Genomic DNA, 114,929 nt, shown 5'->3' with positions numbered 1-114,929 from the left:
GGTCTTGCGCACGGTCGTGACGATACCCGCTTCGCTCAAGACTTTGGCGAAAGCCAGCACCTGATTTTGTGGCGAACGCAACAGCCCTGACGCGGGAAACGGATTGAAAGGAATCAGGTTGAATTTGCAGCGCACACCCACACCACGGGCGGGCTTGACAAGTTCGATCAGCTGCCGTGCGTGCTCAACCTGATCATTGACACCATCGAGCATGCAGTATTCAAACGTAATGAAGTCGCGCGGCGCATGCGCCAGATATCGATTGCAGGCAGCCAGCAATTCTTCAATGGGATACTTGCGGTTCAGCGGCACCAGGTTGTCGCGCAAGGGGTCATTCGGCGCATGCAAAGACACCGCGAGAGCCACAGGACAATCCACGGACAAGCGGTCCATCATCGGAACCACACCCGACGTTGAAACCGTGACCCGCCTGCGTGACAAACCATACCCATGGTCGTCCAGCATGACGCGCAAGGCCGGAACGAGGGCCGAGTAGTTCTGCAGCGGCTCCCCCATCCCCATCATCACCACGTTCGAAATGACGCGGTCCTCAGATTGGAGGCGCTGGCGCAGGGAATGCTCAGCAAACCAAAGCTGTGCAACGATCTCCCCTGTGGTGAGATTTCTGCTGAAGCCCTGGTGCCCCGTGGAACAGAAGCGGCAACCCACAGCGCAGCCAGCCTGCGAGGATATACACAGGGTTCCGCGATCATCTTCGGGAATAAAAACCGCCTCGACCGCATTGCCATCCCCCACGTCAAACAGCCACTTGACCGTGCCGTCTGAGGAGACATGTTCGGAGATGACGGGCAAGGCCTCGACGCGAGCACAGCCCTTGAGCTTGTCGCGCAAGGCCTTTGCCAGATCACTCATGGCGTCAAAGTCACTGGCGCCGCGCTGATGAATCCAGCGAAACAACTGCGTGGCGCGAAACCGCTTTTCACCCAACTGCTGGCAGAAAGCCGCCAGACCGTCGAGATCAAATTCCAAAAGATTGGTGGTCACTGCGCCCTCCCCGGGGTGGGCCGAACGCAGTCGTCCCCATGGCGCAGGTATCCCACGTGTGCGGGAACAGGCATGGGGACACCCATATCAGCGCGAGTAAATGTTCAGACCAGGGAAGAAGAAAGCCACTTCTGCCTGGGCAGTTTCCGCAGCGTCGGAGCCATGCACTGCATTGGCATCGATGCTGTCCGCGAAGTCGGCGCGGATGGTGCCGGCTTCTGCCTTCTTGGGGTCCGTGGCGCCCATGAGTTCGCGGTTTTTCAGAATCGCGTTTTCACCTTCCAGAGCCTGGATCATCACAGGACCGGAGATCATGAAATCCACCAGATCCTTGAAGAAAGGACGCTCTTTGTGCACAGCGTAGAACTGCTCGGCCTCCAGGCGCGACAGGTGAGCCATACGTGCAGCCACGATCTTGAGACCAGCCGCTTCGAAGCGTGCATAGATCTGACCGATGACGTTCTTTGCCACTGCGTCGGGCTTGATGATGGAGAGAGTGCGTTCGATTGCCATATTGATTTCCTGAATTGATGTTGCTGTAATTCGTTTGTCCACCGGACAAAGCCCTCGATTCTAACCGGGGAGCCCGGGGTAGCACAGCGCCTAGCGCCCGCCCCCGCCCCGACGTGGACCTCCGCCACCAGGGCGGCGTTTGTCCTGGCGATGCCGAGAGAGACTGTCCATGCCGATATAGCCCACCGATGTTTTCATCGGATCGGGCTGCGCCGCGCCGCGCGGGCGGTCTCCACCACCTGCATTGTTGCCACGGTCGAACCCTTGCCCCCCATCACGGCGGGGTTTCTGCCCTCGGGGACCACCGGGCGCACCCTGCGACATGTCGCGGCGCGGCCCGTCGCCCACGCGGGGGCCATTGCGCCCCCGGTTGCGCTTGTTGCCACTCCGTCCGCCGCCAGCCCCCGACCCTTCATCCGAACGAGCTTCCGCTGCTTCCGGACGCCCGGCGCCCGCCGCCTGCACCAGGGCCCGGATGTCGCCCTCATCCAGTTCCAGCCAAGCACCGCGCTTGAGACCCCGGGGCAGCACCATGGCACCGTACCGAATGCGGATCAACCGACTGACCGCATGGCCCACAGATTCGAGCATGCGGCGCACCTCGCGATTGCGCCCTTCGGAAATGGTGACCCGGTACCAGCAATTGGAACCTTCGCCTCCACCATCTTCGATGGAACCAAACGACGCCATGCCATCGTCCAGGCGCACGCCATCGAGCAGCTTCTGCTTTTCCTCATTGCTGAGGGCGCCGAGCACACGCACAGCGTATTCACGCTCCAGCCCAAAACGAGGATGCATGAGCTTGTTGGCCAGCTCTCCCGAGCTGGTGAACAGCAGCAGGCCTTCGGTATTCAGATCCAGGCGCCCGACCGACTGCCATTTGCCCTGCATGAGCCGGGGCAGCTTGCGAAAGACGGTGGGCCGGTTCTGGGGATCGTCATGGGTCACCACCTCCCCCACAGGCTTGTGGTATGCAATCACCCGCGCTGGCGGCGGGTCTATGCGGTAGCGGATGGGTTTGCCATTGACCTTGACCTGATCGCCGAACTGGATGCGCTGGCCGATGTGGGCTGGCTCGTTGTTGACGGAGATGCGCCCTTCCAGAATGAGTTGCTCCATCTCCAGGCGCGAGCCAAGTCCCGCCTGCGCCAGCACCTTGTGTAGCTTGGGGGTTTCCACCTGGGGCAGAAGCACCCGCTTAGGCGGAACCATCTCTGCGGAGGCATCATCCTCATCGAAGCGCCCCGACACCACATCTTCAAACTGGTATCCCTGAACCGCAGGAGCACCCACCTTGCGCTTGTCGCGCCCAGCGCCGTCGAGGCGCGGCTGCCGAGCCCGCCCGTCCCCACGATTCTGGCGCTCGCCATGGCGAGGTTCGGGGGTGGCATCAGACGCCCCCGCCTCTGCCTCTGGAATTGCAGGCTCATGCGCAACCACAGGAGCGACCGGTACATCCTGCTGGCTCAACCCATGCGGCAACTCCCCGGCCAGGGCAGGTGCCTCAGCAGCATCCAAAACGCGCACGTTCACAGCATCCTGCACTTCCACGGCTTGCGCTGGCTCGACTATTTTCTTGCGCGGGGCACGTTTGACAGCGGCTTTTTTGGGCACTGCGGCTGTCGCTGAAGGATCAGCATCCGGCAGATCGGCCGGGATTTCGGGGGTCGAATCGTTCATCAAGTATTTCCCTGGATACCACCCGGGGTATCGGCATCGTCATCACGGAGATCCGTCTCCGCACTCTGAAAAAAATCATCCACACGCAGCAACTGCCCACTGGCGGCAACAGCCTCCAAAGACTCTGATGGCTGACTATCCATCGCCACAGCCAGCAGTTCAGCCTCGGCCTCAGGCGTTGATTCCGGCTCTATCACTCCTTGCGCTGCAGCGGCCATTGCTTCCAGCACATTCGCATTGCCTGAGGGGTCGTCAAGCACCGGCAATTGGTCTAACGACTGCAATCCCATGTCATCCAAGAACTGCCGGGTGGTTGCAAACAGCGCGGGGCGCCCCACCGTTTCCCGGTGACCAATGACCTCGACCCAGCCGCGGTCTTCCAACTGCTTGACGATCAGGCTATTGACCGTTACCCCCCGGATGTCCTCGATGTCGCCGCGCGTAACCGGCTGGCGATACGCAATGATCGCGAGTGTCTCCATGGTGGCCCTCGAATAGCGCGGAGGCTTTTCGGGGTGCAACCTGTCGAGGTATTCACGCATTTCGGGACGGCTCTGAAAACGCCAGCCCGTGGCCACCTGCACCAGCTCTACACCCCGCTGCGTCCATTCAAGCTGCAACTCCTGCAACAGCAACTTGAGCGTGTCCGACCCCAGAGCGTCATTGAAAAGCACCCGCAGCTCGCGCAAGGGCACAGGCTGCTGCGCGCAGATCAGCGCAGTTTCGAGGACCCGTTTGGCATCCACCGTGTTCATGGTTCAGCGATTCCTGGAAAAGTGCCACGCGTTGCAACGGGTGGCACATCAACAGCAGGGGCAATCAATGGCGCGCTGTGCAAGGGCGCTGGCGCGACGCAGAAGCCCGGCGGGATTCCGTCTTCGGGCTGGGGCCAGTCTGGCCGTCAGGGCGCATTGTAGCCCAGCCCCCACAGGGAGAGGGCTTGGCGCATGTCTTCGGGCACAGGAGCATGGAATTCCAACGCCTGGCCCGTGACGGGATGCACAAAGGCCAGGCGGTAGGCATGAAGGGCCTGCCGCTGCATCGCCCCGAGCGGAGCTCCCCCATAGAGGCTGTCCCCCACCAGTGGGTGCTTCAGAGATGCCATGTGCACCCGGATCTGGTGGGTGCGCCCCGTGTGCAGGGTGCATTGCACCCAGCAACCGTCGTCCGTACCAGCCAGGCAGCGGATATCGGTCCGTGCCAACTTGCCAGCATGGAGTGCCAAGTCCACCACCGCCATGCGCAGGCGGTTGCGTGGATCTCGGCCGATGGGAGCATCCACCGTTCGCGTATTGGGTCCCGACCAGGCGCCGTGGGCCATGGCCAAATACTGGCGCTGTACCTTGCGCTCCGCAATCAGTGCAACCAACGCGTCCATAGTGGCACGATCACGGGCAACCACCATCAAGCCACTCGTATCCTTGTCGAGCCGGTGCACGATGCCAGCGCGTGGCACGGTCAATGCCTTGTCGTCGCGGGCGAGCAAGCCGTTGAGCAAGGTGCCACTCCAGTTCCCCGGCGCGGGGTGGACCACCAGACCAGCGGGCTTGTTCACCACCAGCAGATGCGCATCCTCATGGACGACCTCAATGTGCATGGGCTCGGGCCGAAACGCCTGGCTCTGCAGCGTGGGCCGCATTTCCAGCACCACCTGATCGCCCACCTTCACCCGGGTCGCCGACTTCGTGACCGGTTTGCCATTGAGGCTGACCAACCCTTGCACCAGCAATTGCTGCAGATAGCTGCGGGAGAACTCGGGCACCAGATCGGCCAGCGCCTTGTCCAGCCGGGCAGCGTGCTGCCCGGCGCCTATCTGCGTGGAGCGAAGCTCGCTCCCGGATTCGTCCGCCAGTCCTTCAGACTCCTCGCTCAGCAAGTCATCTGCGGCTCCGGCCGGTTCATCCGCACTGCCAGATGCGCCCAGAGGCGGTTGAGCCACAGCCGGGCTCAACGGGGAGGCAGGTAACGCGATGGATCCACCGGCTTGCCCTGGCGGCGGATTTCAAAGTGCAGCTTGACGCGATCGGCGTCGGTGCTGCCCATCTCGGCGATTTTTTGCCCCTTGCGCACGGCCTGATCTTCCTTGACGAGCAAGGTCTGGTTATGGGCATATGCCGTCAAAAACGTGTTGTTGTGCTTGAGGATGACAAGGTTGCCGTATCCGCGCAGCCCAGCGCCCGCATACACCACCCGGCCATCGGCGGCGGCAAGGACCGGATCACCTGCCTTGCCAGCAATGTCGTAGCCCTTGTTGCGTGCCTCGTCAAAACCGGCAATCAACGAGCCAGGCGCAGGCCAGATGAACGCCATGTCATCCTCGGCCGCGGCAGCGGGTGCGGCAGGCGTGGCGGGGGCAACGGCCACCACAGGGCCAGAAGCCGCCGATGTTGCAGGTTTCGCGGCACTGGCCGCAGGGGCTGGCGTGCTCGCAGGTGCTGCAGGCGTGATGGAGGAAGACGTGACAGGACGGGTGACCACGCCGCTGTCCGACGCGACCGCCTGCGAAGCAGCAACCGGTGGCGCCACGCGCAGAACCTGGCCCACTTCGATCAGATTTGCGTTGTCAAGGTTGTTCCAGCGCGCAATGTCTTTCCAGCTCTGGCCGGACTCCAGCCCGATTCGGATCAGGGTATCTCCAGGCTTGACTGTGTAATAGCCAGGCTTGCCCGCATTTTCAGCACCCGGCAGTGGCTTGATGGGGGTGCCAACCACCACACCTGGCTGTGCAGAGGATGAAGGAGCGGAGGAGGAGGATGTGCCTCGGTCTTCCACTGGAGCCTTGTTCAGCCGGGTGCCGCAGCCACTGAGCGCCAAACCCGCCAGTGCCACAGTAAACCCAACCACAAGACCACGCGATACGAACATAAGCAATTCCCTTCAGGCAATCCCCGATTTTAGAGGGACAAAATGCACAGGCTCCAGCACGCTTTGTTTCAATCCGTGTGGGGTTTTGTCGATCACAAGCAACATCTGCTGCCCCCCCGCAAGCGCCATGGGCGCAACCAGCCTGCCGCCCACGGCCAATTGATCGCACCAGGCCTGGGGCACAGCATCACCACCGGCTGCGGCAATGATGGCCGCGTAAGGCGCACCCTTGGCATAGCCGAGCATGCCGTCACCGAACAGCAGGTGCACATTGGCCAGCCGAAATGGGCGCAGGTTGTTGCGCGCCTTGTCGTGCAGGCCACGCAGGCGCTCCAGGGTGTAGACCTCGCGCGCCAGGTGGCTCAGCACGGCGGCCTGGTAGCCGCAGCCCGTACCGATTTCCAGCACACGCCCCAGCCCATCGGTGCGTGCGCCTTCGGCGCCCAGGAGCAATTCGCACATGCGGGCGACGACATTGGGCTTTGAGATGGTCTGCCCCAGACCAATGGGCAGACTGGTGTCCTCATACGCCTGGTTGACCAGGGCGCTGTCCACAAAACGGTGGCGTTCCACGGTGCCCATGGCCTGCAGCACCGCAGCCGATGTGATGCCCCCTGCCGCCAGCTTTTGCACCATGCGCGCGCGCACCGCCGCAGAATCCAGCCCAACGCCCACAGGGGGTGCTGCCACTGGATTGCGCGCAGCGGGAGCCACCGGAGTGGCCCGGACTGCCGCAGGACCCGATCCGGGCAGCCGGGCCGGGAATCCAGGGCGGCGCTGCATCAGAGCTCCGGGGCGCCAGCCGCCCCTGCCGCAAGCCGGGACGCCGTTTGCGCCCAGTAGCCAAGGTTGTCATGGTCGGTCAGGTCCACCTTCAGTGGAGTGATGGACACATGGCCCTGCGCCGTGGCATGGAAATCCGTGCCCTCCGCATCGTCCTTGGCGGCTCCCGCGCCACCAATCCAATACATCGCCTCACCCCGGGGGCTTTCCTGCACGATCACGCGCTCGGCCGCGTGGCGGCGTCCCAGGCGGCACAGCTTGATGGGCTGCAGCGCCGCAAGCGGCATGTTGGGAATGTTCACATTCAGCAGCCAGGGTGTATCGGTCACCAGGTTCTGGGCGCGCATCTGCTCCACAATCTCCCGCGCCTTGGCCGCTGCAGCCTCGATCTCGCCCCAGCCCTTGTCCACCTGCGAGAAGGCAATGGCCGGAATGCCAAACAGATAACCCTCCATCGCGGCGCCCACGGTGCCTGAATAAATGGTGTCGTCGCCCATGTTGGCGCCATTGTTGATGCCCGACACCACCAGATCGGGCCGGTAGCCCAGCAGCCCCGTCAGGGCGATGTGCACACAGTCGGCCGGCGTTCCGTTCACATAACGGAAGCCGTTGTGGGCCTTGTGCACATACAGCGGCGAGTGCAGGGTCAGCGCATTGGACTTGGCACTGTTGTTGTGCTCGGGCGCGACGACTTCAACCTCCACCCCGTCGAGGGTTTTCAGGGCATCGTGCAGCGCCACGATGCCCGGAGCCTGGTAGCCGTCGTCGTTGGAGATCAGAATTTTCATGGGTTGCGGTAGAGCTTGCAACGGATTGTAGGTGGGGCACCCGCCCACACCCAACGACCCGCCCTCCGTCGCTCGTGGGACATCGTGCGCCCGGGTGCCCCGCCTATCATGCTGACCACATTGACAGGAGACTTTTCCCATGCACGCTTGGCTTTGCACCAACCCCACCGGCGTTGACGCCCTGGCCTGGACCGAACTGCCCACGCCCACGCCCAAGGCGGGCGAGGTGCTGATCGAGATCAAGGCGGCCAGCCTGAACTTCCCCGATCTGCTGATCGTGCAGAACAAGTACCAGATGAAACCGCCCCTGCCTTTCGTCCCCGGCTCGGAGTACGCAGGCGTGGTGGCAGCCGTGGGTGAAGGCGTCACCCACCTCAAGGTCGGCCAGAACGTGGCCTGCCTGTCGGGCACCGGCGGTTTCGGCACCCACACCATCGCCCCGGCAGCCCTGTGCATGCCGCTGCCGGATGGCTTTTCGCACGTGGACGCTGCGGCGTTCATCATGATCTACGCCACCTCGCACCATGCCCTCGTAGACCGCGCACAGCTCAAGGCAGGCGAGACCGTGCTGGTGCTGGGCGCCGCCGGGGGCGTGGGCACGGCCGCCATCCAGATCGCCAAGGCCATGGGCGCGCGCGTGATCGCAGCGGCCTCCAGCGATGAAAAATGCGCGCTGTGCACTTCCATCGGGGCCGATGCCACCATCAACTACAGCAAGGACAACCTGCGCGACGCCATCAAGGCGCTGACCGACGGCAAGGGCCCCGACGTGATTTATGACCCTGTGGGCGGCGACTTTGCCGAGCCCGCGTTCCGCTCCATTGCCTGGCGCGGCCGCTACCTGGTGGTGGGTTTTGCCTCCGGCCCCATCCCGGCCCTGCCCTTCAACTTGGCGCTGCTCAAGGGCGCCTCCATCGTGGGCGTGTTCTGGGGCGACTTCGCCAAGCGCGAGCCCAAGGCCAACGCCGCCATGATGGGCGAGCTGGCGCAGTGGTACGCCCAGGGCAAGATCAAGCCCGTGATCGACCGCACCATGCCCATGGCCGAGCTGCCCGCCGCCTACGCGCACATGGGTTCACGGGGGGTGATGGGCAAGCTCGTGATGGTGAACTGACGCCTGCTCCTGCCAGGCCACAAGGCTTGGCAGAGCCAGCCCCTCAGAAAGCGGCGCTGTGTCACACTCGCACCTCCTGCTTTCCTCTGACACTGGTGTCCGCACATGGCCGACCGACCACCTTCCGAAATTGCGCGCGAGACGCTCAAGCAGCTAGCCACCCGCCGCCTGCCCCCAACGCCCGACAACTACCTGGCGCTGTACGACGAGATCGCAGGAACCCGCAGCCCCCAGCCGTTCCCGGACGGCCAACTGCACCACATCCTGCGGGTGCTGCCAGGGCAGACACCGGCCCAGAAGCGGCTCTTGGGGCAATTTGAGCGCGCCGTCAACAACAAAGACTGGACTTCGCTACAAAGTGTGCTGGTCGGCTACGCCAACCTGGGGCTGAGCCCGGCGGCGGCGGCCCCGGTAGAGACGGCTGCAAGCACCACCGCCCCCGGCAACCCCGGCGTCCTGCCGGACGAGTTTGCGCAGATGCTCGCCCGCCTGATCGACAACACGCTGCCCGCGCTGGGCGAAGACGATGCCCGCGTGATCGAGATGGCGCAAAAGCTCATCGCCTTTCTGAAAGAGCCCGCACCGCCCATCTCCACCGTCCAGCTCATGCTGGGGAACTTCACCTACCGGCTGTCTTTTGCCACCGAAGACCAGGCCGCCATCCGCTCCAGCCTGCTGGAGCTGCTCCACATGGTGTTCGAGAACATCGCCGTGCTCAGCGTGGAAGACCGCTGGCTGCACGGCCAGGCCGAGGCGCTGATGGCAGCATCCACCCCGCCGCTCACTTTGCGCCGCCTGGACGATGTGCAGCGCCGGCTCAAGGACGTGATCTTCAAGCAGACCGAGGCCAAGGCGCGCACCGTGGAAGCGCAGGAGCAGATGAAGGACATGCTGGCCACCTTCATCGAACGGCTGGCCAAAATCACGGCGTCCAGCACCACCTACCAGGGCACCATGGCACGCTGCGCCGACCTGATCGGCAAGGCCAACACCCTTGAGGAAATCGCCCCCGTGCTGCAAGAGGTGATGACCGCCACCCGTTCGATGGCGCTGGACAGCCGTGTGGCCCACGACGAGCTTCACGACCTGCGCGAGCGCACCGAAGCCAAGCGCGCCGAAGTCGCCAAGCTGCAGGAAGAGCTGGACCGCGCCAGCGCCCAGGCCCGGCACGACCCACTCACCGGCTCGCTCAACCGCAAGGGCCTGGACGAAGCCATGGAGCGCGAAATCGCCCGCGCGCGCCGCCTGGGCTCGCCGCTGTGCCTGGCGCTGCTGGACGTGGACAATTTCAAGACCATCAACGACCGCCTGGGCCACTCGGGCGGGGATGCGGCCCTGGTGCACCTGGCCCAAGTCACACGCGAAGTCATGCGGCCACAGGACCTGCTGGCGCGTTATGGCGGCGAAGAGTTCGTGCTGGTGCTGCCCGACACTTCGGTAGAAAGCGGCGTGGCCGCGATGACGCGGCTGCAGCGCGAGCTGACCACACGCTTCTTCCTGCAGGGCAGCGAGAAGGTGCTCATCACGTTCAGCGCTGGTGTGGCCCAGCTGCACGACAGCGAAGGCAGCCCCGACGCCATCCGCCGCGCCGACCAGGCGATGTACCTGGCCAAGCGATCGGGCAAGAACCGGGTCATGGCGGCATAGGGTGAAGCACCCCCTGAGTCGCCTTCGGCGCCTTCCCCCTCTCCTTCGGGAGGGGGACGCCACCAGCGCACGCAAGCGAAGCGCCGCATCCGCAGCTTGGCGGCCCTTGCGCGGTGGCCGCTGGCCTGGGCCGCGCCGGTTCTGAGCGCAGCGCACCTATCCAGCGCCCCGCAATGAATCCAGAGCAGAGACGCGCATTTTTGCGGAAGGCCATCCTGGCCGCCGCTGCCACCCAACTGCCCCGCTGGGCATGGAGCAACGCACCAGCACTACAGAGCAACCCCTTCGCGCTGGGCGTGGCCAGTGGAGACCCTGCGCCTGACGGCGTGGTGCTGTGGACACGGCTGGCGCTAGCAGACCCGGCGCTGATGCAAGCGGCCCACACCGTGCGGTGGGAGGTGGCGCACGATGTGCGTTTTGCACAGATCGTGCAAAAAGGCGAAGCCACCGCCCTGCCTGCGCTCGGCCACAGCGTGCATGCGGAGCTGCAGGGCCTGGCGCCAGGCCGCTGGTACCACTACCGCTTCATGCTGGGCGATGCCATCAGCGCCACCGGCCGCACGCGCACGGCCCCGGCCCCCGGTGACCTGCCCGCCACGCTGCGCATCGGCTTTGCCTCCTGCCAGCGCTGGGAACACGGTCACTACGCCGCCTGGCACCATCTGGTGGCCGACCAGCCCGACCTGGTGCTGTTTCTGGGCGACTACATCTACGAGTACGCCTCGCCCAAAAACACCACCGACCTGGCGCGCACCCACAACCTGCGCCACGCCACCACGCTGGCGGACTTTCGCGAGCGCTACGCCCTGCACAAAAGCGACCCCGCCCTGCAAGCCGCCCACGCTGCCTGCCCCTGGGCCGTGACCTGGGACGACCACGAGGTGCAGAACGACTACGCCAGTGGTACCGGTAAGGGCGACGATGGCAGCTTTCTGACGCTGCGAGGCGCCGCATGGCAAGCCTTCTACGAAAACATGCCGCTGCGCGCCGCCAGCCTGTACGACCCCGCCTCCGGCACCCGCTGGGACGCCCTGCAGGTCTACCGCCGCCTTCGCTGGGGGCGCCTGGCCCACATCCACCTGCTGGACAGCCGCCAGTACCGCACTTGGCAGGCCTGCCGCACGCCCCAGTCCGCCAGCGCGGGCGCTGTGCGCGCGGCAGACTGCGCCGACCTGGCCAGCACCGCCCGAACGCTGCTGGGCGCAGCGCAAGAGCAGTGGCTGGACACCGGCCTGGCCGCCGACGCACACACCAAAGACGCCGCCCGCTGGAGCGTGCTGGCACAGCAAACCCTGTTTTCGCCGCGCCACTACCCGTCGGGCGTTACGTCCGCCGACAGCTGGGACGGTTACCCCGCAGCCCGCGCGCGCCTGCTGCAGGCCGTGGCACAGCACGCCCCGCGCAACACCGTGCTGCTGGGCGGCGACATCCACCAGAACTATGTGTGCAGAGTGCACGCCAATCCCGATCGCCCGGAGTCGCCCGTGGTGGCCAGCGAGTTCTGCGGCACGTCCATCAGCTCGCGCTCGGGCACCACACAAGATAAGGTGGACGCCATCGCCCGGCACAACCCGCATGTGCTGCTGGCCCGCTGCGACCAGCGCGGCTATGGGCTGGCAGACATCACCCCCACGCGCTGGACCATCACCCTGCGGGTGCTGGACGACCCGCTGCGCGCGGACAGTGCCGCCACCACGCTCGCCCGCTTTGTGGTGGAAGACGGGCGGCCCGGGCCCAAGCCAGCATGACGGCTGCTTGATTGCTATGCTATTTATAGCTATTAGCGCTTGATGAATAAGCGCTAGAGGCTAAAAACACCCAAATTTTCGGAGCCTGTAGCGCGATGTAACGCCCCGGCGTCGCTCCGGCCGGTCCGCGTACCATGGCCACTTCTTCGCCCCTTCGCTTCTCGCCACCCAGGAGTTGTCCATGCCCAAAACCACCACGCACCCCCTGCCCTCCCCCCGCGCCATCACCTTCAGCCTGAGCCTGCTGGCCTCGGCCGTGCTGCTGGCAGGCTGCGCAAGCGCCCCGTCACAGTTCGCCTACACCGTGCCCGCCCAGCCCGAAGGCTCGTCGGGCTACACCGAAAAGCCCGGCTGGGCCACCGAGAAATTTGCCGTGGCCGCCGCCAACCCGCTGGCCACGGATGCGGGCTACCAGATCCTCAAGGCCGGGGGTTCTGCCATCGACGCAGCCATTGCCGTGCAGATGGTGCTGACCCTGGTGGAGCCGCAATCGAGCGGCATCGGCGGCGGCGCCTTCCTGCTGCACAGCACCGGCAAAACCGTGGAGGCCTACGACGGCCGCGAGACTGCCCCCGCCGCTGCGGACGAAAAACTCTTTCTCGGCGCCGACGGCAAACCCGTGCAGTTCTACGATGGCGTGGTGGGCGGCCGCTCGGTCGGCGTGCCCGGCACCGTGCGCATGCTGGAGATGGCGCACAAGCAGCACGGCAAGCTGCCCTGGGCCACGCTGTTCCAACCCGCCATCACCCTGGCCGAAGGCGGCTTCAAAATCAGCGCACGGCTCAACACCTTGGTCAAGGCCGACCCGCACCTCAAGAAGGACCCGGTGGCTGCCGCCTATTTCTACAAGGCCGACGGCGACGCACGTGATGTGGGTGTGAACCTGCGCAACCCCGAGCTGGCCGCCGTTCTGCGCCGTATAGCCACCGAAGGTAGCAAGGCACTGCACGAAGGCGAAATCGCCCAGGCCATCGTGGACAAGGTGCAAAAACACCCCACCAACCCCGGCAAACTCAGCATGGCCGACCTGGCCGGCTACCAACCCAAAAAGCGCGAAGCGCTGTGCCACGACTACCAGGTGCAGGCCAAAGACTTCCGCATCTGCGGCTTCCCGCCACCCAGCTCGGGCGCCATTGCCATCGGGCAGATCCTGGGTATCCTGAAAAACACCGACGCCGCCGCCAAGCCGCTGCAAGACGGTATTCCCTCAGCCGACTGGCTGCACCTGTACACCGAAGCCACCCGCCTGGCCTTTGCCGACCGTGCGCTGTACGTGGCCGACCCTGACTTTGTGCAGCCCCCCGGCGGCAGCTGGACCAGCCTGATCGCCCCCGTCTACCTGGCCGAACGCGCCAAGCTCATCGGCACGCAAAGCATGAAGGTCGCCCAGCCCGGCAACCCGGCCGCCGTGAAGACCAGCTACGCTCCCATGCCCGACCAGCCCGAATACGGCACCAGCCACATCAGCATCGTCGATGCCTTTGGCAACGCTGTGGCCATGACCACCACCATCGAAGACCAGTTCGGCGCGCGGCAGATGGTCAAGGGCTTCTTGCTGAACAACGAACTGACCGACTTCAGCTTTGCCCCCACCGACGCCCAGGGCCAGCCCATTGCCAACCGCGTGCAGCCCGGCAAACGCCCCCGCTCGTCCATGGCACCCACGCTCGTGTTCGACAAGGCCACCGGCGAGCTGCTGATGAGCGGCGGCAGCCCCGGCGGCGCGGCCATCATCCACTACACCGCCAAGACGCTCTACGGCGTGCTCAACTGGGGCCTGATGCCCCAACAAGCCATCAACCTGCCCAACTTCGGTTCCATGAACGGACCGACGCTGCTGGAAGAAAAGCGCTTCCCCCCCGCCACGGTGGAAACCTTGCGCGCCCGCGGCGCCGAGGTGCGTGAGATGAATATGACGAGCGGGTTGCAGGCCATCACGCGCGGGCAGGCGCATGGGAAGAAGCTGTGGATGGGGGGCGCGGACCCACGGCGTGAAGGGGTGGTGATGGGGGATTGAGATGGAGGTGTTGATGCCTCGGCATCAACGCCTCCATCTGCAGCCGGACTTGAAACCCTTCACGCTGCGAGCCCCACAAGCTTGTCGAAGCGACGCGCAAGGCTTCGACAAGCTGTGCCGGAACAGGCCGTTCAGGACTGAAGGCCTGACTTGATCTTGCGAACCGCTGCAACGTCGCCAAGGAATACTTGCAGTGCATCCTTGTCTTCACGCGAAAGGTCCGCGCTGTCGAGAAGATGGAGTTGGTGGACTACAACTTCCAGTGCCTCTGCGAGCCTGCCGATTTGCTTGCCGTAACTGCCAACCTTCTCCAGCACGGCTTGCTCTACCTTGGCGTTTGAAGTCGCTCCCAAGTTGACCTGAAAGAGATTGAACGACCAGTTGGGAAGGATTGGCTGGGAGAGCGCTGTAGGGGCCAGTTGAAGTGGCATGTAGAAGTTTTGCAATTTGCACTCCCAGTGAAGTTCGTGAGTTCGGACGGCAATGCCTGCGTTCCCCGGCGGTGGGCTTTGTGCAGCCGGACGTTCGAGCCAAGCGGAAGATGGTGGCATGACGACTGTCACACGAGGCCGATGATAGCCAGCACACCTAGCAGGCCAGGCGGCGCGCCGTAGGGGCTCCCACTTAAAGACTACCAACTCGGCGTCACCTCTTTCGCCGGATGACAAATGCGTTCTCAGCACGTTGAAAGCCGATTGCAGGGTAATAGGACATCGCATTCGGCGCTGACAGCAGTATGAGAGCGACCTCTTCGCCAATGACCGCCTGCGTCCGCCTGATCAGTTCCTTGCCCACGCCTCGACCCTGAAGAGCCTTGTCGACAGCAAGGTCAGAGAGGTAGCAGCAGTAGGCGTAGTCGGTGAGTGATCGACTCAGTCCCACCAGGCGTCCATCCTCCCAGGCCGAGATCACGAGGCTCGGCGCCGCGAACATGCGCGCGATTCGGGGAAGGTCAGAGGTTGGACGCGTGATCCCTGACGCGTCGAAGACCCGAACAACTTCGACTGGATCTAGCGGTACGTTGTGACGGTACTCGAGTTGAGGCATGGGATCGCGAATGGGATGTGATGTTGAATCGTGTGACGCTTGACGTTAGCGCTCAGCGGACGGCGAAGCCGACTCTCGCAGCAGAGTGTTACCAGCATCTGCTGGAGACCGAAAACGATACACGGATGCGCCACGATCATGGGAAGGCGCAATGTGAGGACGAAACCCCGCAGTGGCGTTACGCCAAAACAACTCGGCTCCAACATTGCCAGGATAGCTTGCGACAGACCACTCGCCCGGATGCGCTTGGAAGAGCGCCAAGGCGGCCGCCCTCCCCGCGCCGCGGCGCCGATAGCGTGGCTCAACCCAGAACTCAGCTATCTCATGCAGCCCGCGCTCAATGTTTCGGACGAGAGCAAATCCCGCCACGTTATCGCCCACTCGAAATAGGTACGGCGTTCGCCCCGCCTCCTGCCAGTACAGGTGCAAGTACGGGTAGTCCGTACTGGCGCCCAACTCCGACAAGTATCTGTAGAGCAGCGCTGCCACGAGATCATGGTGCTCCCGAGCAACTCGCTCGACGGTTAGGAGATGATCTGGAGTCATCATGATGGATACAGGTTGTGCGGAGCGGCGCGCACCCCGGGGCTTGAACTTGGCACTTTATGCTTCACGCGTCCACTCCTGTGATGGCGTGGACTCATTGGTTGTTTGGGTGAAGGCGTGGTGATGAGACTGAGCTGAATCCGAGAAAAATTGCCGCCATCGTGCTTCGCACCGACAAGCTGAGCAAAAGGCGGCATGCTGGAACCTGCTTATTTAGATACCCGATTGTCACAACCAACGCTCCAGCACCTTCGGCACCCCCGCCATCAACATCGCCACCCCCGACAGCGTCAGCATCCCCAACACAATCTGCCGAAACCTCGCCTCGCTGATACCGTGGTACAGCTTGGCACCCAGCAGCGTCGGCACCAGCATGGCGGGCACCACGATGGCCAGCAGCGGCAGCGCCTCGCGAGTGACGAGGCCGGTGGCCAGGTAGGTGATGAAGGTCACCAGCAGCATGGCCAGGTTGAAGTTCTGGATGATGGCGCGCTGCACGTCCTTGTCCAGACCGCGCAAGGTGCACCACAGGGTGGGCAGCACGCCGGTGAAGCCGCCCAGGCCACCCATCACCCCACCGGCCAGGCCCACCACCGCGTCGGCCACGCGGCCGCCCCGGGTAATGCGGGGCAGCTGTTTGGCCATCAGCATGGCTGGGCACCAAAGCACCAACAGCGTGCCCAGGATGACCTTGAACGCGTCCATGTCCAGCCGGGGCAATACGGCCACGCCAATGGGGATGCCCACCAGGCCACCCAGCACAAAGGGCAGCAGGCGCACCCGGTCAAACCCCCGGCGCACGGTGGCCGCCGCCACCAGCTGGCCGGTGAGCGCGCCGCACACCGCCAGCAGCGCGGCCAGGCGGGGTTCCAGCGTCCAGGCCCAGAACGACATGGCCACCATGCCAAAGCCGAAGCCCGACAGGCCCTGCACAAACCCGGCGGCCACGGCGCCCAGGGCTACGATCAACAGCACGGAATCCATTGCACCTCCACTGCTATCGGCTGCGTTCAACAATCCGCTCACGCTGAGCTTGTCGGAGCGCTGCACAAGGCTTCGACGAGCTCCGCCTGAACGGCTTCGGTGATCGCAGACACGCAATTCGTTTTAAGGGGCTGGTGAGCCAGCCGTGTCCATTGTGCAGGTTGGTTCGCAGGCGCACTCGAGCACAGGAGCACCTTGGCCCGCACACACCTTGTCCATCAATACAACGTGGCTTGCTGGCGCGCGGGCAGTTCGCGGTCGTAGGTGGCGCCGTCAAACCGGCCCTGCGTGATGGACGCGAGGATGGCACCAGGGGTCGGCACCGTGCGCGGGGTGCCAGGCGGTACAGCGCTCCATAGGCGCGAGCGTTGGATGGCGCGGGCGCACTGGAAGTACACGGCTTGCACATCAACGACGATCACGCATTTGGGCGACTGGCCGTTGACCACGAACCGCACCAGCAGGTCGGGCGCCACGCTGATGCGCGCGTGGCCGTTGACGCGCAGGGTTTCGCCCACGCCGGGGATGAGAAACAGCAGCGCCACGCGCGGGTCTGCCACGATGTTGCGCAGGCTGTCGGCGCGGTTGTTGCCGCGGCGCTCGGGCAGGAGCAGAGTCTTATCGTCCTGCAGCTGCACAAAGCCCGCCGGGTCACCACGCGGCGAGGCGTCCAGCCCGCCAGGGCCGGTGGTGGCCAGCACGGCAAAGGGCGACGCCGCGATCATGGCGCGGTAGGCGGGGTGCACATACGGGAGCTCTTTGTGGACGGAGGCGTCGCTGAGTGGGCCCAGCAAGGCCTCCAGGCGTGGCAGGGTGTCGATGGCATGCTCGTCGCGGGTGGGTGTCATGGCGGTAGCTTCCTTGGGGTAGGGTGGCAAGGGAACGGCCATGGTGCGGCAGGCCCGCCGCCCCGACAAACGACTTTGCGGCAGGTCACGCGTGCAAAAAGCGCACACATGGAGTCCGGCATTGGGAGTGTCGTGCCAGGGGCGGAGCGCAATCCGGCCCGTAGGCAAGACACGCGCCGCTCCTTTGTTCAGCGTGCGGGACGCAGCTTGACGCCGGGGAAATCCACCGGCACCGCGAGCGCCACGTTCACGTAGTTGGTGAACAGGTTGAGCGCCACATGGCCCACGATCTCGACGATGTGCTCGTCGCTCCAGCCGTGGTCGCGCAGCGCCTGCACATCGGTGGCATCCACCTGGCCACGTTCATTGACCAGCTTCAGCGCAAAGCGCAGCACGGCGGCGGTGCGCGGGTCGGCGGATTCGCCCGACTGCGCGGCGGCCAAATCGTCGCCGCTCACGCCTGCCTTGCGGCCCAGCGCGGTGTGGGCGGCCAGGCAGTAGTCGCAGGCATTGCGGTTGGCCACGGCCACGGCGATCTGCTCGCCCAGTGCGGCACCGATCACGCCGCCACCCAGCGCACCAAAGGCGGCCCACATGCTTTGCAGCCCGGCAGGCGAGTTGGCCACCGCGCGGAACATGTTGGGGGTGGCACCGAAAGCGCCGTGGATCTGGTCGAGCACGGTGCGCACGGGGCCGGTGGCGGCGGTGCGGTCAACGAGGGGGACGCGGGCAACGGAAGATGAGTTAGCGGACATGGTGTGGATTTCCTTGAAGGTCATGAAAGACGGTTTGGTTTAAAGGGCCGGTGCTTGGTTAAGGGGTTAAGCACCGGGTGCCTGTTCTCAGCACCCTTGCAGTGTCCAGCGTCAGCTCGTACCATTGGACACATAAAATCCATTATTCATACCCAATCATCCAGAATCACCATGAATGCCCGCGACACTTGCACCACGCCTCTGCCAACGCAGGCACCCGCTCCGTTTGACCGGCTGTCGTCGCTGCTGGAGCGCTTTCGGGTGCGCGCCCACCTGTTCCACAGTGGCCCGCTGTGCGGCGTGACCCACTTTGCGGCGGCGCCCGGGCGCGGGTTTCTGCATGTGCTGCGCCGTGGCGAGATGGTGGTGACGCACCAGCCCCAGGCGGGGCCACCGGAGCGGCTGGAGGTAGCTGAGCCCAGCCTGCTCTTCTACGCCCGACCGCTGGAGCATTTTTTTCACAACGCGCCCACGGAGGGCTCGGACTTCACCTGCGCGGCGCTGGACTTTGACGGTGGTGCCAGCCACCCGCTGGCCCGCTCCCTGCCCCCGCTGGTGCTGCTGCCCCTGGGCAAGGTGGACGGGCTGCAGCAGTCGCTGGACCTGCTGTTTGCCGAAACCGACCGCCTGCGCTGCGGCCACCGCGTGCTGGCCGACCGGCTGTTTGAAGTGGTGCTGCTGCAGCTGCTGCGCTGGCTGCTGGACCACCCCGAGCAGGCGCACGTGCCGCCCGGCCTGCTCACGGGTCTTGCCGACCCTGCCCTGGCCCGCGCCCTCACCGCCTTGCACGATGCGCCGGGCCAGCCATGGAGCCTGGCGCAGATGGCTGCGCAGGCAGGCATGTCGCGCAGTGCGTTTGCAGCCCGCTTCAAGGCGGTGGTGGGCGACACCCCCGCCGACTACCTGGCGCACTGGCGGCTGACGCTGGCGCAGGCCCATCTGCGCGGCGGACGGTCGTTGAAGTCGATTGCCAACGAGCTGGGTTACGCCAACCCCTCGGCGCTGTCGCGCGTGTTTGCGCAGAAGGTGGGCATGTCGCCACGGGTCTGGCTGGAGGGCCTTGCAGCATAGCGAGCTAAGCCGCCACCTCCTCTGCCCGGCTGGACGCGCGGCCCACGGGCCGTCACAATTTCCTGCGCCGGCTGCACAGCGCCAGGATTTTGATAAAAACAGGCCCTAGCGCTTATCCTGATTGCGCAAACAGCTATTTAATTGATAGCACAACTCTGCGAATTGATCAGCCGCCGGAAAGGATTCACGCCATGAACGCCGCTCTCACCCAACTGGCAGCCGACTGCGGGCTGGCCAGCGACGCCCACACCCCGCTGCGCCTGGCCTTTGGCCTGGCCTGTGTGCAGCGCGTGCGCCATCTGCTGGAAGATCCGGAGGCCATCGCTGGCCTCGACGTGCTGGCCGCGTTCACGGCGGGCACGGTGGATGCGGCCACTTTGGCCAACGCAGCAGAGCGGCTGAAAGCGGTGGCCTCGCACCACCGGGGCTCGCAGTCGCTGGACGGGTCGGCCCATGCCGCCGTGTCGGCCACCTACGCTGTGGCCAACGCGCTGGCGGGCCGGGCGCTGGAGGCCGCCAGCTACGCGGCCTATGCCACGGTGTATGCCTATGGCGGGTATGCGGTGCAAGACCTCTCGGCGTTTGAGCCAGAGCACCAGTGGCAGGCGCAGGCGCTGCAGCGGGTGCTGGACGATGCGGCGACCCTGCGGTCGGCGAGGCCCCTTGCCGCCAGCCAGCCCTGCGCATGAGCCGCCAGCAGGTTCTCGCCGCGCTGGCCGCCCCGCTGCGTGCGATCCTGGAGGCCGAACTGGCGCAGGGCAACGTTATCGACGAGGTGGCGGACTGGCCGCCCCGGTGCGAGTTGCTCGTGATACTGAGCCGCCCTTTCGCGAAGGCCTACCCGACCGGGCCTGACGTGGAGTTCACCGCCATCGAAGACCGGCACTACTGGAAGTCCGAATACAACCTCGATGGCGGCCGGCAGACGCTGGCGTGCGGTTTTGGCTGAGCCGGGTGATCAGACGTTGATGGCGGCCGCCGAGCCGGCCTGCTTGCGCAGCTCGAACTTCTGGATCTTGCCGGTGCTGGTCTTGGGCAGCTCGCCAAACACCACGGCACGCGGCACCTTGAAGCCCGCCAGGTGCTTCTTGCAGTGCGCCACGATGTCCTCGGGCGTGGTCTGCGCACCGGCCTTCAGCTCCACAAACGCACAGGGCGTCTCGCCCCACTTGGGGTCGGGCTTGGCCACCACGGCGGCGGCCAGCACGTCGGGGTGGCGGTAGAGCACGTCTTCGACCTCGATGGACGAGATGTTCTCGCCGCCCGAGATGATGATGTCCTTGCTGCGGTCCTTGATCTTGATGTAGCCGTCGGGGTACTGCACGGCCAGGTCGCCGCTGTGGAACCAGCCGCCTGCAAAGGCCTCGTCGGTGGCCTTGGGGTTCTTGAGGTAGCCCTTCATGGCGATGTTGCCCTTGAACATGATCTCGCCCATGGTTTCGCCGTCCTGCGGCACCGGCAGCATGGTCTCGGGGTCGAGCACGCGCACGTCGCGCTCCAGGTGGTAGCGCACGCCCTGGCGGGCATTGAGGCGGGCGCGCTCGCCGATGTGGAGCTGATCCCAGGCCTCGTGCTTGGCACACACGGTGGCGGGGCCATACACCTCGGTCAGGCCGTACACATGGGTCAGGTCGACCCCCATTTTTTCCATGCCCTCGATCATCGAGGCCGGTGGCGCGGCACCCGCCACCATGGCCTTGACGCCTGCGGGAATGCCCACCTTCATCGCTTCGGGCGCGTTGACCAGCAGGCCGTGCACGATGGGCGCGCCGCAGTAGTGCGTAACGCCGTGGGTGCGGATGGCGTCGAAGATGGCCTGCGCGTCCACCCGGCGCAGGCAAACGTTGACGCCAGCACGCGCCGCAATGGTCCAGGGAAAGCACCAGCCGTTGCAGTGGAACATGGGCAGCGTCCACAGGTACACCGCATGTTTGGGCATGTCCCACTCCAGCACGTTGCTGATGGCATTGCTGGCGGCACCCCGGTGGTGGTAGACCACGCCCTTGGGGTTGCCGGTGGTGCCGGATGTGTAGTTGAGCGCAATCGCATCCCACTCGTCGGCGGGCAGGCTCCAGGCAAAGGCCGCATCGCCGCTGGCCACAAAGGCTTCGTAGTCGGTGCCGCCCAGGCTTTGAACTGCGGGTCCATAAAGCGCGTCCTGCACCTCGATCACGCGTATGGGGGTAGTGCCCATGCGCAGGGCCAGTGCCTTGGCCATGGTGCCGGTGAACTCCGGGTCCACGATGACGGCCTTGGCCTCGCCGTGGTCGAGCATGAAGGCGATGGCCTCCGGGTCGAGCCGGGTGTTGAGGGTGTTGAGCACCGCGCCCGCCATGGGCACGCCAAAGTGCGCCTCCACCATGGGTGGGGTGTTGGGCAGCATCACGGCCACGGTGTCGTTCTTGCCAATGCCGGCCTTGGTCAGCGCACTGGCCAGCTGGCGGCAGCGCGCGTAGGTCTGTGCCCAGGTCTGGCGCAGCGTGCCGTGCACGATGGCCAGACGGTCGGGGTAGACCTCGGCCGTGCGTTCGATGAACGACAGGGGGGACAGGGCAGCGAAGTTGGCTTCGGTGCGGGGCAGGTGCTGGTCAAAGATGGAGGTCATGGGTCGGTGCTGAGAGGTAAACAGAACGCAGCCTACCGCCCCAGGCTGACTCAAACCCTTCGGCGGCGACTCTGCTTGATACGGTACATCGCCGCGTCGGCGCTGGCCAGCAGCGTGTGCGCGTCGTGCGCGTCGCGCGGGAACAGACTCACGCCGATGCTGGCTCGCACCGGGAAGGGCTGGCCTTCGATGTCGAGCGGAGACTCGAAGGCCTGCTCCAGCTTGGCAGCGATCTGCAGGGCCGCATCTTCGGAATCCACGTTCTCGCACAACACGGTGAATTCGTCGCCCGCAAGCCGGGCCACGGTGTCGGCCTGGCGCACGGCGCCTACGATGGTGCGGGCCACGGCCTGCAACACCAGGTCGCCCACGGCGTGCCCCCGCCCGTCATTGATGGCCTTGAAGTCATCCAGGTCCACAAACAGCAGCGCGCAGTCACGCCCGCTGCGGCGCGACAGCTCCAGCGCCTGCGCCAGGCGCTGCTCGAACATGCGTCGGTTGGGCAGGCCGGTGAGTGCGTCGTGGTGTGCCAGGTGGGCCATGGCATCGCGGCTGGCGTTGAGTTCGGTCATCTGGCGCAGGATCTGCTGCTCCATGTCTTGAAAGCTGCGCGCCAGCTCACCCACCTCGTCCTCGCGATCCACCGGCAGCACGCCGTGGGGACGTCCCTGCGGCAGTGCCTGCGTGGCGCGCACCATGGCTTTGAGGGGCTGGGTGACCACGCGTGAAACCAACGCCGCCAGCACCACCCCCACGGCACTCAGCACCAGCAGGATCTTGAGGATGCTGTTGCCCAGGTTCACCACCTCGCCCTGGACCGCCGCCAGTGGTTGCGAGAGCCCCACCACCATGAACCGCTTTTCCTCCTCGCGCCCGAAGGGCATGCGCACGAACGAGAAGACGCGGGCCTCTTCGTCGTCAGTGCCCGGCAGGCTGAGCACCACCTCTTCCTGGTGGCCCCCGACCAGTGCGGCCACGGGCGCAAAGCTGTCCTGGATCAGGATGCGCTGGCCCCGGTCGAACCCGAAGGTCTGGCTGGCGTCCGGGTGCACCAGAAAATCGCCCCAGCGGTTGCTGAGGAAGAAGCCATAAGGCGCGGGCAGCGCTGTGTTGAAGCTACGCAGGAAATGCTGCGCCGCCACACGCACCACCACCACGCCACGCACCTGGCCACCCCGCACCACGGGCGAAGCCATGCTGAACACGGGCAGCGGCTCGGCATCGGCTGCGCCTTCGTGGTTGATGCCGAACTCCGACACATAGACCTCGCCCGGCGCCAACGCCAGGGTTTCGAACACAAAGGGGAAGTGGGCCTTCTCCTGCAGTTCGTCCTCGCTGGCGCGGACCCAGGCGTCGCCAGTCCGGTCGATGCGTACGAGCTCCAGGCCAAAGTCCTGCACGCCGATGAAGCGGATCTGCAGGTAGCTCGGGTGGGTGATCAAGCTGGCACGGAACACATCAGCCAGCACGTTCTTGTCCTGCTCTATGGCCGCCACACTGGCCAGAAAAGCAGTGTCGCGCGCCACGGTGCCAAAGCCGGCTTGCATGTGGCGCGCCAGCACCTGCGTGGTGGCCAGCAACGCCTGTTCGGCCCGCCCCTGCAGGCGCGCGCGGCTGGAATCAAAGGTGTAGTAACCCGCAAGAATGGCCGCAAACACACTGAAGGACGCGAGCAGCATCCCCAGCCGCAGCGCAATGCCCCATTTCATGCGGGTTTTCATGGCTCAGAACCGGTTCGGTCGGTCGCCCGACAGGATGCGCTGCCACAGCTGCGCGCGGCGGGCCTCGTCCTCCACGGGCTCCAGCCACACAATGGCGCCTGCGGGGGCATCGCCCGACAGCGCGGGCGGCTCTTCGAGCGTGTTGGCCAGGCCCTGGCGCCGGGTCAGTTCGCGGCTGACGGAGGGGTCGAGCATGTAGTTGATCCACTCGGTGGCCAGCGCCACCTGGGTAGACCGGCGGGTGATGGCCCAGCAGTCCAGCCAGGCCAGCGCCCCTTCGCGCGGTACCACGTAGCCCACATCCAGACCCGCATCCCGCAACTGCTTGAGCTGCTGCTGGCCATAGTTGGCATGCATGACCGCAATGCGGTGTTTGCGAAACAGCTCCAGCGACTCTTCGGGAAGGCTGTAAAACGAGCGCACGTTGCGGCGCAGGGCCACCAGATCCCGCGCCAGCGGGCCAAACTGCGCGGCGGGGATATGGAATGGAGCCATCCCCCGGTACATCGCAGCCAGCGAAAAACCGTGGCTGCTGCCGTCAAATGCCAGCACGCGCCCGCGCCAGCGGGGGTCCCACAGCACGGCAATGGAGGCAGGCGGGGTAGTGATCTGCTGGCGGTCGTAGATCAGCCCCATCTCTGAATAGGTGTAGGGCATTGCATACACATCCGAACCCTGCGCAATGCCAGCGATGGCATGCAGTCGCCGAAAGCGCGGCAGTTGCCGCTCGGCGTTGGGGATGTTGTGCACGGGCAACGGTGCGAGCAGCCGGCGCGCCACCAGCCGCGCAATTTCGGCCGTATTGGCGGCCACCAGATCAAAACCGGCTCCCTGAGGGTTGGCCAGCTTGGCACGCAGCACATCGTCAGAGGCGACGGTGGTGATCTCCACCTTGGCGCCATGGCGCTTCTCGAAAACCGCCACGATATCGGGATCGGCATACCCGGGCCAGGACAGCACACGCAGCACCGGCGCCGCCTGTGCGGGCGTGGGCCACAGGCCTGTTGCCACCAGCGGCAGCAGCGCAGCCACATCCCGGCGCCGCAGCATGTGCTGCGCCGGGGTGCCTGCCCCACCCACCGCCTGGTGCCGCAACGTGACTGCCATGCCGAAAGCCCCGCTTCTGCAATATCTGGTAACAAATAGTTTACGCGGACAATACGGGGTGTGACGATCCCACAGTCTTTCATTCAGGAGTTGCTTGCCCGCGTCGATGTGGTCGACATCGTGGGCCGCTACGTGCCATTGAAGAAAGGTGGCGCTAATTTCATGGGGCTGTGCCCCTTCCACGGCGAAAAATCCCCCTCGTTCAGCGTCAGCCCCGCCAAGCAGTTCTACCACTGCTTTGGGTGTGGAAAGAACGGCAATGCCATCAGTTTCCTCATGGAACACGCGGGTATGGGGTTTGTCGAGGCGGTACAGGATCTGGCCCAGCAGGTGGGCCTGCAGGTACCGGACGACGACATCTCCCCACAGGAAAAAGAGCGCGCCGCCGCCGCCCGCCAAAAGCAGGCCACGCTGACCGATGTGCTCGAAAAAGCCGCCGACGCCTACCGCCGCCACCTGCGCGAGTCACAACGCGCTATCGGCTACTTCAAAGGCCGTGGCGTCTCGGGCACCGTGGCCAAGCGCTATGGCCTGGGCTACGCACCGGAGGGCTGGCGCAGCCTGGCCAGCGTGTTCCCGCAATACGACGACCCGCTGCTGGAAGAGAGCGGGTTGGTCATCGTCAACGACGAAGATGGCGGCAAGCGCTATGACCGGTTTCGCGACCGGGTGATGTTCCCCATCCGCAACGTCAAGGGCGAATGCATCGGTTTTGGCGGGCGGGTGTTGGGCGATGACAAGCCCAAGTACCTCAACTCACCCGAAACCCCGGTGTTCCACAAGGGGCGCGAACTGTATGGTCTGTTCGAGGCGCGCACCGCCATCCGCGAGCATGGCTACGCGCTGGTCACCGAAGGCTACATGGACGTGGTGGCGCTGGCGCAGCTGGGCTTTCCGAATGCGGTGGCCACGCTGGGCACGGCCTGCACACCTGAACATGTGCAAAAGCTTCTGCGCTTTACGGAATCGGTGGTGTTCAGCTTCGATGGCGACGCGGCAGGTCGGCGCGCTGCGCGCAAGGCACTCGACGGCGCCCTGCCCCATGCCACGGACACGCGCAGCATCAAATTCCTCTTCTTGCCTGCAGAGCATGACCCCGACAGCTTCATCCGCGCCAACGGCACGGACGCTTTTGCCCGGCACGTGAGCGAGGCCGTGCCGCTCAGCCGCTTCCTGGTTGAATCAGCAAGTGATGGCTGCGATCTGGCCACCGCCGAGGGCCGCGCCCACATGGCCAGCAACGCCCGCCCGCTGTGGACGGCCCTGCCCGATGGCGTGCTCAAGCGCCAGGTGCTCAGCGATCTGGCGGACCTGACCCAGCTCAAGGCCCAGGACCTGGCCGACCTGTGGGGGCAGGCCACGTCGCGCGAGGCACCCCGGTCCTCCCACTCTGGCTACTCTGGCCACCCTGGCGCAGGCAGTGCGCCAGCCCGGCAGGCCCCGGCGGCCTACGATCACGAACCGCCGTCCTGGGACGCCCCGCCCGATGCCGGAACGTGGCCTCCCCAAGGGGAACCGGCCGGAGGATATCCAGGCAGCTATGGCAATGGCAATGGCAGCGGCTACGGCAACAACAGGCCCGCATTCCGCAAGGGTGGCGACTGGAAGAGCAACTGGAAGAAAAAGGACAAGGACTCCCCCTGGCCACCCCAGCCCCGCCTGCCACGCACCCCCACGGCCAGCCGAGCGGACCATGCTGCGCGCCTGCTGCTGTCGCACATGGCGTTTCTGGAGGAGCTGACCCACGACGACCACACCACCCTGTGCGCGCAGCCCGCCCCCCACGGCCCGCTGTTCAGCTGGCTGGAAGCACAGTTTCATGAACATGGCCCCTTGGCCTGGGCTGTGCTGCGCGAAAGCCTGCGCGAGCACGAATGCGAAGCGCTGGCCGTCAAGGTGATGACGGGCTCGCACGCCCAGACCGAAGGCGCAATGCAGGAGCTGCGACTGGAACTGCGCGACCTGCTCAACCGCATGCAGATTGAGGACATCGAGGCACAGCAAAAGCTATTGATGCTCCAAGCGGCTGATGACCCGACGGCCCTGGAGCGTTACCGCGCTTTGGAACAAAAGCGCAGGGTTTTACTCGGCGTGGCTGCAAAGGCGGCTTGAAATCAGCGCCAAAGGTATAATGTAGGGTTAGTTATTGGCAAGAGCGACAGCAGCACCTCCGAGCCGGACCACCGTGACAAACGCGCACAACCGTCCAACCATCGCAAGGACTGCACACCAAATGATCGCCCAGACATCTTGCCCCTGAGGGCCTCCCCTCAAAGCGTAAAGCCCTCGTAGCTTTGCGTTGCCACCCGCGCCGGGACCTGAGGCGCTTGCGTTTTCTTTGTGTCCGTTTTTGATCCTGAGGTTGTTCCATGCCCGCTCAAAAGTCCGCGAAGCCACTCAAGTCTGCTCCAGGTACCGCCGCAAAGGCTGCCACCAAAACCGCTGCCAAAGCCCCGGCCAAGGCTGCTTCTCAAAAAGCTGCCGCCGCGCCCGCCCCGGTTGCCAAGAAAGTGAAAACTGTGCCTGTGAAAAGTTCTGCCGAGCTGACCAAAGCTGCCGATGAATTGCTGAAGAAAAAGCCTGCCCGCGCCAAGGCTGCAGCATCCGACGACGAAGAAACCCCGAAGAAGCGCCCAGGCCGCCCTGCCAAGGCCGCTGGTGCCGCTGAAGCCAAGGCCCCCGCCAAGCGCGGACGCAAGCCCAAGGCTGCGGCCGCTGGCGACGAAGGCGGTGACGACACCGACCTGTCCGACATCGAGGCCGACCTGGAAGGTGAAGTCGAAGAAACCACCGAAACCGCAGCCACGGTTGAGAAGGTCAAGCCGCTGCGCATGAAGATCAGCAAGGCGAAGGAACGCGCCTTGATGAAGGAATTCGGCCTGGACGAAACCGTCCTGTCCGAAGAGGACATGGCCAAGCGCCGTGCGCGCCTGAAGGCCCTGATCAAGCTGGGCAAGACGCGCGGCTACCTCACCCACGTTGAAATCAACGACCACTTGCCCGACAAGCTGGTCGATGCCGAAACCCTCGAAGCTGTCATCACCACGCTGAACGACCTGGGTGTGGCGGTGTACGAGCAGACGCCCGACGCTGAGGCGCTGATCATCACGGACAACGCCCCCGCAGGCGCCACCGAAGAAGAAGCCGAGGAAGCCGCTGAAGCCGCGCTGTCCACGGTGGACTCGGAGTTCGGCCGCACCACAGACCCGGTTCGCATGTACATGCGCGAAATGGGCACCGTGGAGCTGCTGACCCGCGAAGGCGAAATCGAAATCGCCAAGCGCATCGAAGGCGGCTTGATGGCCATGATGGAGGCGATCAGCGCATCGCCCGCCACCATCGCCGAGATCCTGAACATGGGCGAAGACATCCGCGAAGGCAAGGTCGTGATCTCGACCATCGTGGACGGCTTCTCCAACCCCAACGAGGCCGACGACTATGTGGCCGAAGAAGACTTCGACGAATTCGACGAAGCCGATGACGACGACGGCAAGGGCGGCTCCAAGGCGCTGACCAAGAAGCTCGAAGAACTCAAGAAGCAGGCTCTGGAGCGCTTCGACAAGCTGCGCGAGCTGTTCGAAAAAGTGCATAAGGTGTACGACAAGGAAGGCTACGGCACCCCTGCGTACGTGAAGGCGCAGCAGGCCCTGTCGGCCGAGCTGATGACCATCCGCTTCACCGCCAAGACCATCGAGAAGCTGTGCGACATGGTGCGTGGCCAGGTGGACGATGTGCGCAAGAAGGAACGCGAGCTGCGCCGCATCATCGTGGACAAGTGCGGCATGCCCCAAGAGACGTTCATCAAGGACTTCCCGCCCAACCTGCTGAACCTGCAGTGGGTCGAAAAGCAGGCCACTGCTGGCAAGCCCTGGTCGGCCGTGATTGCGCGCAACATCCCGCCCATCCAGGACCTGCAGCAAAAGCTGATGGACCTGCAGTCGCGCGTGGTCGTGCCACTGGCAGAGCTGAAAGGCATCAACAAGCGCATGAACGAAGGTGAAGCCACCTCGCGCGATGCCAAGAAGGAAATGATCGAGGCCAACCTGCGCCTCGTGATCTCGATTGCCAAGAAGTACACGAACCGTGGCCTGCAGTTCCTCGATCTGATCCAGGAAGGCAACATCGGCCTGATGAAGGCGGTGGACAAGTTCGAATACCGCCGGGGCTACAAGTTCTCGACGTACGCCACCTGGTGGATTCGCCAGGCCATCACCCGCTCGATCGCCGACCAGGCGCGCACCATCCGTATCCCGGTGCACATGATCGAGACGATCAACAAGATGAACCGCATCAGCCGCCAGCACTTGCAAGAGTTTGGTTTTGAGCCCGATGCGTCCATCCTGGCGGCCAAGATGGAAATCCCCGAAGACAAGATCCGCAAGATCATGAAGATCGCCAAAGAGCCGATCTCCATGGAAACGCCGATCGGGGACGACGACGACAGCCACCTGGGCGACTTCATCGAAGACGGCGCCAACACCGCGCCCATCGAAGCCGCCATGCAGGCCGGCCTGCGCGACGTGGTCAAGGACATCCTGGATGGCCTGACCCCGCGCGAAGCCAAGGTGCTGCGCATGCGCTTCGGTATCGAGATGACCAGCGACCACACGCTGGAAGAAGTGGGCAAGCAATTCGACGTGACCCGCGAGCGCATTCGCCAAATAGAAGCCAAGGCGCTGCGCAAGCTCAAGCACCCCAGCCGCTCGGACAAGCTGCGCAGCTTCATCGACTCGCTGTAATCCCTGCCCAGCCAGCGGCACACTGAACCCCAGCATTCGTTCAGCACAACGCCCTGCCCCGCAATTGCGGCGCAGGGCGTTTTTCATGGCCAATCCGTTGCGCAAGGCCCAGCGCGTTTACCCTGATACTCCCGACAGCAGACTGACAGCTTGGATGGTGACCATTGCCACCACGTCCAATCAAAAATTGGGAGACTTCCCTGCAGCGTTGCAAGCCGCCCTCTTGCGGCGAGGCTGCGCAGAGAAGCCGACCCTGCTGTCCGGTTGCGTGAAGGACATGCTTTTCACCCCCGCGTTTTCACGAGGTACCCCATGACCCCCCTCAGCCGCCGCAAGGCACTCGCACATGCTGCACTTGCCGCTACGGCGTGGACCGCTTTGACCCCGGCCGCATGGGCGCAAGCCAGCGCCACGGCAGCCCGCCCCACCGCCCCCAAGGCCCCCAAACTGGCGGGCACACTGCGCATCGTGATCCCGGCCAACCCCGGGGGCGGCTGGGACCAGACGGGCCGCGCGCTGGGAGTGGCCCTGGCTGCGGTGGGCGCGGCGGACCAGATCGAGTACGAGAACATTGGCGGCAAGGGCGGCACCATCGGCCTGGCCAAATACGCCGAAAAATACGGCAACGACCCCAACACCCTGCTGATGGGCGGCATGGTGATGGTGGGTGCCGTGGCGCTGCAAAAGCCCGCCGTCGACATGAGCCACATCCAGCCCATTGCCCGGCTCACCAGCGATTACCTGGTGGCAGCGGTAGCCGCCAAATCCCCTATCAAGAACACCAAGGACCTGGCCGATGCCATGCGCGCCGACCTGCGTGCCCTGCCGGTGGCGGGGGGCTCGGCCGGTGGGGTGGACCACATCTTCGCCGGGGTGCTGGCCCGTGCCTCCAAGGCCAAGCCGGAAGACCTGGTCTACAAACCCTTCCCCGGTGGCTCTGAAGTGGTGGACGCCCTGGTGTCGGGCAACGCGGCGGTGGGGCTGTCGGGCTACAGCGAATTCAGTGATGCGATAGCCGCAGGCAAACTGCGCGCCATCGGCGTGTCGTCCCGCCGCAGCGCCTTCGGCCTGCCCGCCTTCCGCGAGCAGGGGCTGGATGCCACCATGGCCAACTGGCGGGGCGTGTTCACCGGCAAAGGGGTGCCCAGCGCCCGCATGGCCGAGATGCTGGCCGCCGTGGAGGCCGCCACCGCCCATGAATCCTGGCTGCGCACGCTCAAAAGCAATCGCTGGGAACCCTCTTGGCTGACAGGCAAGGATTTGGCAGAGTTCATGGAACTGGACCTCACCACGGCACGGGTGATGGTGTACCTGCTCAAGCTGAAGGCATGAAGTGCAACAAGGCCTCTGTGCGGCTGCGGGGCGCCACCCTCGGGCCATACCGGTTTCAGGTTGCAGGCGACGTGCAGCAAGATGGAAAACCGAGATCAACCTTGGGAGCTGACCGATGAAAATGTCCAACCACTCCATCGGCGCACGCATGGCCACCGCCCTGGGCCTGGTGCTCGCGCTCCTGCTGGGCGCTGCCCTGTTCGGCATTGCGGCCCTGTACAGCAGCCTGGGCACCTACGAGACCACGGTGCAGGAACGCGTGGCCCAGGAACGTGCGGTGAGCCGCATGGAAAACGAGTTCAAGACCCAGGTGCAGGAGTGGAAGAACACCCTGCTGCGGGGTGAGGATTCGCGCAAGCGCGAACTGCACTGGGCAGCGTTCCAGGCCAGTGAAAAGCGGGTGGCCGACGCCGCCAAGGCGCTGGAGCCGCAACTGACCGATGCGCAGGAAAAGGCAGCGCTGCAGAAATTCACCCAAGCCCACGCGCAGATGGCACAGGGCTACCGCAAGGGTTTTGAGGTGTTCCAGTCGCTCGGTTTTGTGCCCTCTGCGGGTGACGCGGACGTGGCCGACATCGACCAGGGCCCGGCCAAGCTGCTCACCGCACTGAGCGAGCAGGTGGCCGCCAGCAGCGCGACCATTGCAGAGCAGGCGGCCCTGAGCGCGCGGCGTGCGCTCATCAGCAGCCTGGTAGCGCTGGCACTGGTCACGGCCCTGGGCGGCTGTGCGGGCTGGCTGCTCACACGCTCGGTAGTGCGCCCGCTGCGGGTGGCGGTCTCGGTGGCCAACAAGGTGGCGGCCGGCGATCTGACCACCACCATCGAGGTCGATGGCAAGGACGAACCCGCGCGGCTGCTGGAAGCCCTGCGCACCATGCAGGAGAACCTGGAAAACGTGGTGTCGGGCGTGCGCAGCAACGCCGAGGGCGTGGCCAGTGCCAGCGCCGAAATTGCCCAAGGCAATGTGGACCTGAGCATGCGTACCGAAGAGCAGGCCTCGTCGCTGGACGAAACCACCTCTTCGATGCAGCAGCTGCAGGCCACCGTGCAGCAAAACGCCTCCAACGCCCAACGTGCCAGCGAGCTGGCCAAGAGCGGCGCATCGGTGGCCCAGCGCGGTGGCGACGTGGTAACGCAGATGGTGACGGTGGTTCAGGGCATTCAAGACAGCTCACGCCGCATTTCCGACATCATCGGCGTCATCGACAGCATCGCGTTTCAGACCAACATCCTGGCGCTCAATGCTGCCGTGGAAGCAGCACGCGCCGGCGAGCAAGGACGCGGCTTTGCCGTGGTGGCCAGCGAGGTGCGCAACCTGGCCACCCGCAGTGCCAGCGCCGCGCGCGAGATCAAGGCGCTGATCCAGACCAGCGTGGAGCGCGTGCAGGCCGGCTCTGACCTCGCCCGCAACGCGGGCAGCACCATGGGTGAAGTCGTCTCGTCCATCCAGGGCGTGAGCGCGCTCATGGACGAAATCAGCCAGGCGAGCGCGGCCCAGACCTCTGACATGCTGCGCGTCACCCAGGCCATCGTGCGCATGGACGAAACCACCCAGCAAAACGCCGCCCTGGTGGAAGAAAGCGCCGCCGCCGCCGGCAGTCTGAGCGGCCAGGCCCGCCAGCTGGTGGAGGCCGTGGAGGTGTTCCGCCTGCGCCACCAGCAGCCGCAGCTTCAGAACCTTCACCACCACCCGGCGGGGCAGCGCGCCCTGACGGCACCGCAGGGTTGATGAATAGCTATAAAAAACATAGCTACCAGCGCTTGTCACATAAGCGCTAACGCCCAAAAATCTTCAAATTTCGGCTCGACCGAGCGCAGCCTGACCCGGCAGACGACTTCGTGCGGGCGACGCAGGATTACGCCCTTCGGGCAACCCACGCGCCGCGCATCGCAGCCCCGCGTCAATCCATCGTCACGTGGGCGTTTTTCACGACCTGCGCCATGCGCGCCACCTCGGATCGAAAGAACGCGGCTGCTGGCTCCGGAGGGGTAAGCTTGATTTCGTAGCCCTGGGCGATGAGCGCATCGCGCGCCTCGGGCATTTCCATCGCGGCCTTGAAGGCGGCATACAGGCGTTGCAGCTCGGCCTTGGGCAGGCCGGCAGGCCCCACCGGGGCGATCCAGCCGTCAAGCTCGTAGCCCGGCAAGCCCTGCTCCGCAATGGTGGGCACACCGGGCAACGACGGCACGCGGCTGGCCGTGGTCAAGCCCAGGGCGCGCAACGCTCCCGACTTGATGTGCGCTGCCGCAGGCGCTACCGCCACCACGGCCAACTGCACCTGGCCGCCCAGCACATCGTTCATGAGCGGGCCCATGCCCTTGTAGGGAATGTGCTGGATCGACACCTTGGCCTGGTCCACGAACATGGCTGCTGCCAGGTGCAGGATGGTGCCGTTGCCCGACGAGCCGTAGTTGAGGACGCCGGGTTTGGCCCTGGCCAGCGCGATCAGCTCCTGCACGGTCTTGACGGGCACCGAGGGGTGGGCCACCAGCACAAAGGGCGTGGCGCCAAGGATGGTGATGGGCGTGATGTCGGCGAGCGAGTCGAATGGAATGTTCTTGTACACGCTGGGGTTGACCACGTGGTTGTTGGACACCACGCCGATCACCGAGCCGTCCTTGGGCGCCCGCACGATCTGCGTGGTGCCGGTGATGCCGCCCGCGCCCGGCAGGTTCTCGATGACCACGGGCTGGCCCAGCGCCTTGGCCAGGCTGGTGCTGATGGCACGGATCGCGCCGTCGGCCCCCGAGCCCGCCGACAGCGGCAGGATCACGCGCAGCGGCTTGCCATCACCCTGGGCACGGGCCAGGCGGGGCAGGCCCCAGGCGGCGGCGCCCAGCGCGGCCGCGCCGGTTGCCAGCGCCTGGCGGCGCGTGAGCACGCCATGGCCGGCGGGCGAGATGCGGTGCATGTCAAAAGCAGGGGTGGGCTGGGGCACGGTTGTCTCCGGTAGTGGGGTTGGAATCCGGGGCCTGCGGTCTGCGCCGCGTGAGTTGCCCCGGTCGTCAAGGAAAAATCAGGCAATGGCCCCGGTGGCCTGCAGCGCGGTCACTTCATCGGCTGTGTAGCCCAGGCCCTGCAGCAGCTCGGCCGTGTGCTGGCCCAGGCGGGGCGGGTCGCAGCGCACATCGAGCCGCTGGCCGTCCATACGCAGCGGCATCAGCGTGATCTGCGCGGTCTGCCCGGCACGTTCGCCATCGGGCAGCGTGATGTCGGCCAGTCCGCCCGTGGCTTGCAGGTGCGGGTCGTCAAACAGTTCTTCGGGCCGGCGGATGGGTGCAAACGGCAGGCCGTGGCGCTCGAAGATGGCCGCCAGTTCATCGGCCGTGTGCTGCGCCAGCCGCTCGCGCAGCACGGGCATCAGCGTGGGGCGGGCGCGTACGCGGTCGTTGTTGGTGGCCAGGCCGGTGTCGGCCTTCAGGTCGGCATAGCCCATGGCGTCGCAGAAGGTCTGCCACTGCGCATCGCTCACCGCGGCCAAAAAGATCTGCCCGCCGTCCTTCACGCTGAACACGTCGTACACGGCCCAGGACGAGATGCGGTCTGGCATGGGGGCCGCGGGTTTGCCGGTGACGGCGTACTGCATCATGTGCTGGCCGACCAGGAAGACGTTGTTCTCGAACAGGGCCGAATCCACCTCCTGCCCCCGCCCGGTGATGCCGCGCTGCATCAGCGCCGCCATCGCGCCAATCGCGCCGAACATGCCGCCCATGATGTCGTTCACGCTGCTGCCCGCGCGCAGCGGGTCGCCGGGGCGGCCGGTCATGTAGGCCAGGCCGCCCATCATCTGCACCACCTCGTCCAGCGCCGTGCGGTGCTCGTACGGGCCGGGCAAGAAGCCGGTGTGGTTGACGTAGATGAGGCGCGGGTTGACCTGGCTCAGCGCAGCGTAGTCCAGGCCGTACTTCGTCATCACGCCGGGCTTGAAGTTCTGCGCCACCACATCGGCCGATGCCGCGAGCTTGCGCGCCGCCGCCAGGCCCTCGGGGCTGCGCAGGTCGAGCGCGATGCTCTTCTTGTTGCGGTTGAACATGGGGAAAAAGCCCGCGCCCGCACCCAGCAGGTGGCGCGTGCGGTCGCCGTCCACGGGCTCGACCTTGATGACCTCGGCCCCCAGATCGGCCAGCACCATGCCGCAGGTGGGGCCCATGACCATGTGGGTGAACTCCACCACACGCAGGCCTTCCAGCGGCAGGCGGGGGGACGAGGGAGTGGCGGGTGTGTCGTCGTTCATGTTCAGGTCGTTCCGAAAAGGGGTTCAGGCCGTTGCTGCCAAGCGCAGCACGGCGGGTGCGGCATTCTGCGGCAGCCCGGCCTGCCAGAGGGTGCCATGCAGGGTCTCGCCCGCCAGCCATCCGGCCACGCGCTGGCGCAGCGCGAGCAGCGCAGTCACATCGATGCCGGTGGCGATGCCCATGCGCTCCAGCATGAACACGAGGTCTTCGGTGGTGACATTGCCGCTGGCTCCCGGCGCGTGCGGGCAGCCGCCGATGCCCGCCAGGCAGGCATCAAAGCGCGTGATGCCTGCCTGCCAGGCGGCATAGACGTTGGCCAGGCCCATGCCGCGCGTGTCGTGGAAGTGCGCGCAGGCCAGGCGGTCGCCCACCAGCGCCCGCGCTTTGCCAAACAGGCGGGCGACCGCAGCCGGGTCGGCATAGCCCACGGTGTCGGCCAGGCTCACGCGGTCGGCGCCCGCATCCAGCAGCGCTTGCATCAGGCGCAGCACCTCGCTCTCGGCCACCTCGCCCTGCAAGGTGCAACCAAAGGCCGTTCCCACGCCACCTTCGATCAATGTGCGGCTGCCGCTGGCATCGCGCAGCGCGCGGATGTGGGCCACCTCGGCCACCACCTCGTCGGGCGTCTTGCGCAGGTTGGCCAGGCTGTGGGCGTGGCTGGCAGACAAGGGCACCACCATCAAGTCAGCGCCCTGCTCCAGCGCGCGTTCGGCGCCTTTGTAGTTGGGCACGAGCACCGAGGCCACCAGGCCCGGCAGGGTTTTGGCGTGGGCCAGCACCTCGGCCGTATCGGCCAGCTGGGGCAGCAGCCGGGCGGGCACGAAGGAGCCCACCTCGATCTCGCGCTGGCCAGCGGCGTATGCGGCGTTGATCCAATCGATCTTGTGCGCGGTGGAGACCACGGTGGCAATGCTTTGCAGGCCGTCGCGCAGACCCACTTCGCGGACGGTGGCACGCGCCGGGGTGGTGGAAGCGGTAGAGGGGGTAAGCACTGCGTTGTCTCCTGCGGGTGGTGTTCTGCCGTCGATTCTAGAAATTCCCAACAGAATCAGAAAATACATTTTGGAAGCCATATGATTCCAAACAGGAATATCAAACACCTGGAGACAAGCCCATGCGCGATCTGGACCTGCAGACCCTGCGCCTCTTTGCCGCCGTGTGCGAGCAGCGCAGCATCGCGCGCGTGGCCGAGCAGGAGTCCATCGTGGGCTCGGCCATCAGCAAGCGGCTGGCGCAGCTGGAAGACACGGTGGGCACGGCGCTGCTACTGCGCAAACGCCGTGGCGTGGTGCCCACCCCGGCGGGCGAAACCCTGCTGGAGCACGCGCGCACCATGCTGGCCAGCGTGGGCCAGATTGAACGCGACATGGCGGCCTATGCCACCGGCACGCGGGGCCATGTGCGCATGCTGGTCACGGCCTCGGTGATGGCCGAATCACTGGCAGACGACGTGGCCGCTTTTCTGCAAGACCCGGCGCACCGCGACATCCAGGTAAGCCTGGAGGAGCGCGTGAGCCCGGACGTCGTACAGGGCATCCGCGACGGCAGTGCCTCCATCGGCATCTGCTGGGACGCGGCCGACCTTACAGGCCTGGAAACCTGCGGCTACCGTACCGACCACCTGGCCGTGGTGGCCCATGCGCTGCACCCGGTGGCCCAGCACCAGAGCGTGCGTTTTGCCGACGTGCTGGACCATGAATTCGTCAGCATGCCCGCACTGAGCGCCGTGCAGGTGTTGCTGGCGCGCGCTGCGGCCGTGGAGGGAAAGATGCTGGCGCACCGGGTGCTGGTGTCCAACTTCGATGCGGCACTGCGGGTGGTGCGGGCCAACCTGGCCATCAGTGTCGTGCCGCGCGAAGTGGCCCTGCCTTTTGCCCAGACTGCGCCCATCCGGGTGGTTCCACTGAGCGACCCTTGGGCCCGGCGGCGCTTCGCCATCTGTTACCGCAGCGCCCAGATGCTGGCCCCGGCCGCACAGTTGCTGGTCAGCCACCTGGCAGGGCTGGGCCGTCAGGAATGACCGTCTAGGAGCCTGTCAGGCTTGGCAAATGGACCGCAGCGGTCCATTTTTGGCTTCGCCGCTCTTCGAGAACACCGCCTTTTTGCCCCATAGCCGGGCTATGGGGCTGCAAATCCGGCAAAAACTGTCCTCGCTGGGGCCAGTTTTCGCTTTCGACGCTCCAAGTCCTACAGGCTCCCAGAACCGTGGCCCTACCGCAACAGTTTGACTTGTAACACAGGTTTTTCGGGGTGTAGCGCATGTGTGGTGTGCGTTCTGAGCTACCAAACTTGTAGCAAAATGGGTTCCGCGCTATAGTCTCAGCGCATCACCGGGCCCGGCATTCGCCCACCCGAATGAATATTTGATCCAACACTTGCGCGAGGAGAAGCGTCCATGAGCTCCAAAGAAAATGCCGCCATCAACCAGTTGTTCGAGCGGCTCGAATGCCGTTACGCACTGCGCGTGCTGTGGGCCCTGAAGGACGGTCACCCCCAGACCTTCCGCCTGCTGCAGGACAGCGTGGGGGGCATCACCCCCAACACGCTCAACACCCGCATCAAGGAACTGCGCGAAGCCGGTTTTGTAGACCACGGCAGCGACGGCTACACCGTCACCCCCTCGGGCGCCGACCTGCTCAAGCGCCTGTCGGACGTTCAGGCCTTCGCCACCCGTTGGGTCGCTGGCCGCGCTAAAAAAGCCTGACGCCAAACAGCCTCCCCGCCCCACTCAGGGAAAAGCCCCGCCGGACCTCCGCGCGGGGCTTTCGTTAAAATAGGGGTCAAAAATGCTGCTAGCGCTTAACCATCAAGCGCCAATAGCTCTTTTTTTAATAGCAAACAAGGAATTTCACCCATGGCACTGACCACCACCGCATCCGGCCTGCAATACGAAGACACCACCGTGGGCGAAGGCGCCGAAGCCACCAAGGGCCAGAACGTGTCGGTGCACTACACCGGCTGGCTCTACAACAACGGCGAGCAAGGTGCCAAGTTCGACTCCAGCCGCGACCGCAACGACCCCTTCGAGTTCTCGCTGGGCGCGGGCATGGTCATCAAGGGCTGGGACGAAGGCGTGCAAGGCATGAAGATCGGTGGCCAGCGCACCTTGATCATTCCTGCCGCCCTCGGCTACGGTGCACGCGGCGCGGGCGGCGTGATTCCACCGAACGCCACGCTCAAGTTCGACGTGGAACTGCTGAAGGTCGGCCGCTGAGCGCTGCGCCCTGTGACGCACCAAACACAAAGCGGCCTGGGGCCGCTTTTTTTGTGCCAACACTTCACGCATGAACCTGGTGCGCCTCTCGGGGGAGAGGATCCGGGCGCCTCAATCAAAAAGCGCTTCGTCCAGCCGCTTGAATTTGGCGTCACCCACCGCCTCGCGGATCTTGGGTGCCAGCGCCGCCAGATCCTCGAAGCTGCCCGCCCCTTCCACCGCCAGATTCAACCGGAATCCACGCAGCCCCAGCCCCGCTGTCAGCTCGGTGGCGATGGGGTAGGCCGCCTGGTAGCGCTCCTTGGGTGAGCGCCCGGAGCCCTCCAGCGGCGACGCCACCGTCCCCAGATCGGTGGCCGGTGCAGGCTCTGCCGTCGCATCATGCGGGGTGGCAAAAGCTGCAGGCAGAGACTGCCCCGGCAGCGGAGCCAGCAGTCCCTGCGCAATCATGGCCTGGACATCCTCCTGCGTGATCCCCATGGCTGCCGTGGCCGCCAGTATTTCGCCCGTAGAGCGCTTTCCGTCAAAAAGAATAAATGCCGAGCGCTGACGTGAGCTGAGGCTACCGCGCCGATCCTTGAGCGCTTCCTGCCCTGCCTGCGTTTTGACGAGAACCATGAATCTCCTTGAGCTGAACCATTGTGGTGTGACCGAGGCTCACCCCGACAGGTAAGCTTTTACGCCCCAGATTCTCACGTTTGCGCAGGCTTGGTAATCGGGGTTTACGCATAACCCCTTACAGGCGCACGGGCAGAGCACTCCAGCCTGCCAACGCAAGCCCCCCCTACATCTCTGACCGGATGCGCGGCAGCGCCGGGGCAGGCCGGGTCAGCCAGCTCACCACCACCGTCACCACCAAGCCGGTGGGCACGCCAAACACCCCGGCCGAGACGGGCTGAATACCAAACCACAGCCCGTCTGCCAGCATCCAGCTGGGCAGCGCGCGCATGGCGGGCACATGCGACAGCAGGTAGTACACCGCCACGCCAAGCCCTGCCAGCATGCCCGCCACCGCCCCCTGCCGCGTGGTGCCACGCCAGAAGATACCCAGCACCATCACCGGCACAAAGGCCGAAGCCGCCAACGAGAACGACGCCGACACCATCGGCAGAATCTCAGAGGGTTTGAGCGCCGCTACAAATGCCGCCGACAGGGCCACGGACAGCAAGGCAAACTTGCTCAGAATCACACGCTGCTCCGGCGACGCCTGGCGCTTTGCGTCCTGAAAATACAGGTCGCGCACCAGGGCGTTGCTGATGGTGAGCAGCAGCCCATCAGCGGTAGACAGCGCCGCCGCCAGCCCGCCAGCCGCCACCAGGCCCGACACCACATAGGGCAAGCCCCCCAGCTCCGGCGTGGCCAACATGATGAGGTCGGCCCCCAGCCGGATCTCTCCAAACTGCACGATGCCGTCAGCGTTCACGTCTTCCACCGACAACAGCGAGCTGTCCACCCGCGCCCATTGGGCCATCCAGGTGGGCAAAGCCTCGAAACTGCTGCCCACCAGGTTTTGCATGACCTCGAATTTCACCAGCACCGCCAACGCGGGCGCACTCAGGTACAGCAAGGCGATGAAAAACAGCGACCACGCCACCGATGCCCGCGCTGCCGACACCGTGGGCGAGGTGTAGTAGCGCGTGAGCAGGTGCGGCAAGCCTGCCGTGCCCACCATCAGGCAGAACATGAGTGCCAGGAAGTTGCGGCGCGTCAGCTCGTAGTCGCGTTGCTCATCGGGCGTGCCCTGCGGGTCACCCACATACGCCTGGCTGTGCAGGGGCAAGCCGCCCAGGGGACGCGCACGCTCGTAGTTCTCGCGCATTTCGCGGGTCCAGCGTTCGCGCGCCGCTGCGGCATCGCGCGGCAGGGCCGCCAGCTCGCGGCTGGCCGTGACGATCAAACCTACATCAGCGTTCTGGGTGCGCAGCGCGCGAATGCGCTCCCGCCCTTTCTCGCGCTCCCGCTCCAGGGCGCCTTCCACATCACGCAGCCGCGCCTCAAAATCCTGGGCGCGCCGCAGGTAGGTCTGCACCACCTGATGCTCTGCGGGGGAATCGAGCAGCTGCGCTTCCAGGTCGGCGATCTTGCTGATCTGCGCGCCATAGACTGCGGGCGCCAACGGGTTGCCCAATTGTTTGTACGCCAGCCAGGACACCGGGATCAGGAACGCCAGCAGCACCACCACATACTGCGCCACCTGCGTCCAGGTGATGGCGCGCATGCCACCGAGGAAGGAGCACAGCAGCACCCCGCCCAGGCCCAGCATGATGCCGATCTCGAACTGCACACCGGTCAGGCGCGAAGCGATCAGCCCCACACCGTAAATCTGCGCCACCACGTACGTGAACGAACAGAGCACCGCCGCCAGCGCCGCAATCACACGCGGCCACCGGCCGCCAAAACGCACATGGAAAAAATCGGGCACGGTGTACAGGCCCATGGCGCGCAGGTGCGGTGCGATCAGCATCGCCACCAGGCAAAAGCCTCCCGTCCACCCCAGCAGATAGGCCAGCCCCCCGGCCTGCCCCGGTGTGCCGGAAAAACCCTGCAGGTAAAGCGCCCCCGACAGACTGATGAACGATGCGGCACTCATCCAGTCTGCCGCTGCCGCCATGCCGTTGTACATGGGCGGAATGCGCCGACCCGCCACGTAGTATTCCTCGGGGTCGGTGGTACGGCCATAGACACCGATGCCCGCGTAGACCATCACCGTGAGGAACAGAAAAATGGGCCCGATCCAGTGCCGCGAAAGCCCCTGGTGCTCTGCCCAGGTCATCAGCGCCAGAAAGGCCAGCACACCGGTCACATACAGCGCCAGGATGCGGTGCAACCGCCATAGATAGGCCCGGTCGGTGTCGGAAGAATTGTTTTCAGCCATGGTCAGCCGTGGGGGCGGTCCGCGTCGTCCGAAAGGGCGACGGCATCCGCTGCGAGGCGCTCCGCATCCTGCCGTTCGAAGCGGTTCATGGCCCAGCCATAGACCACCACAATGCCGATGAACACCAGCACTGCCCCCTGCGCCGCAATCCAGTAACCCAGGGGCCAACCGCCAAAGACCAGCACCTGCAGGTCCCGGGCGAAATAGGTGGCACCAAACGACACCAGCGCCCACAGCAGCAGCAAGCCGGCCTTGAGCTTGAGATGCCGCACATCGTGCAGATCGGGCGGGAACGGGCCCGCCATTTCGGCATCTGCAGAACGCCGGTGCTGCTGCGGTGGCTGCATCACAGGCACGGCATCAGGGACGCAGTGGCGGGTGGTGCAGTCGGCACATGGCAGCCCGGTCGGAGCGTCAGCCTGCCAGTTGCTGCCAGGTGGCGATCACGCTGTCGGGGTTGAGCGAGATCGACGAGATGCCCTCCTTGGCCAGCCACTGCGCAAAGTCAGGGTGGTCGCTGGGGCCCTGACCGCAGATGCCGATGTACTTGCCCTGGGCCAGGCAGGCCTTGATGGCCTGATGGATCAGTGCCTCGACAGCGGGGTCGCGTTCGTCAAAGTCCTGCGCCAGCAGCTCCAGGCCCGAATCACGGTCCAGGCCCAGCGTGAGCTGGGTCAGGTCGTTGGAGCCGATGGAGAAGCCGTCGAAGAACTCCAGGAAGCGCTCGGCCAGGATGGCGTTGCTCGGCACTTCGCACATCATGATGACCTTGAGATCGTCCTTGCCGCGCTGAAGGCCATGGGTGGCCAGCAGCTTGGTCACGCGCTCGGCCTGGCCCAGCGTGCGCACAAACGGCACCATCACCTGCACGTTGGTCAGGCCCATGTCGTTGCGCACGCGCTTGAGCGCCTCGCACTCCATGGCAAAGGCTTCACCGAAGTCTTCGCTGATGTAGCGGGCTGCGCCACGGAAGCCGAGCATCGGGTTTTCTTCCTCGGGCTCGTAGCGGCTGCCGCCGATGAGCTTGCGGTATTCGTTGGACTTGAAGTCCGACAGGCGCACGATGACGGGCTTGGGCCAGAAGGCGGCGGCAATAGTGGCCACGCCTTCGGCGACCTTGTCCACATAGAACGCCCTGGGGCTGGCATGGCCACGGGCCACGGACTCCACGGCCTTCTTCAGGTCGGCATCGATCTGGGGGTAGTCCAGGATGGCCTTGGGGTGCACACCAATGTTGTTGTTGATGATGAACTCCAGCCGGGCCAGGCCCACGCCTTCGTTGGGCAGCTGGCAGAAGTCAAAGGCCAGCTGGGGGTTGCCCACGTTCATCATGATCTTGGTCTTGATGGGGGGCATCGCGCCGCGCTGCACTTCGGTCACTTCGGTTTCAAGCAGGCCGTCATAGATCTTGCCCGTGTCGCCCTCGGAGCAGCTCACCGTGACCAGCGTGCCGTCCTTCAGCCGCTCGGTCGCGTCGCCGCAGCCGACCACGGCCGGGATGCCCAGCTCGCGCGCAATGATGGCGGCGTGGCAGGTGCGGCCACCCCGGTTGGTGACGATGGCGCTGGCGCGCTTCATCACAGGCTCCCAGTTGGGGTCGGTCATGTCGGTCACGAGCACATCGCCGGGCTGGACCTTGTCCATCTCGGAAATGTTGTGCACCAGGCGCACCGGGCCGGTGCCAATCTTCTGGCCAATGGCGCGGCCCTCGGCCAGCACGGTGCCATGGCCCTTGAGCTTGTAGCGCAGCTCGGCCTGGCCCTTGGCCTGGCTCTTCACGGTTTCAGGGCGGGCCTGCAGGATGTAAAGCTGGCCGTCGGTGCCGTCCTTGCCCCACTCGATGTCCATGGGGCGGCCATAGTGCTGCTCGATCACGAGCGCGTAGCGCGCCAATTGCTCCACGTCTGCGTCGGTCAGCGAGTAGCGGTTGCGCTGCTCGGTGGGCACATCAATGGTCTTGACCAGCTTGCCGCTGGCGGCCTTTTCCTCAGGCGTGGAGAACACCATCTGGATCAGCTTGCTGCCCAGGTTGCGGCGGATCAGCGCCTTCTTGCCGGCCTGGAGCATGGGCTTGTGCACGTAGAACTCATCGGGGTTCACGGCGCCCTGCACCACGGTTTCGCCCAGGCCGTAGCTGCTGGTGATGAAGACCACGTCCTCAAAGCCGGACTCGGTATCGATGGTGAACATCACGCCGGCGGCGCCCAGGTCGGAGCGCGCCATGCGCTGCACACCGGCCGACAGGGCCACCACATCGTGCTCGAAGCCCTTGTGCACACGGTAGGAAATGGCGCGGTCGTTGTACAGCGACGCGAACACTTCCTTCATCTTGTGCATGACTTCGTCGATGCCCACCACGTTCAGGAAGGTTTCCTGCTGGCCGGCAAACGATGCGTCGGGCAAATCCTCGGCCGTGGCGGAAGAGCGCACGGCAAACGAGGCAGCGGGGTTGCCAGCACTCAGCTTGGCAAATTCGTCGGCAATGGCCTTTTGCAGGTCGGCCGGGAAGGGCTGGGCCTCGACCATCGCGCGAATTTCTGCACCGACTTGTGCAAGGGCGCGCACGTCTTCGGTGTCCAGGCTCTTGAGCTTGGCGCTGATGCGGTCGGCCAGGCCGTCATAGGCCAGGAACTCGCGGAACGCGTGGGCGGTGGTGGCAAAGCCCGTGGGCACACGCACGCCCTGCGGCAGCTGGGAGATCATCTCGCCGAGGCTGGCGTTTTTACCGCCAACGACCTCGACATCGGTCATTCTCAGGTTTTCAAACGGTACGACCAGGGCGGTCGGGCTGAAAAGTGCAGACATGGGAAAGCTCCAGAAGTTGAAACCGGGTCTGCGTGCCGGGCCCTGGATGGCTCCTGGCAGGCGGCCATGCACGGCCTGAGGCTTTGTCGTTGTGGTTGTGGGCCGACGCGGTGCATGGTGAGAATTGGATAATTGTGACAATTGTAGGCCCGAGCATCTGGCAGCGGGCTGACGCTTTCACGCGACTTACGCAAATCGGGCAATCACCACTTCTTTGTGGTGGCAACCCGGCTGGCGCAAGCCGCATCCAAAAAAAGGGGCTCCATGCACTCGCGCACCGTATTTTTTGTCTCTGACGGCACCGGTATCACCGCCGAAACCTTCGGCAACGCCATCCTGGCCCAATTCGAGATGAAGCCGCGCCATGTGCGCCTGCCCTTCATCGACACGGTGGACAAGGCCCACCAGGCCGTGCGGCAGATCAACCACACCGGAGAAGTCGAGGGCAAAAAGCCCATCGTCTTCACCACGCTGGTCAACATGGAAGTGCTCAAGGTCATCCAGGACGGCTGCAAGGGCATGCTGCTCGATATGTTCGGCACCTTCGTCCACCCGCTGGAGCAGGAGCTGGGCATCAAATCGCACCACCGTGTGGGCCGCTTCAGCGACGTGAGCCGCAGCAAGGAATACACAGACCGCATCGAAGCCATCAACTTCAGCCTGGCCCATGACGACGGCCAGAGCAACCGCGACCTGGCAGGTGCCGACGTGATCCTGGTGGGCGTGAGCCGCAGCGGCAAGACCCCCACCAGCCTGTATCTGGCCATGCAATGTGGCCTGAAAGCCGCCAACTACCCGCTGATCCCCGAGGATTTCGAGCGCCGCCAGCTGCCCCCTGCCCTGGTGCCGTTTCGCAGCAAGATCTTTGGCCTGACCATCAGCCCCGACCGCCTGGCCGAGATCCGCGCCGAGCGCCGCCCCAATTCGCGCTACGCCAGCCTGGAGAACTGCCGCATGGAGGTCTCCGAAGCCGAGGCCATGATGCGCCGCGCAGGCATCCGGTGGTTGTCCACCACCACCAAGTCGATTGAAGAGATTGCGACGACCATCCTGCAGGAGATTCGGCCGGAGAGGCTGGTGTATTGAGCAGCGTTGCATGGCAAGTACGACCCAACCTCCCTCGGGGGCCATGGCGGATTCATGCAAAAACAGGCTCTACCGCGCTACTGACAAGCGCAACACGCTATAAATAATATAGCAATGTTTTCACAGGACCGGCGGTGCAGTCTGGCTTGCTCCGCAGACCCCGCCCGCAGATCACGGCAAACCACTGCCAGCGGGGCCATCGCCCCCAAACAATTCAAACACCATGCTGCGCAGCCATTGGTTCACCGGCTCGCGGTGCACCTTGGCGTGCCAGAACACGCTGATGGGCGCGTCAGGCAGTTTGACGGGGTGCGTGCGCACCACCAGGCCAAAGGGCTCGACCAGCTTGAGCGCCAGCCGCTCCGGCACCGTCGCCACCAGCGCCGTGCTTTGGAGGATGTGGCCCACGCTCACAAAGTGCGGCACGCTCAGCCGCACCAGGCGGTCGATGCCGGCCTTCTGGATCAATTCATCCACCTTGCCGTGCCCCGTGCCCGCCGACACGATCACCAGATGCTCTGCCGCCTTGTAGTCCGACAGCAGCAGCTTGGGCCGGTCCAGCGCGTGGCCCTTTCGGAACAGACACACATAACGCTGGCGGAACAAGCGCCGCTGGAAAAACCCGGCTTTCAGCTGCGGCAGCAGGCCGATGGCCAGGTCCACTTTTCCTGCCTCCATGTCTTCGCGCAGATGGGCGGCGTTGTTGCGCACGGTGTTCAGCGTGACGCCCGGCGCCTCCCGCTCCAGGCGCTCCAGCAGCGCGGGCAGGAAGACGATCTCGCCAATGTCTGTCATGCCGATGGTGATGGTGCGCTTGTGCGTTGCGGGCGTGAACTGCGTGCGCTGGTTCAGCCCGCTGTGGATCATGCCCAGCGCATAGCCCACGGATTCGCCCAGTTGCTCGGCAAACGGCGTGGGCACCATGCCGCCCGAGGTGCGCAAGAACAGCTCGTCGCCAAAAATGCGCCGAAGCTTGGCCAGCGCGTTGCTGACCGCAGGCTGCGTCAGCCCCAGGTTGTCGGCCACCTTCGACACGCGCCGTTCGACCATGAGTTGCTGAAACAGCACCAGCAGGTTCAGGTCGATATCCGATAGCTCCATCACTACTCCATCAGCTCGGGTGATATGAAGTGGCGATGGTATTGCAGCCAGTGATTCGCAGGCGCTTTCGTGGGCACAATGGGCTGGATGAAATCGACCGCAGCCCGCCATGGACATCCTCGTTCAGCCGCTTAACCGCGTGATCCGCGCCGAGCCCGGCGTGAACCTGCTCGACGCCCTGCGCGCGGCGCAGGTTCCGATGTCGTATTCATGCCTGTCGGGCCGCTGCGGCATCTGCCGCTGCCGGGTGCTGTCTGGTGAGGTGCTCGATGGCGGGCGCGAGCAGCAGCGCCCGCTGGACGGCGTGGACGGTGCCGTGCTGGCTTGCCAGACCTATGTGACCGAGCCCTGCACCATCGAAGTGCCCGCCCCCGAAGAGGCCGTGGTGCACCGCGCCCGCGTGGCCAAGGCCACCGTGGTGGCCATCGAGCCACTGGCGGCAGACATCCGGCGCCTGCTGCTCAAGGTGGCAAAACCGATTGCGTTTTCACCAGGCCAGTACGTGCAGTTGGGGTTCACGCCGACGCATGTGCGCCCCTACTCCATGGCAAACCAGCCGGGCGAACAGCTGCTGGAGTTTCATGTGCAACTCATGCCCCAGGGCCGGGTCAGCGGCTACATCGCCGGGCAGCTGAAGGTGGGGGACAAGGTCAAGGTCAGCGGGCCGCTGGGTGCGGCGTATCTGCGCCAACAGCACACGGGGCCCATGCTGTGCGTGGCTGGGGGCACCGGGCTGGCATCGGTGCTGTCGGTGGTGCGCGGCGCAGTGGCTGCCGGAATGCGCAACCCCATTCACCTGTACTTCGGCCTGCGCTCGCCGCGCGAGCTGTATGGCCTGGCGTGGCTGGACCATTTGCGCAGCGTGCACCCGGCCCTGCAGGTGCATGTGGTGGTGGCCTCGGGTGCCGACTCTGCCACGCAGCGGCGCGGGCTGGTGACCCAGGCCATCGAGCAGGACCACGCCAGCCTGCAAGGCTGGCAGGCGTATCTGTGCGGATCGCCGCCGATGGTGGAGACCACCACACTGCTGGCGCTGGGCAAAGGCCTGGAGGCGGCGCACCTCCATGCCGAGGCTTTTTACATGCAGGGCGACTGATTCCATCTCCAAATCATCCGTGTCGTTGTTGCTTCGCCTTGCCGTGCTACAGCACTGTCTGCGGCTTCGCGCCTAGACACGAATGATTTGGAAACGGAATGAGGTTCTTGGAGTCGCCTGAATCCACTTGAACCGCTCACTCAGCGCGGTCGAAGCGCCGCAAGAGGCTTCGACAAGCTCAGCCCGCATCCGGCTGCTCGCTGGGCGCCGCCTTGCGAAACGCTTCCAGCTGCGCGCAGGCCGCGTCCACCGCCTGCACCAGCGGCCAGCGCGACAAGTCCACCCTGAAGCGGCGCGCGCTCTCCACCTGCGGAACCAGGTACACATCGGCCAGCGTGGGGGTGCTGCCAAAGCAGAAATCACCGCGTTGCGGGTCCTTCAACAGCAGCGCCTCAATGGCATCAAAGCCCGCGCTGATCCAGGTGCCGCACCAGTCGTTCACAGCTGCATCGTCCGCACCAAAGCGGTGGCGCAGCGCCTCCAAAATGCGGCGGTTGTTGATGGGGTGGATGTCGCAGCCCACGATGGCGGCCAGGGCGCGCAACTGGGCGCGATCGCCTGCATCGCCGGGCAGCAGCGGTGGGGTGGGATAGCGCTCTTCGAGCCACTCGATGATGGCGGGCGACTGGATCATCAGGCGTTCGTCGGCTTCCAGCACGGGCACCAACTGCTGCGGGTTGATGGCCTTGAAGGCATCGCCCAGATGCTCCTCACGCCGCAAATCGACCGCAATCTGCTCGTAGGCCAGCCCCTTGAGGTTGAGCGCAATGCGCAAGCGGTGGGATGTTCCGCTGCGGAAGAAGGAATAGAGCTTCATGGTCAGTCTCCGTCTCAGTCCAGGGCAATCTTGGCGCGCTTGACGACTTCACCGAACGTGCGCGAATCGCGTTCGATGGCCTTGGTGAGTTCAGCGGGCGGGCCAATGTAGGGCTCAAACCCGAAGGTCGCCAGGCGCTCCTTGACCTCCGGGGTGGCCAGCACCTTGCCCACGTCGGCATTGATCTTCTCGATGGCGGCCTTCGGCGTGCCAGCAGGCGCGAACAGGCCCACCCAGGTCTTCACTTCAAACCCGGACGGGCCGCCCGCTTCGCCCATGGTTGGAATGTCGGTGAAGCCCGCCAGACGCTGGGGCGCAGCCAGGGCCAAAAACTTCACCTTCTTGGCCTGGAACATCGGCCCGGCCGTCGCCGCCGTGCCAAACGCCCACTTGATATCGCCCGTGGCCACAGAGGTGTAGACGCTGCCCATGTCCTTGTAAGGCACATGCATCATCTTGGTGCCCGTTGCTGCCTCCAGACTCGCCGCGCCCACATGGGCCACGCTGCCGATGCCCCAGGAGCCGTAGGTGATGTCGCCTGGCGCCGCCTTGGCCGCCTTGATCAGATCGCCCACATCCTTCCAGGGCGAGTTGGCCGCCACCACCACAAAGAAGTTCGTGAAATACACCGGAGCGACGGGCTCGAAATCTTTGGTCGGTTCATAGGGCAGCTGCTTGAACACATGCGGCTGCAAGGCCATGTGCGTGTTGTCCACCTGCAGCAGCGTGTAGCCGTCTGGCGTTGCGCGCTTGGCATCGCCGATGGCGATGAAACCGTTGGCACCCGGCTTGTTGTCAATGACGAGTTGCTGCCCCCAATTGCGCGACAAGCGCTCGCTGAGGATGCGCATCACCGCATCGGGGCCGCTGCCGGGCGAATACGGCGCGACGGAGCGGACGGGCTTGGCGGGGAAGGTCTGCGCCACGGCGTTGGGCACGCTCGCGGCGGCCACAAAGGCCAGCGCGCAAAGCGCCAGGGCAGGTCTAAAAATCTGTGAACGAATGGCGGTCAGCATGGGGGGGGTGTCTCCTTGGTTTTATGAAAGCCGAATCCGGCTGGTGAGTGATGGATCAAACAGTGACTTGCGCACGGTGGCTGTGCAGCGCCTCAAAAATCGGCGCATCACTGAAGCGGAACAGGTCCAGCGCGCCAGCGGCCGATGCCTGGGCCGAGAACGGTTGCCACGACGGCACCACAAACAAGTCGCCCCGCGCCACCTGCCAGGTGCGTTCACCCACCGTGACGGTGCCGCTGCCGTCAAACACCTGGAACACCGACGACCCCACCTCACGCTGAACCCGCGTTGCGCCGCCTGCGCGCACGCGGTGCATTTCGGTCCGCATCGTGGGCAGCACATCGGCGCCGGTGGTGGGGTTGGTAAAGCGCACTGCTGCATGCCCGGGGCTCAGCGTGCCTGCCTGGCCTTCGTCTTCCAGCCCGAGCTGATCGGCCAGCGCACGGTCTGTGTCCACCCAGCGGTAGGCCAGCAGGGGCGTGGCGGGCTGCGCCTGCACCATCGATACCGGGCGCAGGCCCGGGTGGCCCCACAGCCTTTCGGAATAAGAACGCTCGGCGGTGGTGCGCTCGGCAGGCGGGAGCTTCTCGCGCCCCACTTCAAAAAACTGGCTCTCGGTGTAGTACGAGAACGGAATGTCCAGGCCGTCGATCCAGGCCATGGGCTCTGTAGCAGCGTTGTGGTGGGCATGCCAGTTCCAGCCGGCCTGGGGCAGAAAGTCGCCGCGCGACATGCGCACGGCATCGCCATTCACCACAGTCCACACGCCCTCGCCTTCCACCACAAAACGAAACGCGTGCTGCGTGTGCCGGTGCTCGGGGGCGTCTTCGCCGGGCATCAGGTACTGGATGGCGGCCCACAGCGTGGGCGTGGCAAAGGGGCGCCCGCCCAGCGCCGGGTTGGCCAGCGCAATCGCACGGCGCTCGCCGCCACGGCCCACGGGCACGATGGCGCCCGCCTGTGCGGCCAGGGCCTTCAAGCGGTCCCAGCGCCACAAGTGAGGCACGGCCTTGGATTGGGGCTGGCGGGGCATCAGGTCGCCAATCTGCGTCCAGAGCGGCACCAGCAGCTCTTGCTCAAAGCCCCGGTACAGCTGCTCCAGCTCGGGCGTCGGATCGGGCTGGCCATTGCCCGCAACGGCGTGCAGCCGCACGGGGGAAGGCGTGAGGTCGGTGGTCATGGTGGGGTTGCCTCCTGGATGTGGTTTTTTCTTACTCCGCCGGGCCAACGTGGAGCACGATGCTGCCCACGCCTTCAATGTGGCCGTCGATGCGGTCGCCCGCCAGCACGGGGCCTACGCCCTCGGGCGTGCCGGTGAAGATCAGGTCACCCGGCTGCAGGTGGTAGAACTTGGACAGGTCGGCAATCAGCTCGGGGATGTTCCAGATCAGCTTGGACAGGTCGGACTTCTGGCGCACAGCGCCATTGACCGACAGCTCCAGGTCGCCCTGGCCCAGCACCACCTGCGGCATGGGCACGATCTCGGAGACCACTGACGATTGCTCCACATCCTTGCCCAGGTCCCACGGCCGGCCCTTATCCCGCGCCACAAGCTGCAGGTCGCGGCGCGTCATGTCCAGGCCACAGGCATAGCCGTAGATGAGGCCGGGCGCATCGGCCTCGCTCACACGAAATCCGGGCGCACCAATGGCCAGCACCAGTTCCATTTCGTGGTGGTAGTTCTGCGTGCCGGGTGGGTAGGCCACGGTCGCGCCAGACTCGACCAGCGTGGACGGTGCCTTGGTGAAGTAGAACGGCACCTCCACCGCCTTGTCCACCGGGCGCCCCATCTCCACAGCATGCGCGTGGTAGTTGCGGCCCACAAAGAACAGGCGGTGGATGGGCAAGCGCTCGCTGCGGCCCCGCACGGGCAGCGAATAGACGGGGGGCGGGGTCCAGAGGTAAGTGGTTGACGTGGTTGCGGTCATCGGTGGTTTCCTTAGCGGGTTGTCGGGTTCGGTTCTGGTGGGCTTGGGTGCGGGTGCAGGCTTCTGTGCTGCGCGGCATCCAGTTGGGTTCACAGCTTTGCCATCGGCGTGTTCAGGTCGGCCAGCCGCTCGGCATTCACCGGCTTGCGCTGCTCGATCAGCCTGCGGGCAAAGCGCAGGTCGCGCGCTGCGTTGGCCCCTACGGCGGCCTGCACCACATCGCCCGCCAGGTAAAACAACACAAAGCTGCCGCTGGCCGGGTCGCCACGCTGCACCACGCGGTGCGCAGGCGTGGGCATGCCGTAGATCTGCAGGTTCATGCCGTACTGGTCGGACCAGAACCATGGCAACGGCTGGTAGTCCACGGCCTGGCCCAGGGCGGATCGCGCAGCAGCCATACCCTGCTCCTGCGCGTTCTGCCACGACTCCAGCCGCAGGCTCCGGCCCGCCCAGGGATTGGGTGCCACGGCCACATCGCCTGCGGCCAGGATGTGGGGGTCGGACGTGCGGCATTGGGCATCGACCAGCACGCCACCTTCGCAAGCCAGGCCCGCCTCGCGCGCCAGCTCGTCGTTGGGCACCAGGCCAACGCCCAGCACGATGGTGTCGCACGCCAGCGCGCTGCCATCGGCCAGCAAGACCTCCGAGCGAATATCTGCGCCGTCTGCGCCATCTGCAGCGCGGGCAAAGCCCCGCACCCCCGCGCCCAGCAACACGCGCACGCCCTGGGCGCGGTGCAGCGCCAGCAGGTACGCCGACACCTCGGCGGGCACGGTGCGCTCGCACAAGCGGCTTTGCGTCTCCACCACCACCACTTCCGCGCCCTGCTGGCGTGCGGTGGCCGCCACCTCCAGGCCGATCCAGCCACCGCCCACCACCACCACGCTGCGGCCAGGCCGAAGGGCCGGGGCCAGCGCCTGCGCGTCTTCAATGGTGCGCAGCGTGTGCAGCGGCACCTGGTCTGCGCCGGGCACGGCAAGCCGCCGGGCGCGCCCCCCGGTGCACAGGATGAGCTTGTCGTAGGGCTGCGCTGCGCCATCCGACAGCAGCACCTGCTTGGCAGCGCGGTCAATGCGGTGCACATGCACGCCGGGCCGCCATTGCACCGCCAGGGCGTCAAAGGCCTCGGGCTTCATGAGGCGCGTGCTCTCCGGCGCTGCTGCGCCCGATAGCACCGCCTTCGACAGCGGTGGCCGTTCGTGCGGCGGATGGGCTTCGTCACCGACCAGCACCACGCGGCCCGCAAAGCCTTCGCTGCGCAGCGTTTGCACCGCCCAGCCGCCCGCCTGGCCCGCACCGACGATCACGATGGTGTGGGACGAGTGGGCGTTTACGCCTTCATGCGGCAATGCGGCGGCCTCGACCTCAGGTCGTTCGGCAGTCATGGGGGCTCCTTGAGAGGTTCAGTCCAGGGCCAGCCACACGCGGCCGCCCTCGATCTTCACGGGGTAGCTGCGCAGCGGCTCGGTCACCGGCGCACAGGTGGGTTTGCCGTTGCGCACGTCAAACTTGCCCTGGTGCAGCGGGCATTCGATCTCGTGCCCTTCCAGAAACCCATCGCACAGGCGTGCATGGCCATGGGTGCAGATGTTGTCGGTGGCAAACACCTCGCCGCCCACGCCATACAGCGCAATGTCGCGCCCGGCCACGGCCAGGCCGATCACATCATCCTCGGGCACATCGCCGTGCGCGGCGGCGTCAATCCAGTTCGTCGTCATCGTCGTCATGGCGGCTCCTCAGATGGGGTAGATCAGCGAGTTGGGGATCATCTCGCTGTCGTAGACGACGAGGCGCGACGCGAACTTCAGGCCCTCGGGCGTCGGCACCACTTCATCCAGCGTGCGCCCCACGTTGAACACCGTCGATTCCTTCGACAGGCGTGTGCGCAGCACTGCATAGTTGGCCTCGCAGTGGATGCGGCCATCCGCATCCACCTGGTGCACCAGCGGCGCACCCACCACATGGCGCTGGTAATAGGGGTCGTGGAACAGCGTCTCACGGATGCCGTAAACGCGGTCTTTCAGCATGCCCTTGCTGTCAAACGCCAGCGTGGCCAGCGGAAACCCGCGCTCGTGGTTTTCGCGCGGCTGCAGCTTGTACACGCAGTGGTCGATGAAAAATTCAGGCCACGCCTCCCAGTCCGCCGCGTCGAGCGCGCGGGCGTAGCGGGCGTAGAGCTGGTTCAGTTCGAAGTAGGTCTGGAAGTCCATGGTCAAGCCTCCGCCTCCATCACCTTGCGCCAGTATTCGTACATGCCCCGGATCAGCGTCTCGGTCACCATGTGGTCCGTGTCGCCCACATCGCGCCCGCCCAGCTCGGCCAGCGTGCGGTGCGCGGGCTTGGTCTCAAAGCCTTCTTGCGACCACTCGATCACCTCGCCATCGTCGGCCGACACAAAGCCCGCCGGGCCGAACAGATTGGCCTGGCGCAGGCGGCGCTGCGTCATCTCCTCGCTGTCGTCCTCAAAGCCGAAATGCGTCCACACAAAATCAAAAGCGCCCTTGCCATCGGGCTGGATGTGGCGCGTGGACACGCTGTTGACCTGCTGCTGAAAAATCACGCTGGGGAACACGGTCATCATCACCGCCGTGGGCACAGATGCCGGTGCGTTGGGCGCCGCAGCATCACCACTGCTGGCAGCCAGGGGTGGCCCCGCCCACCAGTCCTCCTGCGCAATGTCCAAAAAGCGCGGGTCATTCAGCGACATGCTGGCCTTGAAGCTGGACACCTGCGTCACATCCGCCGCCTTGCCCGCAGCGCCACGGGTCGAGACCATGGCCGCATGGCGGTGCTGCGCATCCATCAGCAGTTCCGACTTGTTGTCTGCTCGCCAGAGCCCAAAGGTAACGAACCAGGTGTGCAGGAGGCCGGGGTGGTACGGGTCTTTGATGTTCTCTTGCATCAGCTTCCAGTTGCCCGGAATGCGCTGGCGGTTGTAGCCCAGGATGGTGAGCTTGCGGCCATTGAACAGCCGGTCAAAGTAGCCCAGGATGGTGGGGCCCAAGAACTCCTCCAGCGGCTCCACGCTGTGGTCGAACGACGCAAACACCACACCGCCACGGGTGGCCACCTTGAGCTTGGTCAGCCCATGCTCTGCCGTGTTGAAATCCGCAGGCATGCCGCCATTGACCTTGCCATCCTGCTTCACGCCGCGCCGAAACGGCACACCCTGCAAGTCGCCCGACAGGGTGTAGTTCCACTGGTGGTACGGGCAGGTCAGGCTCTCGCGGTTGCCATGCCGCTCGCGGCAAAACGCCATGCCACGGTGGGCGCAGACGTTTTCCACCACATGGATCGAAGCATCCTTGTCGCGCACCAGCAGCACCGAACGCTCGCCGATCACCGTGCGCTTGAAATCCCCCGCGTTGGGAATCTCTGCCTCCAGGCCGACATAACACCAGTGCCCGTTGTAGAACAAACGGTCCAGCTCCTTGCGGTACAGCGCCTCATCGGTATAGGCCTGAAAGGGAATGCGGCTGGTGCCGTCCGTCTCCCAGCGGATCTGCTGCGGGAACACGGTCACGGGGCATTCATGCATGGGCGTCTCCTTTGTGTTTTGTCATTGCCAATCAATCAGTCGATCCATCGATCCATCAGTCTTTTGGAGCCAGTACGGATGCACCCAGCGCCTGGGGACCGATCATTCGCGCTGCGGCAATATCAGTCAATGGAACGCTAGTGATGTTTCACATCACTGGTGTGAATATGACTTTGACGGCGGTGCGGGAGATTGCAGGGCCATGTGGCGGTGCAAGGCGCGCGAGGCCGCGCCGCACGCAGGTTGCGTGAGCGGGACAAACGGGAACGGGTACTGGGGGTGGTCGGCCGAGAACCATCTACCGATGGGTCTGGGCCGGGCGGACAGCCTGCGTGGCAGGGAGGCCGTTGGGGACAATGCTCAGCCGATGGGTGGCTGGGCCAAGCGAGGGCATTTCAAATCAGCTCAGATCAACAGGGGCTGCTTTGCAGCGATTGCTGTCATCCGAGCTTTCCCGCCGAATGAGTACTATCGGCCAAAAGCAGACGCTTGAGATCGTGACCAAATCAGAGTTCGCAATCCTTATCCTTTGGGTCATCCTGCCTCCTTTGCTGGTTGGCGGTGCTTTGATGTGGAGACTCCAGCGTGGAGTTCGTCCTCAGATTGCCTTCGTGCTGCTCTCGCTGGTATTGATGGTTGCCCTTTTACTGTTCGGCCCGAATTGGCTTGGTCGCTACCTTGGGTTGCACGACATCGAATTTCTGGGGCGTCACATGATGTGGGCACCGCTTGGTTGGGTTTGTGCGATTGCAGCTTGGCCTGTCGTTGCTCTCCTGTCGCGCCGCAAAAAACGTATGTCCTGATGGGTTGCCCAACACTTCTTGTGCTTGGAAGCGCTGGCAGAATTCGGCCAGTAGCAGCCAGTCACCGCCAATGTAAGTGGACGTTCAACGTGCGTATGACTGGCGCCTTGCGACCGGACGTCGAAAGGCGTCCGTGTTCTTAGATTGCACCTCTCGGCCTCCGCAGGCCTCTGGTGCCGACGAATGCAAGGCATGCCAAGCTCAACAAAGCCAACAGCAGGGACGCCAGTTTTGTAGCCTCGGCAGCTGAAGGGGGACAGTTAACGGCGTACTCCTCGCAGGAGTAGTGCTTCTCCCTAAACGTGACATCATCTCGGGTTCCCAGATCGTCTTTTCTATCGACGCCAATAGAGTAGACGGAGAATTCGCTGCCTCGTACTCGATAAACGTAAGCTTGGTCCCAGGGGTCGCTACCAAAATTTCGGATGTAACCGGCAGCGGAAAGGGCTTCTAAGGAAGCGGGTAGCGAGCCGACTTCTTTCTGGTACCGAATGATCGCCATTCGAGCTTCATCAAGCTGGATCAGCGCGTAGTTGATCTTGGGATGCTTGAAACGAAGAGGCTCCGCAATCTCGGCCGCAACGAACGCGCCTACAGCGACTAGTAATGCCAAGGTGCAGTGGGCGACTCGAAGCATGGCGTGAAATCTAACGAGAAAGTGAGCGGACAAACGCTGAGTCCGCAAACTATAGCGTGCCAATAGGCTGAACCTGGCCCACCTTCTATGCAGTTTGGAACCGATCAATCTGAATCAACGGCTGCTTTTGGGAAGGGATACCCACTGTCGGCTCAGGGCCCGATAGCGTCCCTCGCCGTCGGGCAGAATTCGGCCAAGAGTGGCCGGTGGCAGCAAGTGAAAGCGGACGTTCAACGTTTGACATGAGAGGCGAATATAGGCAGAAACAGTTCGTCGAAAGGAGTCCTCTCGATGAAAGGTTAGTGCTTACCAGGCTCCTCAAGTCTGCTTTGGATTTTCTCGATGAGGTACTCGTAGCCTTCAAGGGAAACGTCGTCCTCACTTGGTTGCCAAAGACCTGAATGAAGAAGTGCGCGAGCCTCTTCCAGCACTTCAGCGGCCGCATACTTATCTAAGAGAACATCGGTAAGTGATTCGGCGTAGCTTATGAGCGCGAGTGGCGAGCCTGGATCGGCCTGCAGCGCCTCCTGGTAAAGCTTGTGTGCTTGGCTGAGGTTGGCATCCAGTGCCTCTACATCTGCAAGCCGAAATAGCAGGCCAGAGATCAATGACGCGCCTCCTGCCTCTGTTCCAGCAGCGAGGCACTCCATGAGCGCACGGCGCGCGGTGGCGAAATCGCCATCAGCCTTCGCGAAGACGGCTGTCTTGTACGGCGGGAAGGTGGACAGATTAAATGTCATTGGGTGCGCTCTAACGTTTGAGGTAAGCGGATGCCGAAGGCAATCCTCGCTTGACTGCAATGTTATGCCTAGGGCGTCGATCAATCCGTCTTCAATGAATGGCCGCTTTTGGGGAGGTATACCCACCGGCGGCTCAGGGCCCGCTAGCGTCCTTCGCCGTGGGGCAGAATTCGGCCAGAAGCGATCGGTCACCTCAAATGAAAGCGGACGCTCAACATGAAGGTGACCGGCCGCTGCGGGCGGTCGGGTTGACTGACATGTTAAGCCGTTCAGCCATTGCACAGCGTCCTATGCTGCGACACACGGCCTTGCGCAAGTTCGAGAGCGCAAACGCACCCAGAACCGACTTGTACGAAGACACTGGAGCCGATAACCTGACTTTTCCAGCTGCGTTCTTTTGCCATTCCCGTAATCTCAGTAGTGGAACTTGCCGATCCAAGCGCGGCGCAAGATGCGGCAACCTGCTGCGGTGGGCCCGGCCGGAGCGAAGGAACAATGCCTTCAACAACCGCGTACGCCAAGCCCAGAATACACAAGGCGGCTCCAATGCCCATTGACCAAGAAAGTTGGCTTTTCATGGGCGATTTAACGATTAAGGCCAGCGGAGGCCGAAGGCCGTCCGTGCTGGGCCGATTTGTTAAGAGGCAATCGGGTGCGCATCAAGAAATGCTTTGATTCGTCCCTCTTCTTTTGCCACATGCTCAGCAATGTGAAAAATCTCTGACTTCAACGGGTGCGCAAGGGCTGCCTCGCGCGTCAGGAAGTCTTTCTCAGAGTCGGGGGAAATCCACTGCGACTCTTCTGGTTCTAGCATCGAGAAGCCATTGTGGGTCGACGTTCGGAAGATGAGAACACCGAAGAAGGCATGATTTGGTCGAGACGTTTCGTCCCCCCAGTCTCCGCCGATCTCGATGCGTGCATTGACCTGAGCTTCTGCATGCCCTTCACACCAAGATGCTTCGTACACCGCATAAGCATCGTTGTCGCGATAGATATAGCCATGAGTTGACTCTATGACCGTACCGCAGCAATCACACTCATGCGACTCTCTAGCTGGCCCCATTTCGATTTCGATGACTGACATTGCTTCTTAACGTTTGACATGAGAGGCGCGACCCGGCAAGCCGGGTCGCGCCTCTCGATGGAAGAGTTAGGCGGCTACTGCAAGGGCCTGGATGCGGAGCATTGCATCAGAAAACTTCCCATAGATGTCCTCGTCGGCGCTGTATTCAACTTGGCGTTCGGAAATGTACTGAGCGGCCGGCAAAAGGGCAGAAAGAATTGGCTTGATTGACGCTGGAGAAGTCTCCAGCCGACGCATGATCAGATTTAGAAAGCTATCGGCGGCCGTTGATGCATCAATGCCATAGTTGATCTCGAACACACGCGGCGACAAGACAAAGTCTCGGTAAGCAAGCATGTAGTACCGGAATGCGATGTCCGGCATGACGCTCAGATCTTCCACTCGGGACAGAAGATCAGTCGTCTCAAACAAGCGAATTGCCTCTCGATACGTCTGACCGCCAAATTTCCTGAATGCATAGTCCAGGTCGAAGTCTCCTGCGATATCGCCCCAGTCCGCAGTGGATGGCGGAGGAAGGTCCATAAGACGCCTAACGTTGGCGCTGTACGGCGCGCAGCCCGCGCCGCGAAGCGGCAACCTGTGGCTGCGTGTCCGCGACGAGCAACCTGTTATGCGGCTTTGTACTAGGGCACATAGACCATATAAACGACGAATTCGAAGCCGCCTTGAGCCTCTGATACCTGAAGGCTCAGCACAAGATCGCTTCTCCCCTCTGAAAGCGACCAAAGATCAATAAGTGCATCCCATCGATCGCCTTGCCAAATGCATACGGAGGAAGCCCACGTTTCTTCCGGCAGCGCAACCAACTCTGCTCCGTAGTCTTGGATGTAACTTTTGATGTGCTCCGCCGTTTTAGTAGAAACCGGAGCCACGCCAGGTACACCAGCATTGAGTTGATAGTCATGGCGCACAAATGCATCAACAACTCTACAAATGACTGGGCGCCAGGCTGTCGGGATAGGAAGCTCCGATTCCGAATCCTTGATTGCCAAAACCACCGGTTCATTCTTACTCGAGTTCATTCACAACGCTTTCTGAAGCGGCATAACGTAATTTAGACCGCAAAACCTGCGGGCTAAGCTGTACCGTGTGGGATATTCTGGACACTGATTTCTCCTGGAGGTGGCTTGTAGCATAGGTTTGCAAGGCATGCCCTGTTTAACCGTCCAGGCATAAAAATCCCGCGAAACCCGGCAGGCGTCAACTCGGCAAACTATAGCTTGCCTGTAGGCAGACACCGGGATTTACAACAGCAGCGTGCAACATGTCAAAGGCAGCTTCCAGGTGGCGCTTCACAACGGCAGCTCAGAGCCCGATAGCGTCCCTCGCCGTCGGGCAGAATTCGGCCAGGAGCGGAAATTCACGATATGTCGAATACCTCAATAGCCGAGCGAGTGCTGGAAATTGCGGACAAGTACGCTACTGGCTTAGCTCCCGCGAGCGCAATTGCCGCAAGTCTTGAGCTACATCTTTCGGCGCTTGAAGGCGTCCCCAAAGACTTGCAGGACAGGCTTCATGCGTTGTCTATTTTGGTTATCGCAGAAGATGTTTCGCCACAAGAAGCGGAGGAGCTCGGAATGCTACCTTGCAGCAATTCACTATCTGAGCTTCGGAGGATTCTTCGCCAACTTTGAGCGAGAAACAGACGAGACATCCCTGTCTGCTTTGGGCTCGTTGCAGTCGTTTGTCCTGGGCCTGTCAGCGTCGGCTTTGCAGTGAAAGGCGGCGTAGGGGTACGTGCGTTGAGGCAGATTACTATCGCGGGCTAGTCAGGAGCGCACCGGGGGAATCCTGAAGAAGTGTTTGGGGGCCGTTAAAGGTTCCAAAGGTGACGCCCTGGCCTAGTTTTTGTGGAGGGGAAAATGAAAATTCAGTGTGTTGAAAAAGATATACGCCAAGTCTTGGAGTCTGGCACGTACCTTATTCCGCGTTTTCAGCGTCCATTTTCTTGGGATGAGGATAACGTTGAAGAGTTTTGGGTTGATAGCACATCGGACCTCAAAAGGGATTACTTCATCGGGGCGTTTGTCTCTTACAACCTCTCAAGCTCCTCTTTTGGTCTCGTGGATGGGCAGCAGCGCATCACCACTATCACCATTGCTCTATGTGCCATTCGGGATAAGTTCAACGACTTGGGTTTTGCGGCCCCCGCCAAAGGGGTGCACCGTTTGATTGAAACACGGGACCTAAACGATCAGGCCCAGTTCGTTCTTAAAACCGAGACCTCGTACCCCTACCTGCAAGCCAAAATCCAGAGCCTTGAAAAAGAGGAGACGGAGATTGACGTGGGTGAGGAGGAGAAGGCGATCAGTGCAGCCTACAAACTCATTCACACCCTCATCGATCAGGGCGTGAAGGAGGCGGCCTCTAAGGTTGACCCTTCAAAGGCGAAGGCTGCGAGCAAAAAGTGGTTGGAAAGTGTGCGGGATAAGCTCTTGGGTCTTAAAGTGATTTCGATCACTCTGGACAACCAAGACGACGCGTATCTGATTTTTGAGACGCTCAATACACGGGGTAAGGACCTCACTGCCGCAGACCTTGCGAAGAACCATCTGCTGCGGCTGCTTCCTTCAAAGGGCAAGGCCATTGACCGTCCCAAAGACCATTGGGTGGAAATTCAGAGCACTTTGGAGCAGGCAACCCGGCCGATTCAAATAGCCACTTTCCTTCATCACTACTGGCTTTCAAAGCACCCCTTCACAACAGAGAAGGAGCTTTTCAAGGCAATCAAGAATGAGGTGTCTGCCACCAATGTTCGTGCGGTCCTTGATGAGCTTAGGACCGACAGTGATCTTTACCGTGGGATTTTGGAGCCCGAACGGCTCACCCTTTGGAACAAAGGGAATCGGGATGTCGAAGATTCGCTTCGCTGCATCTCTGAAGTCCTGAATATCCAAATCGCAAATCCACTGCTTTTGACGGTGCTGCGCCTGTTCAGTGCCAAGAAGCTCAAAGATGGCCAGGTCCGAGAAATCTTCTGGCTCGTGGAGCGCTATCACTACCTGTACACGACGATCAGCAACCTGCCTTCATCAGGCGGCGTGAGCAAGATGTACGCGGCTCATGCACGAGCTTTGGCGACTGCTGCCGATGCAAATGCTCGCGGTTTGTGCATCAACGAGTTCAAGAAAAAAATCAAGAGCAAGGTCCCCGCCCGGGACACGTTCATCACACGGTTCAAGGCACTCAACTACATGACGCCAAGGCACAAGGAGATCATCGGCTACTCACTGTGGAAGATCTACAAGCATCGAAACCCCGCTGTCGATGTTGATCGCACGGGGCAGTCGCTCGAACACCTTCTTTCACAGAACACTGGAGCACCTTCCATGCACAGCATCGGGAACCTTTTGGGTGTGCCCGTGAAGTACAACGGAGAGGTTTTGGCGGCCAACAACTTCGCAGACAAGAAGTCTTTGCTCAAAAAGCATGGCTACATCTTGGAGACTCAGATCGATGCTGCAACGACGTGGGGAACAGCAGAGATAGATTGCCGAACTGGTGACTTGGCGGAGCTCGCTTATGACGAGGTTTGGGCCATCAAGTAGTTGCGATTATTGGGGATACCTCGCACCGGGATCCTGTGAACGCAGGTGCGCTCGTATGGCACTGCAAGACATGTAGCTTGATCGGTTCGCCTTGGGTCTCCTACATCTTGAGCGTCCGCTACCAGCCTAAAACAGCCAGACACTCCGCCCAAAATAATCTGCCTATTCCCGCCCACGGAAGCTCAGCACCTTGCGCCCAGCATCAACCACCTCACTACCAATTTGATAGCTATAAGCGATTGATAGACAGGCGGTAGAGCCCGATTTTCTTCAAATTTCAGCACACCTCACTACTGAAACCACGCACGCACCTATCTCGCCCGTGCTCAAGGCGCACGGCCACTGAGACAGGCCACACACCGCCACGCCAGCAAAAGCCAACGCGGCGGCGCGTCGAGCACAACGCTTTCGTTCTCTCTACGACAGCGGCTTACTTCACGGCAAACCGCACATTCGCAGCCTTCTTGCCCGGCAGTGTCACCAGCGCCACCACCTTGGTGCCTGCTGCGACCTTGAAGATGCCTTTGGTTTCGAGCCTGCCCTCGCCTGCCGGTACAAGCACAGCCTCGGATTTCTCGGTGCCGTTGAGCAGGGTGAGCTTGGCGCTCACGCCCTCGGTCTTGGCGGGTTTGCCGTGGTCGCGCAGGTGCAGGGTGATGGTGTCGGGCTTGGCGACCAGTTCGTAGTCCATGTCGCTGGCCTCGGCCACGATGCCGCCGTGCTGGGGCTTGTGGTCGTGGCCTGCGCCGTGGTCGCCAGCGGCGTAAGCGGCGTTGGTGGCGTTGGTGGCCAAGGCTGCGAGGGCCAGGGCGGCGAAAAGTTGGCGGGTGGTTTTCATGAGAGTCCTTTCAAAGGGTGAATGAAAAAGCAAACGAACAGATAAAGAGAACAAGTACAAAACAAGAAAAGCTCAGAACGCCTCGGCGTTCTTGTCGTCCAGCAGGCGTTCGGCGTCTTTGCGGCCAAACAGCCAGAACAGGGCCGGGGTGAGGAAGGTGTCGAGCAGCGTGGAGCTGATGAGGCCGCTGAAGATGACCACGGCCACCGGGTGCAGGATTTCGGTGCCGGGGCGCTCGGCCTCCAGCAGCAGCGGGGCCAGGGCAAACGCCGTGACCAGGGCGGTCATCAGCACGGGGCTCAGGCGCTCCAGCGAGCCGCGCACGATCATGGCGGTGTCAAAGCGCTCGCCTTCCACGCGCATCAGGTTGAGGTAGTGGCTCACCTTCAGGATGCCGTTGCGCACCGAGATGCCCGCCAGCGTGATGAAGCCAATCAGCGCCGCCACCGACAGCGGCTGGCCCGACACCCACAACCCCAGCACCGCACCCACCAGCGCCAGCGGGATGTTGGCCATGATGAGCGCCGAAAGCGTGGCCGAGCGGTAGCGCGTGTACAGCACCACAAACATCAGCACCAGCGAGACGATGGCCAGCAGGCCCACCAGGCGGCTGGCTTCTTCCTGCGCCTGAAACTGGCCGCCCAGGGTGATGAAGTAGCCCTCGGGCAGGCGCGTGTCGCCCACGGCCTGGCGGATGTCGGCCACCACGTCAGACAGCGCCCTGCCCTGCGCGTTGGCCGAGAGCACGATGCGGCGCTTGCCGTCGTCGCGGCTGATCTGGTTGGGGCCGTCGCCCTCTTCGATGGTGGCCAGGCGCGACAAGGGCACGGGGCCACGGGGCGTGTCGATCAGCACACGCGCCAGGCCGTCGATGGAGCGTGCGCTGTCGGGCAGGCGCACCACCAGCGCAAAGCGGCGGCTGCCTTCCACCACCTGGGCCACTTTCTCGCCTTCCACCAGCGTCTGCAGCGCGGCCAGCACCTGGGGTGCGGGCACGCCCATTTGTGCAGCGGCGGCGTAGTCCACGCGCACGGTGATCTGCGGCGCCAGCACCTGCTTTTCCACCTCCAGGTCGGCCAGGCCGGGGATGCCCGCCAGCCGCGCGCGCAGGGCCTCGGCCTGGCCACGCAGGGTGTCCAGGTCGTCGCCAAAGAGCTTGATGGCGATCTGCGAGCGCACGCCCGACAGCATGTGATCAATGCGGTGCGAGATGGGCTGGCCGATGGCGATGGCGGCGGGCAGGTGCGCCAGGCGGCTGCGGATGTCGGCCTGCACCTCGGCCATGCTGCGCTTGAGCTCGGCCGCAGGCAGCAGGCCCACATCCAGCTCGCTCACGTGCACGCCTTCGGCATGTTCATCCAGCTCGGCGCGGCCACTGCGCCGGCCCACGTGCGTGACCTCGGGCACCTGGCGCACCAGCACCTCGGCCTGGCGGGCCAGCGCGCTCGATTCGGCCAGCGTGACACCGGGGTTGAGCCGCATGCCGATGAGCAGCGTGCCCTCGTTGAAGGGCGGCAAGAACGTGGTGGGGAAGAACGGCACCGCCGCTGCCGACAGCGCCACCGCCGCCGCGCTCAAGGCCAGGGCGGTGCGCGGGCGCGCCAGCACGGCCGAGAGCCCATTGCGGTAGCGCGCCTTGAGCCAGGCCACCACGCGGGTGTCGCCATGGTCCAGGTTCTTCATGCGCGGAAGCAGGTAGAACGCCAACACCGGCGTGACGGTGACCGACACCAGCAGCGATGCCAGCGTGGACACGATGAACGCAATGCCCAGCGGCACAAACAGCCGCCCCTCGATGCCCGGCAGCGCAAACAGCGGCAGAAACACCAGCACGATGATGGCCGTGGCATACAGGATGCCCGAGCGCACTTCCATCGACGCGAGTTTGACCACCTCGATGGGGTGCAGGCGGTGGTGGGGGTGCTTCGCTCGGTCCATCTTCAGGCGGCGCAGCACGTTCTCCACATCGACCACCGCGTCGTCCACCAGGCCGCCAATGGCAATGGCCAGGCCGCCCAGCGTCATGGTGTTGATCGACAGGCCGAAGTACTTGAACACCAGCGCGGTGATGAAGATGGACACCGGGATGGCCGTGAGCGCAATCACCGTGGGCCTGAGCGTGCCCAGGAACACGAACAGGATTACCGCCACAAACACCGAGGCGCCCATGAGCTTGCCCTGCAGCGTGGTGACCGAGGCCTCGATGAAGCTTGCCTGGCGGAAAGTGACGCGCGGCGCCTCCATGCCTGCGGGCAGGGAGTTCTTCAGGTCCACCAGCGCGGCTTCGATGCTGCGCGTGAGCCCGATGGTGTCGGCCGTGGGCTGCTTCTGGATGCCCAGGATGACGGCGCCCTGCCCTTCAAAGCCCGCGTCGCCGCGCTTGGTAGCGGCGGCAAAGGTGGCATCGGCCACCTGGCGCAGCAGCACGCTCTGGCCGTTTTTGGCGGTGAGGGCCAGGTTCTGCAGGTCTTCGAGCCGCGAGGTGCGGCCCAGGTGGCGGATGAGGTATTCGCGCCCGCCCAGCTCCAAGAACCCGCCCGAGGTATTGGCCGCAAAGCCCTTGAGCGCACCCGTGAGCTGGTCGTGCGTGATGCCCAGCGCCGCCATGCGCGCCGTGTCGGGCAGCACCTGGAACTGGCGCACCTCGCCACCGATGGGGATCACCTGCGCCACACCGGGGATGGCCATGAGGCGCGGGCGCAGCACCCAGTCGGCGTACTCGCGCACGGCCATGGGGGTGGTCTTGGCCGCGTCGATGGGGATGGCCACCTGCATGATCTCGCCCATGATGGAGCTGATGGGCCCCATGCGCGGCGTGATGCCGCTGGGCAGGCCCTCTTCCATGGACGACAGGCGTTCAGACACCATCTGCCGCGCGCGGTAGATGTCGGTGCTCCAGTCAAAGGTGACGTAGATGAACGACAGGCCCGCGCTGGAGGTGGAGCGCACGCTCTCCACACCGGGCAGGCCATTCATCGTGGTCTCCAGCGGGAAGGTGATGAGCTGCTCCACCTCTTCGGCGGCCATGCCGCCGGCCTCGGTCATAAGGGTGACGGTGGGTTTGTTGAGGTCAGGGAACACGTCCACCGGCGTGCGCGAGAGCGTGAAGGCGCCATAGGCCATGAGCACGGCGGCGGCGATGAGCACCAGCAGCCGGTTGACCAGGCTGTTTTCGAGAAGCCACTTGAACATCGTGACTCCTTAGCGGACCTGGTTGATGAGCGTGGCGCCCTGCGTGGCCACGCGGTCGCCGGGCTGCAGGCCCGAGGTCACGGCCACCGAGGCGCCGTCAAGCGGCACCGCAGTGACCACCCGTGGCGCAAAGCGCTCGGGCGACTCCTTGACCCAAACGATGGTCTGGTTGGCCGGGTTGCGCAACAGCGCGGCAGCGGGCACCTGCACGCCATCGACCTTGTCGGTGGACTGCACGAACACGCGCACCGGCTGGCCCAGGGCCAAGGTGCCAAGCGCAGACGAGTCGCCCGCAAACTGCAGCGGCTGCGCCTGATCACGCAGGCTGCGCGCCGCGCCCAGAAAGCGCAGTGGCACACGCTGCCCGGCCACGGCCAGCGTGGCACCGGCCACGCTCTGGGCCTGTGCCGGGTCGTAAGCCAGGGCCTCGATGCGCAGGCGCGATGGGTCTACCACCTCGAACACCAGTTCGCGCGCATCCACCACCTGCCCCGCCACGGCATTGGCCGAAGCGATCACGCCCGAAACGGGGGCCACCAGCGCATCGCGTGTGGCCAGGCCCGCGCCCACGGCGCCCAGGCGCTGGGTGAGGCTTTGCAGCTCGCTCTCGGCCGCCTCTATGTCCTTGCGCGGCACGGTGTCGGCCAGCTCGGTCAGGCGCGCCACGCGCCGTGCGGCCAGGTCACGGGCTGCGCGCAGTTCAGCCTGCTGGGCCAGTTGGTTGGAGCGCTCGATGGCGCCTGCCGTAGGCACTACATAGGCCAGCACCTCGCCCTTGCGCACCGCCTGGCCCACGCCCGGAAAGCCCTTGGGCCCGGCCTCCAGCCGCCCGGCCAGCACGGCCTGCACCTTGCCCCCCGCGTTGGGGTCCATCACCACGGTGCCCGCCAGTTCGAAGGCCTTGGCATGTTGCCCCATGGCTCCCACCACAGTGCGTACGCCCAGTTGGCGCTGCGCGGGCTTGGGCAGAAACACGCTGCCATCGGGCTGGCGGCTGGGGCCGTTGCCGGTGGGTGCGGGCGGCGCGTCGCCATGGTCGTGGCCGGGGCCTGCCGAAGCAGGCACAGGGGCGCTGAGCGCGGCAGCCATGAGCAGGGCCAGCCAAGAGGGCATGGGGTGCAAGCGCTTCATGCTGCACCTCCCACGCGCTGGGTGTTGCCCATGCGGGCAGCACGGCCCCGGCGCAAACCCCAAACGGCGACCAGCGCCAGCAGCACGGCGGCCACGGCCCCTGCGATCAGCACAGTGCGGCGGGCCAGCCCTGCGGGTGCGGCATCGGTGTGGGCGGCGGGGTGCAGGTCGATCTCGCCTGCGAGCAGGTCGGTGTCATTGCCTGCGGCCACGGTGGCGGTGACGGGGCTCACGCCCTCAGCCAGCGGGGCGGCCAGGGTGGCCTGGAACTCGCCCTCGGCCACGCGGGTGACGGGCACGCTGGTGCCCGCAATGTCCAGCTCCAGCCGGGCGTCTTTCACGGGGCTGTTGTCGCCCGCGTGGTCCAGATAGAGCGCAATTTTTTGCCCGTCGAGCACGCCCACGAGTTCAAACAGGTCCGAGGTAGCAGCAAAGCGCGGCAGGGCCGTGCCCGTTGCGGCAGCGGGGGCGTCGCCATGGTCGTGGCCATCACCGGCCAGCGCTGTCGGCGGTAGCAAGCCCAGCAGCAGGGCCAGTCCCAGTGTGGAGAAAGCGGAAGAGAGTGTCATGGTTGTCTTAAAAATTGGTCGAAATTCACAGGGAGTTCATTGCGGCAACAGGCCCAGGGCCTGGCGCAGGTGGGAGATGGCGGCCGCTGCGTCGATGCGGGCGCGGGCCAACTGGCGTTCGGCCTGGGCGGCCTCCAGCTCCACACGCAGGCGTGTGGGGCCGTCGGCTTCGCCCAGGCGGAAGGCCTTGTCGATAAAGCCGCGTGTGCCCTGCGCCAGCGCCGCGTGCCGTGCCAGCGCATCGCGCTGGGCCTGCGTGGCCTTCACGCGGGCCATGGCGGCGGCGATGTCGGCGGCCAGGCGCCTCTGCTCCACGGCAGCACGCGCCTCGGCATCGATGGCATCAGCGCGGGCTGTGGCCTGCTTTGCCTGCGCGCGATCGCCCCCGCCCAGGGGTATGCGTAGGCCCACGGTGAAGGTCTGCTGGTAGCGGTCGCCCGCCTGCTCGCGGCCGCGCGTGGCGGCCACCGTCAGCTCGGGGTTAGCACGGGTTTGCACGGCAGCCAGGTCGGCAGCGCGGCGGGCTACCTCGGCCTGGTCGTGCCAGTCGGCCGCCGCAGGGTGCTGGGCAGCGGCTGCCGTGGCGTCTGGCACAGGGGGCTCGGGCTCCGCCCCGTCCGCCAGCGCCAGGGTGGGCGCGGCCTGCACACCCCAGGCGGCCAGTGCGGCCTGCGCTGAGTCCCGCGCGCCCTGGGCCTCAGCCATGGCGGCTTCGGCCTGGGCCACGGCGCCGTCGGCCTGGGCCTGGTCGGCACGCGACAAGTCTCCCGCGCGCACGCGGCGCGCCACGTCGGCGGCCAGGCGCTGCGCGTTCAGCAGCCGGTCTTGCGCCAAGGCCCAGTCGGCCTGCGCGCGCTGCGCCGCCCACCAGGCTTCGCGCACAGTGGCGGCCAGTTGCAGCTGCGCGGCGCGCTGGCGGCTGTCCAGCGCCTGCGCTTCCGCATCGGCCAGCGCTGCCTTGCGGGCGCGCTCGCCGGGCAGCCACAGCGGCAGGGCCAGGCCCACTTCGGCCTCGCGGCTGCCCTGGTTGCTGCCGGGGCGGTCGGTTTTGGTGGACAGCTCCAATGCCATGGGCTCGGCCGTCCAGGCTGCCGCCGCGCTGCGTGTGGCCTGCGCGGCCTCGCGCCGCAAGGCAGCAGACTGCGCTTCGGGCTGGCGCTGCCAGGCCTGCTCGAACAGGGCCTGGAGCGTGAGCGGCGCTGTGCCGGGGTTGGAGGTCTGGGCCTGTGCGGCACTGCCCAGCAGTGCCCAGCCCAGCGCCATCACCACCAGCGCGGCGATGGGCGTGTGTTGTCGTTGTTTCGTTGGTTGCATCCGATTCCTCTGCAGTGGCCGGGGCCACAGGTTGAAATCGGCGAGGCGCGATGCACGGAGGGGACGTCAGAGGGGCACGCATGCCAACAGCAAGACGAGCACCGCTACTGCCTGGGAAGGCAGGTCTCCAACAGCATCAGGAAAAGAAACGGAGCCACCCAAGCCCCCGCCTCGCCGCTCAGGCGAAGAAGGGCCAGTTGGGGCGTTCGGGCCGCGTAAGGGGTGCGGGTGGCCAGGCGGGTGCGGCCTGGCCCGGCGGGTGCGCTACGGCCACCACGATGGCCTGGGCGCTGGCACTGTGCGCCAGGCCGCCGCCTGTGCCGTGGCAGGCATGGCAGTCCATGTCGGCCAGGGTACTGGGGGAGCCCCCCGGGACCGAGTGGTCGGCCCCTTCGTCGCCATGGTGCTCGTGCACATGGTGGCCAAAGTGCGAAGCCTGCGGCGCTGACTCGTGCCCGCAATAGGGCGAGGCCGCCGCCCAGATGGACTGGAGCGGCATGAACACCAACAGAAAGACGAGCAGCAAGCGGCGCATGGGCAGCGGGATTCTAAGCAGGCCGCACCACCCGCCCCGCCAGATAGCCTGACGGGTTGAGGGGCCTACCTCCATGGGTTGCACAGGCACACCATGCAGACGCTTCATTTTTGATAGCAATCTTTGAGACCCATAGCGCGGCAGAGGCCACTTTTGTCATAAAACGCCATTCATTGCGCCGCCACCAGGTACTGCGGCACCCCGTCGGCCGCCAGCACTGGCGTGCTGTGCACGCCCCACACCTGCGCGATGGTGGCGGGGGTGAGCAGGTGGGCTGTGGCGTGCACGCTGCGCGGGCCCGCCAGGCCCGGGGCGAGCAGCAGGCTGTCGTGGGCGTAGCGCAGGGCCAGGTTCAGGTCGTGCAGCACCGCGACCACGCCCACGCCCTGCTCCACCGCCCAGCGGCGCACCAGGGCCAGCGTGTGGTGCTGGTGCGCCAGGTCGAGCGCGGCGGTGGGCTCATCCAGCAGCAGCCAGCGGGTGGCGCCATCGGGAAGGGGCTCCCAGATCTGGGCCAGCGCGCGGGCCAGATGGCTGCGGGCGCGTTCGCCGCCCGACAAGGTGTTGATGCTGCGCCCGGCCAGGTGGGCCACGCCGGTGGCCTGCATCGCCTCGGTCACGATGCGCGCTTCGTGGCGGCTGGGCTGCTGGCGGTGGGGAAAGCGCCCCATCTCCACCACTTCCTGCACCGTGAAGTCGAAGGCCACGGCCGTGTCCTGCGGCAGCACGGCACGCTGGCGGGCCAGGGCCTGGGCGCCTTGGCCGGACACCGGTTGCCCGCCCATCCACACATGGCCCGAGCGCGGCGCACGCTGGCCCGAAAGCATGGCCAGCAGGGTGGACTTGCCCGCGCCGTTGGGGCCCAGGATGGCCGTGACGCGCCCGGGCACGAACTGCGTGTGCACGGTGGCCAGCAAGGGCCGGCCGGGCACGCCCACACCCAGCTGGTCGCACACCAGCAGATCGGCGGTGGTGGTGACCGGGGATGCGACGGCGGCATTCATACCTTGCTCCGGAACTGGCGCAGCATGACCAGAAACAGCGGCACGCCAATGAAAGCCGTGAGCACGCCCAGCGGCAGCTCTGCGGGCTGCACGATGGTGCGCGCCACGCCGTCGGCTGCGAGCACCAGTGCAGCGCCCAGCAGGGCCGAGCCCGGCAGCACCACGCGGTGGTCCGGCCCCGCCACCAGGCGCACCCAGTGCGGCGCCACCAGGCCAATAAAGCCGATGATGCCGGTGGCCGCCGTCACCGCGCCCACGGCCAGCGCCGTCACCAGCACCGCCAGGCGCTTGGTGCGCTCCACCGGCACGCCCAGCAGCGCGGCCTGCGCCTCGCCCAGCGCAATCGCGTTGAGCGAGCGCGCCAGCGCCAGGCCCAGGCCGCAGGCCACCGCCACGATGGCGCCCACCAGCGCCACGGCGCTCCAGCGCGCGCCGCCCAAGCTGCCCAGCAGCCACATCTGGAGGTTGCGCAGCTGCTCGTCGGTGGAGATGAAATTGAGGTAGCCCAGCCCCGCCAGCGCCAGCGCATTGACCGCCACGCCCGCCAGCAGCATCAGCCCCATGCGCGTGCCGCCATCGGCCTGCGCCAGTGCATAGATCAGCGCCGTGACCAGCAGGCCGCCGCCAAAGGCCATGCCCACCAGTGTCCAGCTGCCCAGGGTGCGCGGCAGGTCGGGCAGCCAGTGGCTGCCCAGCACGATGGTGACGGCCGCCGCCAGCGCGGCCCCGCTGCTCACGCCCACCAGCCCGGGGTCGGCCAGCGGGTTGCGAAACAGCCCCTGCATCAGCGCACCGGCCAGCCCCAGGCCGGCGCCAGCGGCCACACCCATCAGCAGGCGGGGCAGCCGGATGTTGATGAACACCAGATATTCGGGCGCCTGTTCAGCAGATGGTGCAGCGCCCAGGGCCTGCAGCAGCACCTGCCACAGCTGGGCGGGTGCAATGGCGTAGGCGCCCCGCGTGCTGGCCCACACGAACGCGAGGCCCACCAGCGCAACGCCCCACAGCAGCGCTGCGCGCGGCGACAGGCGCCGCAAAGACCAGCGCGCACCCGGCTGCGCCACAGCCACGCTGCTCACGCGGTGATCGCCTGGGTGCGGGTGTGCAGCTCGCGCACGGCAGCAGGCAGGCGCGGGCCAAAGCCCAGCAAGTGGCTGGCCTCCATGGCCACCAGGGCCTTGCGGCGGTAAGCGGGCGTGAGTGCCAGCTCAGGCCGCTGCCAGAAAGCGGCCTCGCCGCCCAGTGCCTCGATGCCCTGCGTGCTGTTGAGCAGCACCTCGGGCGCGGCGCTGGCCATGGCCTCGGCCGTGAGGGGCCGGTAGCCTGCGAACTGCGTGATGGCATTGGTCGCGCCCGCAAAGCGGATCAGCGCATCGGCCGCTGTGCCAGTGCCTGCCACCATGGGGCTGCCGCCGTGCGACAGGATGAAGATGGCGCGCGGGCGCCGTGTGGTGGCTGCCACCTGCTTTTGCACTGCCGCCCACTGCGCATCCAGGTCAGTCTGCAGGGCCTGGGCCTCGCGCTCGCGGCCCGCCACGCGGCCCACGGTGGCGACCTTGCGCCGCACCTCGTCCCAGGTGTGGTCGGCCTGCACCAGCTCCACGCGCACGCCAGCGCTGCGCACCTGGTCCAGCACCACGGGCGGCCCGGCTTCGGTGGTGCCCACCACAGCGTCGGGCTTGAGGGACAGCAGACCCTCGGCCGAGAGCTGGCGCATGTAGCCGACCTTGGCGGTCTTGAGCGCGGCCTCGGGGAACAGGCTGGTGGTGTCGGTGCCCACCAGCTGGCCTTGTGCACCCAGCAGGTAGACCACCTCGGTCAGCGCGCCGCCCAGCGAGACGATGCGCGCCGGGCGGGCGGCCCAGGCGGCCCCGGCCCCCATCGCAGACAACCAAGGCAAAGCCACCACACCGCGCAGCAGCCGCCGACGCGTGCCACCTTGCCCCCAGCTTTGCACGGCCATCGAATCACGCAGCATGGGCCAGCTCCTGCACGCCAGGCAAGCGTGCCACCAGGTCGCGCCAGCCCTGCAGTTCGGGCTTGCCGGGCTTGCGTGCACCGAAGAACATGGCCATCAGCTCGCCCGCGCGGTCAAAAGCCTCGACCGAGGTGACGACACCATCGGCCGTGGGCTTCTCCACCACCCACACGCTGGCAATCATGTCGGTGCGCAGGTGCAGGTTGAAGCCTTCGTCCAGCACGTTGATCCACTGCGCACGCGGCGTATCGAGCGGCTGGATGTTGCGCACCGGCCCGGTGTGGATCTGGATGCAGCCGCCGCTGCCCACAAACACCATGATGGGCAGGCCGTCCACCGCCGCTTCGTCCAGCAGGCGCGCCACGGCCTGCGGTGCGGCGCGCCAGGCAAACTGGCCTTCGACCAGGCGAAAGCTCTGCTGGCGCTCCACGCCGAACTTTTTGATGAGGCCAAAGAATTCGTGCGTGTCCTGCATGGCGGCCCAGGCCTCGCGCAAGCCCTGGGAGTCGATGTCGGTGTCAGGCAGCACGGCCGCTGGCGCGGGCTCCGGACCAAACACGTAACCGGCGCTGGGTTGCACGAAGCGGCTCACCACGGCGTCGAACGCAGCCAGGTCGGTGGCATCGCGCGTGAAGATCTTGTGCACAGCACGGCCCTGCGCGTTGTAGAACTGCAGGCTGCGCGATGGCGGTTTAGCGGGGTCGTTGGCCAGCTCGGTCACCGCAAAACCCGCATGCCACTGCGCAAAGAACAGGCGCAGGTCGATGTCTTCGCCCAGCGCAATGCCCACCGGCCCGGTGGCCGACACGTGCGTGTACACGCCGGTCTTCTCGTGCACCGTGCCTTCGTTGCGCGTGAGCGCCATCAGCGGGCCGCAGGCCTCCAGCGCCTGCAGCAGCTCCAGCCACGAGCCCTGCAGCGGCTGGGCCTTGAGTGGGTGGCCGTGCTCGCCTGCATGGGCGGCCACGGCGGCACCTTCCGACAGCCCCAGGCTCTCGGCGGCGTCCTTGGCACGCTTGCCCGCTGCGCGGGCTGCGGCGAACCTCTCACGGATGTCGGGGGCGGCTTGCGGCGGATGGGCCGGAGCGCTTGGGGGGTTCGTCACAGCGGCATTCATTGCACGGCCTCCGGCGCGGTGTGCCACAGCACGCGGCGTTGTTCGGCAGCCACCATCGCGGCGCTGGCGGCCACGTCCTGGCGCGCCTTGCATTGCAGGTCCCAGCGGCCTTGCAGGCTCCAGACCACGGTGCGGAAGTGTGGCGTGAAGCCCTGGGCGTCGGCCAGCATCTGCAGGTTGGCCGCGATCTGGCGGCCCATGGCGTCGCGGTGGCTGTCGCAGCAGGCCTGCACATAGCCGGTCATCAGCGCCAGGGTGCCCGCCAGCAGCGCCTCGGCGCAGGGCAGGCTGTATTCCTCATCGCAATGGGCGCCGGATGTGGGCAAATCGGGCATGTCAGGGGCATGGCTCATGGTCTGTCTCCTTGGTGGGGTTCATCGGGATGGGCTGTGCCTTAAAAGTCCGCCACCAGCGACACGCGCACTGCGCGGCCAGGCTGGCTGTAGGCGTCGATGAAGCTGGCGTTCGCGGCCAGGCCGCGCACGTCGGCCCAGCGCCAGTGCTTTTTGTCGGTGAGGTTGTAGATGCCCGCGTTCAGGCGCAGGTCCTTGCGGATGCGCCACTGAGCCGCCAGGTCCAGCACCGTGTACGACGGCGTGAGGAACTGCGTGCTGCCGGTAGCCACCGTCACATCGCTGGCCTTCTTGGCGGCGGCGTGCGTCATGTCCAGCCGGGCCATCCAGCCGCCGCTGTCATAGCGCAGGCCCGCCGTCAGGCGCGATGGATCCACGGTGTTCACCGGCTTGCCGGTGGCGGTGTCGCGTCCGCGTGTCTGGCCGTAGGCAAACGGAGAACTCCACTGCCCGCCCGCCCACTGGCCCCAGCGCATGTCGCCCTTGACCTCGAACCCGCTCAGCTTGACGCGGCCGATGTTGACTGACTGGAACACCAGCGGGTTGCCCGGTGCGCCTGTACCGCTGACCTGGCGCAGGTCTTCGATGAAGTCCTTGTAGCGGCCAGTGAACGCGGCGGCTTCGATGGACAAACGCTCCAGGCGCCCGCGCACGCCCAGCTCAAAGCTCTGGCTCTTCTCGGGCTTGAGGTTGGCGTTGGGCACCGTGCGGTAGTTGCCCACCGGGTTCTCGAAAAAGGCGTTGACCTGCCCCGCATTGGGCGCACGGAAGCCCGCCGCGTAGTTGCCAAACACGCTCCACTGCTCGCTGGCGCGGTACAGCACGCCGAACTTGGGCGAGGTCGCATTGCCCGACAGCGACACCGCCTGCGCGCCAAAGCCCGCCTGGTCGGCCTTGATGCGGAAGGTGTCAAAGCGCACGCCGGGCGTGATGCTCCAGGGGCCGGTCACGAACTCGTCCTGCACATACAGGGCCGTGCTGGTCTCGGTGGTGTCGGGGAAGCGCTTGAGCGGGAAGGTTTCGCCCGTGGGCGGCATCACGCCGGTCTGCAGGTTCTCGACTTTGGCCGCCGTGTAGTCCAGGCCGTAGGTGATCTTCTGCACCCACGGCCCGCCATTGCGCAGCACCTTGCTGCCCTGCAGATTGGCCTGCCAGGTGCGCTCGTCATAAGTCACGTCGCGCACGCGGTCGGCGGCGGTGTTGCGGTCTTCGGTGATGTACTCGCGCGAATGGGCGTCCTGCCAGCTCAGCGTGGCCTTCACATCATCGGCAAATGCGGTGTTCACGCGCCAGTTGCCTTCCCACGTCGCACGGCTGCGCTGCATGTCGGTGAACGAGGTGGAGCCCAGCACGGACGTGGCGGCCAGCGGCGGCTTGGAGCGTGCGGTGAGGAGTTCGTAGTCGGACGTCTTGTCCACATGCTCCAGCGTGAATACATGGCGCTGGCCGCCGCCGGGCGTCAGCACCACCTTGCCCAGCAAAGCGCCGCTTTTGTCTTTCTGCGGATTGGGACGGGTGCGGTCGGCATTGGCTGCATCGTTGGTGCCCATGTTGTCCAACTCGCTGGCGCGCGTGACATTGCCACCCAGCAGCCACCGCACCGTGTCGCCCGCCTTGCCAGCCACCGTAGCGCCCACGCGCTTGCCGTGCTCGTCGCCGTCATATCCCAGGCTCACCCGGCCGCCGATGCGCTTGTCGCCGTCGAGAAACGCCGAGGGGTCTGCCGTGATGAAGTTGACCAGGCCCGCCATGCCATCGGAGCCGTACAGCGCCGAGGTGGCGCCGCGCACCACCTCGATGCGCTGCAGTAGCCCAATGTCCAGGTAGTCGCGCCCGAAGGCATTGGCGCTGAAGACATAGCTGCGCGGCAGGCGAATGCCATCCACCATCATCAACACGCGGTTGCCGTCCAGCCCCCGGATGTTGAAGCCCGCGTTCTGCTCGCGCCCGGTGGAGCCACTGGCCAGCGAGAAACGTGCGGGCGACCGTGTGACCGACACGTTGGGCAGCTCGCGCGCCACGTCGCGGATGTCGCGCACCTGGCCTTCCTCGATGGCCTGCGCATTGATCACGTCGATGCTCATCGGCAACTCGTCGCGATCCTGCTCGCTGCGCGAGCCGCTGATGACCACTTCTTTGAGCTGCGGCGCTGCAGCCACCAATTGGGCCGCATCTTGCGCATGCGCGTTGCCGATGGCGGCGCACGCACAGGCCACCAGCCATGCAAGCGGCAGCAGACGGCCTTGCAACCATTGATCGGAGGGGCGCGCCTGTGCGCACCGGGAAGAAAACGGAGGGGAACGGAATGCCTGCGCCACGGAGGGGAGTCCTTCTCTGAAACGACAACGAATACAGAGCTGGCTCCATGCAGACGGCCCTTGCTTCTGCGCGCAGAAGCATGGGCCGTTGTGGCTGGCTGATGGAATGAAATTATATGAGAATAATTCTCAATAGCAACAATTTAAAACCCTTCTTGATGGTGCCTTACAAGCCCAAGCACAGCCGCTTTCTCCGCAAACGTCGGCGCCATCCAGCCATCCAACGTAACACCGCCTGGGCGACTCCAGCCCCTCCCGGACAGACACCCCAAAACAAAGCGACTGGATGCCGAAACATCCAGTCGCTCTTATTTTTATAGCTATTAGCACTTATCCATCAAGCGCCAGGGGGAAAATTTGTTGGAATATTCCCCCATCACTAACCCTACCTTTGCGGTAAAGGGTTGGGGAGAGGGGACGTGCGGTGCAGCTTTACGCTGCCACGGCTTCGCGCTGCGCTTCGGGAGCCTTGGCGCCTTCGGCCGCAGCCACCACCGGCATGCGGATCAGGTGGTCAAACGCACTCAGCGCCGCCTTCGATCCGTCGCCCGCAGCAATCACGATCTGCTTGAACGGCACCGTGGTGCAGTCGCCCGCTGCGAACACGCCGGGGATGTTGGTGCGGCCGTGCGAGTCGACGATGATTTCGCCGAACTTGGACAGCTCCACCGTGCCCTTGAGCCACTCGGTGTTGGGCACCAGGCCGATCTGCACGAACACGCCTTCGAGCGGCACCAGGTGCTCCACGTTGGTGGCGCGGTCCTTGTATTTGAGGCCGTTGACCTTGCCATCGGCGCCGGTGATCTCGGTGGTCTGCGCGTTGGTGTGGATAGTCACGTTGGGCAGGCTCTTGAGCTTGTTGACCAGCACGGCGTCGGCCTTGAGCTGGTCGGCAAACTCGATGAGCGTGACGTGGGCCACCACGCCAGCGAGGTCGATCGCGGCTTCGACGCCGCTGTTGCCGCCGCCGATGACCGACACCCGCTTGCCCTTAAACAGCGGGCCGTCGCAGTGCGGGCAGTAGGCCACGCCTTTGTTCTTGTACTCGGCTTCGCCAGGCACGTTCACGTTGCGCCAGCGGGCGCCGGTGGACAGGATCACCGTCTTGGCCTTGAGCGAGCCGCCGTTGGCCAGCTGCACTTCAATCAGGCCACCGGGCTGCGCGGCGGGGATGAGCTTGTCAGCGCGCTGCAGGTTCATGATGTCCACGCCATAGGCGCGGGTGTGGGCTTCAAGCGCGGCGGCGAACTTGGGGCCGTCGGTTTCGAGCACCGAGATGTAGTTCTCGATGGCCAGCGTGTCATTCACCTGGCCGCCAAAACGCTCGGCCGCCACGCCGGTGCGGATGCCCTTGCGGGCGGCGTACACGGCGGCTGCGGCGCCAGCGGGGCCACCGCCGACGATGAGCACGTCGTACGGGGCCTTGGCGCTGAGCTTGGCGGCTTCACGGGCGGCAGAGCCAGTGTCGAGCTTGGCCACGATCTCTTCGATGGTCATGCGGCCCGAGCCGAACACCTGGCCGTTCAGGAACACCATGGGCACGGCCATGATTTCGCGGTCGGTCACTTCCTGCTGGAAGGCGCCGCCTTCGATCACGGTCGTCTTGATCTTGGGGTTGACGATGGCCATGAGCGACAGCGCCTGCACCACGTCCGGGCAGTTGTGGCAGGTCAGGCTCATGTAGACCTCGAAGTTGAAGTCGCCATCCAGGGCCTTGATCGAATCGATCACATCCTGCTCCACCTTGGGTGGATGGCCGCCCGTCCACAGCAGGGCCAGCACCAACGAGGTGAATTCATGGCCCAGGGGCAGGCCGGCAAAACGCAGGCTGTTGGTGGCGCCCGCGCGCTGCAGGCTGAAGGATGGCTTGCGCGCATCGTTGCCGTCGGTGCGCAGGGTGATCTTGTCGCTGCGCAGGGATTGGATGGTTGTCAGCAGCTCGCGCATGTCGCGCGCCGTCTCACTGTCGTCCAGGGATGCCACCAGCTCAAACGGCTGCTGCACGCGCTCCAGGTAGGCGGCGAGTTGGGTCTTGAGTTGTTCGTCGAGCATGGTGGTGTCCTTTGAATTTGGAGTTGTATGTGGGGAGCGTGATGGCAAGCGGGATTCAGATCAAGCCTGCGGGTCAAACTCCGGGCGTAAAAAAGCCGGACGGCACGGCGCACAGGCGCTATGACGCTGTCCGGCTTCAGAGGCCGAGAAAAGCGAATGCTTAGATCTTGCCGACCAGGTCCAGCGAAGGCGTCAGGGTCTTGGCGCCTTCCTTCCACTTGGCGGGGCAGACTTGGCCAGGGTTGGCGGCGGTGAACTGGGCAGCCTTGAGCTTGCGCAGGGTTTCCGACACGTCGCGGGCGATTTCGTTGGAGTGGATTTCCAGGGTCTTGATCACGCCATCGGGGTTGATCACGAACGTGCCGCGCAGTGCCAGGCCTTCTTCAGGGATGTGCACGCCGAAAGCGTTGGTCAGCTGGTGCGTTGGGTCGCCAACCAGGGGGAATTTGGCCTTGCCCACGGCGTCCGATGTTTCGTGCCACACCTTGTGCGAGAAGTGCGTGTCGGTGGTCACGATGTAGACCTCGGCGCCGGCCTTCTGGAACTCAGCGTAGTTGTCGGCAGCGTCTTCGATTTCGGTGGGGCAGTTGAAGGTGAAGGCTGCGGGCATGAAGATCAGCACGGACCACTTGCCCTTGAGGGACTGCTCGGTCACTTCGATGAATTCACCCTTGCCGTCACGGTTGACGAAAGCGGTGGTCTTGAAGGGCTGAACTTGCGTATTGATCAGGGACATTGCTGTTTCCTTAGTGGTTGGTTAACTGAACAGGACTGAAGTCTAGGCCTTTCGAGACCATCAATCCAATTAATTGATTTGATTGAATCAATTGCCTGTGACTATACAGTGACACCCTGCCCTCAGGCCGGGGCGGGCATTTTGCCCCCTTTTAAACCCCCAAAGACCGCAAGGAAGCCGCTGCAAGAACCACCGCCCACCCGGTCAACCCTTGCGGCATATCAAACATTCAAATACAACTGATTCGCGTTTAGTTTTATCATCTACCGCACTGCAGCAACGCCGCCCATGCCACTTTGCTGCAGTGGGCCAGCCAAAGCTCGACGCCTCTGAAATATTGGTCAAAACGGCCTGCAGCGCTTATTGATAAGCGCAAGCAGCTCATAAATTTATAGCAAAGACCTCAAACACCATGTTCCAAACACTTCTGATCTGTTTCCGCGAAGGGCTGGAAGCCCTGCTGGTGGTGGCGATTGCCACCCTGTACCTGCGCAAGACCGGGCGCCTGCACCTGTTGCTGCCACTGCGCGCGGGCGTGGGCGTGGCAGCCCTGCTCTCGCTGGTGCTGGGCTGGGTGCTCTCGCAGGTGGGTGCGCTGTCGCCCGCAGCCGAGGGTGGCATGGCGCTGGTGGCTGCCGCCACCGTGGCCTGGTGCGTGGTGCACATGCGCCGTGCGGGCCAAGGCATGGGCCAGGACATTGCCCAGCGCATGGACCGCGCCAGTGTGCTGGAAGGCCCGCGCGCCTGGGTGGCGGTGTTCCTGTTTGCCCTCTTCATGGTGGGCCGCGAAGGTGTGGAAACCGCCACCATGCTCGCCGCCCTGGCCCGCAGCGCCGAGTTGGGCTACATGGCCTGGGGCGGCCTGGCGGGCCTGGCGCTGGCCATTGCCATCGCCTGGGCCTGGACGCGCTACGGCCGCGCGGTGAACCTTGCGCGGTTCTTCCGCGTCACGTCGTGGTTCATGGCGGTGTTTGCGGTGCAACTGGTGGTGTATGCGTTCCATGAGTTCACCGAAGGCGCAGCGATACCCGGCATCGACAACGCCTACTGGCATGCGGCCACCGAAGACCTGGCCGAAGGCACCATTGCCCAGGCCATCTCGCTGGCCCTGGTGCTTGTGCCCACGGTATGGCTGGGCCTGGCGCACTGGCGTGAGCGGCGCACGGTGCCATCGTCTGCAGCCGCAACCGCCATGGGCACACAGGCTGCCGCGCCACGCGCCGCACAATAGCCCCGCGCCCGGCCTGCGCAGCCCCATCGGGCCTACCAGGCCGGATGGGGTCAGCCGGGGTGAACGCGAACGCCTATCAACCTCACACGCAGCCAGCGCGCTCTAGCAGGGATATGCCTTGCGCGTGTTGATATGGCTCACGACAATCGGGGCCGAATCAACACAACACAACAAGGAGTCCCCATGAAAGGTGACGCACAGGTCATTGGCCATCTGCAGGCCCAGCTCAAGAACGAACTCACGGCCATCAACCAGTACTTCCTGCACTACCGCATGCTCAAGCACTGGGGCTTCGACAAGCTGGCCAAGAAGGAGTATTCGGAATCCATCGGCGAGATGAAGCATGCCGACTGGCTCATGGACCGCATCTTCACGCTGGATGGCCTGCCCAACCTGCAGGACCTGGCCAAGATCCAGGTCGGCGAAGACGTACCAGAGATCCTGGCCTGCGACCTGCGCGCCGAACAAGGCGCCCAGGCCACCATCAAGGATGGCATCGCCCACTGCGAAACGGTGCGTGACTATGTCTCGCGCGACCTGCTGCAAAAGATCCTGGACGACACCGAAGAGCACATCGACTTCCTGGAAACCCAGATCGATCTGATCGGCAAGGTGGGCCTGCAGAACTACCTGCAATCGCAGATGGGTGACGTGGAGTAACGCCAAGACTGCACCAGAGCGCTCCACGAAAAGTACTAAGAAGAACAACAAAAAAGCGGGCCGAGGCCCGTTTTTTTGTGCCCACGCCATCACCAAGCTCCCCCGATTGCACGGGGCTGCGAAGCACAGCCCTACCCCCATGTCACAAGCTGTTGCAAGCACACATCAAACCAGCGCAAACAGCATTTTTATAAATGCGAATGCTTCTCAACAAAAGTAGAATGCGTTCTTACGACCAAGGCCATTCCTTCTTGCAGATCCCGATCTGCAAGGGCAGGTCCCGTGATTCCCTTTAACACCTAGCCAGCCAGTCAGCCGGGCTCTCCGCCGCTGCAGCCAGCGTTTGTACGTTTGCCGTACGACACCTACTGCCTGGAGCCTTTCTGATGCCGCGCAGCACCGCCAACCCCTGCCCTGCAGGAGTTCTGCTTCTCTCCTTTTTTGAAGGCCGCACCGCCCTGGGTGCCGCCGCAGGTCGGCCATGAAGGCGGCCCGCGTTGACTGGCGCTACCGCCTGGTCATCACCTCCCGCGCCATGGCGGCCATCGCTGGCGGCTATGCGCTGGCGGCAGGGTTCACCGCTGCGCTTTCGCTGGTGTTGGCGCACTGGATGCCGCGCGTGGAGGCCGTGCTGACCGCCACCATGCTGGCCTGGCTGGCCTATGCCATGGCGGCGGGATGGGCGTTTTATGCGCGCACGGCTTGGGGCGCCTGGGGCGGCACACTGCTGCCCGCCCTGGCACTGGGCGCGTGCGCAATGGCGCCGCAATGGATGAGGGGCACGCCATGACAACAGCGACCTCCACCGTGCGCAAGAGCGCCGACCGCGAAGGCTTTCGCCAGGCGATGTCGTGGCTGCACACCTGGGCAGGGCTCATCCTGGGCTGGCTGCTGTTTGCGATCTTCCTCACGGGCACGCTGTCGTTCTTCAAGAACGAGTTCAACCTGTGGATGCGGCCCGAGATGCACGGGCTGCCGCGCACCGACGCGGCCGATGCGCAGGTGGTCCAGAAGTCCGTGGACGCACTGGTGCGCAAGGCCCCTGACGTCACCCAGTGGATCCTGCACCTGCCCGATGACCGCGACCCAGCTGTCAACATGCTCTGGCGCGGCACCGGCAACGGGCGCTTTGAAACGCTGCGCATGAACCCGCAGACGGGCGAGCCCATCGAGGCGCGCCAGACCATGGGCGGTGATTTTTTCTACCGCTTTCACTTCGAGCTGCGCACTGCGCAAAAAGGCCGCTGGACTATCCAAGGCCGCTGGGTGGTGGGCGTGGCCACGATGCTGATGTTTGTGGCGCTGATCACCGGCGTGATCACACACCGCCGCATCTTCAAGGACTTCTTCACCTTCCGCCCTACCAAGGGCGGGCAGCGTGCCTGGCTGGATGCGCACAACGTCAGCGGCGTGCTGGTGCTGCCGTTCTATCTGATGATCACCTTCAGCGGGCTGATGATCTTCCACACGCTGTACATGCCTGCGGGCATTGCCGCCAACTACAAGAACGAGAAAGGCGTGGACTCCAACGCGTACTTTGCCGACCTGCAGGGCGAGAAGCCCGACAGCCGTCCCCGCCGGGGTGCGGGCGACAAGGTGGAGCCCCTGCCCGCCATCACCCTGCAGCCCATCATCGACGCGGCCACCACCCGCTGGCAGGGCGGGCGCATCGGCAGCGTGCAGGCGCGCCGCGATGCCAACGGCCGCGCCGTGGTGGAGGTAACGCGCCACGAAGGCGACCGCCTGCAGTACCGCCCACCGCGCCTGCTGTTTGATGCCACCACCGGCGAGTGGCTGGACCAGGCCGACGCCACCAGCCCCGCCGTCAAGACCTACGGCGTGCTGTATGGCCTGCACATGGCGCGGTTTGCCGATGTGGGCCTGCGCTGGGCGCTGTTCGGTTTTGGGGTGCTGGGCAGCCTGATGATTGCCACGGGCATGGTGCTGTGGTCGGTCAAGCGCAGCGCCAAGTCGCAGACACAGGCCAGCCGCAAAGGGGCGGCCACCGCCACCAGCACCGCGCCCGCTGCGCACCCCCAAGCGCCGTTTGGCGAGCGCCTGGTGGCTGGTATCAACATCGCGACACTGGCTGGGCTGCCGCTGGCCTGTGGCGTGTATCTGGCCGCCAACCGCCTGATCCCTGCGGGCATCGAGGGCCGAGCGGATGCAGAGCTGGCCTGGTTCTTCAGCGCCTGGGGCATCACGCTGCTGTGGGCGCTGGCCTGCGCGGTGGTGCGCCCGCACCGCCTGGGCTGGACGGTGCCGCTGGCCGCTGCGGGCCTGGTGTGGGTCGCGCTGCCGCTGATCAACGCGCTGACCACACACACCCACCTGGGCGTGAGCCTGCCCGCGCGCGAATGGGTGTGGGCCAGCATGGACCTGTCGTTTTTGGCCACCGGGCTGCTGCTGGGCTGGCTGGCGTGGCGTGTGCGCCCTGGTCGCACGCCCCGGCGCGGTGCGCCTGCACGGAGTGCGCGACCCGCGCGACCTGCCCCGTCGGTGCCCGTGGCGCCTGCCGAAACCTCCACCTCGGGAGCCTGAGCCATGTCTGCCTTTCTTCTGTGCTTTGCCGCCTGGTCGACCATTGCGCTGGGCATGGATCGCCACCACGAAGACGCCCTGGGCCAGGAAGGCGCCGCGCGCCGCCTGGTGGCGTTGCGCCGCTCGGGCTGGCTGCTGCTGGTGCTTTCGCTGTGGCTGGCAGCGGCGCACCCGCCGGGGGGCGTGCCTGCATCCCTGGGCGTAACGGCATGGACCGTGGCCCTGTCGGTGGCCGCCGTGGCGGTCACGGCCACCGTCACCTGGCAGCCCCGGCGCACGCCCGAACTGGCTGGCGCCGCCCTGCTGGCGGGCCTGCTGGCGCGGGCGCTGGGGTGGTGATGGCCAGGCTCCACGCTCCCGCAGCCGTGCGCTGAGCCCGCTCGGGCTCGATCTCGCTTTTCTGTTTTCACGGCCCCACCACATCCCAGACAGCGGGCCTTTGCGGCGCGCGCCAGGCCACGAGGTGCAAAGGCTTTTCGCCAACCGCGTTGCGCTCACTCCAAGGAAAACCATGCACGCTTACACACCAACCCCCTATCGCCTCCACCCGCTGGTGGCCGCCCTGCTTGCCACGCTGTGTGGCACGGCACTGGCGCAGACGACGGCGCCGCCCGCTGCAGTTGCGCAGACCACGCCGCTGACGCTGGGCGAGGTCACCGTGCAATCCAGCGCGGACGACGACGGCTATTCGCCCGCCGCCGCCAGCACGGCCACCAAGGGCAGCGCGCCGCTGCGCGATGTGCCCCAGGCCGTGAACGTGGTGCCCGCGCAGCTCCTGCGCGACCAGGGTGCGCGTTCCATGGAAGACGCGCTGCGCAACGTGCCCGGCGTGGCCATGAGCCACGGCGACGGCCAGCGCGACCAGGTGGTGATACGCGGCTTCACCGCCATTGCCGACCAGTTTGTGGATGGCGTGCGCGACGACGCGCTGTACTTCCGTGACCTGGCCGACATCGAGCGTGTGGAAGTGCTCAAGGGCCCTGCCGCGGTGCTGTACGGGCGTGGATCGTCGGGTGGCCTGATCAACCGTGTGACCAAGAAGCCCAAGTTTGGCGAGACCTCGGGCGAGGCATCGCTGGGCCTGGGCAATTTCGACTACCGCCGCGTCACGGCCGACGTGAATGTGGGCATCAGCGACACCGCCGCCTTCCGCATCAACGCCGCCGTGGAAGACTCCGGCAGCTACCGCGACCAGCAGTTCGTCAAGCGCCACAACTTCGCGCCGTCGCTCGCGCTCAAGCTCGCGGCGCAGACCGACCTGCTGCTGCAGTACACCAACGCGCGCGACAAGCGCCTGACGGACTTCGGCATTCCTGCGCTCAACGGCCGCCCAGTCAACGTGCCCGCCAGCACCTACTACGGCTCCAGCAACGCCGCGAAGGACGACACCACCACCAGCACCATGCAGTCGTTCGCAGCCACGCTGAACCACCGCTTCAACGACGACTGGTCGGTGCGCAACGTCACGCGCCTGTACGACTACGCGCTGGACCGTTACAACACCCTGCCCGGCGGCACCACCGACCCGGTGAACCTGACGGTGGGCCGCACGCGCTCGTTCATCCTGCGCGATGAAAAAGGCTTCTTCAACCAGACCGACGTGACGTGGCGCAACCAGCTCGGCGGCTTGAAGCAGGAGTGGCTGATGGGTGTGGAACTGGGCCAGCAAAAGAAACGCTCCGAGTCCGTCACCGGTGGCGCAGACCGCGTGCCACTCTTCAACCCCGGCAACCGCCCTGCTCCCGCCATCCCAGCGGCCAACTACAACGCCGACAGCGCCATCCCCAGCCACACCACGCAAGACACGGCCGCGCTGTACTGGCAAAACCAGATCACGCTGGCGCCCCAATGGAAGGCGCTGGTGGGCGCCCGCTACGACGTCTTCGGGCAAGAGACCACGTTCGACCGCAAGCTCGCAACGCTCTCGCGCACCGACAAAAAGTTCAGCCCTCGCGCGGGCCTGGTGTGGCAGCCGAGCGATGTGGTGTCGTACTACGTGTCGTACAGCAAATCCTTCCAGCCCTCGGCCGAAGCGTTTGCGCTGGCCGCCAACAACACCGGCGCCGAACCAGAGATCACCGAGAACAAGGAAATCGGCGTCAAGCTCGACCTGCTCGATGGCCGCATGAATGTGACCGGCGCGCTCTTCAACCTGGAGCGCACCAACATCAAGAACACCGACCCCGCCAACCCTGGACGCCAGATCAACGTGGGCACCCAGCGCACCAACGGCCTGGAGCTGACCGCCAACGGCCGCCTGCCCGGCCGCTGGGACGTGAGCACCGGCTACGCCTGGCTGGACGGCCGCATGACGAAGTCACTGGCCACCACCACATCCACACAGCTGCCCACCGCCGCCATCGCCGCCCAAGGCAAGGTGCCCGCGCTCACGCCGCGCAACTCCGCCTTCCTGTGGGCCATGAAAGACCTGGGCCACGGCCTGCGCGTGGGCGGCGGCGTGAACTATGTGGGTGCGCGCTTCACCTCGCTGACCAATCTGGTCACCCTGCCCGGCTACACCACGCTGGACGCGGCCCTGCAGTACACGCTGGGCCAGTGGGATGTGGACGTGAACATGAAGAACCTGGCCAACCGCAAGTACTACGTGTCGGCCCACGGCAGCAACGACAACCTGATCCTGCCCGGCTCGCCGCGCGCTGTGCAGGTGACGCTGCGCACGCGGTTTTGATGCAACCAGCAAGTCGCAACGCATGATTTGACGCCAGATTGGCCGCCATCGCTTTGGATATAAGCCCTGGCAGCTATCAAATCTGAAGCAAAACGGAAGCACCTGCGAATGTGCCGATGGGCCATTGCGTCGGCATCGTCACGCGTCGCGGGTGTTCTGTGTACGCAAATAGCCGTCAGGGCGCTGCGTCGATGGAAAGCAGTGGCCAGCGCTCGGCAAACCGCTTCGACTCCACACGTTGCTGGTAGACAGAGAAGCTCGCTCTGAGCGGGTTGTGCCGAACGCGCAGCCCGAACAGATCGTCCAACCCATGCGGGGCCACCACACCAATCGATTCGTCTTGGTTCAGGTAGACGCCCACACAGGTCGCGAACTCTGGCCAGGTTGACACACCTTCTTGCAGCGAGGCCAGCGCAGGGACCACCTGGCCCAGACTGTTTGCGAACCAGTGGTGCACGGTGGCCTGGTTGGTGACCTCCCACTGCACTGCCGGAATGAGCGCGCGGAGGCGGCTTTCGAGGTCGGCATCGGATTGCGGACCGAGCGCTTCGCTGGTGAAGTGCACGACATCCACGTCCTGCAGTTGCAAAGGCGTTTCAAACCCATGCAGGACATCCCACACCAGAGACCGTACGGCGCCCGCACCAATGCACCACGAGTTCAAACCCAGAGAGCGGACTGCCATCAGCGCGGCCATCAAGCAGGTTGAAGAGCGCACCATGGCGATGAGCTTTTGCTCAAGTCCTGGCTGAGACGTTTTGTGGAGGTGCATGATTTTGCTGGACATAGGACTGAAGTGCGTTCCCGGTGCTGGCGCCCCAGATGCCGTTTCGGTCATTGCGCTGAGGTTGCCATGCACCTTGAGCCGGTTGCACGCGAGACACTCTCGCACTGCACCCGACCGCTCTGCCAGGCTGAGACTGGGTATGCTGTGCTGGGCAAGACGATTTCCATGCGAGCCAGCGTGAGCTCGGCACAATGGAAATCCCAAAGGCAGGGAAGTAGAAGCACCCTGCGCCTGCAACCCCAGCCCAGGCCCTAACTCTACAACGAGCTGCGCCGCATGACGGCGCGCTCAAGGCGCGGTACTGCGCAGCCAGCAAGCTGGGCTCGCCGGCCACATATCAGCGTGCAGGTGCGCGCTGCCACTCCACCTTCCAATTCAGCCGTGTGGCCTTGCGCGAGACAGGGCCGTGGTTTTCACCGGCTACGCAGAGGTTGCGGCCGTACTTGAACGAAGGCACGTTCACCGAAGGATTGCCGCTGGCCGAGGACACCACTGTGTCGCAGCTACTTACATCCGGCTCGACTTGGAAGTACGTCTGATAGCTCTTGCCGCGCTCCGGAGTGAACGCCACGGTCACCCGGCAGATGCGGTTTTGCGCCACGCGCGCGTCGATGTAGTAGTGCGACAGAACAAAGGGTTTGCCCGCCGGGATTTGCACGGTCTTGCCCACGGAGGGGTTGTCCACGTCCTTCGTCATTCCACTGAAGGTCGCCAGCCGGATGCCGTCCTTGTGGGGCGAGCAATCTTCGTTCTCGTAAGCCTCAGTGAAGAAGTTGGCGTTGTTGCCAACGATCTTCAGCGTGGCACTGTCGTCGGTGGGTTTGGGCTGGTACTGCGAAGCGCAGCCGGCCAGTGCGATGGCGCACAGGGCAAAGCAGTTTTTCATAAATCGAGGTGTCTTTTTGCGGCCTGAAGGCCCAGTGTTGTAGTAGCGACGAATAAGCGCCCTTGTGGACGCGCCCGCGCACTATAGCCACGGCAGGCGCAGCGACATGGGCAAGCCGTCCACAACTGTGCAGGGGCGCTTGCAGGTGTTGCACGGGCCAAACACTGCCGCGGGAACGAATCCAGGAAGATAGGAATAATTCCCATTTGCAATGTAAAATTCAGTTTCCGCAAGCCACAGCCTCCCGCTTAGACCCGCTCTAAGGCTGCAGCCAGCACCCACCGTTTTTCGACGTTATCGGGTTGTCTGGCTTGAACCACTTCTTCACGTCCCCTGCTGCAGCCATTGCCGCCCCCACGCTGTGGGCAGCCGGTGCGAGCGTGCGCGCCGTCGGCCACGGCCACCCTTCCACCACCCTTCCACCACCCTTCCACCACCCTTCCACCACCCTTCTGCCACGCCATGCTGAGCCCCACCGCCCTGCGCCGCTGGAGCTGGACCCACAAGTGGTCCAGCCTGGTGTGCACCGTCTTCATGCTGCTGCTGTGCATCACCGGCCTGCCGCTGATCTTTCACCACGAAATTGGCCACCTGCTGGGCACCGAGGTAGAGGCGCCTGCGATGCCCGCCAACACGCCACGCGCCAGCCTCGACAAGGTGCTGGCCACTGCGCATGCGCTGCACCCGGATCGTGTGGTGCAGTTCGCGTCGCACGCGGAGGACGATGACAACGTGTGGTTCGTCACGCTCACGCCCACACCGGCGCCCACGGACGATTTCCGCTCCGTGGCGGTGGATGCGCGCACGGGCCAGGTGCTGGCGCAGCCACGGTTTGACGAGGGCTTCATGTACGTGATGTTCAAGCTGCATGTGGACCTGTTTGCGGGGCTGCCGGGCAAGCTGTTTCTGGGCTTCATGGGCTTGCTGCTGCTGGTGGCCATCGTCACGGGGGTGGTGCTGTATGCGCCGTTCATGCGCAAGCTCGCGTTTGGCGAGGTGCGGCGTGATCGCTCGACTCGCGTGAAGTGGCTGGACCTGCACAACCTGCTGGGCATCGTCACGCTGGTGTGGGCGTTTGTGGTGGGCGGCACGGGCATGATCAACACGTGGGCCGATCTGCTCATCAAGTACTGGCAGTACGACCAGTTGTCGGTGCTGCTCAAGCCCTATGAAGGCCAGCCCATCGTGCCCGCCGCAGAGCGCGGGCCGCTGCAGCAAGCGCTGGAGGTGGCGCAGGCCCAGGCGCCGGGCACCAAGCTGTCGTTCATTGCGTTCCCGGGCACAGCGTTCTCCAGCCCGCATCACAACACGTTTTTTCTGCGTGGCAACGAGCCGCTCACCTCGCGCCTGCTCAAGCCCGTGCTGGTGGATGCGCGCACGGCGCAGGTCACTGCAGCGCCCCAGCTGCCGTGGTACCTGACTGCGCTGCTGGTCTCGCAGCCGCTGCACTTTGGCGACTACGGCGGCATGCCGATGAAGATCCTCTGGGCGCTGCTCGACGTTGCCACCATCGTGGTGCTGGGCAGCGGGTTGTACCTGTGGCTCCGCAAAGGTGCGCAGGCGGGCAGCGCCAGCAACGCCAGTACCAGCACCGCCACGGCGGCAGCCACCGTGCACGGCCACACCAGCCTGCCGCCAACGGCTGCCGCACGCACTGGCGGCGCGCTGCCAAGCACGGAGGGCCGCGCATGAAGGCGAGCCCTTTCTGGTCTCTGTGGGGCTGGCCCATCGTGATGGGTGTGCTGACCACCACCGGCCTCATCACGGCACTGGTGTCTGACACCTGGGGCGACTGGTGGTCGTGGGTGGGTCTGGGCATTCCGGTGGCGGTGATGGGCTGGACCTGCTGGCCGCGCACCACGCCAAGGGCCACTGCGCAACGCGCCCATGACAAACCCCACACCGATGCCGACGAAGCGGGCGCCAACGCCAACGCCACGCCACTCTGACCATTCCCCGCATCTTCAGCACGCCATGCGCAATTCCCATTCCTCACGCCGCCCTACCCTGACCCCAGCCGCACTGGCCGCCGCCCTGCTCTTCACACTGGGCGCGCCTGCCGCTTGGGCGCAAGCGACGGCCAGCGGCACCGAGCCCGACGGCAAAACCCTGTCCACCGTCACGGTCAACGCCAGCGCCGACGCATCGGCGCAAGGCCTGTCGCCCGCCTACCCCGGCGGCCAGGTGGCCCGTGGGGGCCGTGCGGGCATCCTGGGCACCAAGGACGCGATGGACACGCCGTTTTCCATCACCAGCTACACCAACGAACTGATCCAGGACCGCCATGCCCGCAGCGTGGGCGATGTGCTGCAGAACGACCCCACGGTGCGCGTGGCACGTGGCTTTGGCAATTTTCAGGAGGCGTTCTTCATCCGGGGGTTCATCCTCGATTCGGACGACACGGCCTACAACGGCCTGTACAGCCTGCTGCCACGCCAATACATCGCCACCGAACTGTTCGAGCGTGTGGAGGTGCTGCGCGGCGCATCGGCCTTTTTGAACGGCGCCAGCCCCAACGGCGGCGGCCTGGGCGGCAGCATCAACCTGCTGCCCAAGCGCGCGCCCAACGAGCCTTTGAACCGCGTGACCTTTGGCGTGGCCAGCGCCGGCCAGACGCAGGTGGCGGCCGACATTGCCCGGCGCTTTGGGCCCGATGGCAATACGGGCATCCGCGTGAATGCGGCTGCCCGCAATGGCGGTACGGCGGTGGACCACGAAGACGTGCAGCTCGGCCTGCTGGCCGTGGGCCTGGACTGGCGCAGCCGCGATGTGCGCCTGTCGGGTGACATCGGCTGGCAGGACCACAAGCTCAAGAACACCCGCACCAACGTTACGCTGGGCAGCGCTGTGACCACGGTGCCGGGCGTGCCCGACAACCAGACCAACTTTGCCCAGCCCTGGAGCTACTCCAACGAACGCGATGTGTTCGGCACGCTGCGTGGCGAGTGGGACCTGTCGCCCAGCACCACGGCCTGGGCTGCGGCGGGCGCGCGCCGTGGCGAAGAAGCCAATTCACTGGCCAACCTCACGGTGACCAACGCCGCCAGCGGCGCCGCCACCACCTACCGCTTTGACAACACCCGCAAGGACAGCGTGAACACCGGCGAGTTGGGCCTGCGTGGCAAGCTGCAGACCGGCAGCGTTGGGCATGAATGGGTGGCGGTGGCGTCGCACTACGACTTCGAAAAGAAGAACGCCTACGCCATGGATTGGCGCAACACGCACGCCACCAATCTTTACAACCCCATAGCCACCAACCTACAGGGCTTCAGCGCCAACACCCTGTTTGGCGGCGACCTGGCCAATCCCCTTCGCACCGGCAGCACGCGCCTGTCCAGCGTTGCGCTGGGCGACACGATGGCTTTCATGGACAACCGCATGCTGTTCACTGTGGGCTTGCGCCACCAGAAGATGGAGATCGCCAATTACGACTACGGCACCGGGCTGCAGACCGACCGCTACGACCAGAGCCGCACCAGCCCGCTGCTGGCCGCTGTCTACAAGGTCAACAAGGGCCGGTCGGTGTATGCCAACTATGTGGAAGGCCTGAGCCAGGGCCAGACCGCGCCCAGCACGGCCACCAACCGGGGCGAGATGCTGGCGCCGTATGTCTCCAAACAAAAGGAAGTGGGCATCAAGTTTGACGCCGGCCGCGTGGGCGGCAGCGTGGCGCTGTTTTCCACCACCAAGCCGCGTGCGTTTTTGAACGCGGCCAACCTCTTCAGCACCAGCGGCAAGGACCGCCACCAGGGCATCGAGCTGGCCGTGCAAGGCGAGGCCACCAAGGGCCTGCGCCTGCTGGGCGGCCTGACCTGGCTGGATGCCAAGCAGCAGACCACCGGCGCTGCCGCCACCGACGGCCAGCACGTCATCGGTGTACCCAAGCTGCAAGCCAACCTGGGGGCGGAATGGGACGTGCCCGGCGTGCCGGGCCTGGCCGTGGACGGCCGCTGGGTGCACACCGGCGCCAGTTATGCGAACGCGACCAACACCCTGCGCGTGCCCGGCTGGAACCGGCTCGACGTGGGTGCCCGCTATATGACGGAAGTGCAAGGCAAGCTCGTCACACTGCGCGCCCGCATCGACAACCTGACCAACCGCAACTACTGGGCCTCAGTCGGCGGCTACCCCGGCTCGGGCTACCTGGTGGTGGGTGCGCCGCGCACCTTGTCGCTGAGCGTGAGCGTGGACTTCTAGAGCGGCACCCCGCGCCACACAGGCACTGCCAAGACCCGTTTCAGGGTCAAAAAGCCACCCAGCGCTTATCCAAAAAGCGCAGGCAGCTATCAAAAAATGAGTTTTTTCCCCCGTAGCGCCGGGGGTGTGGAGCACTGCGCTCCGCTGTTTTTTGCTGTCACTAAAACCACCGAAAGGAAAACGTCCATGTCCTCGAACCAACGCCTCCAAGCCCCGCTGCTGTCCGCCCTGCTGGCCTGCGGCGCCCTCACCGCGGTGAACTCCGCCCAAGCCCACCAGGTCTGGCTCGAAAACGCTGGCGGCCAGGCGCGCCTGCACTTTGGCGAGTTCAACGAGAACCTGCGCGAGACCTCGCCCGGCCGGCTGGACCAGTTCAAGGGTGTGCCCGCACTGGAACAACAACGCGCAGGTGCCGCCGCCCAGCGCGTGGAAGGCCAGCTCGCCAAAGACGCTTTTGTCTACACCACCACGGGCACGCCCGACACGCTGTTCGCCGCCGCCACCTACCCGCTGATCGACCGCAGCAAGCGCAACCTGCCTGCCATGATCTGGCAGCCCTCGGCCCGCTGGGTGGCCAGCCTGGCCAAGCCCGTGGCACCCACCGCGCCGCTGGACCTGGTGCCCACCGGCAAGCCCGGCGAGCTGAAGGTGGTCTACAAGGGTGCGCCGCTGCCCAAGGCCAAGGTGCAGCTGGCCGCCCCGTCGGGCTGGACGCGCGAGGCCGAGGCAGGTGAAGACGGCACGGTGACCTTCGTCACCCCCTGGAAGGGCCAGTACGTGGCCGAGGTGAAGCACAGCGACAAGACCCCCGGCGAAGTGCAAGGCGAGAAGTACGGCGAAGCCAGCTACGTGACCACGCTCACGTTTGTGCTGGCCGACGGCATGGCGTCGCCCGCCCTGCCCGAGCCGCCCAAGGCCCACTGAGCCCCGGCTGCCGCCACCGCCGATTCGCTAGCCGCACAAATCACCGCCCTCTCGCGGCGCGTGGTACTGCCTTGGCACGCCCCGGCGGTCGGCATTCATATCAAACAAAAAGGGCTGTAGCGCTTTACCGACAAGCGCCAACAGCTATTAATATGATAGCGCCATGATTCGCCCCAATCTCTTGCGCACCGCTGTGGCGCAAGCCGCACTGCTGGCTGTGTGCGGCACCGCGTTCGCGCAGAACAGCACAGCACCCGCACCTATACCCTCCGACGCTCCAGCAGCCGCCCCCTCCTTGCGCCAGGTCGATGTCATCGACTCCACGGCAGGCGAAGCCGCCACGCCCGCACGGCGCGCGCAAAGCAGCTCGCGCCTGGGCCTGTCGGTGCTGGAGACGCCGCGCTCGGTCAGCGTGATCGACAACGCGTTGCTGGAGCAGCAGATGGCCACCACCGAGCGCGATGTGCTGCGCAATGCCTCGGGCGTGTCGTCGCGCAGCGAGTACTACGGCTCGTACTCACAGTTCTCCATCCGGGGGCTGTGGGCCAACAACACCTACAACTTCCTGCGCGACGGCGCCAAGTTCGTCCACCTTCTGGATCCACCGCTGTTCAACATCGAGCGGGTGGAAGTTATCAAGGGCCCGGCCGCGCTGGAGTTTGGCCAGGTCGCACCGGGCGGCCTCGTCAACTACGTGAGCAAGCGCCCCCAGGCCGACCCACTGCGCACCGTGAAGATCGGCACAGGCAGCCATGGCTGGCGCAGCGCCGACTTCGACCTGACCGGCCCGCTCACCACCGATGGCACGCTGCGCTACCGCCTGGACGGCGGCGCCAGCCGGGGCGGCAGTTTTGTGGATGGCAACACCCCGCGCAAGCAAGGCATTGCGGGCAGCCTGGAGTGGCAGATCACGCCCGACACCGTCTGGCGCGCGCAGGCCGAGACCCAAAGCATCGACGGCACTTCGACCTCCGGTTTGGCCGTGCCCGACCCCAAGAATCCACGCAGCGCGGATGTGCTGCCGGTGGGCGCGTTCTACGGCGAGCCCTGGTTGAAAACCGATGGCCATCTGCGCTTTTATTCCACCGAGCTGCAGCACCGCTTTTCGGACCAGCTGGAAGGCCGCGTGCACCTGTCGCGCAACGAGACCTTTCGCAACGTGAACATCGTGTCGCCCATGGGCCCGGTGACCAACGGCCGCGTGGCGCGCGGCTACTGGATGGCGCCGGGGCAAAAATACACGTCGGACACGGCTCTGGCCGAACTGCGCGCGCAGCTGCAGACCGGCGCGGTCAAGCACACGGTGCTGGCAGGCCTGGACTGGCGCGCCATTGCGGGCTTCTATGGCGCGCGCACCACAGGCAACCTGGGCGCCATCGACCTCTACAACCCCGTTACAGGCCTGTTGCCACCCGTGGCCTCCACCGGCGTGGGCAAGCTCTCCTCCGACGCCCGCAACACCGGTGTGTTTGTGCAAGACCGGATGGTGCTGGGCGATTTCGGCCTGTTGCTGGGCCTGCGCCACGACCGCTTCAAAGACGCCTACACCACGCCCGTCACCGACGTGAGCAAGACACAGCCGAGCGCGGCGATCAGCTGGGAGCCCCGCCCGGGCAGCATGCTCTACGCGAGCCATGCGCGCTCTTTCCAGGCCAACTCGGGCACGATGGTGTGGGGCGCGCAGTCGGCCCCGCCCTCAGAGGGCAAGCAGCTGGAGGTGGGCTGGAAGCAGGAATGGCTGAACCAACGCCTGATGACCACCGTGTCGGCGTTTGACCTGGAACTGACCAACGCCCCCGCCACCGACCCGGCGCACCCCGGCTACTCGGTGCTCACCGCACGCCAGCGGATCAAGGGCATCGAGCTGGAGCTGCAGGGCCGCATCACGCCCGGCTGGACGGTGACGGCCAACGCCAGCTTCCACGACCCCAAGGTGCTGGCCGACACCACGGCCGGTGCCAACGTGGGCAACCGCGTCGAGCGGGCCACGCGCCGCAACGCATCGCTGTGGACACAGTACCGCCTGCCGCAACTGCCCGGCCTGTGGGTGGGTGGTGGCCTGGTGCACCAGGGCGACAAGTTCACGGCCAACGACAACAAGTGGCGCCTGCCAGGCTACACCGTGGTCGACCTGGCCGTGGGCTACCAATTTGCGGGTGGCGTGCGGCTGCAGGCCAACCTGAAGAACGCGGGCAATCGCCGCTACTACATCGACGGCACCACCACCGCCGCCGGTTTTGGCGCCGTGGTGCCCGGCACGCCACGCAGCCTGCAGGTGTCGCTGGACTACACGTTCTGAAGACCGGCGCCAAGGCTGCGCCTGTCCCATCGCCAGCCCCGAAAGCCAAGCGCTCCTGGCACTCCAGGCGCGCCACGCGCCGTGCCTGGCCTTCGGGCCCGCCCCCTTTTTTCAACCATCGGAGAAACAGCACCATGCAATCTGGCATCACCGTTTGCCGCACCGCCATCGCGCACGCGGCCCTGCTCGCCCTGTGCGGCGCGGCCCATGCGCAGCAGGCCACCACCACAGCCACCACCGCCCCCACCGCTCCCACGGCGCCCGCTGCAGAGAAAGCCCTGGCCCCCGTCACCGTGAGTGCGGGCGCCGAGCAGGAAAGCCCCACCGCGCCGGTCACCGGCTTTGTGGCCAAGCGCGCCCTGAGCGCCACCAAGACCGACACCCCGCTCATCGAAACCCCGCAGGCCATCAGCGTGATCACCCGCGACCAGATGGAGGCCCAGGGCGTGCAGACGCTGCGCCAGGTGACGGCGTACACGGCAGGCGCCGTGTCCAACTATTTCGACAGCCGCGTGGATAGCTTCAGCGCACGCGGCGGCACCGTCAGCCAGTACCAGGACGGGCTGCTGCGCACCTACGGCACCTACAACACCAGCCGCCCCGACCCGTACACGCTGGAGCGCGTGGAGTTTCTGCGCGGGCCCACGTCGGTGCTGTATGGCCAGGGCAGCGTAGGCGGTGTGCTCAACCTCACGAGCAAACGCCCGCAGGCCGAAACGCTGCGCGAAGTGCAGGTGCAGCTGGGCAACAACAACCGCAAGCAGATTGCGGCCGACATGACCGGCGCCCTGGACAAGGACGGCCAGTGGCTCTACCGCCTAGTGGCCGTGGGACGCGACAGCGGCTCGCAGGTGGACCATGTGAGCGACGACCGCATGGTGCTGATGCCATCGCTGACATGGAAGCCCAATGCCGACACGTCGCTGACGCTGCAGGCCCTGCACCAAAAGGACAAGAGCGGCTCGCTCATCGGCTTCTTCCCGTGGCAGGGCACGCAGCTGGCCAGCCCTTACGGCCAGATCCCGCGCAACACCTTCATCAGCGAGCCGGGCTGGGATGCGTATGACACCACCAACAACTCGTGGGGCTACATCTTCAGCCACCGTCTGAACAGCGACTGGACAGTGCGCCAGAACCTGCGCCGCACCGTGAGCGAGGTGGACTACCGCACCATCTACACCAGCTTTACCGCCAACGCAGCCACGGGCCGCCCAGCACGCCCCGTGTTCAACGCGGACAACCGCACCGTGGTGCGCGACGCGGTGTGGAACATCAACACCGGCCGCATGTTGCTGATCGACACGCAGCTGGAAGGCAAGCTCAAGGCAGGCAGCACCGAACACACGCTGCTGGCGGGCCTGGACGTGCAGCGCAACCACACGGGCCAGCAGGCTTGGCGCGCCGTGGCGCCCGCCATCGACGTGTACAACCCCGTGTACGGCAACTTCACGCCGCCCACCGCGTCGCAGCTGGTGCGCCAGCCCAGCGTGGAGCAGAAGCAGCTGGGCTTTTACCTGCAGGACCAGATCAAGTGGGATCGCTTCACCGCCACGGTGGGCCTGCGCCACGACAACGCCAAGACCGACACCGAAGGCCGCCCCGCAGCTGCGGTGAACGACAAGGCCTGGAGCAAACGCGCTGGCGTCACATACCAGATGGACGGCGGGTGGGCACCGTATGCGGGCTACTCCGAGTCGTTCCAGCCCCTGGGCGGTGTGGACGCCTATGGGACGCCCTACAAGCCCCAGCGCGGAGAGCAGTGGGAGGCCGGTGTGAAGTGGCAGCCGCCTGGCCAGGGCATCAACGCCTTCGCCGCCGTCTACCAGCTGCGCGAAAAGAACCGCAAGACCACCGACCCGGGCAACCCGCTCAACAGCCTTCAGATCGGCGAGGTCAAGGTCAAAGGTTTTGAGGCCGAAGTGCAGGCCAGCCTGGCGCGCAACTGGGACTTCACGGTCGGCTACGCCTTTACCGACGCCAAGATCAGCCGCAGCAACACCGGCGACCAGGGCCAGCCCGTTGCCAGCACCCCGCGCCACACCGCATCCGCCTGGTTGAGCCACCGCTTCGCCAGCGAAGGCCGTGGTGGCTGGACGGTGGGCGCTGGCGTGCGCTACACCGGCTCGCAGTGGAGCGGCACCAGCGCCATCAGCACCCCGGCCGCCACGCTGGCCGATGCCATGGTGGCCTACGACGCAGGCGACTGGCGCGTGGCCTTCAACGTGGTGAACCTAGCGGACAAGGTGCACATCACGCAGTGCCTGGCGCGAGGGGATTGTTTCTATGGGCAGGCGCGGACGTACACGCTGACTTCGACGTACCGGTTCTAACGACTGGCAGGGGCACCCCAAGCGCACTGGGGATACGCCGTGCGGTGCCCCAACTTAGCCCCCACTCTGCCTCGGCATTCATGCACACAGCAGGCGTGAAGTGGAGGTGGGCGGGTTGCCGCCCCGCCCACCTGTTCAGTCCCACTACACTGGGCGTTGGCGTTCACTTCACCCAACCCATGCAATCCCATTCAAAGCCCTCCATAGTGGCCGCGCTGGTTCCGGCGTGGCAGTCTTCGGCGTTCATTCAAGCAACCCTCGACTCTCTCTCAGCCCAGACTTACCCACACCTGGAAGTCATCGTCTCTGTCGATGAGTGCAATGATTCGACCTATGAGATTTGCATCGCCCATGCTCAGAAAGATGCTCGTTTCCGAGTAATCCGCCAATCGCAGCGGCTAGGGTATGTGGGCAACTGCAACTTTTTGCTCAATCAGGCCGAAGCTGATTACGTACTTTTTGCATTTCATGATGACATCCTGAACCCTGACTACATCACGCTGCTGGCAGAAGTGCTTGACGCACGGCCAGAGGTCGTCATGAGTTATTCGGACGTTCACCTCACAAACACCAACGGAACGGAAGAACACTGGGTATTCACCGAACTTGAAGGCGTTCATGACCCGGTTCAGCGGGGTGTTCTCATGATGAGTGGAAAAAATAAATGGTGGGTGCCCAACCGAGGGTTATTCCGCCTTGGTCAAGCTCGGCAAATAAACGGCCTCAAAACCCACCGTGCGGGAGAATTTTCGGCAGACTGGCCATGGATGTTCCATATGAGCCTTTTGGGAGAATTCGCACGGGTTCCCAAAACCCTGTGCTACAAGTATTACAAGCCTGGAAGCTTATCGAGAAGCTGGCAGTTTTCCAAGCACCAGATCTATGAAGTTTACGCGGCCATAATGCGCGAAATATGGATTTCCGGCCTTACCACTGAGCAAAAGCTCACGCTTGCCAGTCCCTTGGCAAGATGGCTCTACCACAATAATCCTGATCGACTCGGCGAGGGCAAGTGACAAATACCGTCGACCCGGCATCCTGTTCGAGCTGGTTTGGAGGGCGAGCTCGCCTGGTTGATCTCCCCACTCATTCAGACGAGCGTGGCAACCTGCTACCGCTCGACTTCGACCGCCTCCCGTTCATGCCACGCCGCGTATTCACCGTAACAGGCGTCCCCGCCGGCTCCATCCGGGGGGAGCATGGTCACCGCAGTGGGGAACAACTGCTCGTTTGCCTGCAAGGGAAAATCGACCTTTTTCTCAGAAAGGGGTACGAAGAAGCCACTACTGCGCTCACCCCAGCGGGGCCAGGCCTCCTTTTGGGCGCAGGCGTGTGGTGCCGCCAGACTTACCTCGTCTCGAATTCCGTACTATTGGTATTGGCCAGCGAACCGTATGATCCAGAGTCGTATATATCCAACTGGAACTGATATAAATGCGAAAGACTTCCCGAATTGCCGTCCTTGGCGCCGGAATCATGGGCTGTTCGACTGCGATATTTCTGGCCCGCAAAGGAATCGAAGTATCTGTCTTCGATATGGCAGAGCAACCATTCAGCGCAGCGAGCCGATGGAATGAAGGGAAAATCCACTTAGGCTGCCTCTACAGCGCAGATCCGTCCCTGAGCACTGCAGACCGTGTCATTCCCGGCGGGCTCAAATTTCGCCCCTTGATCGAGGAATTGGTCGGCACATCCCTCGCTCCAGCAATCACTTCCGAAGATGATCTGTACCTGTGTCACCGCAAATCCGTGACATCTGCAGCAGAAATGAAGACGTACATGGAGAAGGTCGTCGAGCGTGTACGCAATCACCCAGATGCGGCGCAATACCTGGCAGATGCGTCTGACAGTCGGGTTCACCCGCTGAGCACTTCTGAACTGGCTGGATTGACCTCATCGACAGATATTGTTGCGGGCTTTCGGACTCCTGAGAGATCCGTTGACACCAATTGGGTGGCTGAACGATTCATACCTGCAATGGATGCAGAAGCATCGATCCAGCAGTTTATGAAAACCCGCATCACGGCGGTGCGCCCCGCAAAAGATGGAATCGACGGCAAGTGGGAAATTGAAACTTCCGAAGGCATCTTTGGACCATTCGACTACGTCATCAACTCGCTGTGGCAAGGCCGATTGGCCATAGACCGGACTGCTGGGCTGGAGCCCACGGGAGCTTGGTCACACAGATACCGCCAATCCCTGTTCTTGCGCACCAAAGAACCGGTTCATACGCCTTGCGTGGTCATTGCCACTGGCCCCTTCGGAGACATCAAAAATTACAATGGGCGGGATTTTTATCTCTCCTGGTATTCCGATGGCTTGCGCGTGGACAGCTCCGATATTTCACCACCGGAGCCTCATTTGACTGCCCAGAACTTGGAGAACTTGCCAAACTCCATTTGCGACCATCTCCAATCCTTGTTACCGTGGGTAGCGCAAATTCGCGAGCAAGCGGAGCGCTCCACCATTCAAGGCGGATGGGTCTTTGCTGTCGGGCAAGGTGTGCTTTCGGACCGAGATTCCACACTGCACTCCCGTTCGGAATATGGCATTCAAAGACTCGGACACTATATATCCGTCGACACCGGCAAATACTCAACAGCACCCGCCATGGCCCGCGCCTTGGTAGAAGCGATTATCTAGCCGCCTCAGAAATATCGCTCCTGATAGGCGCCATATCCATCCGAGCATTTGATTGGCCCCGAAGTCTCTGAAGCCTGTGAATACTTGATCGTCGGAACTGCACGCGATCAGGCTTACACCACCCACACGCCGCGTGTAGGGCGTGCGGCCACAGACGAGCCTCGTGCGCCGCATCGGTGCTCGCCCGGACGGGCCTGCACCATCGGCATCGACGAAGCGCCCGAGAGCCCAGCCGGGGCGCTGCAGGAAAAATGTTCCATTTCGTTGCACAGCACCAACACCCCCACGGGTAAAAGGTGTTTACCCCTGTGGCGGACATACAAATAGGCCATTAGCATCCCCCTCCGTTGCAAAGTGCAACGATCACATCACCACAGGCATCAAACTTGCTTGTAGCGACGGCCCGAAAGCATCACCCCTGTGCGTTTTTGGCCGGTGATTATTTGTCATCAAACAAAATTTGATTTAAGGAAACCTTGCTAATGAAAACGATTAACCGCTGCGCCCTCGCCGCGCTGGCCTTGGTGGGTACGTCTGCTGCCTTTGCACAGAGCAGCGTCACCCTGTACGGCCGGGTCAACACCACGTTCGAGCACCAAAAAGAAGGCAATGTGTCCAAGACCGGCCTGTTCAACAACTCCTCCCGCTTCGGCTTCAAGGGCCAGGAAGACCTGGGCGGCGGTTTGATGGCAGGCTTCCAACTGGAAAGCGGCTTTGACTCCAGCACCGGCGCCACAAGCTCCACCTTCTTCGGCCGCCAGAGCGAAGTGAACCTTGCCGGTGGCTTCGGCATGCTGCGTCTGGGCAACTTCACTTCAGAGTCCTACTACGCCACCGCTGACTTCATCAGCAACCACAACCACGACACCGGTTCGTCGTCGGATGCGCTGTACGCCTACCCTGCCCGCGACGCAAACAAGATCGCCTATCGCGCCCCCAGCCTGGGCGGCGCCACGTTCGAAGCCGGCTGGGCCATGCATGAGCAAGCCAGCGGCACCGGCGGCAAGAACAGCCTCGACCTGGCTGCCAACTACGAAATCGGCAAGCTGGGCCTGGGCGCCGGTTACTCCAAGCTGGACGACCAGAACCAGTTCGCGGTGCGTGCTTCGTACTCGACCGGCCCCTTCGTGGTGGGCGCCTACGTGCAGCGCGACAAGAACGTGTTCTTCGCCAACGGCGGCAACCGCACCAACGTGCGCCTGTCGGGTGCCTACATCATGGGCGTGTCGGAATTCCACCTGAACGTGGGCCGTGCCGGCAAGTACTCCAACGTGGCCGACAGCGCCGCCACCCAGTACACCGTGGGCTACAACTACAACCTGAGCAAGCGCACCAAGATCTACACGTACTACACCCGCATCAACAACAACCACAACGCCAGCTATGGCGTGGCCACTGCGGGCAACGACTTCAGCTCCTTCGCGATGGGTGTGCGCCACAACTTCTGATGGCCTGATCCCGCTGCTGCCCTAACTGGTGGGAGGGCAGACATACAGCTATTTACCCCCGCACTTCTTCGGAGTGCGGGGTTTTTTTACGCTACAGCATCCGGCCTTTTTGCAGCGGTTTTATTTGGCAATATTCTGCCGCACGAGTTTCGACGTGACAGGATCGACATAGGCCTCAACCATATTGCCACTCTTGAATCCGTATATTTCGTAGCAACTGCCATTGGCGATTTTGAACGTGGCGATTTTGTAGCCACGAAACTCCGCCAGCAGGCGCATTTCCGCCTCAGGCAACCACTGGCTTCGCGGCTCCCGCGTACACACATCTTCAGTGCGCTCGCGGCTGAAACTGGATGGCCCCGCCGACTGGACGGGCGGCTTGCCGGCCTCCGCCGCCAGCGCGGACACAGCCAAGGCCAAGGCTCCCACCGCACTCGCAGCGACGTTTCTCACAGCATGGTTCATCGACAGGCCTCCAATGGAATGATGGTTTCATGCTAGCCATGCCAGATTAATTTTTGCTTAACTCAATTGATCCCGCAAAAAATATCAATGGTTCGGTGCATTTTATTTTCACTCTTCAGAATATCATTGTCTCAAGTCCGCTTAGCCCCTTGAGATGGCCAGCATAAAATGCGACGGTCTGGGATGGCGTGTCCTCAGCCGGTCTACTGCCTTATTTTCCCAAGACAGCCACCTGCACCTCCGTGCGGATTTCAAACCCCAGGCTTTCGTACAAGGCAATGGCGGCTTCATTCGTGGTCCACGCATGCAAAAAAGGCTGGTCCCCCCGCTGTTGAATGGCGTGGGCCACCACGGATGAAAGCCGGCGGGCATAACCGCGCCCTCGAAACTCGGGGTGGACACACACGCCGCTCACTTCGGTGCCGCCTTCAAAACGCATGCGTTCACCCGCCATGGCCACCAGCAGACCTTCGGACCGGATGCCCACAAAGCGGCCCATGGTGTGGGTGTGCGCAAGGAACGGGCCGGGCTCAGTCAACTGCGCCAGGGCCAGCATGGCGGCAGCATCGGCATCACCCAGCACGACGACGGCCTCCGCGCCGGGCTCGGCTGCAATAGCCCGCCCGGCCAGCATCTGCACGCCCACGGCGCGGCGAAGGGCCTGCAGCCCCTGGGGCACCGGCACGGGCTGCGCTTGCAGCACGAGGACCGATTCCCCCTCGGCCACCAGGCCGGCCAGCGCGGCAAGGCTGGCGTCATCGGCGTCATCCCGGGCCGAAGCAAACAGGTTGACGTCCCGCCGGTAGCGCTTGGCCAGGTCGCCACCTTCTGCCAGGCCGGGAGTGGAGGTCAGCGATGCCCAGACGGGCCGGTCGAAGGGGTTGGTGGTGGTCATCGTGCTGTTTCCTTTCCTGGGGCACGGGGAGTTTTCTTGCGACGGCCTGTGGCGTGCTCTGCGGCGATGGTGACAGCCGAGCGCTGCAGCAGCGAGGTGCGCGCGAGCCCCGCCTCCAGCGCCTCCAACTGGTCCAGCAAGGGGCCTTCAAGCGACGCACACACCTGGGCTACGGAGGCTTCCAGCACGGGCCAGACATCGCGTTGCGCCCGCTGCACAAGTGCCTGGCCTTGCGAGCTGAGCGCCACGCGGCGCACACGCCGGTCACCCTCCACCGCCTCCGACTGCACCAGCCCGCTGTCTTCCAGCCCTTTCAAGGAGCGCGTGACCACCGGCTGGCTGACGCCGACGGCCTGGCTCAGCTCGCCCACCCCCAGCGCACCATGCCAATCCAGCGCCGCCAACAGCGGGAAGTGCGCTGCAGGCATGTCGATGCCGTGCTGGGTCAACAGTGCCTGCGTTTGCGCCTGCAGCGCCTCGCCAATACGCTTGAAGCGGGTGCCGAGGGTGAGGAATCCGAGTTCCTTGACGACATCTTGGATCATGTTTTTTCCTTAGATATATATCATGATATGTATTTGACAGGCCACGTCAATCGATTTCTTCGCGGCTGCCCTGGCACTGCTTGCCAGACTGGTTCAGCGCGCAAAAACAAACGCCTGCGGACGATCTCGCAGGAAGGCTCCTGAAAGATCGCGCGCAGGCTTTGACTTGGCCACACCCGCAGCCGGGCTGCGCGCGACAGTCCAGCCGCGCCAGCTCTCCGGCGTTTCGTCCTTACACGTTCATGATCGAGACCAGGCGCGTGTTCAGGTGCGCCTCGATGGCCTCGGGGCCGCCTTCCGAGCCATAGCCCGAATCTTTCAACCCGCCAAACGGCAGCTCGGCTGCGGGCGCGGCGGCCTGGTTGATCCACAACATGCCCACTTCCAGGCGCTGCGCCAACAGGTGCGCGTTCTTCAGCGACGAAGTGAAGGCATAACCGGCCAGGCCAAACGGCAGGCGATTGGCTTCGGCAATGGCGTCTTCAATCTTCTCGAACCCGCGAATCGCGGCCACGGGGCCGAAGGGCTCTTCATTCACGATGCGGGCCGACAGGGGCACGTCGTTCAGCACCGTGGGCTGGAAGAAGTTGCCTTCGCTGCCAATGCGCTCGCCACCCGTCACCAGCGTGGCGCCCTGCTGCACGGCGTCGGCCATCAGGTCGGCCATCGCCGTGATGCGGCGGGGGTTGGCCAGCGGGCCCATCTGCGTGCCGGCCGTGAGGCCATCGCCCACCTTCAGGCCCTGCGCGTACTTGGCGAAGGCAGCCACGAAGTCGGCACGGATGCTCTCGTGCACCAGATAGCGGGTGGGCGAGATGCAGACCTGGCCTGCGTTGCGGAACTTGGCCCCGCTGCCGATCTTGATGGCCAGTTCCAGGTCGGCGTCTTCCGCAATGATGACCGGGGCGTGGCCGCCCAGCTCCATCGTCACGCGCTTCATGTGCTTGCCCGCCAGCGCGGCCAGCTGCTTGCCCACGGGCGTGGAGCCGGTGAAGGTGACCTTGCGGATGATGGGGTGCGGGATGAGGTAGCTGGAGATTTCAGCGGGGTCGCCGTATACCAGGCCCACGGTGCCTGCGGGCACGCCGGCATCGGCAAACGCGCGGATCAGCTCGGCGGGGCTGGCGGGGGTTTCCTCAGGCGCCTTCACCAGAATCGAGCAGCCTGCACCCAGCGCGGCGGCCAGCTTGCGCACCACCTGGTTGATGGGGAAGTTCCAGGGCGTGAACGCGGCCACGGGGCCCACCGGGTCCTTCAGCACCAGCTGCGTGGCCTTGAGGTTGCGCGAGGGCACGATGCGGCCATACACACGCAGCGATTCGTCGGCAAACCATTCGATGATGTCGGCAGACGCCATGGTCTCGACCTTGGCCTCCGCCAGGGGCTTGCCCTGCTCTTGCACCATGATGGCGGCAATGGCCTCGGCGCGCTCGCGCATCAGGGCCGCTGCGCGGCGCATGGTCTTGGCGCGCTCGGCGGCAGGCATGTCGCGCCAAGCTTCAAAACCCTTTTGTGCGGCGTCCAGCGCGCGGTCCAGATCGACCTTGGTGGCATGGGCCACGCGGCCGATTTCCTTGCCCGTGGCGGGGTTGAACACGGCAAGGGTCTTGCCTTCAGCGGCGTCTTGCCACTGGCCTGCGATGAAGAGCTGGGTGTTGGGATAGGTCATGAGCGTTGGTTGGTCAGCCAAGGTGGTGAAAAAATCAAAAAAACGACTATACGCCTGCGATGATGGCTGTGTATTTCAAGGAGATTGCATGCGAGAAGTAGTCCAAAGCCTCGAAGAGTCGCGCATCCGCGAAGTGGCCAACGAAGGCCTGGGGCGCAGCGATGTGCTGAAGTTCTGGTTCGGCGAGAGCGACGAGGTGACGCCCGATTTCATCCGCGACGCGGCCATTGCCTCACTGCAAAAGGGCGAGACCTTTTACGCCCACAACCTGGGTCTGCCCGAACTGCGCCACGCGATTGCGGGCTACATGCACGGTCTGCACCCGCAGCAGCATACCGATGCGTGGTTTGACCGCATCGCAGTGACATCCGGCGGCGTGAACGGCCTGATGGTGGCCGTGCAGGCCCTGGTGGACGCGGGCGACGAAGTGGTGCTGGTGACGCCCGTGTGGCCCAACCTGGTGGCGCAGCCGCGCATTCTGGGGGCGCAGGTGCACACCGTGCCGCTGGTGGCCGACGTGCACGGCGCATGGCGCCTGGACATGGACGCGCTGCTGGCCGCCATCACGCCCGGCACGCGCCTGCTGGTCGTCAACGCCCCCAACAACCCCACGGGTTGGACACTGACGCGCGAGGAGCAAGCCACCATCCTGGCGCATTGCCGTCGCACGGGCACGTGGATCCTGGCAGACGAGGTGTACGAGCGGCTGTACTACGCAGGCGACACGGCCAACGGCGCCGCACCCAGCTTTCTGGACGTGGCCGAGCCCGAGGACCGCCTAGTGGTGACGCACAGTTTTTCCAAGAGTTTTTTGATGACCGGCTGGCGCCTGGGGTGGCTGGTGTTGCCGCCATCGCTGACGCATGCCGTTGGCAAGCTGATCGAGTTCAACACCTCGTGCGCGCCGGTGTTTGTGCAGCGCGGGGCCACGGTGGCGCTGCAGCGCACGGAGGAGGTGACGCCTGCGCTGGTGGCGCATCTGAAGAGCTGCCGGGACACGCTGGTGCCGCTGCTGGCCGATGTGCCGGGGGTGTCGGTGGCCACGCCGCGTGGGGGCATGTATGCGTTCTTCCGCATCGACGGTTACGACGACTGCCTGACGCTGGCCAAGCTGCTGGTGCGGGAGGCGGGGTTGGGGTTGGCGCCGGGCAGTGCGTTCGGGGGCGAGGCACAGGGGTGGTTGCGGTGGTGTTTTGCGAGCCGGGATGTGGGGAGGTTGGGGGAAGGGGTGGGGAGGTTGAGGGGGTGGTTGAAGGGGTGATGGAAAGGGATTTTTGAACGATTTTGGCTGCTGGCGCTTTTGGAATAAGCGCTAGCAGCTATTGTTTTTATAGTTATTGGGGCTCTCCTTCCCGTTCGCGCTGAGCTTGTCGGAGCCGGTGGAAGCTCGTTCTCTAGTTTGGGCGGCGTGCTTGGGTTGAGGGCAGAGGCCGGGATGTCGCCCCGGCGGGCGAGTCCCTTTCTTTCGCGTCGCCGAAAGAAAGGAACCAAAGAAAGGGCGACCCTACTGTCTGCGACCCCTTCGCTGCGCTGCGGGGCAACCTGGGGTGCTCGGTCACGGGGTGCACCGCAGAACTCGCTGCGCGCCTGCGGCGCTCCGCTCGGACAACTGCGGTGAGTCAGTTCACGAAGCATGCGCGCTCCGACGCGCATGCCACCCCGCGCCCTGCGCGCCCCAGGCGCATCCAGAAGGGAACCCGGGGGAGCGGACTTCCACACGGGCCATTGCTTCGCTCGGCCCCATCTCGCGGGCGCAAGCGCCACGCGCTGCGAAAGCTGGGCCGAGCGCAGCGATGGCCCGTGTGGCTGTTCGGCTGTTGGATGTTCGGTTGTCCACCCCTGCTGGCTGCGCCTGCGGCGGGGCGGTTGTGGGGTGGCACGCGCGTCGGAGCGCGCGTGCTTCGTGAACTGAATCGCCGTGGTTGTCCGAGCGGCGCTGCGCAGCAGCAAAGCGAGTTCCACGGCGCACCCCGCAACCGCCCCGCCGCAGGTTTGCCCCGGAGCGCAGCGCAGGGGTCGCAGACTGGGGGTCGCCTTTTCTTTGCTTACTTTCTTTTGGCGAAGCAAAAGAAAGTGAGTCGCCTGCCGGGGCGACAACCCGGCTCCCGCCCTCAACCCGAGCATGCTTTTCAAACCAGCACGCCAAGGCTTCGACAAGCTCAGGCCGAACGGGTCCCCAAGAACAAAGAACTACAAAAACAATAGCTGCCAGCGCTTTATAGATAAGCGCCAGCAGCCAAAATCACTCAAAAAACTACTGCGACACCTGCGCCAACTTCACAGCAGGCTGATCCCCCCACCCGCCTCCGAGCGCCCGAATCAACCCCACCGTCGCCACATACTGCGCCGTCCGCACCTGCAACTCCTGCCGCCGGTTGCGCAACTCGCTGCGCCGCGCGTCCAGCAACTCCAGCTGGCTCACCAGCCCATTGCGATACCGCACATCCGACAACTGCGTGGCCCGCCGCGCTGCCGTCACCGCCCGCCCCTGCGCATCGGCCTGGCCAGACAGCAGCCGCAGCGAGGTCAGCTGGTCCTCCACGTCACGAAACGCGTTCAGCACCTGCCCCCGATGGTCCGCCAGCGCAGCCTCCAGGCGGGCCTTGGCGCCCTCGATCTGTGCATCGCGCTGGCCGCCGTCAAAGATCGGCAGCGACAGCAGCGCACTCACGCCCCAGGCACGGGCCGACCACTTGAACAGGTCACCCAGCTCGGGCGACGCATGCCCCGCATTGCCGGTGAGCGTGACGGCCGGGAACCACGCCTTCTGCGCCACGCCCACACGCGCTTGCGCGGCCAGCACGGCAGTTTGCGCGGCCGACACATCGGGCCGGCGCGCCAGCACCGTGCCGGGCACGCCCGGCGGAATCACCGGCAACGCGGCATCGCCCGTCGCGGGCGGCAGCACAAAGCCGCTGGCCACCTCGCCAGCCAGCACGGCCAGCGCGTTGGTCAGCAGGGCCTGCTGGCGCTGCAAGGCCAGGGCATCGGACTCGGTGGCCGCCACCTCGGTCTGTACACGGGCCACGTCCAGCTCGGCCACATCGCCGGCTTGCAGGCGGCGCTGCGTCAAGCGCAGGGTGTCCTGGTAGGCGGCCAAGCTCTCTTGCACCAGCACCTGCTCGGCCTGCACGGCGCGCAGCTGCAGGTAGGTTTGCGCCACATCAGCCTGCACCATAAGGCGCGTGCTCTGCAGCAAGGCCTCGCGCGTGTCGGCGTCCAAGCGCGCGGCGTCGCTGGTTTGCGAGAGGCGGCCGAACAGGTCCAGCTCGTACGAGGCATTGAGCCCCGCCGTGCCCAGCGTGGATGGCACCACGCTGCCCGTGCTGTTGGCACCGGCCTGGCGCGCAACGCCCGCCGAGGCGCCCACTTGCACCGAGCGCGCGGCGTCAGCAGAACGCAGCAGCGTGCGCGCTTCGGCCAGCCGCGCGGCGGCCTGCTGGATGCTGGTGTTGGCCTGGCCCGCGCGCTGCACCAGGTCGGCCAGCACCGGGTCTTGAAAGCCCAGCCACCACTCGCCGCGTGGCTGTGCCTCGGCTGGGACGGCCACCGTCCAGGGGGCCGTGGACAGCGCGTCGCCCCCTGCCGTGAAGCTGGCGGGCACGGGCACACCCGCATGCGGCGCGGGGGCCACGGGCTGGGTCATGCAACCGGCCAGCACCAGGGCGGCGGCCAGGGGCGCCAGCAGGCTGCGCTTGCGCACGCCAAAGGCAGCACCCTCGGTGGAGTTTTTCTTCAATAGCAAATCGGTCATGGTTGTTCTCCTGCCCCAGTCGTTACGCCCGCTGCATTCGGCAGCGCGGAGCACGTGGCGAGGGCCACAAAGATTTTTGTTGTCACCGTTTTCAAAAGCATCATTCGTGCTCCTTGCGCGGCGCTGCCAGCACCGGGTGGGCAATGCCGCCGCTGCCCGGGGTGTGCGAGATGGGCGCCACATGCGCGCCATGCTCCACCAGCGGGCGGTTGCCAGCCAGCTTGCGCAGCAGCACGTAGAACACGGGCGTGAGGAACAGGCCAAAGGCCGTCACACCAATCATCCCGGCGAACACCGCCACGCCCATGGCGCTGCGCATTTCGGCGCCCGCGCCGGTGGACAGCACCAGGGGCAGCACACCCATGACGAAGGCCAGCGAGGTCATCAGGATGGGGCGCAAGCGCAGACGGCTGGCCTCGATGGCGGCCTGCACGGGGGTGCGCCCGGCGAACTCCAGCTCACGCGCAAACTCCACGATCAGGATCGCGTTCTTCGCTGACAGCCCCACCAGCACGATGAGCCCGATCTGCGTGAACACGTTGTTGTCGCCGTTGCTCAGCCACACCCCGGTCATGGCCGCCAGGATGCCCATGGGCACGATCAGGATGATGGCAATCGGCAAGGTGAGGCTTTCGTACTGCGCGGCCAGCACCAGGAACACCAGCAGGATGGCCAGAGGGAACACCAGCACGGCAGAATTGCCCGCCAGGATTTCCTGGTAGGTCAGCTCGGTCCACTCGAAGGTGATGCCCTGGGGCAGCGTCTCAGCCGCGATGCGCTCGATGGCGGCCTGCGCCTGGCCCGATGAATAACCGAGTGCAGGGCCGCCGTTCACATCAGCAGCCAGGTAGCCGTTGTAGCGCATGGCACGTTCGGGGCCGAAGCTCGGCTCCATCTTCATCAGCGCCGACAGGGGCACCATCTCGCCGGTGCTGGAACGCACCTTGAGCAGGCCCACATCCTCAGCCCGCGCGCGGTAGGCCGCATCGGCCTGCACGCGTACGCTGTAGGTGCGGCCGAACTGGTTGAAGTCGTTGGCATAGAGGCTGCCCAGGTAGATCTGCAGCGTGTCAAAGATGTCCGTTACCGGCACACCGAGCTGGCGTGCCTTGGTGCGGTCGATGTTGGCGTACAGCTGCGGCACATTGACCTGCCAGCTACTGAAGATGCCGGTCAGCTCGGGCGTCTGGTAGGCCTTGGCCATGAAGGCCTTCACGGCGCCGTCCATGGCTTCGTAGCCCAGCGAGGCACGGTCTTCGATCTGCAGCTTGAAGCCGCCCGTGGTGCCCAGGCCCGCCACCGGGGGTGGCGGGAACATGGCGATGAACGCGTCCTGGATGCTGCCAAAGGCCTGGTTCAGCTGGCCTGCCACCGCGCCGCCGCTCTGGTCGGCGCGGGTGCGCTCGGCAAAGGGCTTGAGCGTGGCGAACACGATGCCGGCGTTGGAGCTGTTGGTGAAGCCGTTGATCGACAGGCCCGGGAAGGCAATCGCGTCTTCGACGTTGGGGTTCTCCTTCATGATCTCGCCCATGCGGCGGATCACGTTCTCGGTGCGGTCCAGCGTGGCGCCGTCGGGCAACTGCGCAAAGCCGATCAGGTACTGCTTGTCCTGCGCGGGCACGAAGCCGCCGGGCACGATCTTGAACAGGCCCATGGTGGCCCCCACCAGCGCGAGGTAGATCACGAACATCAGCGCCTTGCGGCCGATCACGCGCTTGACGCCGCCGCTGTAGGCCTCGGAGCCACGGTGGAACAGGCGGTTGAAGCCGCGGAACAGGCCACCGAACACTTTGTCCATGCCGCGCGTGAGCGCGTCCTTGGGCTCGTTGTGGCCCTTGAGCAGCAGTGCTGACAGGGCGGGCGACAGGGTCAGCGAGTTGATCGCCGAGATCACCGTGGAGATCGCGATGGTCACCGCGAACTGCTTGTAGAACTGGCCTGTGAGGCCACTGATGAAGGCCAGCGGCACGAACACCGCCACCAGCACCAGCGCAATCGCGATGATGGGGCCGGACACTTCACGCATGGCGCGGTAGGTGGCCTCGCGCGGGGTCAATCCCGCCTCGATGTTGCGCTCCACGTTCTCCACCACCACGATGGCATCGTCCACCACAATGCCGATGGCCAGCACCAGGCCGAACAGGCTCAAGGCGTTGATCGAGAAGCCCAGCAGGTGCAGCACCGCAAACGTACCCACCACCGACACCGGCACAGCCAGCAGCGGGATGATGGATGCGCGCCAGGTCTGCAGGAACAGGATCACCACCAGCACCACGAGGGCGATGGCTTCGAGCAGCGTGTGGATCACGGACTTGATCGAGGCACGCACAAACTGCGTGGGGTCGTACGCAATGCGGTATTCCACGCCTTCGGGCATGTTCTTCTGGATCTCGTCCATGGTCTTGCGCACGTTGGACGAGATGTCCAGCGCGTTGGAGCCCGGCGCCTGGAACACGCCCATGCCCACGGCGGGGTCGTTGTTGAGCAGCGAGCGCAGCGAGTAGTCGGCCGCGCCCAGCTCCAGGCGGGCGATGTCGCGCAGGCGCGTCACCGCACCGTCGGCACCGGTCTTGACGATGATGTCGCCGAACTCTTCTTCGGTCTGCAGACGGCCCTGTGCGTTGATGGACAGTTGCAGGTCCACGCCGGGCAGGCCGGGCGATGCGCCCACCACGCCAGCGGCGGCCTGCACGTTCTGGCCGCGGATGGCGGTCACCACATCACTGGCCGAGAGGCCGCGCTGCGCGACCTTTTGCGGGTCGAGCCAGACGCGCATGGAGTAGTCGCCACCGCCGAAGATCTGCACCTGACCCACGCCGCCGATGCGGGCCAGCCGGTCCTTCACATTGAGCACCGCGTAGTTGCGCAGGTAGTCGATGTCGTAGCGGTTGTTGGGCGAGACCAGGTGGACCACCATGGTCAGGTCGGGCGCGCTCTTGACGGTGGTGACACCCAGGCGGCGCACTTCCTCGGGCAGGCGCGGCTCGGCCTGCGAGACGCGGTTTTGCACCAACTGCTGGGCCTTGTCGGGGTCGGTGCCGAGGGCAAAGGTCACCGTCAGCGTCATCACGCCGTCGGTGGTGGCTTGGCTGCCCATGTAGAGCATGCCTTCCACGCCGTTGATGGATTCCTCCAGCGGCGTGGCCACGGTCTCGGCGATCACCTTGGGGTTGGCGCCCGGGTACTGTGCGCGTACCACCACGGAGGGCGGCGCGACTTCAGGGTATTCGGAGATGGGCAGACCGCGCAATGCGATGAGCCCCCCGAGGAAGATGAGCACCGACAGCACCCCAGCGAAGATGGGGCGGTCGATGAAAAAGCGGGATAGGTTCATGGATGCAAATTCCTCCGGTCGCTCTGGCTCAGGCCGCTGGCGACTTGGCTGCGTTCTTGGCTTCCTTGCGATCACCCGCAATCTCGGCCTTGGCGGTCATGGGCACAGGCTGCGGCGCCACCACGGCACCGGGGCGCACGCGCTGCAGGCCGTTGACGACGATGTTCTCGCCCGCCTTCAGACCCGACGTGACCACGCGCAGGCCGTCAATCGGCGCACCCAGGGTGACCTCGCGGTATTCGGCCTTGTTGCCCTCGCCCACCACCATCACGAACTTCTTGTTCTGGTCGGTGCCCACGGCACGCTCGTTGATGAGCAGCGCCTGGGTGTTGCGGGCCTGGCCCATGCGGATGCGGGCGAACTGGCCGGGGATGAGCGAGCCGTCTTCGTTGTCGAACACGGCGCGCACGCGCACGGTGCCGCTCTTGGCATCGACCTGGTTGTCGATGAGCTGCAGGCGACCGGCGTGCGGCGTGCCGCCCGTGGTGCCCGTGCCCATCTGCACGGGGATGCGCTCGATGAGCTGGCGGGCGCTGTTGCCGCGCTGGCCGCTTTGCAGGTCTGCCAGGGCCTTCACCACGATCTGCTCATCGGTGTCGAAGCTCGCGTAGATGGGGCTCACGGACACCAGCGTGGTCAGCACGGGGGCGCCCGCACCGGCCGCCACCAGATTGCCCACGGTGACTTCGATGCGGCCCACACGGCCCGCCACCGGGGCGCGCACCTGGGTGTAGCCCAGGTTCAGCTTGGCGGTCTGCAGCGCGGCCTGGGCGGCGCGCAGGTTGGCATCGGCTTCGCGCTGGGCGTTCAGGCGCTCATCGTGCTCGCGCTGGGCGATGGCTTTTTCTTCGAGCAGGCGCGTGGCGCGCTCCAGTTCGCTGCGGGTGTACGACACGCGTGCCTGTGCAGCCACCACCTGGGCTTCGGCGCGGTCCACTTCGGCGGCGTAAGGGGCGGGGTCCACCGTCACGAGCAGCTCGCCCTGCTTGACCAGCGAGCCTTCGCGGAAGTGCACGGCCTGCACGGCGCCCGAGACGCGCGGGCGCACGTCCACGCGCTGCACGGCTTCGAGACGGCCGGAAAACTCGTCCCACAGGGCGATGTCTTTTTGGAGCACGGCCGCCACCGACACCGGCATGGCCGGGGGCGCAGCAGGGGTGCCATCGGCCTGGGCGGCGGGCGCCTGGAACACAAGGATGATGGCGGCCACGGTGGCCGTCACAGCAGTGGCAAGGGTGGCAAGGCCCAGCGGGCGGCTCTTGGAGAGAGGATTGGAGTTCATGGTCGTTTCAATCGTTAAGGCCGCCCTTGTGGAGCGAGCCGGTGGAGGTTTTCTGCCGCGCCCCGGTAGGTGGCGTTGTGCCGACAAGAGTCAAAAAAGGTGTCACAACCGTGGGCAGATGGGCAGTCTCGGCAATGACACCGTGGCAAAGTCAAGGCCCCGGCGGCACACCGCCGGGACACTGAGAACCGACGTCAGAAGACGCGGCAACACTGTGTGTTGTGACAGCCGTGGCTGAAGACAGGCAAGTCGCCCAACGGGTTGTTCATGGTGTGATTTCCTCCGTATGTATCGTTGACATCAATGGCACCTGCCCGCCGTCTGCGCCCTGATGGGCTCGGTGTGCAGAAATACGTGGGCAAAGCTTCTCCCTCCGGCACGTGTGGGCCGGAAAAATCAGCGTTGATAACCAGGTGGTTGGCGGTAAGGCCGCAGTATCAAACCTCAACCAAAGTTGAGGTCAATGACTTTCTGGAGACAGCCTTGCCGGGTTCAGGGTCTCAGGAAGGCACCGGACATCGGGTGGCTTCAAAGAACATGCGGAACTGTTCCTGCGCACCGGTTGCGCAAGGGCATTCGTGGGGGCCGGTTTGCAGCAAGGCATCGGGCCACTGCGCCGTTTTCGAGAAAACATGGCGGGTCACCTGCAGGCCCGCCGCCTCCAGCCGGGCGGCATAGGCCAGTGCCTCATCGTGCATGGGGTCGGTGTCGCCCACCAGCACCAGCGTAGGCGGCAAGCCGGCCAGACGGTGTGCTGCGGCAGGCACTGCATAGGGGTGCTCGGCATCGCGCGGGCAACGCAGAAAATTGCGCCAGCCTTCGGCCCATTTGCAGCCAGTGGCATTGCCCGTGGCTTCGCGCAGCGAGGCTGTGCCCACACACGGGTCCAGCATGGGCGAGAGCAGGATCTGCCCGGCCAGCGGCGGGTGCGACTGGTCGCGCGCCATCAGCCCCACAGCCGCAGCCAGATTGCCGCCCGCTTCTTCACCCGCCAGGTAGACCAGTGCACCTTGCCCGCCGAGCTTGGTGCGGTTGCGGTGCACCCACTTGAGCACGTCATAGCCCGTGTCCACCGGCTGCGGGAACGGGGTGAGCGGGTACGCCACCGACACCACAACGGCCCCCACACCTTCCAGCAGCGAGGCCACGGTGCAGCCGTTGTCCAGCCCCCCCGAGGTAAATGCGCCTCCATGAAAATGCACCACCACCGGCGACGCCTGGCCCGTCTTCTTGCGCCCATACATGCGCACGGCCACATCCTGCCCCTTGGTCACTTCAATAGTGGAGTCGGAGCACACGGAGGCGGCCTTGCCCCCTTCGGTGGGTTTGGCAACGGGTGGCAATGTGGAAGATAGCGAGGACGGCTGGTCGGGCTGCATGGCATGTACCCATTGGATTGACGATGGATGAAATGTAGTGGCTCGGGCCTTTCAGATAAACAGGTCAAACACCACCGCACTGTTTCCAAAAGCTCAACAATCAAATGGCAGTGCCCGTGTGAGAATTCCGCAGCACCCACTGGTGGGTGCTGACGTTCCAGATTCAAGGAGAAGCCATGGACCAAATACAGGCCATGCGCATATTCGTGCGGGTGGTGGAGGCCGGCACGTTTACCCGGGCAGCGGATTCGCTATCGCTGCCCAAAGCCACCGTGACCAAGCATGTGCAGGCGCTGGAGGAGCGCCTGCGCGTAAAGCTGCTCAACCGCACCACGCGGCGCGTGACGGTGACGCCCGACGGCGCCGCCTACTACGACCGCACCGTCCGGCTGCTG

The 114,929-nt window shown here is 64.8% G+C and carries 99 protein-coding genes (2 of these 99 cut by a window edge); 37 read left to right on the top strand and 62 right to left on the bottom strand.

The annotated features are described in order from the left end of the window. The 8 genes from rlmN to surE all read right to left on the bottom strand — a co-directional run. Window positions 1–1,005, bottom strand: partial view of a 23S rRNA (adenine(2503)-C(2))-methyltransferase RlmN gene (gene rlmN / locus C8C93_RS03380; RefSeq protein ID WP_121505919.1) — the 5' portion only. Its footprint begins 117 nt before the window's first position; the window shows 1,005 of its 1,122 coding nt (coding positions 1–1,005); its start codon is at window positions 1,003–1,005; its stop codon lies beyond the left edge, outside the window. 87 nt (window positions 1,006–1,092) lie between these two features. Beyond that, the gene (gene ndk, locus C8C93_RS03375) at window positions 1,093–1,518 is read right to left on the bottom strand and encodes a nucleoside-diphosphate kinase (RefSeq protein ID WP_015013410.1); all 426 of its coding nucleotides are present in this window, start codon (window positions 1,516–1,518) and stop codon (window positions 1,093–1,095) included. Window positions 1,519–1,608: 90 nt separating this feature from the next. Next, window positions 1,609–3,198: a pseudouridine synthase gene (locus C8C93_RS03370; RefSeq protein WP_121505918.1), complete on the bottom strand. Its 1,590-nt coding sequence runs from the start codon at window positions 3,196–3,198 to the stop codon at window positions 1,609–1,611. After that, window positions 3,198–3,953: an SMC-Scp complex subunit ScpB gene (scpB, locus tag C8C93_RS03365; RefSeq protein WP_055398663.1), complete on the bottom strand. Its 756-nt coding sequence runs from the start codon at window positions 3,951–3,953 to the stop codon at window positions 3,198–3,200. Before scpB ends, C8C93_RS03370 begins: the two co-directional genes overlap by 1 nt. 146 nt (window positions 3,954–4,099) lie before the next feature. After that, a complete protein-coding gene (locus C8C93_RS03360) occupies window positions 4,100–5,137 on the bottom strand; it encodes an RluA family pseudouridine synthase (RefSeq protein WP_370108124.1) in 1,038 nt (345 codons plus the stop codon). Between the two features lie 8 nt (window positions 5,138–5,145). Then, entirely contained in the window at window positions 5,146–6,063 is a 918-nt protein-coding gene (locus C8C93_RS03355; protein WP_121420604.1) for a peptidoglycan DD-metalloendopeptidase family protein, read from the bottom strand. Between the two features lie 12 nt (window positions 6,064–6,075). Beyond that, complete coding sequence (locus tag C8C93_RS03350; protein ID WP_121505917.1) at window positions 6,076–6,846, bottom strand: protein-L-isoaspartate(D-aspartate) O-methyltransferase; 771 nt, start codon at window positions 6,844–6,846, stop codon at window positions 6,076–6,078. After that, entirely contained in the window at window positions 6,846–7,634 is a 789-nt protein-coding gene (surE, locus tag C8C93_RS03345) for a 5'/3'-nucleotidase SurE (protein WP_055398666.1), read from the bottom strand. The genes C8C93_RS03350 and surE overlap by 1 nt, the downstream gene beginning before the upstream one ends. A gap of 139 nt (window positions 7,635–7,773) precedes the next feature. Here surE and C8C93_RS03340 point away from each other — a divergent pair, with 139 nt between their 5' ends. The 4 genes from C8C93_RS03340 (at window position 7,774) to C8C93_RS03325 (ending at window position 14,160) form a co-directional block, all read left to right on the top strand. Continuing rightward, a complete protein-coding gene (locus C8C93_RS03340; protein WP_008905961.1) occupies window positions 7,774–8,748 on the top strand; it encodes an NADPH:quinone oxidoreductase family protein in 975 nt (324 codons plus the stop codon). 105 nt (window positions 8,749–8,853) lie between these two features. Beyond that, window positions 8,854–10,395, top strand: a complete 1,542-nt coding sequence (locus tag C8C93_RS03335) for a GGDEF domain-containing protein (RefSeq protein WP_121505916.1) — start codon at window positions 8,854–8,856, stop codon at window positions 10,393–10,395. Window positions 10,396–10,568: 173 nt separating this feature from the next. Further along, window positions 10,569–12,143 (top strand): alkaline phosphatase, encoded by a 1,575-nt coding sequence (locus C8C93_RS03330; protein ID WP_121505915.1) that lies wholly within the window; start codon window positions 10,569–10,571, stop codon window positions 12,141–12,143. Between the two features lie 181 nt (window positions 12,144–12,324). Further along, window positions 12,325–14,160: a gamma-glutamyltransferase family protein gene (locus tag C8C93_RS03325; protein ID WP_199726977.1), complete on the top strand. Its 1,836-nt coding sequence runs from the start codon at window positions 12,325–12,327 to the stop codon at window positions 14,158–14,160. 131 nt (window positions 14,161–14,291) lie between these two features. Here C8C93_RS03325 and C8C93_RS03320 read toward each other — a convergent pair whose 3' ends face one another. From C8C93_RS03320 to C8C93_RS03295, 6 genes are all read right to left on the bottom strand, one after another. After that, on the bottom strand, window positions 14,292–14,606 hold the full coding sequence (locus tag C8C93_RS03320) for a hypothetical protein (protein ID WP_147433724.1): 315 nt from the start codon (window positions 14,604–14,606) through the stop codon (window positions 14,292–14,294). Window positions 14,607–14,805: 199 nt separating this feature from the next. Continuing rightward, on the bottom strand, window positions 14,806–15,207 hold the full coding sequence (locus C8C93_RS03315) for a GNAT family N-acetyltransferase (RefSeq protein WP_121505913.1): 402 nt from the start codon (window positions 15,205–15,207) through the stop codon (window positions 14,806–14,808). Between the two features lie 45 nt (window positions 15,208–15,252). After that, on the bottom strand, window positions 15,253–15,753 hold the full coding sequence (locus C8C93_RS25625; RefSeq protein ID WP_370110781.1) for a GNAT family N-acetyltransferase: 501 nt from the start codon (window positions 15,751–15,753) through the stop codon (window positions 15,253–15,255). A 228-nt stretch (window positions 15,754–15,981) separates the two neighbouring features. Then, entirely contained in the window at window positions 15,982–16,737 is a 756-nt protein-coding gene (locus C8C93_RS03305; RefSeq protein WP_121505911.1) for a sulfite exporter TauE/SafE family protein, read from the bottom strand. A gap of 218 nt (window positions 16,738–16,955) precedes the next feature. Beyond that, window positions 16,956–17,585 carry a pyridoxamine 5'-phosphate oxidase family protein gene (locus tag C8C93_RS03300; protein ID WP_121422789.1) on the bottom strand — a complete coding sequence of 210 codons (630 nt, stop codon included), beginning with the start codon at window positions 17,583–17,585 and terminating at the stop codon, window positions 16,956–16,958. Window positions 17,586–17,773: 188 nt separating this feature from the next. Further along, a complete protein-coding gene (locus C8C93_RS03295) occupies window positions 17,774–18,340 on the bottom strand; it encodes a carboxymuconolactone decarboxylase family protein (RefSeq protein WP_121508637.1) in 567 nt (188 codons plus the stop codon). A gap of 171 nt (window positions 18,341–18,511) precedes the next feature. On the opposite strand from C8C93_RS03295, the gene C8C93_RS03290 reads away from it, so the two are divergent. From C8C93_RS03290 to C8C93_RS03280, 3 genes are all read left to right on the top strand, one after another. Beyond that, window positions 18,512–19,411 (top strand): AraC family transcriptional regulator, encoded by a 900-nt coding sequence (locus C8C93_RS03290; RefSeq protein ID WP_121505910.1) that lies wholly within the window; start codon window positions 18,512–18,514, stop codon window positions 19,409–19,411. A 191-nt stretch (window positions 19,412–19,602) separates the two neighbouring features. Beyond that, window positions 19,603–20,100 (top strand): hypothetical protein, encoded by a 498-nt coding sequence (locus C8C93_RS03285; protein ID WP_121505909.1) that lies wholly within the window; start codon window positions 19,603–19,605, stop codon window positions 20,098–20,100. Then, a complete protein-coding gene (locus tag C8C93_RS03280; RefSeq protein WP_121505908.1) occupies window positions 20,097–20,360 on the top strand; it encodes a hypothetical protein in 264 nt (87 codons plus the stop codon). The genes C8C93_RS03285 and C8C93_RS03280 overlap by 4 nt, the downstream gene beginning before the upstream one ends. A gap of 9 nt (window positions 20,361–20,369) precedes the next feature. Here the strand turns inward: C8C93_RS03280 and C8C93_RS03275 are convergent, their stop codons facing one another. The 3 genes from C8C93_RS03275 to C8C93_RS03265 are packed head-to-tail and all read right to left on the bottom strand — an operon-like array spanning window position 20,370 to window position 24,844. Beyond that, entirely contained in the window at window positions 20,370–22,016 is a 1,647-nt protein-coding gene (locus tag C8C93_RS03275; protein ID WP_121505907.1) for an acyl-CoA synthetase, read from the bottom strand. A 50-nt stretch (window positions 22,017–22,066) separates the two neighbouring features. Next, window positions 22,067–23,737 carry a diguanylate cyclase domain-containing protein gene (locus tag C8C93_RS03270; RefSeq protein WP_233559231.1) on the bottom strand — a complete coding sequence of 557 codons (1,671 nt, stop codon included), beginning with the start codon at window positions 23,735–23,737 and terminating at the stop codon, window positions 22,067–22,069. A gap of 3 nt (window positions 23,738–23,740) precedes the next feature. Then, entirely contained in the window at window positions 23,741–24,844 is a 1,104-nt protein-coding gene (locus C8C93_RS03265) for a PotD/PotF family extracellular solute-binding protein (protein WP_121505906.1), read from the bottom strand. 60 nt (window positions 24,845–24,904) lie between these two features. Between C8C93_RS03265 and dnaG the strand changes: the two genes are divergently transcribed. The 4 genes from dnaG (at window position 24,905) to C8C93_RS03245 (ending at window position 32,644) form a co-directional block, all read left to right on the top strand. Then, window positions 24,905–26,956: a DNA primase gene (gene dnaG, locus C8C93_RS03260; RefSeq protein ID WP_121505905.1), complete on the top strand. Its 2,052-nt coding sequence runs from the start codon at window positions 24,905–24,907 to the stop codon at window positions 26,954–26,956. 257 nt (window positions 26,957–27,213) lie between these two features. Then, entirely contained in the window at window positions 27,214–29,583 is a 2,370-nt protein-coding gene (gene rpoD, locus C8C93_RS03255) for an RNA polymerase sigma factor RpoD (protein ID WP_055398678.1), read from the top strand. Window positions 29,584–29,895: 312 nt separating this feature from the next. After that, window positions 29,896–30,915 carry a tripartite tricarboxylate transporter substrate binding protein gene (locus C8C93_RS03250; RefSeq protein WP_055398679.1) on the top strand — a complete coding sequence of 340 codons (1,020 nt, stop codon included), beginning with the start codon at window positions 29,896–29,898 and terminating at the stop codon, window positions 30,913–30,915. Window positions 30,916–31,030: 115 nt separating this feature from the next. After that, on the top strand, window positions 31,031–32,644 hold the full coding sequence (locus C8C93_RS03245) for a methyl-accepting chemotaxis protein (protein WP_233559230.1): 1,614 nt from the start codon (window positions 31,031–31,033) through the stop codon (window positions 32,642–32,644). A 172-nt stretch (window positions 32,645–32,816) separates the two neighbouring features. Here the strand turns inward: C8C93_RS03245 and C8C93_RS03240 are convergent, their stop codons facing one another. The 3 genes from C8C93_RS03240 to C8C93_RS03230 all read right to left on the bottom strand — a co-directional run bounded on the left by C8C93_RS03240 (window position 32,817) and on the right by C8C93_RS03230 (window position 36,143). Further along, window positions 32,817–33,827, bottom strand: coding sequence for a tripartite tricarboxylate transporter substrate binding protein (locus C8C93_RS03240; protein WP_121508636.1), 1,011 nt, complete (start codon window positions 33,825–33,827; stop codon window positions 32,817–32,819). A 105-nt stretch (window positions 33,828–33,932) separates the two neighbouring features. Next, complete coding sequence (locus C8C93_RS03235) at window positions 33,933–35,150, bottom strand: CaiB/BaiF CoA-transferase family protein (RefSeq protein WP_121505904.1); 1,218 nt, start codon at window positions 35,148–35,150, stop codon at window positions 33,933–33,935. Window positions 35,151–35,174: 24 nt separating this feature from the next. Continuing rightward, the gene (locus C8C93_RS03230) at window positions 35,175–36,143 is read right to left on the bottom strand and encodes a hydroxymethylglutaryl-CoA lyase (protein ID WP_121505903.1); all 969 of its coding nucleotides are present in this window, start codon (window positions 36,141–36,143) and stop codon (window positions 35,175–35,177) included. 122 nt (window positions 36,144–36,265) lie between these two features. Between C8C93_RS03230 and C8C93_RS03225 the strand changes: the two genes are divergently transcribed. The 3 genes from C8C93_RS03225 to C8C93_RS03215 all read left to right on the top strand — a co-directional run bounded on the left by C8C93_RS03225 (window position 36,266) and on the right by C8C93_RS03215 (window position 38,365). Next, window positions 36,266–37,171: a LysR family transcriptional regulator gene (locus C8C93_RS03225; protein ID WP_121420622.1), complete on the top strand. Its 906-nt coding sequence runs from the start codon at window positions 36,266–36,268 to the stop codon at window positions 37,169–37,171. A gap of 375 nt (window positions 37,172–37,546) precedes the next feature. Then, on the top strand, window positions 37,547–37,855 hold the full coding sequence (locus C8C93_RS03220; RefSeq protein WP_010464095.1) for a helix-turn-helix domain-containing protein: 309 nt from the start codon (window positions 37,547–37,549) through the stop codon (window positions 37,853–37,855). 150 nt (window positions 37,856–38,005) lie between these two features. Further along, on the top strand, window positions 38,006–38,365 hold the full coding sequence (locus tag C8C93_RS03215) for an FKBP-type peptidyl-prolyl cis-trans isomerase (RefSeq protein ID WP_055398683.1): 360 nt from the start codon (window positions 38,006–38,008) through the stop codon (window positions 38,363–38,365). 111 nt (window positions 38,366–38,476) lie between these two features. Here the strand turns inward: C8C93_RS03215 and C8C93_RS03210 are convergent, their stop codons facing one another. The 4 genes from C8C93_RS03210 to ppsA form a co-directional block, all read right to left on the bottom strand. After that, window positions 38,477–38,983, bottom strand: a complete 507-nt coding sequence (locus C8C93_RS03210) for a hypothetical protein (protein ID WP_055398686.1) — start codon at window positions 38,981–38,983, stop codon at window positions 38,477–38,479. Between the two features lie 166 nt (window positions 38,984–39,149). Beyond that, window positions 39,150–41,240 carry a VC_2705 family sodium/solute symporter gene (locus C8C93_RS03205; RefSeq protein ID WP_121505902.1) on the bottom strand — a complete coding sequence of 697 codons (2,091 nt, stop codon included), beginning with the start codon at window positions 41,238–41,240 and terminating at the stop codon, window positions 39,150–39,152. Window positions 41,241–41,242: 2 nt separating this feature from the next. Next, window positions 41,243–41,587, bottom strand: coding sequence for a DUF4212 domain-containing protein (locus C8C93_RS03200; RefSeq protein ID WP_121422795.1), 345 nt, complete (start codon window positions 41,585–41,587; stop codon window positions 41,243–41,245). 67 nt (window positions 41,588–41,654) lie between these two features. Then, the gene (gene ppsA / locus C8C93_RS03195) at window positions 41,655–44,045 is read right to left on the bottom strand and encodes a phosphoenolpyruvate synthase (RefSeq protein WP_121505901.1); all 2,391 of its coding nucleotides are present in this window, start codon (window positions 44,043–44,045) and stop codon (window positions 41,655–41,657) included. 264 nt (window positions 44,046–44,309) lie between these two features. On the opposite strand from ppsA, the gene C8C93_RS03190 reads away from it, so the two are divergent. After that, entirely contained in the window at window positions 44,310–45,131 is an 822-nt protein-coding gene (locus tag C8C93_RS03190) for a pyruvate, water dikinase regulatory protein (RefSeq protein ID WP_055398690.1), read from the top strand. Window positions 45,132–45,302: 171 nt separating this feature from the next. Here the strand turns inward: C8C93_RS03190 and C8C93_RS03185 are convergent, their stop codons facing one another. Beyond that, window positions 45,303–46,232, bottom strand: a complete 930-nt coding sequence (locus C8C93_RS03185) for a LysR family transcriptional regulator (protein WP_121505900.1) — start codon at window positions 46,230–46,232, stop codon at window positions 45,303–45,305. Between the two features lie 109 nt (window positions 46,233–46,341). Here C8C93_RS03185 and C8C93_RS03180 point away from each other — a divergent pair, with 109 nt between their 5' ends. Further along, entirely contained in the window at window positions 46,342–47,328 is a 987-nt protein-coding gene (locus C8C93_RS03180; RefSeq protein WP_121505899.1) for a 2Fe-2S iron-sulfur cluster-binding protein, read from the top strand. Between the two features lie 178 nt (window positions 47,329–47,506). Here C8C93_RS03180 and maiA read toward each other — a convergent pair whose 3' ends face one another. The 8 genes from maiA to C8C93_RS03140 all read right to left on the bottom strand — a co-directional run bounded on the left by maiA (window position 47,507) and on the right by C8C93_RS03140 (window position 54,627). Further along, entirely contained in the window at window positions 47,507–48,145 is a 639-nt protein-coding gene (maiA, locus tag C8C93_RS03175; protein WP_121505898.1) for a maleylacetoacetate isomerase, read from the bottom strand. A 14-nt stretch (window positions 48,146–48,159) separates the two neighbouring features. Then, window positions 48,160–49,161, bottom strand: coding sequence for a tripartite tricarboxylate transporter substrate binding protein (locus tag C8C93_RS03170; protein WP_121505897.1), 1,002 nt, complete (start codon window positions 49,159–49,161; stop codon window positions 48,160–48,162). Between the two features lie 55 nt (window positions 49,162–49,216). Beyond that, window positions 49,217–50,341, bottom strand: a complete 1,125-nt coding sequence (locus tag C8C93_RS03165; RefSeq protein ID WP_121505896.1) for a cupin domain-containing protein — start codon at window positions 50,339–50,341, stop codon at window positions 49,217–49,219. Between the two features lie 31 nt (window positions 50,342–50,372). Beyond that, complete coding sequence (locus C8C93_RS03160; RefSeq protein WP_121505895.1) at window positions 50,373–51,089, bottom strand: fumarylacetoacetate hydrolase family protein; 717 nt, start codon at window positions 51,087–51,089, stop codon at window positions 50,373–50,375. An 89-nt stretch (window positions 51,090–51,178) separates the two neighbouring features. Further along, complete coding sequence (locus C8C93_RS03155; protein ID WP_121505894.1) at window positions 51,179–52,474, bottom strand: NAD(P)/FAD-dependent oxidoreductase; 1,296 nt, start codon at window positions 52,472–52,474, stop codon at window positions 51,179–51,181. 18 nt (window positions 52,475–52,492) lie between these two features. After that, on the bottom strand, window positions 52,493–52,816 hold the full coding sequence (locus C8C93_RS03150) for a non-heme iron oxygenase ferredoxin subunit (protein WP_121505893.1): 324 nt from the start codon (window positions 52,814–52,816) through the stop codon (window positions 52,493–52,495). 9 nt (window positions 52,817–52,825) lie between these two features. After that, the gene (locus C8C93_RS03145) at window positions 52,826–53,299 is read right to left on the bottom strand and encodes an aromatic-ring-hydroxylating dioxygenase subunit beta (protein WP_121505892.1); all 474 of its coding nucleotides are present in this window, start codon (window positions 53,297–53,299) and stop codon (window positions 52,826–52,828) included. Window positions 53,300–53,301: 2 nt separating this feature from the next. Beyond that, the gene (locus C8C93_RS03140) at window positions 53,302–54,627 is read right to left on the bottom strand and encodes an aromatic ring-hydroxylating dioxygenase subunit alpha (protein ID WP_121505891.1); all 1,326 of its coding nucleotides are present in this window, start codon (window positions 54,625–54,627) and stop codon (window positions 53,302–53,304) included. Window positions 54,628–55,088: 461 nt separating this feature from the next. Here C8C93_RS03140 and C8C93_RS03135 point away from each other — a divergent pair, with 461 nt between their 5' ends. Next, window positions 55,089–55,430 carry a hypothetical protein gene (locus C8C93_RS03135; protein WP_121505890.1) on the top strand — a complete coding sequence of 114 codons (342 nt, stop codon included), beginning with the start codon at window positions 55,089–55,091 and terminating at the stop codon, window positions 55,428–55,430. A 139-nt stretch (window positions 55,431–55,569) separates the two neighbouring features. Here C8C93_RS03135 and C8C93_RS03130 read toward each other — a convergent pair whose 3' ends face one another. The 5 genes from C8C93_RS03130 to C8C93_RS03115 form a co-directional block, all read right to left on the bottom strand. Then, window positions 55,570–56,067 carry a type II secretion system protein GspG gene (locus C8C93_RS03130; RefSeq protein ID WP_147433723.1) on the bottom strand — a complete coding sequence of 166 codons (498 nt, stop codon included), beginning with the start codon at window positions 56,065–56,067 and terminating at the stop codon, window positions 55,570–55,572. Between the two features lie 299 nt (window positions 56,068–56,366). Next, window positions 56,367–56,807 carry a hypothetical protein gene (locus C8C93_RS03125; RefSeq protein WP_121505888.1) on the bottom strand — a complete coding sequence of 147 codons (441 nt, stop codon included), beginning with the start codon at window positions 56,805–56,807 and terminating at the stop codon, window positions 56,367–56,369. Between the two features lie 637 nt (window positions 56,808–57,444). After that, window positions 57,445–57,891 carry a hypothetical protein gene (locus C8C93_RS24915; RefSeq protein WP_147433722.1) on the bottom strand — a complete coding sequence of 149 codons (447 nt, stop codon included), beginning with the start codon at window positions 57,889–57,891 and terminating at the stop codon, window positions 57,445–57,447. Between the two features lie 66 nt (window positions 57,892–57,957). Beyond that, entirely contained in the window at window positions 57,958–58,413 is a 456-nt protein-coding gene (locus C8C93_RS03120; RefSeq protein WP_121505887.1) for a hypothetical protein, read from the bottom strand. Between the two features lie 101 nt (window positions 58,414–58,514). Next, complete coding sequence (locus C8C93_RS03115; protein WP_121505886.1) at window positions 58,515–58,913, bottom strand: hypothetical protein; 399 nt, start codon at window positions 58,911–58,913, stop codon at window positions 58,515–58,517. 345 nt (window positions 58,914–59,258) lie between these two features. On the opposite strand from C8C93_RS03115, the gene C8C93_RS24910 reads away from it, so the two are divergent. Next, window positions 59,259–59,525 carry a hypothetical protein gene (locus C8C93_RS24910; RefSeq protein WP_147433721.1) on the top strand — a complete coding sequence of 89 codons (267 nt, stop codon included), beginning with the start codon at window positions 59,259–59,261 and terminating at the stop codon, window positions 59,523–59,525. Between the two features lie 228 nt (window positions 59,526–59,753). After that, window positions 59,754–61,439 carry a DUF262 domain-containing protein gene (locus C8C93_RS03105; RefSeq protein WP_121505884.1) on the top strand — a complete coding sequence of 562 codons (1,686 nt, stop codon included), beginning with the start codon at window positions 59,754–59,756 and terminating at the stop codon, window positions 61,437–61,439. Between the two features lie 430 nt (window positions 61,440–61,869). On the opposite strand, the gene C8C93_RS03100 is transcribed toward C8C93_RS03105, so the two are convergent. From C8C93_RS03100 to ahpC, 14 genes are all read right to left on the bottom strand, one after another. Beyond that, window positions 61,870–62,277 (bottom strand): hypothetical protein, encoded by a 408-nt coding sequence (locus C8C93_RS03100; protein ID WP_121505883.1) that lies wholly within the window; start codon window positions 62,275–62,277, stop codon window positions 61,870–61,872. Window positions 62,278–62,349: 72 nt separating this feature from the next. Continuing rightward, entirely contained in the window at window positions 62,350–65,469 is a 3,120-nt protein-coding gene (locus C8C93_RS03095) for an efflux RND transporter permease subunit (RefSeq protein WP_121505882.1), read from the bottom strand. 9 nt (window positions 65,470–65,478) lie between these two features. After that, complete coding sequence (locus tag C8C93_RS03090) at window positions 65,479–66,600, bottom strand: efflux RND transporter periplasmic adaptor subunit (RefSeq protein ID WP_121505881.1); 1,122 nt, start codon at window positions 66,598–66,600, stop codon at window positions 65,479–65,481. Next, complete coding sequence (locus tag C8C93_RS03085) at window positions 66,597–67,169, bottom strand: hypothetical protein (RefSeq protein WP_121505880.1); 573 nt, start codon at window positions 67,167–67,169, stop codon at window positions 66,597–66,599. Before C8C93_RS03085 ends, C8C93_RS03090 begins: the two co-directional genes overlap by 4 nt. Before the next feature lie 36 nt (window positions 67,170–67,205). Then, entirely contained in the window at window positions 67,206–68,483 is a 1,278-nt protein-coding gene (locus C8C93_RS03080; RefSeq protein WP_121505879.1) for a TolC family protein, read from the bottom strand. Window positions 68,484–68,661: 178 nt separating this feature from the next. Next, window positions 68,662–69,018 (bottom strand): hypothetical protein, encoded by a 357-nt coding sequence (locus C8C93_RS03075; protein ID WP_121505878.1) that lies wholly within the window; start codon window positions 69,016–69,018, stop codon window positions 68,662–68,664. 170 nt (window positions 69,019–69,188) lie between these two features. Continuing rightward, complete coding sequence (locus C8C93_RS03070) at window positions 69,189–70,022, bottom strand: heme ABC transporter ATP-binding protein (RefSeq protein WP_121505877.1); 834 nt, start codon at window positions 70,020–70,022, stop codon at window positions 69,189–69,191. Further along, complete coding sequence (locus C8C93_RS03065) at window positions 70,019–71,101, bottom strand: iron ABC transporter permease (protein WP_121505876.1); 1,083 nt, start codon at window positions 71,099–71,101, stop codon at window positions 70,019–70,021. The genes C8C93_RS03070 and C8C93_RS03065 overlap by 4 nt, the downstream gene beginning before the upstream one ends. Continuing rightward, a complete protein-coding gene (locus C8C93_RS03060) occupies window positions 71,098–71,904 on the bottom strand; it encodes a hemin ABC transporter substrate-binding protein (RefSeq protein ID WP_370110779.1) in 807 nt (268 codons plus the stop codon). Before C8C93_RS03060 ends, C8C93_RS03065 begins: the two co-directional genes overlap by 4 nt. Window positions 71,905–71,989: 85 nt before the next feature. Next, a complete protein-coding gene (locus C8C93_RS03055) occupies window positions 71,990–73,117 on the bottom strand; it encodes a hemin-degrading factor (RefSeq protein ID WP_121505874.1) in 1,128 nt (375 codons plus the stop codon). Continuing rightward, complete coding sequence (locus C8C93_RS03050; protein WP_121505873.1) at window positions 73,114–73,470, bottom strand: hypothetical protein; 357 nt, start codon at window positions 73,468–73,470, stop codon at window positions 73,114–73,116. The genes C8C93_RS03055 and C8C93_RS03050 overlap by 4 nt, the downstream gene beginning before the upstream one ends. Window positions 73,471–73,511: 41 nt before the next feature. Next, a complete protein-coding gene (locus C8C93_RS03045; RefSeq protein ID WP_121505872.1) occupies window positions 73,512–75,719 on the bottom strand; it encodes a TonB-dependent hemoglobin/transferrin/lactoferrin family receptor in 2,208 nt (735 codons plus the stop codon). A gap of 501 nt (window positions 75,720–76,220) precedes the next feature. Further along, window positions 76,221–77,840 (bottom strand): alkyl hydroperoxide reductase subunit F, encoded by a 1,620-nt coding sequence (ahpF, locus tag C8C93_RS03040; protein ID WP_121505871.1) that lies wholly within the window; start codon window positions 77,838–77,840, stop codon window positions 76,221–76,223. Between the two features lie 160 nt (window positions 77,841–78,000). Then, entirely contained in the window at window positions 78,001–78,576 is a 576-nt protein-coding gene (gene ahpC, locus C8C93_RS03035) for an alkyl hydroperoxide reductase subunit C (RefSeq protein ID WP_055398629.1), read from the bottom strand. Window positions 78,577–78,988: 412 nt separating this feature from the next. Here ahpC and C8C93_RS03030 point away from each other — a divergent pair, with 412 nt between their 5' ends. From C8C93_RS03030 to C8C93_RS03005, 6 genes are all read left to right on the top strand, one after another. After that, complete coding sequence (locus tag C8C93_RS03030; protein WP_055398628.1) at window positions 78,989–79,807, top strand: FTR1 family protein; 819 nt, start codon at window positions 78,989–78,991, stop codon at window positions 79,805–79,807. 183 nt (window positions 79,808–79,990) lie between these two features. After that, the gene (gene bfr / locus C8C93_RS03025; protein WP_055398627.1) at window positions 79,991–80,467 is read left to right on the top strand and encodes a bacterioferritin; all 477 of its coding nucleotides are present in this window, start codon (window positions 79,991–79,993) and stop codon (window positions 80,465–80,467) included. Window positions 80,468–80,948: 481 nt separating this feature from the next. Beyond that, window positions 80,949–81,257: a DUF3649 domain-containing protein gene (locus C8C93_RS03020; protein ID WP_121505870.1), complete on the top strand. Its 309-nt coding sequence runs from the start codon at window positions 80,949–80,951 to the stop codon at window positions 81,255–81,257. Continuing rightward, the gene (locus C8C93_RS03015) at window positions 81,254–83,008 is read left to right on the top strand and encodes a PepSY domain-containing protein (protein ID WP_121505869.1); all 1,755 of its coding nucleotides are present in this window, start codon (window positions 81,254–81,256) and stop codon (window positions 83,006–83,008) included. Before C8C93_RS03020 ends, C8C93_RS03015 begins: the two co-directional genes overlap by 4 nt. Window positions 83,009–83,011: 3 nt before the next feature. After that, window positions 83,012–83,347: a DUF3325 domain-containing protein gene (locus C8C93_RS03010; protein WP_121505868.1), complete on the top strand. Its 336-nt coding sequence runs from the start codon at window positions 83,012–83,014 to the stop codon at window positions 83,345–83,347. 172 nt (window positions 83,348–83,519) lie between these two features. Continuing rightward, on the top strand, window positions 83,520–85,697 hold the full coding sequence (locus tag C8C93_RS03005; RefSeq protein WP_121505867.1) for a TonB-dependent siderophore receptor: 2,178 nt from the start codon (window positions 83,520–83,522) through the stop codon (window positions 85,695–85,697). Between the two features lie 175 nt (window positions 85,698–85,872). Here C8C93_RS03005 and C8C93_RS03000 read toward each other — a convergent pair whose 3' ends face one another. Beyond that, entirely contained in the window at window positions 85,873–86,382 is a 510-nt protein-coding gene (locus tag C8C93_RS03000; RefSeq protein WP_370108095.1) for a nucleotidyltransferase family protein, read from the bottom strand. Between the two features lie 439 nt (window positions 86,383–86,821). Then, the gene (locus tag C8C93_RS02995) at window positions 86,822–87,370 is read right to left on the bottom strand and encodes a hypothetical protein (RefSeq protein WP_121505866.1); all 549 of its coding nucleotides are present in this window, start codon (window positions 87,368–87,370) and stop codon (window positions 86,822–86,824) included. Between the two features lie 462 nt (window positions 87,371–87,832). Between C8C93_RS02995 and C8C93_RS02990 the strand changes: the two genes are divergently transcribed. The 10 genes from C8C93_RS02990 to C8C93_RS02945 all read left to right on the top strand — a co-directional run bounded on the left by C8C93_RS02990 (window position 87,833) and on the right by C8C93_RS02945 (window position 101,211). Beyond that, the gene (locus C8C93_RS02990; protein WP_121505865.1) at window positions 87,833–89,062 is read left to right on the top strand and encodes a PepSY domain-containing protein; all 1,230 of its coding nucleotides are present in this window, start codon (window positions 87,833–87,835) and stop codon (window positions 89,060–89,062) included. Beyond that, complete coding sequence (locus tag C8C93_RS02985; RefSeq protein WP_121505864.1) at window positions 89,059–89,319, top strand: hypothetical protein; 261 nt, start codon at window positions 89,059–89,061, stop codon at window positions 89,317–89,319. Before C8C93_RS02990 ends, C8C93_RS02985 begins: the two co-directional genes overlap by 4 nt. A 25-nt stretch (window positions 89,320–89,344) precedes the next feature. Further along, a complete protein-coding gene (locus C8C93_RS02980) occupies window positions 89,345–91,567 on the top strand; it encodes a TonB-dependent siderophore receptor (protein WP_121505863.1) in 2,223 nt (740 codons plus the stop codon). 186 nt (window positions 91,568–91,753) lie between these two features. After that, window positions 91,754–92,491, top strand: coding sequence for a TonB-dependent receptor (locus tag C8C93_RS02975; RefSeq protein WP_121420656.1), 738 nt, complete (start codon window positions 91,754–91,756; stop codon window positions 92,489–92,491). A 163-nt stretch (window positions 92,492–92,654) separates the two neighbouring features. Next, window positions 92,655–94,790: a TonB-dependent siderophore receptor gene (locus C8C93_RS02970; protein ID WP_121505862.1), complete on the top strand. Its 2,136-nt coding sequence runs from the start codon at window positions 92,655–92,657 to the stop codon at window positions 94,788–94,790. Window positions 94,791–94,924: 134 nt separating this feature from the next. Then, on the top strand, window positions 94,925–97,120 hold the full coding sequence (locus C8C93_RS02965) for a TonB-dependent siderophore receptor (RefSeq protein WP_121505861.1): 2,196 nt from the start codon (window positions 94,925–94,927) through the stop codon (window positions 97,118–97,120). Between the two features lie 179 nt (window positions 97,121–97,299). Continuing rightward, on the top strand, window positions 97,300–98,136 hold the full coding sequence (locus tag C8C93_RS02960; protein WP_158603241.1) for a glycosyltransferase family A protein: 837 nt from the start codon (window positions 97,300–97,302) through the stop codon (window positions 98,134–98,136). Beyond that, entirely contained in the window at window positions 98,133–98,549 is a 417-nt protein-coding gene (locus C8C93_RS25620; protein WP_121505859.1) for an FdtA/QdtA family cupin domain-containing protein, read from the top strand. Before C8C93_RS02960 ends, C8C93_RS25620 begins: the two co-directional genes overlap by 4 nt. Before the next feature lie 5 nt (window positions 98,550–98,554). Then, entirely contained in the window at window positions 98,555–99,763 is a 1,209-nt protein-coding gene (locus C8C93_RS02950; protein ID WP_121505858.1) for an FAD-binding oxidoreductase, read from the top strand. Window positions 99,764–100,245: 482 nt separating this feature from the next. Then, window positions 100,246–101,211 carry a porin gene (locus C8C93_RS02945; protein WP_055399553.1) on the top strand — a complete coding sequence of 322 codons (966 nt, stop codon included), beginning with the start codon at window positions 100,246–100,248 and terminating at the stop codon, window positions 101,209–101,211. A 120-nt stretch (window positions 101,212–101,331) separates the two neighbouring features. Here the strand turns inward: C8C93_RS02945 and C8C93_RS02940 are convergent, their stop codons facing one another. The 4 genes from C8C93_RS02940 to C8C93_RS02925 all read right to left on the bottom strand — a co-directional run bounded on the left by C8C93_RS02940 (window position 101,332) and on the right by C8C93_RS02925 (window position 104,785). Beyond that, window positions 101,332–101,676: a PepSY domain-containing protein gene (locus C8C93_RS02940; protein ID WP_121505857.1), complete on the bottom strand. Its 345-nt coding sequence runs from the start codon at window positions 101,674–101,676 to the stop codon at window positions 101,332–101,334. Window positions 101,677–101,887: 211 nt separating this feature from the next. Further along, complete coding sequence (locus C8C93_RS02935) at window positions 101,888–102,571, bottom strand: GNAT family N-acetyltransferase (RefSeq protein WP_121505856.1); 684 nt, start codon at window positions 102,569–102,571, stop codon at window positions 101,888–101,890. Beyond that, a complete protein-coding gene (locus tag C8C93_RS02930) occupies window positions 102,568–103,116 on the bottom strand; it encodes a MarR family winged helix-turn-helix transcriptional regulator (protein ID WP_121505855.1) in 549 nt (182 codons plus the stop codon). The genes C8C93_RS02935 and C8C93_RS02930 overlap by 4 nt, the downstream gene beginning before the upstream one ends. Window positions 103,117–103,348: 232 nt before the next feature. Continuing rightward, the gene (locus tag C8C93_RS02925) at window positions 103,349–104,785 is read right to left on the bottom strand and encodes an NAD-dependent succinate-semialdehyde dehydrogenase (RefSeq protein ID WP_121505854.1); all 1,437 of its coding nucleotides are present in this window, start codon (window positions 104,783–104,785) and stop codon (window positions 103,349–103,351) included. A gap of 88 nt (window positions 104,786–104,873) precedes the next feature. Here C8C93_RS02925 and C8C93_RS02920 point away from each other — a divergent pair, with 88 nt between their 5' ends. After that, a complete protein-coding gene (locus tag C8C93_RS02920; protein WP_121505853.1) occupies window positions 104,874–106,046 on the top strand; it encodes a pyridoxal phosphate-dependent aminotransferase in 1,173 nt (390 codons plus the stop codon). A 993-nt stretch (window positions 106,047–107,039) separates the two neighbouring features. On the opposite strand, the gene C8C93_RS02910 is transcribed toward C8C93_RS02920, so the two are convergent. The 4 genes from C8C93_RS02910 to C8C93_RS02895 all read right to left on the bottom strand — a co-directional run bounded on the left by C8C93_RS02910 (window position 107,040) and on the right by C8C93_RS02895 (window position 114,534). Next, entirely contained in the window at window positions 107,040–108,539 is a 1,500-nt protein-coding gene (locus tag C8C93_RS02910) for an efflux transporter outer membrane subunit (RefSeq protein ID WP_233559229.1), read from the bottom strand. 100 nt (window positions 108,540–108,639) lie between these two features. Next, window positions 108,640–111,873 (bottom strand): efflux RND transporter permease subunit, encoded by a 3,234-nt coding sequence (locus C8C93_RS02905; RefSeq protein ID WP_121505851.1) that lies wholly within the window; start codon window positions 111,871–111,873, stop codon window positions 108,640–108,642. A gap of 28 nt (window positions 111,874–111,901) precedes the next feature. Beyond that, window positions 111,902–113,155: an efflux RND transporter periplasmic adaptor subunit gene (locus tag C8C93_RS02900; protein WP_121505850.1), complete on the bottom strand. Its 1,254-nt coding sequence runs from the start codon at window positions 113,153–113,155 to the stop codon at window positions 111,902–111,904. Between the two features lie 500 nt (window positions 113,156–113,655). Further along, window positions 113,656–114,534 (bottom strand): alpha/beta hydrolase, encoded by an 879-nt coding sequence (locus tag C8C93_RS02895; RefSeq protein ID WP_199726976.1) that lies wholly within the window; start codon window positions 114,532–114,534, stop codon window positions 113,656–113,658. 176 nt (window positions 114,535–114,710) lie between these two features. Between C8C93_RS02895 and C8C93_RS02890 the strand changes: the two genes are divergently transcribed. Continuing rightward, window positions 114,711–114,929: the 5' end (the start) of a LysR family transcriptional regulator gene (locus tag C8C93_RS02890; RefSeq protein ID WP_055400927.1), read on the top strand. The gene runs 699 nt beyond the window's last position; the window shows 219 of its 918 coding nt (coding positions 1–219); its start codon is at window positions 114,711–114,713; the stop codon falls past the right edge of the window.

The sequence above is a fragment of the Acidovorax sp. 93 genome (assembly GCF_003633835.1).
GTDB classification, from domain to species: Bacteria; Pseudomonadota; Gammaproteobacteria; order Burkholderiales; family Burkholderiaceae_C; genus Acidovorax; species Acidovorax facilis.
The sequence above is the reverse complement of the archived record's forward strand: the minus strand, read 5'-3'. Positions and strand labels throughout refer to the sequence as shown.

Bases quoted from the DNA above. Each gene is read 5' to 3' on its own strand.
- ndk (WP_015013410.1), bottom strand. From the start codon at position 1,518: ATGGCAATCGAACGCACTCTCTCCATCATCAAGCCCGACGCAGTGGCA.
- C8C93_RS03370 (WP_121505918.1), bottom strand. From the start codon at position 3,198: ATGAACGATTCGACCCCCGAAATCCCGGCCGATCTGCCGGATGCTGAT.
- scpB (WP_055398663.1), bottom strand. From the start codon at position 3,953: ATGAACACGGTGGATGCCAAACGGGTCCTCGAAACTGCGCTGATCTGC.
- C8C93_RS03355 (WP_121420604.1), bottom strand. From the start codon at position 6,063: ATGTTCGTATCGCGTGGTCTTGTGGTTGGGTTTACTGTGGCACTGGCG.
- C8C93_RS03350 (WP_121505917.1), bottom strand. From the start codon at position 6,846: ATGCAGCGCCGCCCTGGATTCCCGGCCCGGCTGCCCGGATCGGGTCCT.
- surE (WP_055398666.1), bottom strand. From the start codon at position 7,634: ATGAAAATTCTGATCTCCAACGACGACGGCTACCAGGCTCCGGGCATC.
- C8C93_RS03340 (WP_008905961.1), top strand. From the start codon at position 7,774: ATGCACGCTTGGCTTTGCACCAACCCCACCGGCGTTGACGCCCTGGCC.
- C8C93_RS03335 (WP_121505916.1), top strand. From the start codon at position 8,854: ATGGCCGACCGACCACCTTCCGAAATTGCGCGCGAGACGCTCAAGCAG.
- C8C93_RS03330 (WP_121505915.1), top strand. From the start codon at position 10,569: ATGAATCCAGAGCAGAGACGCGCATTTTTGCGGAAGGCCATCCTGGCC.
- C8C93_RS03325 (WP_199726977.1), top strand. From the start codon at position 12,325: ATGCCCAAAACCACCACGCACCCCCTGCCCTCCCCCCGCGCCATCACC.
- C8C93_RS03315 (WP_121505913.1), bottom strand. From the start codon at position 15,207: ATGCCTCAACTCGAGTACCGTCACAACGTACCGCTAGATCCAGTCGAA.
- C8C93_RS25625 (WP_370110781.1), bottom strand. From the start codon at position 15,753: ATGACTCCAGATCATCTCCTAACCGTCGAGCGAGTTGCTCGGGAGCAC.
- C8C93_RS03305 (WP_121505911.1), bottom strand. From the start codon at position 16,737: ATGGATTCCGTGCTGTTGATCGTAGCCCTGGGCGCCGTGGCCGCCGGG.
- C8C93_RS03300 (WP_121422789.1), bottom strand. From the start codon at position 17,585: ATGACACCCACCCGCGACGAGCATGCCATCGACACCCTGCCACGCCTG.
- C8C93_RS03295 (WP_121508637.1), bottom strand. From the start codon at position 18,340: ATGTCCGCTAACTCATCTTCCGTTGCCCGCGTCCCCCTCGTTGACCGC.
- C8C93_RS03290 (WP_121505910.1), top strand. From the start codon at position 18,512: ATGAATGCCCGCGACACTTGCACCACGCCTCTGCCAACGCAGGCACCC.
- C8C93_RS03285 (WP_121505909.1), top strand. From the start codon at position 19,603: ATGAACGCCGCTCTCACCCAACTGGCAGCCGACTGCGGGCTGGCCAGC.
- C8C93_RS03280 (WP_121505908.1), top strand. From the start codon at position 20,097: ATGAGCCGCCAGCAGGTTCTCGCCGCGCTGGCCGCCCCGCTGCGTGCG.
- C8C93_RS03275 (WP_121505907.1), bottom strand. From the start codon at position 22,016: ATGACCTCCATCTTTGACCAGCACCTGCCCCGCACCGAAGCCAACTTC.
- C8C93_RS03270 (WP_233559231.1), bottom strand. From the start codon at position 23,737: ATGAAAACCCGCATGAAATGGGGCATTGCGCTGCGGCTGGGGATGCTG.
- C8C93_RS03265 (WP_121505906.1), bottom strand. From the start codon at position 24,844: ATGGCAGTCACGTTGCGGCACCAGGCGGTGGGTGGGGCAGGCACCCCG.
- rpoD (WP_055398678.1), top strand. From the start codon at position 27,214: ATGCCCGCTCAAAAGTCCGCGAAGCCACTCAAGTCTGCTCCAGGTACC.
- C8C93_RS03250 (WP_055398679.1), top strand. From the start codon at position 29,896: ATGACCCCCCTCAGCCGCCGCAAGGCACTCGCACATGCTGCACTTGCC.
- C8C93_RS03245 (WP_233559230.1), top strand. From the start codon at position 31,031: ATGAAAATGTCCAACCACTCCATCGGCGCACGCATGGCCACCGCCCTG.
- C8C93_RS03240 (WP_121508636.1), bottom strand. From the start codon at position 33,827: ATGCACCGCATCTCGCCCGCCGGCCATGGCGTGCTCACGCGCCGCCAG.
- C8C93_RS03235 (WP_121505904.1), bottom strand. From the start codon at position 35,150: ATGAACGACGACACACCCGCCACTCCCTCGTCCCCCCGCCTGCCGCTG.
- C8C93_RS03225 (WP_121420622.1), top strand. From the start codon at position 36,266: ATGCGCGATCTGGACCTGCAGACCCTGCGCCTCTTTGCCGCCGTGTGC.
- C8C93_RS03220 (WP_010464095.1), top strand. From the start codon at position 37,547: ATGAGCTCCAAAGAAAATGCCGCCATCAACCAGTTGTTCGAGCGGCTC.
- C8C93_RS03215 (WP_055398683.1), top strand. From the start codon at position 38,006: ATGGCACTGACCACCACCGCATCCGGCCTGCAATACGAAGACACCACC.
- C8C93_RS03210 (WP_055398686.1), bottom strand. From the start codon at position 38,983: ATGGTTCTCGTCAAAACGCAGGCAGGGCAGGAAGCGCTCAAGGATCGG.
- C8C93_RS03205 (WP_121505902.1), bottom strand. From the start codon at position 41,240: ATGGCTGAAAACAATTCTTCCGACACCGACCGGGCCTATCTATGGCGG.
- C8C93_RS03200 (WP_121422795.1), bottom strand. From the start codon at position 41,587: ATGCAGCCACCGCAGCAGCACCGGCGTTCTGCAGATGCCGAAATGGCG.
- ppsA (WP_121505901.1), bottom strand. From the start codon at position 44,045: ATGTCTGCACTTTTCAGCCCGACCGCCCTGGTCGTACCGTTTGAAAAC.
- C8C93_RS03190 (WP_055398690.1), top strand. From the start codon at position 44,310: ATGCACTCGCGCACCGTATTTTTTGTCTCTGACGGCACCGGTATCACC.
- C8C93_RS03185 (WP_121505900.1), bottom strand. From the start codon at position 46,232: ATGGAGCTATCGGATATCGACCTGAACCTGCTGGTGCTGTTTCAGCAA.
- C8C93_RS03180 (WP_121505899.1), top strand. From the start codon at position 46,342: ATGGACATCCTCGTTCAGCCGCTTAACCGCGTGATCCGCGCCGAGCCC.
- maiA (WP_121505898.1), bottom strand. From the start codon at position 48,145: ATGAAGCTCTATTCCTTCTTCCGCAGCGGAACATCCCACCGCTTGCGC.
- C8C93_RS03170 (WP_121505897.1), bottom strand. From the start codon at position 49,161: ATGCTGACCGCCATTCGTTCACAGATTTTTAGACCTGCCCTGGCGCTT.
- C8C93_RS03165 (WP_121505896.1), bottom strand. From the start codon at position 50,341: ATGACCACCGACCTCACGCCTTCCCCCGTGCGGCTGCACGCCGTTGCG.
- C8C93_RS03160 (WP_121505895.1), bottom strand. From the start codon at position 51,089: ATGACCGCAACCACGTCAACCACTTACCTCTGGACCCCGCCCCCCGTC.
- C8C93_RS03155 (WP_121505894.1), bottom strand. From the start codon at position 52,474: ATGACTGCCGAACGACCTGAGGTCGAGGCCGCCGCATTGCCGCATGAA.
- C8C93_RS03150 (WP_121505893.1), bottom strand. From the start codon at position 52,816: ATGACGACGATGACGACGAACTGGATTGACGCCGCCGCGCACGGCGAT.
- C8C93_RS03145 (WP_121505892.1), bottom strand. From the start codon at position 53,299: ATGGACTTCCAGACCTACTTCGAACTGAACCAGCTCTACGCCCGCTAC.
- C8C93_RS03140 (WP_121505891.1), bottom strand. From the start codon at position 54,627: ATGCATGAATGCCCCGTGACCGTGTTCCCGCAGCAGATCCGCTGGGAG.
- C8C93_RS03135 (WP_121505890.1), top strand. From the start codon at position 55,089: ATGAGTACTATCGGCCAAAAGCAGACGCTTGAGATCGTGACCAAATCA.
- C8C93_RS03130 (WP_147433723.1), bottom strand. From the start codon at position 56,067: ATGCTTCGAGTCGCCCACTGCACCTTGGCATTACTAGTCGCTGTAGGC.
- C8C93_RS03125 (WP_121505888.1), bottom strand. From the start codon at position 56,807: ATGACATTTAATCTGTCCACCTTCCCGCCGTACAAGACAGCCGTCTTC.
- C8C93_RS24915 (WP_147433722.1), bottom strand. From the start codon at position 57,891: ATGTCAGTCATCGAAATCGAAATGGGGCCAGCTAGAGAGTCGCATGAG.
- C8C93_RS03120 (WP_121505887.1), bottom strand. From the start codon at position 58,413: ATGGACCTTCCTCCGCCATCCACTGCGGACTGGGGCGATATCGCAGGA.
- C8C93_RS03115 (WP_121505886.1), bottom strand. From the start codon at position 58,913: ATGAACTCGAGTAAGAATGAACCGGTGGTTTTGGCAATCAAGGATTCG.
- C8C93_RS24910 (WP_147433721.1), top strand. From the start codon at position 59,259: ATGTCGAATACCTCAATAGCCGAGCGAGTGCTGGAAATTGCGGACAAG.
- C8C93_RS03105 (WP_121505884.1), top strand. From the start codon at position 59,754: ATGAAAATTCAGTGTGTTGAAAAAGATATACGCCAAGTCTTGGAGTCT.
- C8C93_RS03100 (WP_121505883.1), bottom strand. From the start codon at position 62,277: ATGAAAACCACCCGCCAACTTTTCGCCGCCCTGGCCCTCGCAGCCTTG.
- C8C93_RS03095 (WP_121505882.1), bottom strand. From the start codon at position 65,469: ATGTTCAAGTGGCTTCTCGAAAACAGCCTGGTCAACCGGCTGCTGGTG.
- C8C93_RS03090 (WP_121505881.1), bottom strand. From the start codon at position 66,600: ATGAAGCGCTTGCACCCCATGCCCTCTTGGCTGGCCCTGCTCATGGCT.
- C8C93_RS03085 (WP_121505880.1), bottom strand. From the start codon at position 67,169: ATGACACTCTCTTCCGCTTTCTCCACACTGGGACTGGCCCTGCTGCTG.
- C8C93_RS03080 (WP_121505879.1), bottom strand. From the start codon at position 68,483: ATGCAACCAACGAAACAACGACAACACACGCCCATCGCCGCGCTGGTG.
- C8C93_RS03075 (WP_121505878.1), bottom strand. From the start codon at position 69,018: ATGCGCCGCTTGCTGCTCGTCTTTCTGTTGGTGTTCATGCCGCTCCAG.
- C8C93_RS03070 (WP_121505877.1), bottom strand. From the start codon at position 70,022: ATGAATGCCGCCGTCGCATCCCCGGTCACCACCACCGCCGATCTGCTG.
- C8C93_RS03060 (WP_370110779.1), bottom strand. From the start codon at position 71,904: ATGGGGGCCGGGGCCGCCTGGGCCGCCCGCCCGGCGCGCATCGTCTCG.
- C8C93_RS03055 (WP_121505874.1), bottom strand. From the start codon at position 73,117: ATGAATGCCGCTGTGACGAACCCCCCAAGCGCTCCGGCCCATCCGCCG.
- C8C93_RS03050 (WP_121505873.1), bottom strand. From the start codon at position 73,470: ATGAGCCATGCCCCTGACATGCCCGATTTGCCCACATCCGGCGCCCAT.
- ahpF (WP_121505871.1), bottom strand. From the start codon at position 77,840: ATGCTCGACGAACAACTCAAGACCCAACTCGCCGCCTACCTGGAGCGC.
- ahpC (WP_055398629.1), bottom strand. From the start codon at position 78,576: ATGTCCCTGATCAATACGCAAGTTCAGCCCTTCAAGACCACCGCTTTC.
- C8C93_RS03030 (WP_055398628.1), top strand. From the start codon at position 78,989: ATGTTCCAAACACTTCTGATCTGTTTCCGCGAAGGGCTGGAAGCCCTG.
- bfr (WP_055398627.1), top strand. From the start codon at position 79,991: ATGAAAGGTGACGCACAGGTCATTGGCCATCTGCAGGCCCAGCTCAAG.
- C8C93_RS03020 (WP_121505870.1), top strand. From the start codon at position 80,949: ATGAAGGCGGCCCGCGTTGACTGGCGCTACCGCCTGGTCATCACCTCC.
- C8C93_RS03015 (WP_121505869.1), top strand. From the start codon at position 81,254: ATGACAACAGCGACCTCCACCGTGCGCAAGAGCGCCGACCGCGAAGGC.
- C8C93_RS03010 (WP_121505868.1), top strand. From the start codon at position 83,012: ATGTCTGCCTTTCTTCTGTGCTTTGCCGCCTGGTCGACCATTGCGCTG.
- C8C93_RS03005 (WP_121505867.1), top strand. From the start codon at position 83,520: ATGCACGCTTACACACCAACCCCCTATCGCCTCCACCCGCTGGTGGCC.
- C8C93_RS03000 (WP_370108095.1), bottom strand. From the start codon at position 86,382: ATGGCAGTCCGCTCTCTGGGTTTGAACTCGTGGTGCATTGGTGCGGGC.
- C8C93_RS02995 (WP_121505866.1), bottom strand. From the start codon at position 87,370: ATGAAAAACTGCTTTGCCCTGTGCGCCATCGCACTGGCCGGCTGCGCT.
- C8C93_RS02990 (WP_121505865.1), top strand. From the start codon at position 87,833: ATGCTGAGCCCCACCGCCCTGCGCCGCTGGAGCTGGACCCACAAGTGG.
- C8C93_RS02985 (WP_121505864.1), top strand. From the start codon at position 89,059: ATGAAGGCGAGCCCTTTCTGGTCTCTGTGGGGCTGGCCCATCGTGATG.
- C8C93_RS02980 (WP_121505863.1), top strand. From the start codon at position 89,345: ATGCGCAATTCCCATTCCTCACGCCGCCCTACCCTGACCCCAGCCGCA.
- C8C93_RS02975 (WP_121420656.1), top strand. From the start codon at position 91,754: ATGTCCTCGAACCAACGCCTCCAAGCCCCGCTGCTGTCCGCCCTGCTG.
- C8C93_RS02970 (WP_121505862.1), top strand. From the start codon at position 92,655: ATGATTCGCCCCAATCTCTTGCGCACCGCTGTGGCGCAAGCCGCACTG.
- C8C93_RS02965 (WP_121505861.1), top strand. From the start codon at position 94,925: ATGCAATCTGGCATCACCGTTTGCCGCACCGCCATCGCGCACGCGGCC.
- C8C93_RS02960 (WP_158603241.1), top strand. From the start codon at position 97,300: ATGCAATCCCATTCAAAGCCCTCCATAGTGGCCGCGCTGGTTCCGGCG.
- C8C93_RS02950 (WP_121505858.1), top strand. From the start codon at position 98,555: ATGCGAAAGACTTCCCGAATTGCCGTCCTTGGCGCCGGAATCATGGGC.
- C8C93_RS02945 (WP_055399553.1), top strand. From the start codon at position 100,246: ATGAAAACGATTAACCGCTGCGCCCTCGCCGCGCTGGCCTTGGTGGGT.
- C8C93_RS02940 (WP_121505857.1), bottom strand. From the start codon at position 101,676: ATGAACCATGCTGTGAGAAACGTCGCTGCGAGTGCGGTGGGAGCCTTG.
- C8C93_RS02935 (WP_121505856.1), bottom strand. From the start codon at position 102,571: ATGACCACCACCAACCCCTTCGACCGGCCCGTCTGGGCATCGCTGACC.
- C8C93_RS02930 (WP_121505855.1), bottom strand. From the start codon at position 103,116: ATGATCCAAGATGTCGTCAAGGAACTCGGATTCCTCACCCTCGGCACC.
- C8C93_RS02925 (WP_121505854.1), bottom strand. From the start codon at position 104,785: ATGACCTATCCCAACACCCAGCTCTTCATCGCAGGCCAGTGGCAAGAC.
- C8C93_RS02920 (WP_121505853.1), top strand. From the start codon at position 104,874: ATGCGAGAAGTAGTCCAAAGCCTCGAAGAGTCGCGCATCCGCGAAGTG.
- C8C93_RS02910 (WP_233559229.1), bottom strand. From the start codon at position 108,539: ATGACCGATTTGCTATTGAAGAAAAACTCCACCGAGGGTGCTGCCTTT.
- C8C93_RS02905 (WP_121505851.1), bottom strand. From the start codon at position 111,873: ATGAACCTATCCCGCTTTTTCATCGACCGCCCCATCTTCGCTGGGGTG.
- C8C93_RS02900 (WP_121505850.1), bottom strand. From the start codon at position 113,155: ATGAACTCCAATCCTCTCTCCAAGAGCCGCCCGCTGGGCCTTGCCACC.
- C8C93_RS02895 (WP_199726976.1), bottom strand. From the start codon at position 114,534: ATGCAGCCCGACCAGCCGTCCTCGCTATCTTCCACATTGCCACCCGTT.